The organism is Cellvibrio sp. ATLC23, assembly GCF_057196725.1.
The window spans coordinates 288,358-403,700 of record NZ_JBXUOS010000004.1; the positions used below are offsets into that span (position 1 = coordinate 288,358).

Consider the following 115,343-nt stretch of genomic DNA (forward strand, 5'->3'; position numbering starts at 1 on the left):
TTGGGTAGTCATACATTAGCTCGGTTAATGTTTTATTGGCGGCAACTGTGCAAAGAGCGCGATGGTTTCTTTTCGGCTCGCACTCAAATCGACAATTGGGCGCGGGTAATTAGTCAATGCAGGCGGGTTGTGAATCTGTTTGTTCGACAAATGCTCCAACTCTGGAATCCATTTACGAATAAATTCGCCTTTTGGATCAAAACGTTCAGACTGACTATGAGGATTAAATATTCGAAAGTAAGGAGCGGCATCTGTACCCGTGGAAGCACTCCACTGCCAACCGCCATTGTTGGCTGCAAAATCGCCATCGATCAGCTGCGACATAAAATAGTCTTCGCCCCAGCGCCAATCGATTTGGCAATTCTTGGTTAAAAACATCGCGACAACCATACGCAATCGGTTATGCATCCAACCTGTCGCATTCAATTGGCGCATCGCGGCATCAATAATCGGAATACCCGTTTTGCCTTCGCACCAGGCAGCAAATAAGGTTTTGTCATAACGCCAGGGAAAAGCCTCGGTGTGCGCTTGCATCGCTTTCCGCTTGCACACTTGGGGGTAATCCACCACCACATGCTGATAAAACTCGCGCCAGATTAATTCACTAAGCCAACAGTTTGCCCCGGCATCACCACCATCCCACTCACCATGGGTGTAAGCGAGCACAGCAGCAACGGCTTGGCGAGGCGATAATGAACCAACCGCAAAATACGGGGATAAACTGGAGGTGCCATCATTAGCGGGAAAATCGCGCTGATCTTGGTAGCGCGCAATCGATGTTTCGATAAACCTATCCAAACGGCGATAAGCTTCATTTTCTCCAGCTGGCCAAAGCACGGATAAATCGCGCAATTCGTGACCCGAAAATAATTGATCAATTTCATCAATCGAGGCAGAAGCCAGATTGGCAGGAGCCACTTGTTTAGCAGGCGCGGCCAATGGTTGCATCGCCACCGGCATCACTGTTTGCAACCATTTCTTTTTGAACGCAGTAAATACTTTATAAGGGTCCCCCTGGCCATTGCGAATCATGCCCGGTGGCACAATACAGCGATCATGACAGCGCTTGACCAAAATACCGTTATCCCGCAGTAATTGGTTGACGGCGAGATCGCGATTTAATTCATTGAGCGGATACTCCGCATTGAAATAGCAATACTCGGCTTTGACAACCTGCGCAAGACGCAATAATTCCGGTGCTACTTCAGCGGGCTTTTGTACGCGAATAATTAACAATGGAATATTCAGCGCGGCCAAATCTTTTGCCATTATGTGCAAATGACGACGTACAAAATCCAACTGGGCTGGTGCAATCGTATGCAGGCGCACGTAGGCATCGCAGTGTACATAAACCGCTACAACTCCCTGCCCCAATTCGGCAGCTTTAAATAACGCGGGATTATCACGCACACGCAAATCATGGCGCAGCCAAACTAATGCCGTCATTTGGCGCCTACTTTTTTCTTTATCTGGCGAATGGCAAAACCCATTAGAGGAATATGCTCATAGAGCATAGATCCTGCATCAAAATAATCCCGGTGATAATAGACCTTATCGTTGAATAATAGGTGCGTATTACCAGTCAACTCCAACAGCTCTCCGCCCGCCAATTTGTCGTGGCGATAATGCATAGTCCAAAACAATACCGCTTCGCCGCGTTCAGTCATTTCCATGGAGTGATGAAATTCAAAACGACACTCCGTTAAATTACTCATCATGCCCGCATAATAAGTAGTGAGTTTATTGAGGCCATTAATTGCATGTAAGGGATCGCGAAATTGAATATCATCGCTGTAGATTTCACCCAAAGTGTTAAGAATTTTTTTATCAAAACGCAAGTACAAATTGCGTACTTTTTGCGGAACTGTCAGCGCCATAAAAGTGACTTATCCCTTTAGTAATTGATTTATTGTGACCAATACTTGTTGTTGGTTATCACAAGGACGAACGCCTGTAGCAAGTTCAGGTGATAGAGCAGGAACGAGGCGTACCGCATTCCCAACTAACACAACAGGCATAGCAGAAAAACTCCGCCATAAACTCAAGTGTAGTTGTAGCTCGCTGGTATTGACGGCTTCGCCACCCATAATTACCAATATTTTTGCTTTAAACGCTTCCGCACAGAGCAGCGATTCTTTTGCTCCCAAATAGCCTAGATAGTCCGCGTTATGCTGATTCACCAACAAACCATAGGTTAATAGCAGCGGCACCAATTGCTCCTCATCCGGAGCTGCAGACAAAACCAGAATTTTTTCCCCATTAGCCGCTTGCCGCTGGCGATTTTGCGAAGCCTGAATATATTCCTGTAATACTGCGGTAAAAAATGCGCGCCGCATTGGCCTGCCCGGTTCATTTCCCTGCAAATCCGCCAATAGCGGTAACAACAAATAATCGGCAATCATCGGGCTGGGATAAAGCGCAAAAGTGTCTTCAATCAATCGTTCAAGTTGATTGCGATTACATGCGGTGATTGCTGTTTGAATTTGCTGCGCCAATTCCAGCCAGATTGAATCTATCTGCGGCATTGACTCTCCGCGCTGTTCATCGGCAAGCAAAGCTTTTACTTTACTAATCGACAAACCGCGCCCGAGCCATAATTGAATTTCTTTTACGCGCTCGATATCGGCGCGGCTATACAATCTATGGCCTTTGGTGGTTCTCTGCGGAATTAGCAAGCCGTAACGACGCTCCCACGCACGCAAGGTAACGGTATTAACGCCAGTCTCACGAGAGATTTCGCGAATCGGCAGCCGGTCCTCAACCAGTACCTCATCAACCTCAGTATCGACAAGGCTATTCATCACACACTCTCAACAATGTGATTACGTATACCGAGCCGTTCTGGATGCGGCGCCCAAAATGTTTGCGCCTTTAAATAGGGATTATCGAGCTTCAACAAATGATGTTTGAGCAGTGTCAGTGGCACTACCAACGGCACCATACCCGCTTTGTAAGAATCTATTAGCTGCGATAACTCTTGTTTATCTTGTGTGTTCAAATATTCTTTTAAATATCCCCGCAAATGCATAATCGCATTGGTATTACCTTTACGTGTGGCGTGGTGGGACAGTGCGGCCATAAACAAACGAAAAAACTCATCGCTACTGACCTGAATATCGCGACCGGAAAGATTTGATAAATAACGACCAATCGAAAAATAACTGGGCACGTGGTGCGCCATAACCTGATATTTATAACGGGAGTAAAACTCAATGAGTTTTTTAGCGGTGGGCTCGCTAGCAACATTGGTTTTAAAGTCGTGATAGGCAAATACACGGGCGAGGAAATTATCGCGCAAGCCCGTATCGTTTAAGCGCCCGGCTTCTTCTACCGGCAGCAAAGGCATCAACTCCATCAAGCGTTGCGCATAGGCACCACGACCACGGTGGTCGGCGGTATAACCATTTGTGCGATAGCGCTTCATGCCAAAAACACCGCAGCTGGGTGACTTTTGCATAAATACATAACCGCAAATATCAGGCATTGCCGCCACGGCTAACTCAGCCTGCTCAACTAGTGCGTCGGTTACATCCAGTTCCGGGTTATCAATACCGCGCACACGGGTTTCATCCCCCATCATCACCAAACGTATTGGTTTGCGCGGTATCCCCAAACCAATCGCTACTTCCGGGCAGATAGGGCGAAACTCAACATACTCACTGAGCACATCGGTCAAATAGCGATTGTGCTTGTGTCCGCCATCAAAACGAACCTGCTCACCGAGCAAACACTGGCTAACACCAAGAGGAATTTTGCTCATACAAAACCTATACAATTGATTGATGATGTATAAGTTTTACACCACAAACTTATACAAAGCAAATTATATGTACAATAATTTTAGGGAGGGCCGTAAAAAAGAAGGATGAGGCAGAGCTTACAATTAGCTTTAGACTAACCAAGTATCAAATTGATTTAAAACAAAAAAGCCGAACTTTCGCCCGGCTTTCAATGGTCAATGTATCAGTGGGTCGGAATTTCTATACCTTCAAATAAATCATCCAGCTCTGCGCGTGAATGGCGATTAAATGCCTCGTTGATGATGTCTTTTGTGAGATGGGGCGCGAACTTTTCAATAAAGTCATACATAAATCCACGCAGGAATGTGCCGCGACGGAAACCAATTTTAGTCACGCTCGACTCAAACAAATGGCTCGCATCTAAAGCGACCAAATCGCTATCAGCCGCCTCGTTGTAAGCCATGCTGGCAATAATCCCTACACCCAAACCAAGCCGGACATAGGTCTTAATAACGTCTGCATCCGCAGCAGTAAACACCACTTTAGGCGCAAGACCGCGATTGATAAATGCTTCATCCAGCTTGGAGCGGCCCGTAAATCCAAATACATAAGTCACAATTGGATACTTAGCCACATCTTCTAGCGTCAGATTTGCAAGCTGAGCGAGTGGATGGTTCTTAGGCACCACTATGCTTCGATTCCAACGATAGCAGGGCATCATTATCAGATCACTAAACAGCTCCATTGCCTCAGTCGCTATAGCAAAATCCACCGTGCCATCGGCCGCCATCTCAGAAATTTGCATAGGCGTCCCTTGGTGCATATGCAAAGCAACTTCTGGATACTGCTTGATAAATGAACCTATCACCGGCGGCAATGCATAGCGCGCCTGAGTATGGGTGGTTGCCAAGGTCAGCGTTCCCTTGCGTTCGTTGCTGAACTCTTGTGCAACCTGCTTAATACTTTCTACTTTCCGCAGGATTTCACCCGCAGTTTTGAGAATAGCTTCACCAGCCGGGGTTATACGGGTCAAATGTTTTCCGCTGCGCGAAAAAATTTCAACACCCAGCTCGTCTTCCAGTAAACGGATTTGTTTACTGATGCCAGGTTGAGAGGTGTAGAGACTCTGTGCAGTAGCTGACACGTTTAAATCGTGATGCGCCACTTCCCAGATATAGCGTAATTGTTGCAGCTTCATAAGCCCTCCGATTGGCTCACTCACTGGAGGTATTTGCCAAAGGCATCGACCAGAAAAACCCTGAAGCGAGCTCAGGGTTATAAAATGTAGTTAAATTATTCGTTTAAAGAATAGAACAACATGCCTACCTGCGCCCAGCATTATGAATTGTGCTACAGGCCGACCTTGTTACAACTTTAGACTATATCCGGGAAATTCAAAGTTTTTGGTGAGGGAATATTACAAAAACACCAAAAAACAAGTGAATCACAGCCTATATTGGATATAAGTTGCCGGGCTCAGCCTTTCAGGTATTAGGTCGATTAGCGATTCCATGGGGCACATGCCCCGTAGCCACATGCTCACGGGCTGACTCACAATGCATCTGTTGGTCATCAAAAAAAACATCTGCCCCATAGGCTTTCAGAAAAGTACCTTTGGCCAGACCACCCAAAAATAAGGATTCATCAATCCGGATATTCCAGGCACGCAAGGTGCGAATCACCCGTTCATGGGCCGGTGCCGAACGAGCGGTGACTAATGCAGTACGGATCGGGCAGCTCTCGCCAAACTCTGTTTGCAACAGATGCAACGCCGCTAAGAAATGCTTAAAAGGTCCGCCACTCAAGGGCTCTTTTGCCGAAGCTTTTTCGCTTTGGGTAAATGCAGACAAGCCTTGCAGTTTATAAATTTGCTCCGCCTCATCCGAGAAAATGACTGCATCACCGTCAAATGCAAAACGCAATTCATCTTCATTCTCGACCTGATTCTTGGAAGCGATTAGTGTCGCCGCTGCCATGCCATGGTCAAGCGCCTGCCGAACATCATCCGGCTCGGTCGAGAGAAACAGATGACAACCAAAAGCAGAGGCATAGCGATAAGGGGACGTGCCACCACAAAACGCTGCGCGGCTAATTTTCAAACCGTAATGTTCGACAGAATTGAATACACGCAAACCGGTATCCGCGCTGTTGCGCGATAATAAAATGACTTCAACACGCGGCTCATCACCCAAACGTTCATTGAGGCGCAATAATTTTTTGACCAAGGGAAATGCATCACCCGGTGCGAGAATTTCGTCTTCATGGTCAATTTGATACTGCGCATAGGCCGCCAAGCCTTGATTAACATACACCTGATGACTCTCATCCAAATTGAACAGCGCACGGGATGAAATCGCTATAACAAGTTTATCGCCGAAACCGTTAGGCATGATTAATAGACTCCATTACCACTCAGATTGATTGCTGCAATATAAACTCATCTGCATCCAAATAGGCGGGAAATTTTTCGCGGTATTCGATTAATTTTTCCGCATACAATTCTACCGTTATTAATTCGGCTTCCTGACTTGTAGCAATTAACTCCCCCGCTGGACCGTAAACGCTGGAATCACCGGCATAATGCTGCCCTGCTTCGTCCATGCCCACACGATTGACGCCAAGAATGTAGCTCAAATTTTCTATCGCGCGCGCTTGCAATAACCGATTCCAATGCAGGGCGCGCACACTCGGCCAGTTGGCAACATAAAGTGCAAGATCGTAATCGTTGCGATTGCGACTCCACACAGGGAAACGTAAGTCGTAACAGATCAAGGGCAGCACACGCCAACCTTTAATCTCTACTAGCACCCGCTCTTTGCCCATCGCATAGCGCGTATGTTCGCCCGCCATGCGGAATAGATGGCGCTTATCATATTCGGTATAACTACCGTCGGGGCGCATCCACACTAAACGATTAAAATACTGCTCGCCATCTTTTACAACCAAACTACCCGTAACAACGGCATCGTGTTTAGCTGCCTGTTGTTGCATCCACTGATAGGCGCGGCCGCCCTCAACTTCTGCATAATTGCGCGCGCCGGCGCAGAACCCGGTGGTGAAAACTTCGGGCAATACAATCAAGTCTGTTTTAGTAATTGCCGTCATCGATTGAGCAAATACATCAAGGTTATGCTGTGGATCATTAGGCACTATGACTTGCTGCACCAGCGTAACAGTCAAATTATTCATGATGTGTTTCTCCTACTGAATGAACAGGATGCAACCAAACATAACAAAGTATAAATGCCAAAAATGCAGCCACAGCAGCCAACATAAATGTGATCACTGCACTATAGTCCCACAACAGTCCCCCAACTAATGCACCGGCTGCGCCACCTGCGCCAAAACTAGCAGAGCTATACAGCGCCTGAGCCTGCCCTTGATTTGTGCCTTTAAAATGCGTGCGAACTAACTCAATAGAAACTGCATGGGCGACACCAAAGCTACAAGCATGGAGCAGTTGGGCAAACAACAATATGCTTAAGGATTCAGCCCCATAAGCAATTAACAGCCAGCGCCCACCGGTCGCGAACAAACTAAACAACATTAAAAAACGCAAGCTGAAGCGACGCAACAATTTATGCATCACGATAAAAATGGCCACCTCTGCCACAACACCCAGCGCCCACAACAAACCGGTTGCTGTGCTGCTATAGCCGTAGTTTTCGACAAGATAGAGAGTATAAAACGTGTAGTAAGGGCCGTGACTCAGTTGCAATAAAAAGCTGGCGACCAAAAAACACAGAATAGTTGGCTGCAAAACCAACCCTAAAAAATTCTGCCGCTGGCCATCGCTTTTTTTCGCACTCACATCTTTTAAGCTGAGACTGGAAAGCCATATTAAGATCAAAAAACTCAAAATAAAAAGTGGTAGAAAGCGGATCGGCATTACATCAAACACCAAGCCCAAGCCTACTACGGCCGCGATAAAACCGATTGAACCCCACAAACGGATTTGACCATAACGGTGATAGTTATCACCCAAGTAACCCAGTGTAATTACTTCAAACTGCGGCAGCACTGCATGCCAAAAAAAAGTATAACAACTCACCACCAATACCAGCCACCAATAGCGCTGATCGAGCAGAATGCCGGCAAAAATAATACTCGCTGCCAAACTCCCCATACGAATAATGCGCAACCGCTGTTGTGTATGATCAGCCAACCAACCCCAAAAGTTTGGGGCGATAATACGGGTAGCCATAATGATGGCCGTGATAATGCCGACATCTTGCGATGAGTAGCCCAGCGATTTTAAATAAATACCCCAATAAGGAATCAGCGTGCCGACTACAGCAAAATAAAAAAAATAAAATCCAGACAGACGCCAATAGGGAATTGCTTGCTGCGCAAAAGAAAGGGACATATAAAAACAACTGAAGGAGTGAATTGCACATTGAGTTAGTTACCGTATAAAGGATAACTAACTCAACACACTCTTGAAGAACTTATTTCACACTTGCAGGTATTACCGGTACAGAATGTTTAACCGCACCGTTTTGCGCGCGCTGGCGCAACAAATGATCCATCAGAACTAACGCCAACATAGCTTCAGCAATCGGCGTTGCGCGGATACCAACACATGGGTCGTGGCGACCTTTGGTGATCACTTCAACTGGGTTGCCATGCACATCCACACTGCGGCCGGGGATATGCAAACTCGAAGTTGGTTTAAGTGCGAGGTTGGCAATAATATCCTGCCCGGAAGATATACCACCTAAAATACCGCCCGCATTGTTAGACAGGAAACCTGCAGGCGTCATTTCATCGCGATGCTCACTACCGCGCTGCGCAACACAATTAAAGCCCTCGCCTATCTCAACGCCTTTCACTGCATTGATGCTCATTAATGCATGGGCGATTTCGGCATCGAGGCGATCAAAAATCGGCTCCCCCAAACCGGGCGGAACATTGGTGGCGACAACGGTAATTTTTGCGCCGATTGAATCGCCTTCTTTATTAAGTGCCTGCATAAAAGCTTCCATTTCGGGAACTTTGCTCGCATCCGGGCAAAAGAATGGGTTTTGATCAACCTGATCCCAATCGACGGTTTCAATTTTTATCGGCCCCAGCTGCGACAAATAACCGCGCACTTCAATGCCGTGAAAATCTTTCAAATATTTTTTTGCGATCGAACCCGCTGCAACACGCATCGCCGTTTCACGCGCCGATGAACGGCCACCGCCGCGATAATCGCGCACGCCGTATTTTTGCATGTAGGTGTAATCGGCATGAGCCGGGCGGAATTGATCTTTGATATTGGAATAGTCTTTGGAGCGCTGATCGGTATTTTCGATCATCAAACCAATCGGTGTACCGGTTGTTTTGCCTTCAAATACACCGGATAAAATCTTCACCGCATCATCTTCACGGCGCTGGGTGGTATAGCGGGATGTGCCTGGCTTACGGCGATCCAAATCAATTTGAATATCAGCCTCGGTCAATTCAAGACCGGGCGGGCAGCCATCTACGATTGCACCCAAGGCCACACCATGGCTTTCGCCGAAGGTGGTAACAGTAAATAATTTGCCGTACGTATTTCCAGACATTAGCTATTTCCTGATTTAAGGGATTTCCCAATAGATAAGAATCCAACAACAGATCGAAAAAAAAGTGCGCCAATTATACGTGACTTACCCCACTGGCGCATCGACATCCTCGCCTCAGAGTACGCCCGCCGCGCGCGCATTGCGCAAATCCTGAGCAGTAAGAACAAACACCCCATGGCCACCACGCTCAAACTCCACCCAGGTAAACGGAAGTGTTGGATATGCAGCTTCTAATGCAGGCCATGAGTTGCCAACCTCCACTACCAAGAGCCCATCTTCTGTTAAAAAATCAGCAGCTTCTTGCAACAAGCGCCGGGTAAAATCCAAACCGTCATCACCAGAGGATAAACCCAACTCAGGTTCTGCATGGAACTCATCGGGCAGACTGGCCATATCCTCTGCGTCCACATAGGGCGGATTGGAGACGATCAAATCAAAACGCTGTCCGATCAGGCTTTCAAACAGGTCTGACTGGAGTGCAAAAACTCGCTCCGTCATGCCGTGTTGCTGGATATTTTCGTCGGCCACAGCCAACGCATCGTAAGAGATATCACTGAGTTGTACATAGGCATCGGGAAACGCATGGGCGCAAGCGATACCGATACAACCACTGCCAGTGCACAAATCCAATATGTGTTGCGGCTCGTTGATTAACCAGGGCGCAAACCGTTTTTCGATCAGCTCGGCAATGGGCGAGCGCGGCACCAACACACGCTCATCAACCACATAGGGCAAGCCCGCAAACCAAGCCTGACCGGTAATATAGGCAGCGGGGATACGCTCTTCGATGCGACGCTGAACATTGGCAACAACACGCTCGCGCTCGCTGCGCATTAGGCGCGCATCCAACCATTCATCGCCCAGCGGCGGTGCTAAGTGAACTGCATGCAACACCAACTGCTCGGCTTCGTCCCACGGGTTATCGGTGCCATGACCGTAAAAGAGTTTCGCGGCAATAAACTCACTGGCTGCCCAGCGTAAAAAATCGCGAATGGTAAATAATTCTTCGCGCGCCTGATCAAAAACGGTAACAGATGTAGTCATGGATAACCTCGAACTGGGCAAAGAGCGGGCATTCTACCCAATAAATTGGCCAAATCAGGATTTATGTTTTCTAGAAATTGGTCGAAAGCGGTAAACTGCCGTTTTGTGATGGGCAGAGCATCGCTGCCGCTAGAGGAGTTTCTGATGAGAGAACATTTTGCGAACATTATCGCGGGTATTGGTGAAGATTTAACCCGCCCTGGCCTGCTGGATACCCCTGATCGCGCGGCCAAGGCCTTTCAATTTTTAACTCGCGGCTACAACCAAACCCTTGAAGATGTGGTCAACGATGCACTCTTTCCATCTGACTCAGATGAGATGATTATTGTAAAAGATATCGAACTCTATTCACTCTGCGAGCACCACTTGCTGCCTTTTATTGGCAAAGCCCATGTTGCCTATATTCCCACGGGAAAGGTGTTGGGCTTATCCAAAGTTGCGCGCATTGTTGATATGTTTGCCCGCCGCCTGCAAATCCAGGAACAGCTCACGGTACAAATCGCGGAATGTATTCAAGAGATTACCGGCGCATCTGGTGTCGGTGTAATTATCGAAGCGAAACACATGTGCATGATGATGCGCGGGGTTGAAAAACAAAACTCGTCAATGAAAACCTCGGCCATGCGCGGCACCTTCCGTAGCAATCAAGCCACTCGCAATGAATTTTTATCGCTGCTGCGTTAGTCACTTTCACAAAATTAATTTTCATTCAATAAAAAGGCGGCATCACCGGGTGATGCCGCCTTTTTTTGTAAGAAAATTATACGCAATAAAAATTAATCACTTACCTTGACCACTTCCACTCGCGCACTTCTATCACCCCGCCCTGCAGGTGCAAGACTGCCAATACCATAAGCCGCGACACGTTTAGCAGCTATACCTTTTTCTTGCAGTGCTGTGCTTAATTGCTCGGCATAACGCTGTGAATTTTTTTGCTGCTGTGCAAGTGGTACAGGTGCGTAATCATGCCCTACCAGTGCCACCTTCCAATCCGGCTGGTGTGTAAGCACATCAATTAAAGCCTGAATATGTGCGGGCTTAATGTTGATGTTTGCGTTGTTTTTTGTATCACCAGCAACAAAATCGGGAAATACATAATAACCGCTGGCAAGCAGCGATTTAATAATTGATTCAGGGCTCGACGCTATCCCCAACTCGATAACGCTATCAACATGCAGTACATCCAATTGCAGATACACACGTTTGTTGCCTCGTTGCACTGCGTAAAGCGCCACATAAAAAGGTGTTTCATCGGCGGTAGTCACTTCGTACGCGCCATATTGTTGGAATTGATCCAAACCATACAGCAATTGAATTTTGAAATGGTTATTGGCCCATGAATTACTGGTGCCGCAATCGCGGCCATTGCAGTGATACAACTCGCGAAAATTAAAATTCTGCAACTGATCCAAATAAAAATCAAAACCATTACTGGCACTGTGCCTCTCCGGCAACTCCAGCGTATAGCGCGCAAGGCGTCCACTTAAACGCTGTTTCCGATCCACTCGCCAGCTGCCCGCAATTTTTTTATAGCTACCCAACGCCAGCAAATATTCATCAACGTCGGCATTAGTTTGAAAAATCACGCGGGCATTGTGATAGTTTTGTATTGGCAGCTCAGCTGCGAAAAGGACTCCCGCCGCCAACACCAACATCAAACCACTCATAAAACGGATTAAACGCATAAGCTCTCACTGTACAATAGTTGCAATTAGCAATCTGAATTACATGGCAAAACGGGCAAAAAATGCATTTAACTTTTCGGCAATCACATCAACCTCTTGCTCCATATGAAAATGGTGCCCGCCGGGCAACAACTCGTAATCCACTTGAGGAAACTGGTTTACCTCATGCAAATAATTAGCATAAAGTTTTGGTAAACCATTTTCTGCCAATAACAATTTTATTGGCGCATTAACCTGATTAATAAAAGCATGCAGCTGCTCGCGCGATAATTTAATCATCGAAGGCGCCAGTAAACGGGGATCTGTACTCCACGAAACCCCTCCTTCTTGCGCTACCACACCACGCTCAGTTAACGCCTTTGCAGCCGCATACCCAAGCGGAAACATACCGCGTTCACGCGCTTTAATGGCAAGGTTGATATCAGGATAGATAGAACGTTTTTTTTGCTGTTGAACACGCAGCCCCTGAATAGCATTTGCTAGTTGCTTAGGCGCGTCTTCAGGATGCGCAGCTTCCGGTAGCAGTCCCTCAACCAATCCCAACGCAATAATTCGCTCAGGAAATGCACCCGCAGCCAAGGTACCGATAATAGCACCACGGGAATGCCCCAAGAGCGCAAAGCGATCCCAGCCCAAGTAATCGGCAACGGAAAAAATATCGTTGATGTCATCCCAGGGGGTATAGGCCATTTGACCGGGGCGATGCTCACTCCTGCCATGGCCAGCCATATCCAATGCAACAATATGTAAGTTTTTCAGGCGAGGAGCTAATGCGAAAAAGCTGGCGGCATTATCCAGCCAACCATGTAAAGCAAGCACAGGTACTTGCGTTGACTCGCCCCATTCCTGCGCAGCGAAATTCATTCCATTAACATTAAAACGCAGCTCGCGCGGACTGGTTGATTGCGCCATACACTTATCCAACACAACTTAAAGGTTGTTTTATTTTAGGCGTGATCCAGCCAAAGTAAATCGCCCATGTCTGCAGCGATGATTTCTGCTCGAATTGCGGCGAGAGAACTCGTACCCATCGGATAATAATCCTCTGGCTTACAACACAACATATTGACCAGAGTGCCCACTAAGGGCTGATGACTGACAAGCAATATGGATTGATTGGATGACTTCGCATTGAGCTCATCCAACCATTCAATGAGAGCCTGTGGATTAGCTTCCGGCACTAATAATTCTGAAGTCTGAATGGATACGCCGGAAAAATAGCTTGCTGCAATAGCCGCTGTTTGTTGCGCGCGTACCAAGGGGCTCGCCCAAATTTGCATCAAGGGATTCATATCGGCACTGCGCGCCTGCACAACTCTGGCCGTATCGCTACGGCCTTTATCGGTGAGCTGGCGCGCCTCATCTGTGGTGATCTGAGCTTCTGCCTGACCATGACGAAGAATAAAAATTGTCATTTAATCAGCCGCTTTTTCGGGCGCATCAGACAAATCTTTAGCTTGCACTGGTAACTCAACTGTATCGGAATCCGCTGGCCAATCCGCAAAGGGAAAAGGTTTTTCTTCGCTGCTGTAGCACAAAAACTTTAATACATCATAAATATAAGTAGAGAGTGAATGGCCGAAACGGCGCAGATGTTGATTGTCTTCACCGGTAATCAGTGAAAACACAAATTGTACCGCGACTAATATCCACATCACCAAACTAGCGAGCTGCAATACCGCAGCAAACAGCAACATAAATACCAAACGTAACCAGTGCTTGCTGGAGGTGATATTTGATTTTAATTGTTCGTTATCCATTAATTTCCCCTTAAATATTCAACATCATCGGCTTGTTCGCCCACCATTAAACCACGCGCAACTTCTGCAATGGCTTTTTGTTCGAAGAGCACCGCATATAGCCCCGAGACTAACGGCATATACACTTGTAACTCATCTGCTTTTTGTTTTACCTGACGTAATGTATTTACACCTTCTGCCACCTGCCCTAACGAGGCAACAATTTCATCCAAAGGCTTACCCTGCCCTAACGCAAAACCAACGCGATAGTTACGACTCAAATCTGAAGTACAGGTGAGAATCAGATCACCTACACCCGCCAAGCCCAGAAAAGTCATAGGATTAGCGCCCATCATCTGCGCAAAACGCCCCATTTCAGCAAGGCTGCGAGTAAGCAGCATCGCCTGGGTATTATTACCAGCACCTAGCGCCGCTGCCATACCGCAAATAATTGCGTAGATATTTTTCAGCGCGCCGCCTAACTCTACACCATAGCGGTCATGATTGGCGTACACGCGAAAAGTGGATGACTTCAAAGTTTCCTGCACACAACTGATAACATTTTCGTATTCGCTGGCGATAACCGTGCCGGTCTGCTGTTGCTGCACTATCTCTTTCGCAAAATTGGGGCCGCTTAATACACCAATAGGATGCCCCGGCAACTCCTGCTCCAGAATCTGGCTCATCAGTGTGAACCCTTCTGGCTCTATGCCCTTGGCAGTACTAACCACCATGGTGTCGCTACCCAGCAAAGGCTTCATCTGCTGGGTGACCGCACGAAAGGAGTGACTTGGAATCGACACAAATACTAAATCGGCCCCAGTAACTGCCTGCTCCAGATCCGCGGTTATTACCAATTCTTCATGCAGCATATAGCCGGGGAGATAGCGAGCATTCTGGCGCGCAATTTCACAGGCCTCAGCCTGCTCTGAAGAGCGCATCCAAAGAAAAGTTTGATGATTGTTACAGGCGATGATATTGGCAATTGCCGTACCAAAACTACCACCACCGAGTACAGCAACCTTCAATCGTTTACTCATAAATAAATCCAGTGATTTGACCGAGAAAAAATCCACTGAAATTCGTCACCTGTTACGGAATAAAAGATACAAAACACACAAATTGTAACTTTTCTGCACAAAAACCTTCATCAAAATTTTGTCCACATTTTCTGTGGATAACTTGGTGGATAGTTTTTGGGAAACCGCCTCAAAGGCTTATAAAATCAGTACCAACAACAGATTGATTAAAAAACAACCAATAAAATAATTTCCTTATATTTCATGATGTTACATAAAAAAACAAGTTCAAAAGCTCATTTTTTCGTGTTTTTGGTCAAGCTATAAACGTCTTGACCAAATAAGCACAGGAGGTGTGCATAAAGAGTTAGTGATCATTAACCTTCAACAGCCGATAGACACGAAACATTCATATTGCAAGGCAAATTTTTACTAAATGTTTGCGTCATTTTGAATCACGGGATTGAACACAGAGGCTCGACTATCCCCCGCGCCACAATCCCAACTGATGCGATAAATAAAATTCAGCCTACTGACGTGTAAATGCACCATAACTGCCATCGGCATAAAGCAACGGATCCACCTCTGAACCATTGAGAATCACTTTATGGATAACCCCGATAATAATTTTATGGGTTCCATAGGTGGTTACCTGATCGGTTTGGCAAACAAATACGGCTTGAGCATCAGCGAGAACAGGCAGGCCTGTATCATCCTCTTCCCAATGGCCCACATCAAAACGATTTCGAGCGGGCTCGCGCCCAGCGCAAATGTTTGAGACATCCTGATGAGATGTAGAAAGGACATTAACGGCAAACTGACTGCCCAAGGTTGCCAAATGTCCCTGCTGCGAAACTAATTGATTAATGCACACCAACAAGGATGCAGGAGAATCAGACACAGAAGTCACAGAAGAAACTGTCATAGCAAAACGTTGATTGCCAGGTAGCATCGTCGATAACACACACACACCAGATGCCAATCGGCGCATTCCCAACTTCATCGAAACAGCTAAATTATTGTCTTGCATAAACTCTCCCAAACGATAGCCGCTTATTCTGACCAGCTGATGACCGACACACAAGCCTCAACAAAGACTTAGCCACTGTCTTCTCAGTATTCGGTGCGCTGGCAGTCAACTCGAACAGCCCTTGCACAAGCTGGCCAGAATTTAACTAAATGCGCTAAATATTTTATTTTGTTGTGTTTTTTTCGTTGACGATACTGCAACTCACCGTTAATATGCGCACCACTTGAAACGCAGTCAGTTTTAAGTCGTCGGAGTGTAGCGCAGCCCGGTAGCGCGTCTGTTTTGGGAGCAGAATGTCGGGGGTTCGAATCCCTCCACTCCGACCATTTTTTCATCGAACCTGCGAAGGTTTGATCCAGTATGTGCCCGTAGCTCAGCTGGATAGAGCACCCGCCTTCTAAGCGGGTGGTCGCAGGTTCGAATCCTGCCGGGTGCGCCATTTTGGGCAATTAATAACTCGCCCGCTCTTCACTTGATTATTTTCTGCTGGGATCTAATCCCGCCATATGGATGTGTTGTTTGTTCTCGCTACGGTGGCTGTAGCTCAGTTGGTAGAGCCCTGGATTGTGATTCCAGTGGTCGTGGGTTCGAGCCCCATCAGCCACCCCAATCCCTTCTGTAAAAATCCTCTCGTTTAAAATCAAACATTACTTGTAAGAATTCAGCAAAAGCTCTAGCCGTAAACACAATTTTATTGCTTAACCTAGTCGCCTCCGCCACAACCTCCTCCATCACTCCCACAACCACCGCTTGAACCACTACACCCACCGCCATAACCAATGTGACTCGCACAATAGCCCCCACCAGAATCCTCACCTTTTTTCTCGCAATCCAACGAGTAACGAAAGCCATCAGCAATAGACAGTAGCGAATCCAGCACAAAAATCAGTGGCAATCGTGTGGGGTTTTGGGGATTGATATGCTCCAGCGCGCAAGCCATGCGCCACGCACGCTTGATGCCATCCTGCGCACGCGTTTTATTCCTCATGGCTTCTGCAGGCACATGATCCAAATAACGCCCGAAAGCGCTTCTGCAAAATTCGCGATAGGCCTTGGTATTCAAAATGAATTCATGCCAATAATCGTCAACGACTTGTGATGGCATGGCCACCATGCGCTTGTTGGCATTAAGACACATTAAAAAATATTGCCGCATCCCTTTTTGCACAACTGATAATTGAGTCGGATTAAGATGCGGGTGCTTTTGCCCAAGCTTTTCTTGTATGTAGCGTGGAAATTGGTAGGCGGTTATGTAAGCAGTACGCTTGTGACTTTTAGCACCCAATAAAAAAATAGATACAGTGAACAGCAACACCATCCCAAGAATTAAATAAATCATTCCGCCCCCTAGCCAAATAGTTAGGTGGCCAATCTGCCAAATGCGGGGAAGACAAGCAAGGTTAATCAATGCCCTCGCATGACAAACACTTGTCTTAATAGACTATTGTCCACAATTACTTAAAGCTTCTCGCCTTTACCGATAGGCCGCGCAACACATTGCTGTAGTCATGTAACTGCCCAGCAATAACATGCACCACTGGTGCTGCCACATGCTCAGTTGCAATTTCTACTGTTCCTTTGATCAATAATAATGTTGAGGTGAGCAATACCTTGCGATAGGTTTCCTGGGTTCCCTTCCACACAATGACATTGATATTTCCTGTCTCATCCTCCAGTGTCAGAAACAATGTGCCATTGGCAGTGCCAGGGCGCTGATGACCAGTAACCAAACCTGCAACACGCACAAAACCTTTATGTCGCAAATTAACGAGATGCGCGTAAGGTGTGCATTTATCAAAAGGTGGTTGATTGCGCAAAAGAGCCATCGGGTGTTCGCGCAGTGTTAATCCAAGCGTGCGGTAGTCATCCAGAATATCTTTCTCTTGCGTCGGAGCTTCGGTAAATAGATCGTCAACAACAGTGCAGGTATTTTTATCGAGCAATTCTGAATAGGGTTGAATTGCCGCTGCACGCCAACGAGCTTGATGGCGATTTCCACTTAAGGTTTTGAGCGCGTCCGCCGATGCCAGTAGCTGCAAATCATTAGCGGTTAATTCTGTTCGCTGCGTCACATCGTCGAGCGATGTAAATCCGTTATTACTACGCCAGTGTTCGATCTGCTGCGCACTGTCGGCATCAAGGGATTTCACCTCGCGAAAGCCTAAACGAATTCCCCAGTCTTGCCGCGCATCTAATTCCAATGCATTGTCATAAACACTTTTATTGATGTCCACCGGCATAACTTGGACATAATGACGACGCGCATCTTGAATAAGTTGCGAGGGAGAATAAAAACCCATGGGCTGGCTATTTAATAAGGCACAATAAAATGCAGCTGGGTGATGACATTTAAGCCAGGAGGATGCATAACATAAAAGTGCAAAACTGGCTGAGTGGGACTCTGGAAATCCATAGCCACCAAAGCCTTTTACTTGCTCAAATAAGCGGTGAGCGAATTCCGCGCTGTAGCCGTTATTTAATAAGCCTTGAATAAATTTTTGTTCGAATAATAATAATTTGCTGTTCTTGCCCCAGCTCGTCATAGCCCTTCGCAGTTGGTCAGCCTCACCACCCGAAAAGCCAGCGGCCACCATCGATAGGCGCATGACTTGCTCCTGAAAAATGGGGACGCCCAACGTAGGTTCCAATACTGCTCTTATCGTTTCACTCGGGTAAGTGACTTGTTCCTCACCACTGCGGCGGCGCAAAAAGGGATGCACCATGTCGCCCTGAATCGGACCGGGGCGCACTATTGCAATCTCGATCACCAAATCATAAAAACAGCGCGGCTGTAATCGCGGCAGCATTGCCATTTGCGCGCGTGATTCGATTTGAAATACACCGAGGCTATCGCCGCGACACAACATCTCGTAGGTCGCGGAATCTTCTCGTGGAATATCAGCAAGCGAGTTAATACCTGGATTATAGGTGTGAATATAATCGAGCATCTTCCGTAAAGCCGTCAGCATTCCCAGCGCAAGTACATCCACTTTTAACAAACGCATGGATTCCAAATCTTCTTTATCCCATTGAATGAGTGTGCGATCTGGCATGCTGGCATTTTCAACGGGCACCAGGTCACTCACTTTGTTTTGCGATATAACAAAACCACCCGCGTGTTGCGACAAATGACGTGGAAAACCTAAAATCTGTTCAACTAATTTAAAAAATAATTGCAAGGTTTTTTGTTGTGTTTGCAGACCACCGAATGCAACTCGCGTTGGCAGATCAGTTGATCTATCCCACCAGGCAATATTTTTTGCAAGATGATCGACCAACGAGGCATCCATTCCCAATGCTTTACCTACATCGCGCACAGCACTGCGCGAGCGATAGGTAATTACAGTCGCGGCTATAGCCGCGCGCTCGCGTCCGTATTTTTCATAAATATACTGAATCACTTCCTCGCGCCGCTGGTGTTCAAAATCAATATCAATATCCGGCGGCTCATCGCGCTCCTTCGAAATAAAACGCTCGAACAATACGTTGATTTGACCGGGCGCGATTTCAGTGACGAACAGGCAATAGCACACCACGGAATTTGCCGCCGAACCGCGCCCCTGACACAAGATCTGTTTGGAGCGTGCATATCGCACCAGATCATATACGGTGAGAAAGTAATATTCGTAGCGCACCTCTTCAATCAGAAGCAGCTCTTTTTCCAATAAGGCATCGACAAAAGTGGGCGCACCTTCTGGCCAGCGCTGATGTTTTCCTTCATTGACCAAGGTGCGAAGGTGTTGAATGGGCGTTTGGTTTTCTGGCACCAACTCCAAAGGATATTGATATTGCAATTCACTGAGTGAGAAATGACACAAGTCAGAAATTTCAGTGGTTTGCTCAAGCAATACATCCGGGTAGAGCTGCATTAAATGATCAACGGATTTCAAATAGGCTTCTGCATTGGGTTCTAACAAGGTGCCCAATTCATGAACAGGAATGGAGTGGCGAATGGCGGTCAGAACATCTTGTAAAGGCTTACGCTCACGTACATGCATGAGCGCTTGCGGGCAGGCTACCAAAGGAATATTTTTTTTACGGCTCAGCTCCAACCATATTGAAAATTGTTCTTGCTCTCCCCCGCTCCATTGATGATCAATACCAATCCACAAGCGCTCCCTGAATGCTTGGGATAATTCATCTATAACAGTGTCAGGTGCAATACCACCGGCTTCCAAATAGCCAAGCCAAATAATGAGGCAGTGCTGCAAGCGAAATCGCAAATCCTCAAAATGCGCTTCATACTCGCCTTTAGGTGAGCGCCGCCGGGCCAGCGTGATAAAGCCGGAAAGTTCCGCGTAAGCCGTGCGGCTAGGTGCAATAGCAATAAGCTGCATGCCATTGGTGAGTTTAAAGCGACTGCCGACGATTAATTTAAAATCCAATTCTTCCGCAGCGACAAATGCTTTGACTATACCGGCAAGTGAGCACTCGTCGGTAATGGCGATGGCCTCATAACCCAATTCGGCGGCCTGATAAACCATTTCCGGTGGGTGTGATGCGCCCGTCAAAAACGTAAAATTAGTTGTGGTAAATAATTGAGCGTAACGCATAGGGGTTTCTCTGTTTTACTTTTAGCATTTTCAATCAGGAAAAAATGCCCTGCACAAACCATTGTTGTTTGTGCAAATCCCAAAATAACCACAGCCGCTGTTGATCTTGTCGCAGCCCAATAAAATAATCCCGCGCACTGGGCTCGCGCCACCAATTGCCCTGGATACGCTCCGGGCCTGCAATTAACGTAATTCCGCCGCGCCAATAAAGACCCTGCTTGCGCACTTCAATAATTACAGGCTCATCCAATAACCACGCGGGGCGTTGCGCACGCTGGTGAATATCCGGCAGCGCTTGTTGGCAGGTTTGCGTTAGAGAAATTTGTTGATTGGTATCACGGGGCAAATATCCATCCTGATAACTGAGCTTGTAGACAGAAGCATCACCCAAACGCGCCTTTAATTTTGCCGCCGTGATTGAAAAACTTTGACGATTGATTTTTCGCCCAGGTTCAAAATCGAGCGCATGAGTGCGACCTTGCAGAGACAGAGAGTCACGACAAGACAGTGTTAGCCTGTCTACCTCAAAAGGCAGATCGCGGTTTTCCAATTGAATCAATGAAAGATCAAATAACAATTGCCATTGGCTCTGCGGTGAGTCCGCATAAATTTGCAATGTATTTTGATTGCGATAGATATCCGAGAGCGTCCACTCAATGTGTTGGGTTTGTAGCTGCCGCTTCTGTAAATACTCGGCCAATTGCTGTAGCAGAGACTCCATGGGCTGCTGTAATTGATCAATTAGATGCAGTGGATAATCAAATTGCAATTGCTCGGTAAAAAACTCTTTGGGCTTGAAGTGAGTTACCGGTTTTTCAAACAGCGAGCGCTGCTGAAAATCCTGATCAATACCGAACAGGTCACACAGGTAGTCAGCAAACGTCTGGCCAAACCGTTTTTTAAAACTGCTGATACTCTGAACTTCAATGTGCCGGGCTATATCGCCCAAGGTCACAAAGCCGGTTTTTTCCAAGGCATCCACTTGCTTGGGAAAATCATGCAGGAAATCAATCGGCAACCGCTTTAAGCGTTCGATAAAATCCGCTCTGTCACTCTTGTCGTCGATGGGATAATGCACAAACGACAGCAGCCAGGCAGCGGCTTGGGAATGCGCCAATCCCATCGCAAGAGTCATCTTTCGTTGCGTAAAAAGTTGGGTAAAAAATTGCTCGATTTTATTGCTGAGCGCTTGCGCACCGCCGAACAATCGCAAACAACTTGCAATTTCCAACAGCAAACCAGACTGCGGCTCATGTTTACTGCTGTAGGTTTCTATGTAGGGGCTGAATTGATACATACTCTCTGCTAACTGTGCGAGACACATCTGCTCTTTGTTGTTATCGCGCTCATGCAGCACACAACCCGTCAGCAGCTGGGCAGTGGTAGGATTCATATCAAGCTGAAGACCTGCCGCTGCAGAGGCAGAATTCATCCAATACAATCCGCGCTTGTCATTCACCACCAATGGCTCAGGCGAATCTATAGCCAGATTTAGCGCGTGAGCCGGTAAATCCGGTAGACGCAATGCCAACCACAACCGCCGGGCAGCTTGGGGAGATGAGGTAGATTTGGTCACAAACCACCACATCAACGACGACCGCGTCGCCCGCCATGAATTGGCGTGACACTCGCAATTCTGGGTTTGCTTTTGCCCTGCTGATCCAATTGCTGATGCGGCAACAACCCATTCCACGCAGCGGGAAGCGGTAAATCAATTGCACCTTTGTCAGCAACCAATTCTCCTTTTTGTTTAAAGATGCTGACTGACAACTGCTCCAACTGCCACTGAAGGCTCAGGCGCACCACCGCCGGTGAACTTTGATCGCGAACTGCATCTGGCCGAAAGAGCACATAAATGCCCTGCCCCTCGGTTGCGGCGAGCGCACATTTGCGCAGCTCGGTATAACTCAATGCCTGCTGGGGTTGCCAGGCCATCACCGCATCGCAGGCATCTGAACGCGCAAGCTCGATAAAGCTGGAGAGAAAGTCCGCCTTGTCTTTCGCCTCCACTATTAACAATCGCTCAAGATCCATTCCCGCCTTGAGCAACGCCTGGGTAAAGGGGTTCGCCGGTGGATTAAGCAGTACCACCAAACCCCGCTGGTTAGCCAGGAGCGCAGGCATTAGCAATTGCCACTCGGCATGGCTGGTTGCGCGCTGGCAAACCTCAATCAAACTGGCCACCGGCCACCCACCACCCAGCAGCCGCTCATTGAGCTGGGGGTATCCACTATCCACCACCAACCGCAAGGGGGTCTGATGCGACTGCCCGCGCCAAATATCGCTCCGGCAAAGCAATTGCTCCAGGCTTGTCGCATTGGGATCTGTGGGTATCAGTTTCATGATGAGATTATTGCTCGCATACTGTTTATGCGTACAGTATACTTGCAACAACCAATAAGACGTCAAGCAAATGCATTAGACGAATTTGCGCTAATGCATCGCCCACCCACTGCCAAATACTTTCAATTGGGGGGACTTGTAGTAACTTAACCCTACACAACCGGATACCGTATTTTTAGATGCATTAGCGAATGAATAATTTAGCCCCCGATCTCGCGCCGGATTACTACCTCAAAAACTTTCGCTTTTTATTGGATTGGGTAAATGAGCGCTATGCTGATTTGCTCAATGTTGATGAGCAACATTTCATCCAACAATTTAATCAGCTCGACCATGATGCACAGTGCTTGTTAGTAAGGTTATCCAGCCGTAAAGGCCCGTTATTTCGGCGCGATAAATTAGACTACAGCGAGATTGCATCGCTTGATCTGGCTGCACAACAACTACTTGACGCAGAGCTGCTACAAACAGAAACCCCCATTGCACTGGATGTGCTGTGTAACAGCCTAACCAAACCGGAATTACTGTTGCTGTTTGGCGAGCAGCTGGCAGGCTTAAAACAAGCGCGCAAAGATGTGCTTATACAGACTATTGCCAGCCACTTTACTGAACCGCGCCGCTGGCAGGATTGGACCCGGAATCAATTTGGCACTGCCTGGTATTTGGATAACCAGCGGATTATCCGCACCTTGTTGTTGTTATTTTTTGGCAATCCCTATCAAGATCTGACTGAATTTGTACTGCAAGATTTAGGGGTATTTCGCTACGAAAATTACACTATCGACCAGCAGCATCGCATCTTCAAAAGCCGCACTGAGTTGGATCAATATCAACATCTGATGCAATTGCGCGAGCAACTTGATATAGCACCACACAGCGAAAGCCTGATCGCACTTGCTGCACAAATACCCGCGCACTGCGACACTGAAAAATTGCAGCGGCGACGCGCCAAATTGTGCAATCAACTGGCCTATGCATTGGAGCGCAACAATGAATACACGCTCGCCTTGCAGCTTTACGAGCAAAGTCATTTGCCGCCGGCACGGGAGCGGCGAATTCGCTTATTGGAAAAACAAGAAAAATACACCCATGCCTGGACGCTATTAACCCAATTACTTGAGCAACCATTGGATGAGCAGGAGCTACAAGTAGCGCAGCGCATGGCTCCACGTCTGGCGAAAAAAATCAGCCTCAAGATGATAAAACCTGCGGCCGCAAGTATTCGCACGCAGCAGCTGCAATTGCCGAAACTCATCGATGAACAAGGGGGCGCGATACGTGTTGAAGAAGTGGTACGCCGCTCGCTCGATAGCGCCAGCGCGCCATGCCTCTATGCCGAAAATGCATTATTCGGCGGATTATTTGGTTTGTGGCTGTGGCCGGAAATGTTTCGCAGTACTGAGGGCGCTTTTGCCAATCCATTTCAGGCCGCGCCATTAGATATGTATCAAGAAGATTTTGTTATTAAGCGCCCAGCTATAAATGCGCTCTGGGCAACACTGGAAAGCGATGAATATTGCCATCACATTCGCCAGATTTGGAAAGAAAAACACGGCATCGCCAATCATTTTGTTAATTGGTCATTTATCACCAGCGATTTACTCGATGTAGCGCTGCATTCAATTCCGGCACATCATCTATCGCTGATTTTTAAACGATTCCTGTTTGATATAAAAAATAACCGCAGTGGCCTACCGGATCTTATTCAGTTTTATCCTGCGCAAAAAAACTATCGCATGATCGAGGTAAAAGGCCCAGGGGATCGCATTCAAGACAATCAACAACGCTGGCTGGATTACTTCGCTGCACAGGGTATTCCGGCCGAGGTCTGTTATGTCAGCTGGCAGTAAACCCAAAACGGTTGCGATACGGACGCTAGTGGAATTTGCTGCAAAACGCGGCAGCCTTGACCGGCATTTTACGCCAGCACCGAGTGGGCAAGAAGGTATTGAAGGCCACAAAAAAGTGACCGGAAAACGCCACAGCGATTATCAAACAGAAGTCAGTTTGAGCCTTACCTATGAAGACATTACCTTTCGCGGTCGCGCCGATGGATACGATCCCAACCGCCACTGCATTGAAGAAATAAAAACCTTTTATGGCGATATTGAGCGCATACCCGATAATCACCGCGAGCTGCATTGGGCACAGGCAAAGTGTTATGGCTGGCTTTATTGCGCACAACACGGTTGTGACGAAATCAATTTAGCGCTGATTTATTTTGAGCTGGCAGATGAACAGGAATACCCATTGGAGGAAACCTGGGCAGCAGACGAACTCAAAGATTATTTTGAACAACTGGCAGAACAGTATTGCGCGTGGCACAAGCAACTAATGCAGCGCCAACACCAACTCTATGCGTGGTTGGAACAGTTGCAATTCCCCTACGGCAATATGCACGCCGCGCAACGGCTAATGGCAGAAGCCGTATACAAAGCAGCCGCGACCGGTCGTGTCGTCATGGCAGAGGCACCCACCGGCACCGGAAAAACACTTGCTGCGCTTTTTCCAACACTTAAAGCCATGCCGCGCACGCCCGTGGATAAAATCTTTTATCTCACCGCCAAAACCACGGGCAAACAATTAGCGTTGGAAAATATTGCATTAATCGCCAGTGATAAAAGTCAAACAGTGCCGCTGCGCACGCTGGAATTAACCGCGCAAGAAAAATCCTGCCTGGAACCCGATAAAAAATGTCGCGGAGACTCCTGCCTCTACGCGCTGGATTTCTACACCAAATTACAAGCGGCGCGCCAAGCTGCTTTGGCTGCTCCAATTTTAGACAAACACGCACTGCAACAACTTGCGCAAGAATTTACCATCTGCCCGTTTTATTTGGGAATGGAAATGGCGCGCTGGGTAGATATAGTTGTCGCCGATGTGAATTATTATTTCGATGGCACACCACTGCTGCTGGCACTCACCAACGAGTTTGATTGGAAGCCCAGTCTATTGGTCGATGAAAGCCACAACCTTATCGATCGCGGCCGGGGTATGTATACCGCTGAATTACATCGCGCCGATTTACTCATCGCCAAAAAATCTGCGCCCGCTGCCGTTAAAAAGCTATTGGATAAAATCAACAAAGCATGGCTGTCGTTACTCAAAACAATTCCCGCCACACCCGATAACTACATAAGGTTGGAGGTATTGCCAGAAAAACTGTGCGTGGCATTAGAGGATTTCTGCACTCGTTATATTGAATTTTTGCAACAAAACCCGGATCACCCGATACAAGAAAGTCTGACGCAAGAGTTTTTCTATGCCGCGTTAAATTATCAGCGCATTGTGGATATTTTTGATCAGGATTTTTGTGTCGATCTACACGGCCTGGGCAGCAAAGAAGAAATACTCACTCTACGCAATTTAATTCCCGCCCATCAATTAGCCGCACGGCTCAGCTTTGCCCACTGCGCCTGTTTCTTTTCAGCCACATTGCACCCAAACGAATACTACCAAACCTTGCTCGGCCTGCCCGACAACACAGTGCAGGTAAAAGTCCCATCGCCATTTAACAGCAATCAACTGGAAGTGAAAATCGCCACCGGCTTATCAACCCGCTACAAAGACCGCGCCACCGCGATTCGCCCGCTGAGCGAGATTATCCTTCAACAATTACATGAAACACCCGGCAATGCCTTGGCCTTTTTTTCCAGTTATGAATTTTTACAACAAGCAGAAAAAGAACTACGCAAACAGCTGCTTCTCTCAAACATCCAACTCGTGGTTCAGTCGCGGCGCATGAGCGAACAAGACCGGGAGCTTTTTATCACCCAATTCAATCAGCAAAATAATTTATTAGGTTTAGCCGTATTAGGCGGCGCATTTAGCGAAGGAATAGATCTGGCAGGAGACTCACTAAAAGGCGTCTTCATCGCCACCCTCGGCCTGCCCCAAATCAATCCCATTAATGAACACCTACGCACGGTGATGCAAGATCAATTCGGCCAAGGATACGACTTCACCTACACCTACCCAGGCATTCAAAAAGTCATCCAAGCCGCCGGAAGAGTAATTCGCACAACCACAGATGAAGGGTATGTATGGCTGCTAGATGAACGCTACCACCAACCCAACATTCAAAAACTATTGCCGGATTGGTGGTTTGGGGAATAAACGGAAAAAACAAACTCAAAGTAGAATCACTTTGGGTTTGTAAATGATGAGGGGCAGCATTCGGCCAATACCGGAAGTTGGCAAGGTCAAGCCCCCCAAACCAAAAGCGGACGTTCAAAATCGAAGTTTATAAGACTTATCAGCTATAAAATGCGTGGGCATTTACACAAGACAGTTTTAAAAAAGAAATCCGGCTACTTATATTGGTAAACAATATTTTCGCCGGATAGTTGTACCTAAGACTTAGCCTCCAACAGCAATCATCACTGAACCTTGTTCCATATATGTAGCTCGATAACGGGTATCTACACCAGACTCAGAAACAAACGACGCCATAGCCTGAATCAAGGCATCATTACTACTGTAATAATTAACCCCTTCATAGTCAGTTCTTGGTTTATTAGTTTCTGCGAACATTGCAACTGATGTGTCTATCGAGGGTTGGAATAAAATACTTTCATTTAAGTAAGCGTAATTTCCAGTTGCAGTATCAGCCAACTCAACATTCAAGAAAGCGCCACCACCTGCATCCCAATATACAATTTCAATGTCTTGCAAACCCGATTGCGTAATAGCAAATGCAACGTGGGTTCGAGTGGTTGCTGCTTGATTTGCACTGTACTCGGCAACAACAGCACCGTTGACCATAATGCTGTAACCATCATCAGCACGAACGCGGAAATTGTAAGAGCCAGCATCCAGTTGTATTTTTCCATCAAACCTCAAAATGGCATCACTGGTGTTAGCAGGGTCAACATTGAGAGTTGCCGCATCTGTCCTTAAGAACGTTTGTAGTGTTGTTCCCATACCCAATTCATTAGCTCCTGCCACGCCGTATTGGAAATTTCTGGCGATGAAGTAGGCATCGGGTGACTTGTTGGAAACCAACGTTTTTACTTGCGCAACATTCGTAAGATTCACATTGCCATTAGCGGGTTGATGATAACCATAGTAACGTCCGCGCAATCCATTTACGGCGGGCAAAGGATCCGTATTGATGGCGATTGGCGTTGTGGTGGCCGCAGAAACATTTCCTGCCGTATCTGTAGCCGTTGTGAAAAGAGACTGCCCATTCACGAGTGTTTGAGTAAATGATACTGAATAAGCGCCCGTCGTTGAATTTGCCTGCACAATACCAAGGGTTTGCCCAGCTGAATTTTTCACCACAACGCTACTACCGATTTCAGCAGTACCACTCACTGTTTTTGAAGCTACGTCTAAATTAGCAGAAGGTGCGGTAGGTGCAGTTTTATCAGGTGCGATAAGTGTTTTCACTACAGACACATTACCCGCTGCATCTGTGGCAGAAACATTAATGGTTTCATTATTAATTAAAGCAGTGCCTAGAGTTATTGAGTAAGCGCCTGTTGCTGCATCAGCAGTAACGGTTCCCAGCGTACTTGTGTTGCTTGCGTTTTTAACAACAACCGTGCTGCCAGCTTCAGCAACACCGCTGACAACTTTGCCTGCTGTATCAAAATTTGCTGTGGGTTGCGCTGGCGGCGTTGTATCGGATGCTAAAGGTGCCAGAGGCTCCAACTTGAACCAATTAACGTTAAAACCCCCGTTTTCTGCATAAAGCTTAAAGTTATGCTCTCCTCCAGTTAACGTAATTTCATGAGTGACATCAACCCAGCTTTGCCATGCGCCTGTTTTAGGAATATTAATAGAGCCAAGTGTATTTTCATTGCTCAATTCTCTTAACGCTAAGCGTCCACCGCCATTGAGGCTTGCAACACGATAGGTGATCTTATAGCTACCTTCAGTTGGAACATTAAACGCAACGTTGTTGTAGGCCATCCAGTCGCCAGTATTAATATTCCCTGTGTTTTGTCCGCCACCAACGTCAGTCGTCGGCTCATTCCATACACCGCTCATGGATGTGTAGTTTTCTGCCTGAATAACGGTGGCCGTGGGGTTAGGCGCGGCGACATCGGGGGCAATAAGTGCACGCGCAACCGATACGTTACCAGCAGCATCTGTAGCGGTGATGTTGACGGTTTCTTTTTTGATTAATGCCGTCACCAGCGTTATTGAATATGCTCCCGTTACCGTATGAGCTGTAACGGTTCCCAGCGTACTTGTGTTGCTTGCGTTTTTAACAACAACCGTGCTGCCAGCTTCAGCAACACCGCTGACAACTTTGCCCGCTGTATCAAAATTTGCTGTGGGTTGCGCTGGCGGTGTTGTATCGGATGCTATAGGTGCCAGAGGCTCCAACTTGAACCAATTAACGTTAAAACCACCATTTTCTGCATAAAGCTTAAAGTTATGCTCTCCTCCAGTTAACGTAATTTCATGAGTGACATCAACCCAGCTTTGCCATGCGCCTGTTTTAGGAATATTAATAGAGCCAAGTGTATTTTCATTGCTCAATTCTCTTAACGCTAAGCGTCCACCGCCATTGAGGCTTGCAACACGATAGGTGATCTTATAGCGACCTTCAGTTGGAACATTAAACGCAACGTTGTTGTAGGCCATCCAGTCGCCAGTATTGATATTCCCTGTGTTTTGTCCGCCACCAACGTCAGTCGTCTGCTCATTCCAAACACCGCTCATGGATGTGTAGTTTTCGGCCTGAATAATGGTGGCCGTGGGGTTAGGCGCGGCGACATCGGGGGCAATAAGTGCACGCGCAATCGATACGTTACCAGCAGCATCTGTAGCGGTGATGTTAACGGTTTCTTTATTGATTAATGCCGTCACCAGCGTTATTGAATATGCTCCCGTTACCGCATGAGCTGTAACGGTTCCCAGCGTACTTGTATTGCTTGCGTTTTTAACAACAACCGTACTGCCAGCTTCAGCAACACCATTAATCACTTTGCCTGTTACATCAAAATTCGCGGAAGGAAGAGCGGGGGCTGTTTTATCCGGAGCAACAATAGTTTTGATTGCTGAGATATTTCCTGCGGCATCTTTAGCAGCAACATTAATGGTTTCGCTATTAATTAAAGCGGTGCCTAGAGTTATTGAGTAAGCGCCTGTTGCTGCATCAGCAGTAACGGTACCTAATGTAATAGTATTGCTTGCGTTTTTAACAATAACCGTACTGCCAGCTTCAGCAACACCACTGACAACTTTGCCCGCTGTATCAAAATTTGCTGTGGGTTGCGCTGGCGGCGTTGTATCAGATGCTACAGGTGCCAGAGGCTCCAACTTGAACCAATTAACGTTAAAACCACCGTTTTCTGCATAAAGCTTAAAGTTATGCTCTCCTCCAGTTAACGTAATTTCATGAGTGACATCAACCCAGCTTTGCCATGCGCCTGTTTTAGGAATATTAATAGAGCCAAGCGTATTTTCATTGCTCAATTCTCTTAACGCTAAGCGTCCACCGCCATTGAGGCTTGCAACACGATAGGTGATCTTATAGCGACCTTCAGTTGGAACATTAAACGCAACGTTGTTGTAGGCCATCCAGTCGCCAGTATTGATATTCCCTGTGTTTTGTCCGCCACCAACGTCAGTCGTCGGCTCATTCCAAACACCGCTCATGGATGTGTAGTTTTCTGCCTGAATAATGGTGGCCGTGGGGTTAGGCGCAACGACATCGGGGGCAATAAGTGCACGCGCAACCGATACGTTACCAGCGGCATCTGTAGCGGTGATGTTAACGGTTTCTTTATTGATTAATGCCGTCACCAGCGTTATTGAATATACTCCCGTTACCGCATGAGCTGTAACGGTTCCCAGCGTACTTGTATTGCTTGCGTTTTTAACAACAACCGTACTGCCAGCTTCAGCAACACCATTAATCACTTTGCCTGTTCCATCAAAATTCGCGGAAGGAAGAGCGGGGGCTGTTTTATCCGGAGCAACAATAGTTTTGATTGCTGAGATATTTCCTGCAGCATCTTTAGCGGTAACATTCACAACCTCATTATTAACTAACGCTGTGGTCAACGTAATTGAATAAGCGCCAGTGGTCTCGTTTGCAGTAATCGATTTTAATTCTGTTCCTGCTGCATTTTTCACGCTAACTGTACTGCCTGCTTCGGCGATACCACTAATAACTTTTCCGGCGGTGTCAAAACTTGCAGTAGGGATCGCGGGTGGAATTTCATCAGCCTCGCTTTGTCCGTTGAGCAAGGTATCCAACATCATCACTTCTCCAGCAATCTCCACCTCCTCAATCTTGTATTCACTACCGCTAAAGTAAGATTCGATTGTAACTTGGTCGCCGGCATTGCCATAGGATATAACAAGACTAGAACCAGTACGGGCATGGCTAATGCTATTGAGGGTAATACCAGCGCCGAATACTAGACGATCTTTGATGTTGGCTGCTCTATCTTCGTCGCGTATTGTGTCTTGACCATCGCCTAGGTTGAACAGGTAGGTGTCCGCTCCGAACGCACCGAGCAGCCGATCGCTCCCAGGGCCACCCCACAAGGTATCGTTGCCGGGCTCATCACCTAATAAACTGAAGCCCCCTCCATAAAGAACGTCGTGACCTTCACCACCGACTACCAAGTCGTCGCCGTCGCCGCCCCAAAGAATGTCGTCTCCCGACCCGCCCAGCAAAGTGTCATCACCCCCGAAGCCGTAGAGGGAATCGTGGCCACCCAATCCATCGATCAGGTTCTTGTGCTCAGTTCCATAGAGGAAATAATCGACGCCATCGGTTGCACCCACTACAGCAAACTCGCTGTAGCTGCTGAATAAGGTGTCTAACACCACCACCTCTCCGGCAACCTCCACTTCCTCAACCCATTCGCTGCTGCCGCTGACGCTGAAGTAATTGATGACGGTAATCTGATCGTCTGTATCGCCAATGAACATAACCAGATCAAGGTAATTACGAGCAAAGCGAATGTTGCCGAGGGTAATGCCTGCACCGAACACTATGCGGTCGTTGATATTCGCCGTCTCATCGAAGTCCCATATCTCATCACGACCATCGCCCAAATTGAATATATAGGTGTCGGCTCCGCCACCACCTTCTAGTCTGTCGGCTCCATGGCCACCCCACAAAGTATCGTTGCCAGTATCTTGGTAGCTGTTTCCACCATAGAGAGTGTCATTACCTTCACCACCGCTCAACTGGTCATGGTCATCACCACCGTAGAGCTCATCGTTACCAAAGCCACCCAGCAAAGTATCGTTGCCGCGTTCGCCATGGAGGGTGTCGTTGTCTTTACCTCCATCCAACTGGTCGTTGTCGTCACCACTGTAGAGCAGGTCGTTACCCAAGCCGCCCAACAGGGTATCGTTACCTGTTTCACCATAGAGGATGTCATCACCCTCACCACCGTCTAACTGATCGTTGTCATTGCCACCGTAGAGCTGATCTTTACCCAGTCCGCCCATCAATGTGTCATCACCACCGTAACCGTAGATGTAATCGTTACCGCCTAGCCCATCGATAAAGTTCTTATTATCAGTACCATAGAGCCAAATATTGTTAGCATCCGTTGCGCCTAATACAGCAACTTCACTGTAACTGCTAAGCAAGGCGTCCAAAGCCACTACCTCCCCGGCAATGTCCACTTCCTCAATTTTGTAGGCATTACTGAAGAAATGCGCTCGGAAGGTGATCTGATCACCTCCATTGCCAATGAACATAACCAAATCGTTGATACTACGAGCAAAACTGATATTGTCGCGTGTAATACCAGATCCGAATACTACACGGTCGTTGATGTAGGCAGTTTCGTCTTCATCAGTGATGCTGTCCTGTCCATCTCCTAGGTTGAACAGGTAGGTGTCGGCTCCTGAATCACCGTACAGGTTATCATTGCCTAGACCTCCTTTCAAAGTATCCATACCAGCACCACCGTACAACACATCATTTCCCAAACCACCTATTAAAATATCTCCATTATCGGAGCCATATAGCACATCATTTCCGTGAGTACCTTGCACTAGAATTGCACTAATTCGATCAACCTCTTGCAATATCTTTTCGCTATTCCATACGTCACCACTCACAAAGTTAATGAATTCAATACTGTCAGAACTTAACTCTCCATCCTCTGAGAATGCACTGCTAACCATGATGGTTGAACCATCCTTTAGTGTGACTATTAAGTTGTTTGATAAATCACGTGTTAATTCAATGTCAGCAGCAAGAATCCCCTCTCCAAATTCAATCCGATCAGTGCCCGCACTATCAACAATTACATCATTTCCGTCACCTAGTGCGTACCGATATACATCATTACCGGCATAACCAAATAATTGATCATTGCCTTTAGAGCCACTTAAAACATCGTCAGTGTCAAAGGAATGAATAACATCATCTCCATTTGTTGGCTTGAGCACCTCCTGAGTGATGCGAGAATAATCCCACCCCCCTCCTGAGCTAAATCCAATCGATTCCAATACACCATTTATTTCCGGTGTAGAAACATATTGATCAGGAATAATTAAATTGAAGGCTCTTGATGGGCCACTAATAGAGTTAGATATAACTGCACTGGCATTGAGTGACGAAAACCCATAGTCTGAACCCGCTATCGAGCCGGTATCGAGATCATCTAATGCAAGCAATTGCGTGTATTGAGCAAAGCCTACAGATTTAAAATGTGTTTCGAAGGTAGAGAGATTATTCCAAGCTGCTGCCAGACCAGCGTGCGCAGCACTCACAGTAATAAGAGATTGATCCAAAGTTTTTCCGGTTTTTAACTGATCGAATACTTCTTTAATACCGGCACCGCCATGATTGCGAATTTCTTTATCTAGTAATTTAACCGCAATGTAGCTAACAGAATAACCAGCTGAAGTAGACGGTGAGCCAACAGTTGTTTTAAACAACTGATTAAAATTACTCTCCAACCCAATAATGTTAGCATCAGCTTTTACGCGCTCATCTGCCCCATGAATAAATTCCGCAGTGCCCTCAGTAAACCAACCGGGCAACTGAGAGTTGTTCATATTGCGTGCCATGACTGCGTGAACCATTTCATGTGCGATTACACGGTCGTAATAATAAGGAGCTGCACCATTAGGGGTATTGTTAAAATCATTGAGATCTATCACTAACTTCAGGTTAGTGCCTACTCCACCTAACTCTGAATAGGTTGCTTCCACATGAGCTGCTTCTGCTCCCTCCACATCACTTTCAAACCCGAGTGTAATATCACCACTTCCTGTTAAACCATAATGCTGCTCAATCAAGCGCTCTGCTTGCGACATCCAATTATTTTGTAGCTGTTCAATCAACGTCGTAATGACAGGGTCAACTACGTTTTCTGCTTTTGTACCAAAGGCATTTTGTACGGTAATTGAACCACCATCTTTCAAAGTGAGAATCAAATCAACGCCATTGCTGCGTGCAACCACTTCACTTTCATTTACCCCTGAAAGTAACTCCAGTCGATCATTGCCGTTACTATCTTTGATAACATCTTTTCCATCGCCTAATGCGTATTGATAAACATCGCTCGCACTACCACCATCAAGCTGATCATCTCCTTTATCGCCATAAAAAATTTGATTGGCATTATCTCCCACCAATTTATCATTACCCGTTGTACCCGAAAAAATGTACGGCTGATTTTTTGCCAACTCGGTTTGGATGCGCGCAATATCCCAGACTGAAGTATCATTGAAATGTATATTTTCGATTGCTTGTGCGCTTAATTCACCAGACGCGTTGAATGCATTGAGTACGGTAATACTGTCATTGTTGTTAATGCGAATAACGAGATTGTTGTTGATGTCTTTGCGAAGGTTGACGTTTGTTTCGCTGATGCCCTCAGCAAAATAAATATGGTCATTACCATGGCTATCGTCAACCTGGTCGGCACCATCGCCAATAGCAAAATGATAATGATCATCGCCTTTGCCTCCACGCAATTTATCATCACCTTTGCCACCAGTAAGGGTGTCACCACTTTCATATCCGATCAATAAATCATTGTGAACGCTACCCACAAGCGTAGCGCCTTTCGCAGACTCTTCTAACAACCGGGTTAAATCCCAAAACTCACGATTGCTAAATTCAATTTTATGGATTGCTTTGTTAGCAATAGGATCTCCAGTTGCTATATCAAACATGCCATTAACAACAATAGATTGACTGCCTGCGATAATTATCAATAAATTGCCATTAGAGTTGTGCACAGCAATTTGATCTGGAGCAATACCTTCCGCAAATTTAATTGTATTAAATCCGCCTTGCTCGGTGATGCTGTCATGACCATCTTCACTACGAATAATATAAACATCATCACCCACATTACCAAGAAGCGTGTCATCTCCTTGCCCACCAATTAGGATCGAACCACCCTCATGGGCAAGGAGGGTATCATTTGATAAGCCACCCGCTAATTGCGTACCAGCGGTTTGTGCCGTGCGGGTAATTTCCGTAGTTAATCTGGCCAGCATGACATCATCTATAGATGTAGATTGGGTCGATGAAATGGAATCAATAAAATCATCTGCGCTGCTACCAAATGCAATATGGTCAACTGCACCGTTCAAACCTTCACGAATATAGATAGCCGCGTTACCGGTACGTAACACCAAATCATTATCTTGTGAAGTTAGGAAAACCTGATTCAAAGATGAGGCGCCAACTAACGCTAAGGTATTAGTACCCTCGGTGCCTTCGATAGTAAGCAAAGGCGCTGGAGATACAGGCGCTTGTGCGCTGACTTGCGATGAAATTGTGGTAAAGCCTAGAGCGTTTACACTCGGCTCTTTCGCGGCAGCTTTTACATCTGCCTCGTCGTAGATAATATTGTCAAAAATATAAATATTCTTGCCTGTTCCAGCGTGCATGTATCGATCTTCTGTGCCACCTACAAGCGTATCGTCGCCATCACCGCCATATAATTCGTCCTTGCCTACACCACCAATAAGGTAGTCGTTGCCGTCTCCTCCTGATAGATAATCGTCACCTGAACCGCCGTGCAAGTAGTCATTACCGGCACTACCATGTAGCGTATCTTTTCCAGCGCCACCGTATAAAACATCATCGGTGCCTTGCGTGGAAGCTCCAATATCATCGCCAATCAGCAAGTCATCGCCATCTCCGCCGAGTAAGGTGTCATTGCCCCAGCCACCCGCTAATGTGTCATTTCCTTCGCCACCATCCAGTAAATCATTTCCATCACTTGCAAAAAGTGCATCATTATCTTCATCACCATACAATTCATCGCGCGCATACCAACCCAATAGCAAATCATCACCTTCGCCACCATGCAAACTCAAATTCGCTCGATCTTTGACGTCTTCTTTAGTAACTCCAGAAGCTAACTCTTTTGGTGTTAATCGAAATTGGGTGTATAGATTGCTTGAGCTAAATGCACCACCATTGAGATCAGGATGGCTGTATTCAAGAGAAATATTACCTAACCCAGCCACTTCCGGGCCATTGAGATATGAGTAGCTGGAAACCCCGCGATTCTTATCTGACGCATCCTCTAGCTGAGCGTTGCCGCTAAAAGTAAATCTATATTGCCAACCGTTTCCTAATGCAGAGCTGCCGGTATAAGTGCCAGGTTCGACTCCGGCCCAAGCGGAATAACCATAAATTGTGGCTCCATCTTTAGTTTCTTGATCAATCGTAAAACCAGATTTAAGCAAACTACTGAAATCACGCCATGCGATATCAGCACGCAACTGATCGTCTACACTATCATCGATTTTCGGCATTGATAGTTGGAACATATGCATGACACTGCCACCCAGCAACATGTCATTACCTTTACCGCCATACCATTCAGATTGATCAGCGAGCCCGGAGATAAGATCATCACCGTCGCCACCATCAATAAAATCTTTACCACCACCGCCTGCGGGAACTATCACGACTGAGTTATCTAGGCTTGAGACTTTTCCATAGTTCCCACCAGCTGTAATCCAATCATTACCACCTTCGCCGTAGAGCCGATCAATTGAAACGCTGCCGTGAATAAAATCAACGCCGAGCCCACCGTGAATTTCTGTAGACGAATAATGTTCGTTTGGTTCGGCATGAGGGAATAATTGATTGCCGTTGCTGTCGCCCGTAACGCTATGAGGCAAAGTGGAGCTTTCTTCATTGGCGTCTTTTAACGTGATGCCAAACTGGCCTGTCACCCAATTATCGACTGTGACGCTGTTGCTACGATTTGATGCGGAGCTGATGAGTAAGGTTTTACTGCCACCGTTATCAATCAGTACAGCTTCAACAGTTCCAGCAGCGTTGGTGTAGGTAATACTATTTTTCGCGGTTTGTTTTAATTCGCCGACAACAACGCCGTCGATATCTATAACATCGGTACCTTCATTATCGATAACAATGTCGCGGCCAAAATTTCCAGTGAATTTATAAGTATCGTTATCGGCACCACCTTTTAATATATCGTTGTCTGCGCCACCATCAAGAATATCGTCTCCTGCACCGCCCAGTAAAAGATCAGCGCCTTCGCCGCCGGTTAATTGATCTTTACCAGCTCCACCATCAAGAACATCGTTGCCTTTTAATCCATTAAGTTTGTCATCACCACCTAAACCGTAAATGCGATCGTTGCCGTTGCCGCCAACAAAGCCGTCAGCGCCGGTATTGGCTGGGGTGTTGTCTGTATTAGTACCAAACACTACGCGAGAAGGAGCGGGTTCTTGATTTATACTGCTTGCATTCACATCACCGGAAAATATCCGGCCACTACCACTATCGAAACCCTCTACATTCACATAGAAAATATCTTTTCCTGAAGGGTTTGCGCTTTCAGTTGAATCAATATCTTTTGCATTTCGCTCAAGTAAAAGCGACAAAAAGTTTGCGCGGTCTTGATACCACTCATCAGAAAAATTCGCTTTGCCGTTTTTACGGTCTTCTGCACTGAGAGATTGATCCGCTGTCCAAAGGCTATAAATTTCACCATGAAGCCCAAGCAAGGTGGAATCTGCTCCTTGTAAAACAAAAGGAAGTGAAAAATACAAACTTAGGAAATGACCAAAGTCGGTTTTTGCCAAACCCGCATTAGCATGCGGAAGCACTTTGAGTTGATCGGCCACATTAATAAAATAGCTGCTCTCGCGAATTGCATTGATGCTTTTGTACAGAGATTCTCTGTCATCTGTAGTAAGGGATACATCGACCTTAAAAAGATCAGCCAAATAGCTCACCATGCTCTCTAAAGATTTTTCCGCACTATTGCTTGCGCTGTTAAAAATCTTCAAAAGATTATCAAGAGAGGCTTTTCTATCCATCTTAAAAAACAAATCATACACAGCCAAGGTATCGGTTATCGGCTTTGTCCCATGACCAAGAGTATGATCATAAAAATTGGTCTGTTCAATAAATATAGGTAAGTGCCCACCAGGCTGCTTTAACAACACATCTTGAGTCACGAACTCAGGATTCTTATCCCCATAAAGATTTAAAATCGAACTACTACCAAAAGATGGGTTACCAAAAAGCATTTCAAATAGATTAGATACGTTTTTAGCTGCGTACCCAGTAAACCCGAGAATACCGAAGCCGGCCCCATTTATTGTTAATGCCTCGGCATTTGCCTCAGGAAAAAGACGGGTAAACGCTGATGCCAAATGACCACCTAGACTATGTCCCGTAACAGTTAAACCTTTTGCAGCAATATCATCACCCAATCCTAACCCGTTCTGATACTTGGGATCGTCAAATGCAGTACTGGAGTCTTCCCACACTACTCGTCTAACAAGGTAGATTACAGAATCATTAATGGGGTCGTAGGTTAGATCTATAATTACATCATCACGTAGTGACATAGCTGCGAAATAAATGGCTTGTTTGGCCCCGCCAAGCAAAATAGCTGCATTTAGTGCAATTGTTTCTGCTTCAAGTACCTCTAGCTTCGCAGCGGTATAAGCACCATCAGATTTAATCCATGCCCAATAATTTACTAAATCGATAGCCTGATCGAGGGCAACTCCGTCAGCAACAATATCACCAACATCAGCTTGTATATCTTTAAACCATTGTTTGGTTGGCTCAGTACCACGAAAAGCTAAAACGAACTCATCAGCCCCCTCGAATAAGCTCATAGAAAAACCAGTAGAAGTATTTGGCAAATGCGCTTTTACAGACCATCGTGCAACAATAAGGTCAGCTTGCGATTCAGAGAACCCACTAGCTAACAGTGCATCCTTCATTTTCGAGAAATTTGAAAAATCGGCATAGCTAGCTTCCGCAAGACTTGCCAAGTCAAAAAAATCTACAACCGATATACTCATAGCAATCCCCTATTAAAAATTCCATTAAAAACAACAGTAAATATCCACATTCTTAGAGCGTGCATTGATTGCCCTCTACAATGGGGCGGCTTGAGCCTATATTCTTAATTAGGACATAATTTTCTACGCCATCAAAAACTAAACACCCCATTTCATCTTCAACTTTGAATAGTATTCCTTTATCTTAAAAAGTATTTCCCCTTTATCAATTTCATTAAAACAAGAGTCCGATGAAAGCCATATTTTAATGGCTCGATTATCGAGCCCTAAGGAAAGATTTCCATATCCTCTTGAGAAATCAATTCTTTCGGCCAAAATCTCATTAGTTTCAATATCATAAATTTTGTCAGTGTATTTTTTAATGGGCGGATATAAGTAAACATGAATTTTAAATGATGTCATAAATCTATCATTTTCGAGTCGGCCTTCGCCAACCTCAATGTACTTTTCGTATGGATAAAGAGCATCAAGAACTCCAGGATTTTCCTCTTCCCACTGCTCAGGAGTAACGTACACTTTAAATCCGGCCTCTTTTTCACATAACTGTTTATGAGCCCACAAGGTTGGTATCAAATCCCCAAAAGCAGGCCAATACATGACCAAGAAAGCTATAGCCCCCAAAAAAAACATAACCATCTTAGATTTGGTAAATCGCCACCCTAAATAAGCTGCTAACAAAACCACCAAAATCCAGACCACAAGATAAAGTGCTACAAAAAATATAATTGCCAATCCGAACATATGATTACCTTTAGCTAGATGAAATAGTTTTCATTTAAATTTTTACCGAGAATCGCATTTACCCAAAAATTCTGTTTTTGCAAACATACTCTTTCAAGCTCATACTGTTGCAAAATAAGTCGCCTTGCCATTTCACCCAGCCTCTGTCGTTCGATTAAATTATTTAACAAATAAGAAATCTGATCGGCAATCGTATTCACATCAAAAAAATCCACCAACAGACCCGTTTCATTATGCTTAATCACCTCCCGCACCGGCGCCGTATCACTCGCCACAATCGCACAACCTGCGCTCATTGCTTCCAGCAAACTCCAGCTCAACACAAAGGGATAAGTCAGGTACACATGCACGGTGGACAATTGTAGTAGCTGGATAAAATCTGGATATGGCAGTTTTCCTACAAAATGGACGCGGGTTAAGTCGAGCCGATCACAGACTTCATTTAAAAATAATTGTTTCCACGTTGTACCAGCTGGCGGCTTACTGCCGTAACTCACATCATCACCACCCACAATAATCACTCTCGCCTTGGGATTATCTTTCAGGATTTTCGGCAAGGCGCGCATAAAAATATGGTAACCGCGCATGGGTTCCAGATTGCGGTTTACGAAGGTGATGATTTCATCATTCTTCGTTAGCTCCATTCCATTTAACCGCATAGTGACTTGTGGGTTGGGTTTTATGCGATTGGTGTCTATACCGTCGTGTATTACGGAAATTTTGTCTTGGAAATGTTTGGGGAACGTTGAGCGTTGGTAATGTGTGGGTGATATGCCAGCATCGGCCTGAAGCAGATGCAAATCAAAGTTGGCATTTTTAAGGCGTAAGCGGCAGGCTATGTCCAATTCCGGTGTTGAGAATTCCGGATCAAAACTGACATCACCACCCACCGCCTGATAATAAAACTCGCAATAAAGCGCGAGCTTTGCATGCGGCCATACATCTTTTAAAAACAGGCTCTCACCCCAACCGGGGTGGGCAATTATTAAATCGGGTATGAAGCCTTCTTTTTTTAATTGCATTGCACCCCAAAACGCGGCTTCCGCACGAATGGTTTTGGTTTCCATGTCAGATAGCCATGGGTGAATTTTTTTGCTGCTCGAACGCTTGATGTTATAGGTGTGTAGCTTTACACCCGCTGGGCATGGGCGGTTACTGGGCGTGAGCGCACGAATATCATTTTTAGGATCTGCTGCCAAGGCTGGTGCCAGGTGCACAAACTGGGCGGGGAAGTTTTGGTGGATAAATAATACGTTCATAGCAACAACTGATTCCTTAGTGCTTACTACAAAAGTTAATTGTTATGGATACCCGCGTTCGCGGGTATGACGTGAGGTGTATTTTTCGGAGTCTGACTAGCGCTCACGAATACTTTCCTGTTTGTACCTCAGCAATGGCGATAGAAAATACTCAATCACTCTGCGCTGTGTTGTTTTCACTTCTGCCGTTACTGCCATACCTGGAATCAGTTTTACGTCTTTTGCTTCGACACGAATGGTGTTCTTGTGCATTTTCAAATGCATGGTGTACACCAGCCCGAGCTTTTCATCGATGATGGCGTCATCGGAAATGTGGGTAACGGTGGCATCGATTAAACCGTATTTGGTAAACGGAAAGGTGTGGATTTTTATTTCAGCAGCCATGTCTTTTTGCACGAAGCCAATATCCTGATTGCCCAACATCACTTGCACTTCCAAGCTTTCTTCTTCGGGCACGATGATCATCAGTTGTTGCGCTTCAGTGACGATACCGCCAATGGTGTTAATAGCGAGTTGCTGCACATAACCGGATACGGGAGCGTAGAGGATTTGTTTGTCATTCATATCCGTAACCTTCACCAGCTCCTCACTGATGGTGGCGATTTGGTTACGGCTGTCGGCGATTTGGGTGAGCAGCTTGCCAAGGGTATCGGCTTTGAGTGCGTTGATTTGTTGTTGGGCCTCGTTAATGGCAGCGTTTAATTGCTGCTGCATTTGCTGTTGCGTAGCAAGGTCTTGCACACGTTCGATACGCTGTTGTTCTAGCTCCAGATATTCGGCTTCTGATGCCATGTTTTTGGCATAGAGACTTTCCAGTGCCTGTGCCCGCTTGGTAATCATCGGCAGGGTTTGCTGGAGCTTTTTAATGGTTTCCTGATTGCCAATTTTTTCGCTCTGCACTTTTATAAGCCCGCTGTACAAACTACTCAATTGCGCTTGATATTGTTGCCACTGCTCCCAGGTTTTTTGTTGATGTAACAGTATTTCGGTTTCCGAGGGCTTGATCGCTGCATGAACGTTTAATGCGATCTCAGTCGCCATGCGCGGTTGAGTTTTATTATTTTTATGTTTGTTGGTAATTTTATCTGTGTTGACATGCTTATTTGTATTGGTATGTGTACCAGTTTGTGAATCCGATGTATTAACCAAAAACGTTTGCAAGGCTTCTGCACCCGCAAGGTTAAGACTGGCATTGTGCAATTCTTGCTGCATGCGCGCTTGATCGGCCGCCGTACTGGTGCGATCTAGTGCAATCAGCGCATCGCCTTGATTGACAAACTGGCCTTCTTTTACATGGATCGCTTTGACAAAACCTTTGCTAAGCGGCTGAATTTGTTTAACGCGGCCGCCGGGAATAATTTTGCCTTCTGCACTGGAGACGACATCGACTTTGCCAATACAGGCCCAAATAAGCGTCAGTACAAATAACGCAATCAATACCCATGCAAGCCAGCGAACTAAAGGATTGGGTGGCGACTCCTGCAACTCCAGCGCGGCAGGCATAAATTCCGAAAGGTTTTGGTGTTTGGAACCATCACCGAGTTTGCCGCGCTCACGCCAGGCATCAAGCAGTTGCTGGAAGAAATTAGTCATGGACTACCTCCAGCTTTGGGCTTGTGTGCGAATGCGCTGGATTGCTTTTAGGATTTGGAGTGTGTTGCTGGTAACCATGTAACTGCGCGTAATAGCCTTGCTGGTGCAGTAATTCGTCATGCGGGCCTTGTTCTACGATCTGGCCTTTGTTCATCACAATAATACGGTTGCAAATTCGTACGGTACTTAACCGGTGAGCAATGATAAACACCGTGCGGCCTTTACAGATCTCCGTCATGTTGTCTTGAATAATCCGTTCCGATTCATAATCCAACGCACTGGTGGCTTCGTCAAAAATCAGGATGCGTGGATTAGTTAAAAGTGCGCGTGCAATAGCCAAACGCTGGCGCTGACCGCCGGAGAGATTGCTGCCTTGCTCACCCACCATAGTGTCGTAGGCTTCAGGGAGATCAACAATAAACTCATGGGCACCGGCAAGCTTGGCAACGGCAACAATTTGTTCCATGGGTGCAGCAGGGTTGGTGAGTGCAATATTTTCCCGCACGGTTTGGTTAAACAAAAAGTTTTCTTGTAACACCACACCGATATTGCGCCGCAGCCAAGCGGTATCCACCATCGCCAGATCAACCCCATCCACCAATACACGACCGGATTCTGGTAAATACAACCGCTGAATTAATTTGGTGAGCGTACTTTTGCCGGAGCCGGAGCGGCCGACAATACCGATAATCTCGCCGGGTTTTACTTGCAGGTTAAAACTATCAAGAATGACCGGGCCATCGTGGCGGTAACGAAAGCGTACGTGCTCAAAACTCACATCACCGGCAATCGATGGCAAAGTAGAACGATTAGGGTTATAGCCGGGCTCACGCGGGGTGTTGAGGATGTCGCCCAAACGCTCGATGGAAATGCCCGCTTGCTGGAAGTCTTGCCAGAGTTGCACCAGTTTTAAAATAGGACCGCTGACGCGACCGGCCAGCATATTAAAGGCAATCAATTCACCCACGGTGAGTTCACCACCAATTACCAGATGAGCACCCCACCAAATAATGCCGAGGGTCATCAATTTATTAATCAAGCCCGCGATTTGGTTGGCAACATTGCCGAGGTTTTGGCTGCGAAAAGACGCGCTCACATAGTTGGCTAACTGGTCTTCCCACTTGCGTTGCATTTGCGGTTCAACCGCCATGGCTTTTACGGTTTGTACACCAGTAACCGATTCCGTAAGAAACGCGGTATTGGCTGCGCCGTATTTGAATTTCTCATTCAGGCGATGACGAAGAATGGGCGTAATAAAAACAGACAAGATTATGTAACAAGGGATCGTAGCGGCCACAACAAAAAACAAGGTAGAACTGTAGTACCACATGACCAACAGGAACACGATGGTAAAGCCCAAGTCGAGAATCAGCGTGAGCGCACTGCCGGTAATAAAATTGCGGATGGTATCCAACTCATGCACTCGCGCCACATTTTGCCCAACTTGCCGCGCCTCAAAATAGCCCATGGGCAAAGCCATTAAATGCTGAAATAACCGCGAACCCAATTCCACATCGACACGGCTGGTGGTATGAGACATGGTGTAGCTGCGGATACCGCCAAGCAGTGCTTCAAAAATCGCAATTGCAAAAAAAGCAAAGGCGATCACATCGAGCGTACTGAAACCGCGATGCACTAGTACTTTATCCATCACCACCTGAAATAACAGCGGTGTAATCAAGCCAAACAATTGCAAGAAGAAGGAAGCAATCAGCACTTCGCCAAATAACTTGCGGTATTTAATCAGTGAAGGAATAAACCAGCTGATATCGAACTTTTGTTGCAGGCTTTCACGGATACCGAGGCGGCGGCTGAGAAAAATTACTTCGCCTGACCAGAGAGAAATAAACTCATCTGCGCTTAATGTCTTGGGCGTTTGCTCGCGTAAATCCTGCACCAATACTTTCGTCGGCACTCCATCTTCTTCGGCAATACGCGCGAGAATGATGTAATCGCCGTCTTTGGTTTTAGCGATAGCGGGTAAGCTGGAACCGATTAATTTGGCGAGCGGAAAGGTGAAAAGTTTAGCTTTAAAGGTGAGCGCTTTAGCGGCGCGGAGTATTTCGGTATTGCCAAGCGGTTGGCCGGGGATTGCGAATTGGTGGGAGATTTGTGCCGCATCAGCGGGCAACTGGTGGAACCCTGCGAGTGCTACCAAGCACTGTAAACCCGTGTCCATGTGTTTATTCCATTCCAACCAATGATCAAATTAGCACCAATATTAATTACGAAAAGTTCTAATTTCAACTTTTTAATAACCTTTGGCACTTAAAACAACATAGCATTGGTTTCACCCCATTAAAAGCGTGTGATATTTGGGCCATTCGCGTGCGCTTGCGGATCACTCATCGAATCCGTGAGCTGGCGATGTTTAACCTCGTCATTGATAGCAAGCTTCGCGCCTGTGACTTGGTTAAGTTAAAAGTCCGCGTTATCTGCCACGGCACGCAGCTCTTGCACCGCGCCACCGTAATGCAGCAGAAAACCCATCAACCTGTTCAATTCGAGATTACTTCGTTAACGCGACAGGCCGTTGAGTCTTGGCTAGCCAAAGGCAATCTGCGCAGTGACAACTACCTGTTCCCCAGCCGCGTGCGCGAATCCCCACACATTACAACGCGGCAATATGCTCGAATTGTTCACCGTTGGATTAGTGACATTGGTTTGGATGCTTCCGCCTACGGCACGCATTCCCTCCGCCGCACCAAGGCATCATTAATTTACAAGCGAACCAAAAATTTACGCGCTGTGCAAATTCTGCTGGGGCATACCAAGCTGGAAAGTACGGTGCGCTATTTAGGTATTGATGTGGATGATGCGCTGGAAATTTCCGAGCAGACAGAAATTTGAGGTGGACTCTTAGCGAATTAAATGGCGGTATTTATTTCGCGCGAATGTCCGCTTTACGGGTGAAAGTATTCTTACGAACTGCGCTCCTTAAGGAAGGCTTTGGGCAAAACCAGTCTACACAGCGCCCCCAGACCCGCAAGCACATTGCCAATGTTACTAAAGGTTTACGCTCCCAACACCTCGTGATCGAATACCACAGTCATTGGCGATGGGTGGCCAAATATATCGCAGAAACTGCAGAAATATCAGATTAGGGATGAACGAGAGAAGAAAACGAAGTGTTTTTATCCATAATTTCACCGCATCCAAGCAGGGTTGATTCGGGTTTTAATAGTGCAGCCATGCCCTGCTGGTGATGCCGTGGTCAATCCTTTGACTGAACAGGTAAGACTATGCGACTTGCGGTGGTGAGGAATATTACAGCGTATTACACGAAAAACTTACGAGCGTATTACTCGGTAATCTCATACCCCTCTTCACGCAAGCGCGCGATTTTATAACGCAGGGTGCGCGCGCTAATGCCTAAACGCTCGGCGGTGTTTTTGCGGCTGCCGCGTTCGTTGCGCAGGGTGTTCATGATGATTTCGTATTCGCGTTGTTTAAGGTCATTACCCAACGCCGGGTTATTCAGCGATGAATGATGCACAGGTTGGTTGCTGACCAACGCGATATTATCCGCGATGCCGCCGACCGGAAATTGGCTAGCGCGGGCGTAGGCTTGGGCAGCGAAAGTGGAATCGCCAGCGGGATCAAAATCTACGCTTGAGTTAATCGCTTGTGCAGCTTCTAACAGGTTTGGTTTTTGGCTGTAATTGCTTGGGCTTTGTGAGTAAGGGCCGTTTGCGCCCAAACCCAGATCATCGGCTTGAATGGATTTACCTTCCTGCAAAATTAATGCGCGCTGCATGATGTTATCCAACTCGCGCACATTGCCCGGCCATGGGTAGGCCAATAACATTTGTTGCGCTGATGCCGATAAGCTGACGCCGCGACGGTTTTGTTTTTGCGCGTGTTTTTGCAAAATCTTTTCTGCAAGCGGGATGATGTCTTCAATGCGGTCGCGCAATGGCGCCCACTGCAAAGGCAATACACTCAAGCGGTAGTACAAGTCTTCGCGGAATTTTCCGGCGACAACATCGCTGCGCATATTGCGGTTGGAGGTGGCGATGACACGCACATTTAATTTGATGGTTTTGCGGCCACCCAAGCGCTCTACTTCGCGCTCTTGCAATACACGCAATAATTTCGCTTGCAAACCAATATCCATTTCTGAAATTTCATCGAGCAATAAAGTGCCGCCATTGGCTTGCTCAAACTTACCGGGGCTGCTGGTGTGCGCGCCGGTATAGGCGCCTTTTTCATGACCGAACAACATGGCTTCTAACATGTTCTCGGGAATCGCTGCGCAGTTAATGGCGATAAACGGTTGATTGCGACGGGAGGAATGATCGTGAATATAACGCGCGAGCACTTCTTTACCGGTGCCGGATTCACCGACGACTAATACAGTGGAATCGGATTGGGCTACGCGGCGGGCGAGTTGCAATAATTGTTTGCTGGATGGCGCCATGGCAACGGGTTCATCACCTTCGATTTGTGCCACACCTAAATGACGCGCAACAGTTTCCACGAGTGTTTGCGGCGCAAAGGGTTTCACTAAATAATCCACTGCGCCCTGTTTCATTGCATCGACCGATTCAGCAATGCTGGCGTAGGCAGTAATTAACATCATCGGAATTTGTGGGTATTCTTGTTTTACGCTACGCAATAAATCATGACCACTCATTGCGCCCATGTTGACATCAGACACAATCATGCGGATATCGCTGTAGCGCGCTAACTCATGCAGTGCCGCTTCGCCACTATTGACGGCAATCACCGAATAATCTGCTAGTTGCAGCGTATCTGTTAATGCTTCGCGAAGATTATTGTCATCTTCAACAACCAAAATTTTAATCGCATTTTCAAATGCAGCTTGTTGCAATGCTAACGCCATGATTATTCTCCTAAGATGTAAAAGTCGCGAAAGGCAACAGCAAACTTGCACAAGTCCCCTTGCCCAAGGTTGATTGCAATAAAAATTTTCCGTGGTGTGCCCGCGCGACAGCTTTAACAACACTTAAACCCAAACCTGTGCCCTGCGCTTTGGTGGTGACAAATAAATCCCCTACCGATGCCAGTAATTCAGCCGGCATGCCTGGCCCTTTGTCGCACACACGAATCCATAAACGCTGCTCTTCTGTGTTGAGCGATGTATTCGCGGTTGCATCATTAGGAATTTGCGGATACACATTAAATTCCACACGCAATGCGGCTTTGCGATCTACCGCTTGAATCGCGTTATTGACTAAATTTAATAGTGCGCCGATTAACGCGTCGCGATTGCATTGAATATATTGTTCGCGACAATTGATCACCCACTCGCAGGTAGATTCGCTGGTCATTAACGGCACTTCCATTGCCTCGGCTAAATCGGTCTGCAACTCAGCTACGCTAATCACATCATTCAATGCGAGTTCGCCTTTAACGTAAAACAGCATGTCTTGCACTTGGCGCTCGATATTATTCAAACGGCCGAGAATTTTTTCGGAGAATTGTTGGCGACGGTCATCATCTAACTTGCCACTGCACAAATGACCGGCGTACAACATGGCAGACGATAGAGGCGTGCGAATTTGATGCGCGAGCGCACCCATCATTTTGCCCAACGCAGATAAGCGTTCATGGCGACTTAATTCGCCCTGCAAACGACGGGTTTCGGTTTGATCGGTGAGTAAAATAATTTGACCATCTGCACCCAGGTTGCGAGTTTGGATGCTGATTAAACGGCCATCGCGCAGTGAAACTTCGTGGCCGTCGTCTTGACGCGGCGCAAAACAGCGCGCAATAACCTCGCGCCACAATTCACCCTGCAGAGGCTCACCTAATAATTCAATCGCGGCGGGATTGGATTCGGAAACGCGCCCGGAGGAATCCAGCACCACCACCCCACCGGGTAAAAAATTGAGCAGACTTTCTAGGCGATTAGCTAATTTTTCTTTCTCCGCTAGCTCCTGCAAGCGACGATCGCTGAGGCTGGAGAGTTCTTCATTTAATTCAGCAACGCGGTTTTCCAATAAGTGATACGAGTCGGCAAGCTGCTCAGACATTTGATTGAACAATTCAAACGCGTGTTTTAAATCCTGACCTTTTTCACTGATCGCCTTATCCAGCGGCAAGGGCGCCAGCAAGGGCTCAGCTGAGCTGGCAGCCAAAAGACCGGAGCGCGCCTTAATAGCACCGCCGACCTTAATTACATTGGAAACCGCTTGCGTCATAAAAACCCCGAATATTCAATTCACGCTGTTTTTCATTTGATCACCGTCAATAAACCAACAGCAATAATTAAAAAACACACCTTTAGGGGAGTAATTGCAAGCCTAGTGCCAATTCATTTTATCTTTACTTATCAATAGCTTATAAATATAACCACAAACACAAAGTCAAACATTTGGCTGAAGCATTGTTGATGCAGAGCACTCTCCCTATAATTCGCCACCTCATTTATCTATGTACCGGGTCCATTAATGGAAGCCTTTTTTAGCTCAACTTTCGCTGTCGCCATCGCCGAAATTGGCGATAAAACCCAATTGCTCGCACTCTTCCTCGCCGCCCGCTATGGCCGCCCTTACATCATCAGCCTCGGGGTATTGGTCGCTACTTTGGTGAATCACGCCCTGTCGGCATGGCTTGGTGCTGTCTTAGCGGATGTCATTCCAGCCGAGTGGATTAAATGGATAATTGGCGGCAGCTTTATCGCCATCGGCCTGTGGTTACTAATTCCCGACAAGGAAGATGATGAAATGGGGCGCTTTGCTAACTACGGCCCTTTTGTCACAACACTGGTGTTATTTTTTCTGGCGGAGATTGGCGATAAAACCCAAATTGCCACCGTCATTCTCGCGGCGAAATTCAGTGCCGATATGTGGATGACACTCGCGGTGATTGCAGGCACCACCTTCGGGATGCTACTGGCAAACGTGCCCGTTATTTTTGCCGGGAAATGGTTAATGGATAAATTGCCGCTCGGCTTTGCACACAAAGCGGCTTGTGTTTTGTTTATTGGGTTGGGGGTTGCAACCTTGCTGGGGATGAATTGAATCTAATCTAACATCGAGTCTGAGCAGGTATCAGGAGCTATATTGTTAACACTCTGCGGATCGCCATATTTTCGTTTGATAAGCTCAGCAATACGTTGGGCTGCATGACCATCTCCAAATACCGAGGGCGACTTTTTGCCGTCTTCAAAGTGTAAACCGGAAAACTCTCTGGATCCGCTAAAAAAATAACTGGCTTGCGCAATAAGCTCAGAGGGTGAAGCTCCAATCAAAGTTGCTTGAGAGTGCCCCAAAGATTCAACCCTATCGCTTATATCACGCACGATAAATAATGGTTTTCCGAGCACATCCGCCTCCTCTTGCACACCTCCCGAATCCGTAATTACTAATTCAGCTCGATTAAGTAACCAGAGAAACCTGAGATATTCTTGCGGCGGAATCAAAAAAATATTCGAGGTATCACCTAAAATGCTCCGCGCCGGCTCACTCACAGCCAAATTTAAATGTAGAGGAAATACAAATGCTCGATCAGGATTATCTCTGGCTAACTGTAGTATCGCTCTACATAAGCCCGTAAACGTTTTTCCCTGCGACTCACGCCTGTGCAGAGTAATTAATACCAGTGACCGATTGAAATCGAAATTTTCCATTCCCGCTTGCTGCTGCAACTCATGCTCAAAGTAGCTCTGCGGCTGCTTTTTTATTTGTTGCATAGCTATAGCCACTGCATCAACAATAGTATTACCCGTGACGTATATAGAATCTGATTTTATATTTTCTGCGAGCATATGTGCCCTCGCCCGTTCAGTAGGCACCAGGTGTAAACTGGCGATTCGAGCGACCATTTGGCGATGCGCCTCTTCCGGAAAAGGCGCAGCCAGATTGCCGGTGCGCAAACCGGCTTCAATATGTACCACGGGAATTTGATGATAAAACGCCGCCAATGCGCCAGCGAGGCAACTGGAAGTATCGCCGTGCACCACAACAACATCCGGCTTTAGTCGCAACATAACTCTGCCCAGCCCGTCAACCATACGCGCCAACGAATGGGATAAACCATTTCCCACTGATTGATCAGCAGAATAATTTTCAAGCTGCTCATCGACCTTGATGTCGAACAAATCCAAGACTTGCATCAGCATTTCGCGATGTTGAAATGTTACACAGATTCGCGAATCTATTTTATCATCGAGGTTAAATATGCGAATCACCGGAACAAGCTTTATCGCCTCAGGCCGCGTACCAAACACAGTTAATACTTTTACTCTCATATAGCATCCATATCGTTCGGTGAATCCGCAATTTGTATCACGACACGCAAGCTTCTACTGAAAAAAATTGTGCATCGTCCTCGCCACTGCTGGAACCGTAATCCCACCACTCATTGCAAATGCTAAACCCGCTATGCACAAGCATCTGCATTATCTCTTCGGGGCGATAAGGGCAAATAATGCTTTCAGTGTTAATCGTGCGCTCCAGAACACCCGTCGCAGAGTATTGCTCATAGCACCGGTTGATGAGATTTACAGATCCTTGCGGAATAATTTGCTTGGAGCGCTTAAGCTTTCCTCCCGAGGGCAATTGCCTTACATAGTCTGTCGTCCAGTCAGTTGGCAAGTTTGGAATTGATTTGGGGACAAAAACATCCAATAGTATGCGCCCATTTATCGCCAGGATTGATTTTACCGATCGGATAAACAAGATGACATCGTCAGGTTGAGTCAAATAATTAATACCGGAAAAGCCAAAGAAAACGTAATCAAACTCTTGTTTGAATGCCAAACATCGCGCGTCCATTAATGCAAGTTGTATGTTGTGATAATCCGATTCAACTATTTTCTGCTGAAACCCTGTTAGCATTGGCAAGGACAAATCCACTCCAACAAACTCTTTACACACCTTGCTAACCGGTATTGCAATTCGGCCATTGCCGCAGCCAACCTCCAATACCGAACTTTTACCTACAACCCTATCAACATAAAACCCCATATCATTGAAGCGCATATTAAGCGCCATGTCATGATCATAAATAGACGCAATTCGATCATAGTTTTTACAGGCGGATGATTTCATAACTGAATACCTGTTGCTGGAGGACTTGTTAATTGTTGATAAACCGTATATTGCTGCTGAGCCCTTGACTCCCAGTAAAAGGGTATCAATCTATCAGATGTTAAACGCTCCTCCGCAATGCGCAAACTATCGTCATTCAGATAACGTTGAATTAATACAACAAACTCCTCCCAGTTTTCTGCAATTTTTAAATTTTTAAATGCGTAGGCCTCCAGCCCCCGTGCCGCATCCCGTGTTGAAATACAAATACGACCAGCGGCCAAAGCCTCAATGGTTTTCAAACAGGAACCACGCACACCCTGCAACGGATTAATCACTAATGTAGCAGAATTCAAATAATCGTTTACCCGATGAGTCACATCCACAAATTCAATTCCATGCTGTTGGAAAACAGGATTGGTTTCAACAAAGGAAATTGAATTATCCAGCCCTGCCAGTATTTGCAATCGAATTTCGGGATATTTAGCCCGCAACGGCTGCCATAAATTACGGATAAAAAACTCCATCGCATCACGATTAGGCTGATAACGAAAGGGGCCAACAAAAACCAATCTCATACCCGATGAGATTGAAACCGGATAAAATTTTTCCGGATCAACACCATTCTCAACGCAATGATTAGTTGTTGGCAGCAGGCGCGAGTCTTCCTCACTCACCGTAAAGATCGCGTCATATCTGGAAAGCGCTTTTAATAAGCGTAAGTCCGCTTGCTCTGCATCCTCACCGAGCCCTATATACACGTCGTGCAATGTAATAGCCCAGCGAGTATTTTTTTGCCGAATATCGATTAGCTCACATAACTCTTCGTGTTCGATTTGAATAATCTGTGGGGATACCCGATCTACCGCACCAACAATTAGCTGTCGCAATTGCTCACGCGCATGAGTTTCCATTCGAGCACTGCGCAAGCGAGTTGTTTCCTGCCTAGGAGTTTTGAGCAGGCTAACCCGTGCAAAAGTCAAAGAATCTTGCCATGAAATCCCATCGTACTCATTGCCTTCATCCGAAATTAACCAAATATTAAAATAGCAAGACAGTTTTTGATAAAGATTATGTTGCCGAATCGCAGCGCCGTGCGCTCTTGGATATAGCGCAAATGGAATAACTAACAACATCCACGGCAGATCTGATTTAACCATTGGGATTTGCGAGGACTTTTTTTCCACAGTAATTTCTTCTGCACTTACATTTACCTTTACGCTGATTGAACCAATTTTTACGCAAGCAAAAAACAGCTCCGTCAGGACTGTTACATTTACGCAACCCGAGTCACGCAGCTTTCTCCCCAGCCAAAATGGGTGCACTCCCCGCAAACCAAATCTGAGATAAAAAATCCATTTATTTCGCTCAAAAATACGATTCACTTGTTCCGATGTATAAAAACGGCTAACCGTAGCACGATGCAAATGCCAGACCTTAGCTGAGGGCACAAATAGATTGCGATAGTGTTCCTGCAAGGCCCTGCTCCCCCAATCAACATCTTCCCAATAAAAGGGATCATAGCTGTGAGCCAATTTAATATAACGTTTGAGCAAATGAACTCTGAATAGCGATGCTCCACCACCCGAGTACAAATGATCGACTACCTCGGCGGAATCCACATTCCTGTCAAATAAATGAACATCGTCGTATTCAACTCGAATACCGGTTAAGCCCGTCTCTTCTCTTCGGCGAGTTGGATCTTCAAAGAAAATTTGACTGGCAATGGAAAAAACATCATCCGCGCGATATGACATGAGTTCCTGCAAACAATCAGGATCGAGACGCATGTCATTATTTAAAAGAAACACCCAATCGAACTCTGCCTGCTGCAAGCCCAACTGCACCGCACTGGAAAAACCTAAGGGTCTGTCAACAAAAAGCCACTTAATTGCCGGAAATTGTTCTTTTAGCTGTTGATAGCTTTCTGCCAAAGCACCATTGACGACAACAATTATCTGACTAGGATCTTGAATTTTTTTAAGCGATTTAGCCAAGGACTCCAAACAGGTTTTTAAAATAGCCGGATTGTCCCGCTCAGGGATAATCACTGAAATACCAGGTTTGGAATCAGGGGTTAAAAATCGTTGTTTTCGTCGGATTGCATTTAGATAAGTACCAACCCGGGATGCAACTCGACATAACCAATAGAAAAAAAGTCCTATCGAATAACTAAAGCAGTAAGAAATACGTTTTTTTATAGACATTTTATTTCCGACAATAAAAACCCGAGTTGTCGCCCATCAGCACCAATATTTAGCTGTTGTGGACAGAACACATGAGCAATGCTGAAATCGATTGTAATTAGTTGTTCTACACCCCGAGGCAATGGAATATGCACATTAAACGGAAGCGATTTATCGCCCAAGTTTTCTATTCTGTGCTCTGCACCCGCCATGTTTATTGTCAGCGAATTTCCGCCAGGTTCTGCTGTTGAAGGCAATACTCCGTTGATCTTCACACCTGTGGCATTAACCGATTTTGCTAACACCAATCTGGACTCCCTCGCTGAAGACCACACATGGAGAATCTCTGCCAAGTGCCACCCTGCCAGCAGCTGTTGCTGACATTCAGACGGCAGAAAATAGGATTTTACATTCACCGCAGAATCGGAAAGGTAAGCCAGTTTATAAATACAGTGGCGGCATTTTTCATCCATCCCGTCCACATAACTACGACGAAAATGTTGATAGGTTTCACCCTGCCAAATACTGTACAAGTCCGACTGATTCAAATTACCCATAGGAATTTGGTCCCGCACCTCGCAGCTGACCAGATCTCCGTTTGCCAAAATATGCACTGTATCCCAAGGGTTTTGTTCGCAGGAATATATTTTAGCCCCGCTTGGAAGCACTGGCGGAAAGGCCACTGGATGAGCCCCCAAACAAGCAGATTGCTCAAGCTCCTTATTAGAACTATTCAGCGCAACATGTGGATAGGCAAGCGCTAAATTGGCAACAACGTCCGTCAACTGGGCACGAAAGTTATTGGTTAGGCGCCCGGCAATTAATTCTTGCGTGAAGGTTTCTACAATTTCATCCCGCCTGATGACGGGATGAATATCAATTTGCTCTACACCTGAAGAGTGGGCCAGATCAACCACCAAAGGAAGCTCCGCGATATTTCGCTCCATAGCGACAAATGCAAAGTCAATAACAGGAAGATGAGAGTTGAAATTTCGTTTCAATGTTTGCAAAAGCGCCAAACTTTCACGCAAACTTGCAACACTCGAATGCCCATAGATCTGCTCATACAAAGGTTCACTCAATGCGTGAATAGAGATGGTTAAACGGTCGAGTTTTTCGCGCACAAGCGACTCGATAATCTTGGGCTTGGCGGAGCTAAGTACAGTGACCAATTCGACGCGTGCTCCAGTAGACTTGGCAAGCGAAATTGCTTCACCCAAATGAGGGTAGTGAATTGATTCACCTGAATAATTCAAGCGGATAACTCTGGGGTTGCGCATTTGGGCAATTAACTTCTGATAGAGCTCAAAATCCATGTGCTCACCTTTTCCTCTTATGGCGGCACGAGAGCAGAACACGCAGTCGAAGGGACATTTCGATGTCAGTTCAATCCAAAACTCTTCAGGCAATGGACGGGTTTTTAGAGCGGATATCTCCGCTATGGGTATTGTGGCTGACGAAAACGCTGCAAAACGATTCATCCACTTCCCTAAAATAGACATAATGCATCCTTGATTGTTAGTGGCCTTCCGGTAATGCAGATGTCACGATAATAATCGAGTGCTTGGCGAGCAAACATTGCAGTCCAGGTATTTTTATAAGTCGCACTGGAAGGGCCTAGGGTAAATTGAAAGCTGCCGTCCTCGTTTAATACTGAAACCAGCAGGCAATAGAGTTTGTTAGCCCGTGCAAAATTAAAGAAAGGTTCAAAACAACTTAACCGCAATAGTTGCGCGATCACGTCAGCACGGCGATAGTCAATGTCACTTTGCGCATTTGCATCCGTCATGAGAGCAAAGGATTGTAGCCAATTGTCTGCCTCCCCCCAATCGATACAGTTCTCCCCCAACAACATAGCGCCTTCCATCGCATAGGCAATACTATGAGGGTTATGTGTAGCAAAATCTCCTTTATTAAAACGTAATATTAACTTCGGCTTTACCCGTGCTATTTTTTCTTGCAGGCCAGCATTATTCCAGACAATGGCTGCTCGCTGCAGAGCAGCAAGCACCTTTAACTGGTAGACACCAAAACGGGTAGACCACCGATCCGGCGCGGCAGTTGGGCGCCCAGCAAACCAACGCACCGGGCTTAATTGGCCGGACTCCCAAAAAGTATCAATATGGGGAAACAATACCTGATGCGACCAGATACCCGAATCAACATACTGGGAGATATCGGTAATGCCGCGCGCCAGCATTGCAATATCAAAGATAAACAATCCCTGATTGCGCCAGTCTTCCTGCGCATTTGCGCTAGGGTTTAAATATAAGCGCGTAGCGGGAGGAGTGGATTCGCTCCAAATTAATTTCTGATACTCCAGAATATTTTTCGCTTTTTCTAGCAGTTGTTCGGTAACACCATCTGTATTGAAACGATAAGACAGGTAAGAAAGATAGTAGCCCGAGATCTCTGGATAGCTATACAAAGCCAAACCGGCGCTATCGATACACCCTGCAATAGCACCATCTAAAAATACAGCGGGACTTGTCAACCAACCATCAATCAAGCCGATTTGATAATTTAATTGCTCCAGCTTCTCCGGAGCGGCGTCATGCAACTGCACATTACAATCCATTTATTTTTGCCCTAAATACCAATCATCCCGATAGGTTTTTACCATATCGGGATACAACACCGTCATCACGGTAGCGATAAGGCCGTTCACAAAACCTTCTGGAAAAGTCATCAACACAAAAATAATAAAATGCTCTTGGGTAGTGGCGAGTTGAACTTCACTGCCGGTGATAGCAAATAACAGCATGGCGACTAGGCCGAGCCAGATACAGCTCAGCATCGCGCCAAAAAATCCAACGCCCCAAAAGTAGGTGAAGGGATTTTTAAATTTCCAGCGATCCACCAGCCAGAGCACACACCAAGCCCAACTTACCGGTACAACAACGCTCAAACAAAAATCCACCGGAAAGGTGCTTAAATCAAATTGTGCGACGGCAACATCCCAATCCAAACGAAGCGCATGCAGTGGCACTTGGTAAATTTCCAATGCAATTAATGCAGCGGCACCAATTAAAACCGCCAGACTCCAACCAAAAATCATAGTGGTGACTGTCATCAATAATGGGTGGATGGCCAAGGTATCGCGCACGGAAACTTGCAGCAGCCACAATAAAGCCAATGCAAGAATCGTTGCAAACAATGCGTGCTGCCGGGGCTGACTAACCAGTAGTTGTCGCCACGGCGCGTGGCGAATTGCTAAACCCAAAATTGGAATTGCAATACCAAGGCTTAACCAAAACAATAATTGGTCAGGAGGGAGGAGCAAATTCATAACGTCAGCTCGAGTGCGCCCGCAACAACCGAACGCAACTCTGTTTTACACCAAAGCCTCGGCAAAGCCCTGCCCTTGTAATACACCGCGAATTTTTTCTGCGGTTTGTTTTAATTCTTCGCCATCGGCATTTTTGGCAAAATCAAAACTTAAATCGTTCATTGAATCCATCGGCACCAAGTGAATATGGGTGTGCGGCACTTCGAGGCCGGCGATCATCAAGCCCACACGGGTAGCGGGATAAGCAATTTTTATTGCATTGGCGATTTTGTGGCTGACTTGCATGAGATGCGCAGCGAGTTCCAGCGGCAAATCGCTCCACTGATCAATTTCTTCGCGCGGAACCACTAATACATGACCTTGGCGAATTGGCTGGATAGTCAGAAATGCAACTGCTTTATCATCCTTCCACACAAAGTTGCCGGGAATTTTGCCTTCCATAATCATTGTGAAAACACTTGCCATAACTACCTCCTAAAGAATGTTAATAAACAGCAATACCGCGCCGCAGCAATTCGCGGGCGAGCATTTCATCGACTTGATAAATCGTTTCATCGCGAAACTCTATGTACGCGACCTTATGTTTTTTGTATGCCTGATTTTTTTCGAGCTCACCGCTGATCACTGCCGCGCGATTATGCTCTACAGCGAGCTCATCCGCCCAGCACTCGATGCATAGCTCTACTTCGGGCAGATAAAAATCGGCAGTCGCCGAATCCAGATCCCACAACAATTCATAGTCCCGCGCATGAATCAGCCGGGTGAGATAAAGCCAATTATCGATTCGGCGCTGCATGGCGTTATTGACACTGTGTCCGTCTAGTGTCAGCTGACCAAGCAATCCTTCATCGCCCTTTATTTGCAAGAGTGATGAAATCAGCTCTGGCTCATCCAATATAGTTTCCGGCCAAGTCACAAACGGAATACCCGACTCCGCTTCTTGCTGCTGCCCGCCTATCGCCTTACCTTTGGGCGACAACAACCAGCCGCGAATATGTTTTTTAATCAGCCCTTTTTCTGCCAGCAGTAAATTCACCAGGCGCGCGGGTATATCCCACTTGTGCGCCAGATTGGTGGCACTGAGCGGGGCTTCTGGCAACAGCTTTAATAAAGGGTGCTGTTGAATAGACTCAGGCCAGGCGATGTATTCACCGTATTTGGGGTGATTAACGTAAATGCCGCCTTCAAATTTACCCTTCTCGGTAAGCTGCCAATGGTTATCGACCTTTACGATCCAGCCGCCCGTGGTAAGCAGGATAAATAATTCTTTGCTTTCTTTATTAATCAACCGCGCCAGTGCAGTTGTGGAGATGTGTCGTTCAGCCATACCAGAATCCTTATTAAGGCTGTGAGTGTAAACCCAGCCATGCGCGTCGAATAGTCTCTCGATCACTGCCATCGCTACTGTCGGCACTGTCGCACTATCGGCGTTTATGCAAATCTGTGACCAAGATTGACTCGCTTTAGCACTTATTTGCGATGCATTTCAAATTTCACTGGCCTTAAAAGCTACAAGTGTCTATACTCCGCGCACTTTCAGTGACCCCTCTCTTGATCGTGAATGTCTAGCCTTGGGGTGATGCTGATATGCAATCGGTCATGCGAATATTCTATTCGCGGATTGCAACAGAATCTGCCTGGCAGATTGACACGGGACTTCGTTGATTTAATCGCCCTTTACGACTGCATTTGTGCCCTGACTCATCGAGTTATTTTCACACGCAGCCGAATCTTGTATGTAGCTCATACGCGTTGCGATCCAATCATCGCCCCCACTTTATTGTGTTTGCCCATTCACTGTTGCCTTTTTTATTGGGCGATACTTTTGCAAACACCCATTAAAAAACCAATAAGAATCTAACCGTAGAAACAACAGATGCGGCATTTTGCTGCGGTCTTGTTATTTTTTGCGCGAGATTTTTATGTTTAAACACAGGTTAATACATGTCTGACCCTATTATGTTTTCCGATTTAGCCCTTTCTGAACCCGTTATGCGCGCCATCCAAAAAGTTGGCTACGAGCAACCATCCCCCATTCAAGCAGCGGCGATTCCCGTGTTGCTTGCCGGTGGCGATATTCTCGGCATGGCGCAGACCGGCACCGGTAAAACGGCGGCATTTGCACTGCCTTTGTTGTCGCGTATCGACACCAAACAAGCAGAGCCACAAATTTTGGTTTTAGCACCCACGCGTGAACTCGCTATTCAGGTTGCTGAAGCTTTCCAAAAATACGCCAGTGAAATTCCTGGCTTCCATGTGCTGCCGATTTACGGCGGCCAGGACATGACCAGCCAGTTGCGTTCTTTAAAACGCGGCGCGCACGTTGTTGTTGGTACACCGGGTCGTGTGATGGATCACCTGCGTCGCGGCAGCTTGAATTTGAACAATCTGAAAGCACTGGTGCTCGACGAAGCCGACGAAATGTTACGCATGGGCTTCATTGATGACGTTGAATGGATTCTTGAGCACACTCCCAAGACCCGTCAAACTGCCTTGTTTTCTGCCACCATGCCGAAAGAAATTCGCCATGTGTGCAACAACTATTTGAATAACGCTACCGAAATTAAAATTGCCAGCACTCAATCTACCGATGCGAATATCGAACAGGTTTATTGGATGGTAAGCGGCACCAACAAACTGGATGCGTTAACCCGCATTCTGGAAGTTGAACCCTTCGACGGCATGATTATTTTCGTGCGCACCAAAACTGCAACCGTTGAACTCGCTGAAAAATTAGAAGCGCGCGGTTATTCTGCCTCTGCACTCAATGGCGACATGAACCAACAATTGCGTGAGCGCGCGATTGAACGTTTAAAAACGGGCAAATTGGATATTGTTATTGCCACCGACGTTGCCGCACGCGGTATCGACGTTGAGCGTGTAAGCCACGTAGTGAACTACGATATTCCTTACGATAGCGAAGCTTATGTGCACCGTATCGGCCGTACTGGCCGTGCCGGCCGCAGCGGTAAAGCCATCCTGTTTGTTGCTCCGCGTGAAAAGCGTTTGCTTTACACCATCGAAAAAGCGACCAAAAAACCTATCACCTTGATGGAATTGCCGAGCGGCGCCACCGTTACCAAACACCGTATCGACCAATTTACGCAACAAATTACCGATACCTTGGCAGCGCAATCTGACCTGAGTTTCTTCAATGATTTGCTGGCTGAATACAGCCACAAAAATGATGTATCACCAGAGCAAATTGCCTCTGCCCTCGCCTATCTGTTACAGCGCGAGCGCCCATTGCAAGTGAAATTTACCGATGTAAAACCTGAGCGCGAGCGCAGCAGTCGTGATGATCGTGGCGGTCGTGATCGGGATGACCGCGGTGGCCGTGACGGTGGCCGCGATCGCGGTTCACGTGAAGATCGTCCACGCCGTGAACGCAACGATGAGAACATGGATCGCTACCGCATTGAAGTAGGTCGCAATCACGAAGCGCGCCCTGGCGATATAGTTGGTGCAATCGCCAACGAAGCCGGCATTGAGAGCCGCTTTATTGGTCACATTAAATTACACGATGAGTTTTCTACCGTTGATCTGCCAACCGGCATTTCAAAAGAAGCGCTCGCCAAATTGAAAAAAGTGCGCGTGCGCAATCGCCCATTGGAAATTTCTTTGGATACCGGCCCACGCGGCGGCGATGACTTTAGCCGTAAACCAAAACGCGACTTTGGTCCGAGAGACGGTGCTCCACGTGAGGGTGGCCGTGACAAGCCCCGCTTCGGTGAGCGCGATGGCAAAAAAACCAGCTTTCGCCCAAAGAAAAGCGACTAATTAACATTGTTTAGCCATTAACAATTCGTTTTCTTGTTAAGTAACTGAATAAATCATTCGGTTACTTAAACTCCTTTATCGTCATAACATGCAAATGTTCATGGCGATTTTTTTATTGCTCAAAACGAAACTTTTTCTTTACCTCGCCATTCACTCGCTCCATCATTTTTTCGCTTTCCGATTGCCCGCCACATCCTGCGAAATACCAATTTTTAGGCGCACCAACTTTGGTATCACTAGGAGAACGCATGCACCCTTTATCAGATATCTTCATGACCTCTGCTCCTGCCGGATCGGTATAGGTTTGCAATGCTGATTCTTCAGCTCGCGCAAGCTTGGGTTTATTTGCCTCTGTAGTGAGTTGCGCACGCAAGCCAGGATGAAATACATTTTCTGCGATTGAGGCAGAATCTTGATGAGCTGTTGTCGAGTTGTGATTATCGGTAATCTCAGCCAACTCTTGCGCAGTCAATGGCTCTATCACCACGCGAGTGGCAGGCGGCACCTTAGATGGCTTTTCTTTCGGCGCGACTACTTCTGTAATAACCGGAGCGGTAATTATTTCTTTTATATCGCGTGGAGCAGGCGCAGGCTGAACAACCCCTTCCGCAACAACATCGGGGAGTGCATTCGGTGTTGTTGGCGCGCGCTGCAAACTTATATGAAGTGTTTGCCTTGCTATCTGTTGCTGATGAAACTGTTTTGCACTGAATTCAAACAACAGCAAAGATAAATGCAGCATTAGGGACAAGACGAGTGCAATCCACAGCAACTGGGATGACCGCTTAGACACTGACTCGGCTGATCCCGGACTGGAATCGGAAAGTTGGAGATGGGAAAAATCCATGTCCCTGAAATCAGGCAGAGTAACCAACATACTTGTAGCGCCAGTGATAAAAGTTATCTCTAGACCCACTATCGCATTAAAAGTTCGAGACTTATTCCAGACTGACTATTCCAAACTTACTTAACACCGCGCAAAGGAGTCGGCGCTACAACCAGTGTGTCGCGAACAGACTGACCAAAATAATTTTTTACCTCTTTACGCTTATTCCGGCTGATCGGCACCTTCAAACCATTTGTCATTAAGCAGTAAGCATCTGTACTGGTTATATGAACTTTTACGATATATTTTTTGGCAACCCAATTAGAACGATGAACCTGCATCCCGGAATCAACTAAAGCTTCAGCATAATATTTGAGGCTGCCTAGAAGCAACGTTTTACCTAGCGTGGTGTAGACATTGAGATAGTGTAAATCAGAAGAAATAGCAACAATCTCTCTGCCAAGCACCTCCGGTAGACGCTGATACAAATGCTCCACCCGCTGTTCAAGCTCCCGCTTATCCGCATCAGTTTCATCAAAACTATCGTCCGGGGCCTCTGCTTCCGTAGGGTTTGTCAACACGGGTTTATTCAATAGAAAAGGGAAATTAACCGCGTACCAGCTCATCAGCATTATCGGCATCACATCAAAAAATTCTGCCAGAATCGACTGCCACCATCCCTGAGAAGCAAATTCATCCAAGCTATCTGTAATTGGCTCCACGGGATAAATTAACTCCACCACACAAAAAAGTGGTGCAGCAAAGGCAGCACCTATAATGCCAGTAACACCCAGAGAAACAGCGGTAGGTAGCTGAGCCAAACGCCAAAAACACAAACAATAACTAGCCAGTAAAATGGCTAACAATCCTATTCCAATATGCAGCACCCAAAAACTGAATCGCGCCAACAGGCCTAATCCTGACGACACTTCAGGCTTGACTAACGTAAATAGAATACTGAGTAGCGCGGCAACCAATAACATACTGGTCTTGAGTGGGGCGACGCCCAGCACAGTTCCATTAACTAACACTTTGTAATCTCCCATTTGTTTATCGCTCATTGTGTACTGTCCTTTTGGTTTCGCATGGATATTTGTATCAACGGTAGGATTTTTTCATCAGCAGTTATCGCGTTTCAATATTTCGTAGCACCAATCCCCGCCCCTGATCAGCTGGATTCATCAAAAACGCGGATTTCAATTCGGCCATTCATGAAAAATATTCGCACTCCATACAAGCTCATTAAATTAAATAGGATCGGCTAGGTATAGTCGGGCAGATCGATATCACCGCTCTAACAACAGAGTATTTAAACTCAAGGAGTAACCCCGCTATGTTCCGCCACCTGTTCACCAAACAATTGTATCGCCTCACACAAAGATTTCTTTTACTATTTCTTGCCTGCGCTATATCTGATGTCTACGCCGATACCGGAAAAATCCGTCTAGCAGCCATTGACGCCAACACGCAAAGACCTATCGTCAACGCCACTATCACCCTAGTCGCACGCGATGGAACCACCACCAAAAGCAGCACTAACCAACAGGGACTGGCACAAATTGAGTCCTTAAACCCCGGACTCTACACCCTTGTTATTGCTCATCCAGACTACCAAGGCGCGCGCCTGCCCAGAATAAGAGTTCAAGATGACAAAACTACCCCCATTAATACCAAACTCGGGTCAGCCATTAGTGGAGTTGAAGAGGTAATTGTGCTTGGCAAAGCCGCGAGTGGTAACCCACTGAATCCGGCTGGCACTCGCTTTATTGATCGGGAAGCACTGAACAGCGCGGCCGGTAGCGGTAGCGATGTACTGCGCTCTCTGGACGGCTTACCGGGTTTGTTTGGCGATGGGGAGTTTTCCAGCTTTACCGTACGCGGTAACGGCCCACGCGACAATTTAATCCTTGTAGATGGAATACCCTTCGACAATGTCGTGCACTTTAGCGATAGTTTTGGTGAACAAGAAGAGATTGAAGGCGGCGGTCGTTATTCAGTATTTGCGCCGAACACTATCGCCACTGCCGAATTCCAACCCGGCGGGTGGAACCCTGCATACGGCGGGAAAGCAGGCTCGCTATTAAAACTGGAAGTTGCTGAAGGCAACCCTGAAACATCTTCGTATCGTGCGCGTCTGGATATTGCCGGTGTCGAAATCGGATATGACGGCCCTAGCGTGATTCACGATCAGACTTCTATTTTATTCTCTGCTCGCGATTATGATTTTGGTCGGTTATTCAATACCATTGGTCTGGATGACATAGGGACTCCAAAGTTGACGGATGTAATTTTTAAATCCTCCACGGAATTGGGCGATACGGATCATTTAAACTTCCTTGTCGTCTATGCGCCTGAAGAGTATCAACGCGACATCAACAATGTATTGGCATCAGATGAAGATGAACCCGGTAATTATAGTGATGTTGAATTAATTTCCAATAAAACCGACAACAGCTTATTTGCTGCTACCTGGGCACGTTTAGTCGGTAACGATGGAAAACTAAGCACCCAGCTCTATTTGCGCGAATACGAAGAAACGGGACACCAAGGTGAAGCCTATCCCGATTTAGTTCCACCGGAAACAGCGCCCGAAAACATCCCGTTACGTGAAAAAATTGTTCAATCGCAGAGAAAAGAAAGCGAATTGGGGCTGCAGAATGAATTCCAGATAGGCAACCCATTGGGACGATTTACCACTGGTTTACAAATCACTCAAACTGATCTGACTTTTGATTTACGTTTGCATGATGACTGGATTCGCTACACGTACGACCAAAATGATTATCGCCCAATACCAGAGCAACAATATATCCTCCTCACTCCTGGCAGCATCGACAATCACTTTCAGCAGAAAGAAACAAATTATGCAATGTTTTTAAATCAGGACTTCATGCTGGACGACTGGAGTTTTCGTGCTGGCGCTCGCTATGAACGGGATAATTTCTCTGAAGAAAATTTACTATCGCCACGTTTGGGCGCTACTTGGCCAATCACCAATAATTTGCGAATGACTGCTACTGCTGGGCGCTATTATCAAGCACCGCGTTTTAATGATCGCGCCAGTGATGCAGGTAACATCCATCTTGAAAATGAAGTCATCGATCAAGTGAGTATTGGTTTTTCTTACCGCTTTAATACCAACCTGGAATTATTGGTCGAGCCTTACTATCAGGATATGAACAATCTGGTAATGCAAGAAGACAGCGTCAACAAAACATTGAGCAATCAAGGCAAAGGAAAATCCTTTGGTGTTGATACCGCGCTCACGCGGCAGTTCGACAACGGTTGGTCGGCCAGCATCAACTATTCATACAACGACGCACGTATACAGGCCAACCCTGAAAGCATCGAATACAATGCTGATTTTAATCGCCCACATATTTTTAGTATCGGTGGTGTCTGGGAAGTTAACCAACAATGGAAGTTATCATCGCGCTGGAAATGGGCGTCAGGTAAACCGAAGGACGTATATGTAATTCACAATAATGTGCTGGGCAACGGACAGCCACTGCGCTATTCACGAGAAACTGTTGGGATAAACACCAACAGGTATGGCGACTACAACTCGTTAAACTTTCGCGCTGACTATATCCGCACATTTGGCAGCACTAATGTGATTGCCTTTATTGATGTAATCAATTTACTGGGGTCAGATAACCCCGGACATTCAGAGTTTAATGAACGCAATGGAACAGAGGAAATAGAAAATGGTGAACCCTTACCTATTCTTGGATTGATGTTCGAGTGGTAATCAACCAAAGGAAAAGCCAATAAAGGCAAAAATCCAGCCGCTGCTTACCGTAACTTGTAACACTTACTGTAAGCAGCTTGCTACATTCTATCGATCACTTTACTCATCAAACATCTGAATCATATAACCATCTTTCAACGCCTCTGCCATGGCTTTATCGGCCGCAACCACACGTGGATCACTGGTCAGATTACTTGGCACCAATTTGCGGTTTTCAATTTGGATTTCCACAAAACCCGCGCGCATTAAATAGAGCTTGCACAAATGCTCGGCACCGAATAAATCTTTGAAATTGATGTAAACAATAAAAGGCACCATTTGGCCTTCTTTAATATCGTCGAAGGATTTTTTAGCGCGGCCATTGGCGGAGAAGATGTACATAATGTTTTTCTCATGTTGATTCAGGTAATAACCTGCAATACACAATAGGGATTTATCAGGCGCCCCATACAGAACCAGAGGGCGCCGATCTGTAGCTAAGAATCAAATCGTCATCACCACACGTAGTGCATCTAAACGAATTTGGGCTTGGGACAAAAAGTGTTGGCTTGCGGCTAAACGCTGCTGCAAATAATCAATTTCTTCCTGACGCACATTTGGGTTCACGTCTTTGAGTGCCTTCATACGCGCCAGCTCACCATTTAATTGCTCGCTTACTTTGGCTTGCGCCTCAGCAATTAATTCTTCTTGTTTTGCGGCGGTAATTTCTTCTGCTTTTTGCACCATAGTGGTCAGTGTCGGGCGAGCGTGACGCACCAGATCCTGCGCATTATTGCGTGGTACTTTTTGCAGCAGTTTGCTCAGTTGATTAATGCCGAGTACTGCGGACAAGTCTTTACCTTTATCGTCCAGCAATACGCGCAAGAGCGATTGCGGCATATAGCGGAACAACTGCAATTCTGCCGGTGCTGGGCAATGCAATACAAACAATGCTTCCAGCAATAAATTGCCCGGTTTTAGCGGAGGTAATTTTAAGGTGCAGAATGCGGTATTGCCGAACTCACTTAAGCCAATTAGATCCTGTGCGCCGCGCACTAATGGGTGTTCCCAGGTGACGAACTGCATATCTTCACGCGATAAAGCCTGCTGGCGATCATAGGTGATGGTTAAACCATCTTCCGGCAACCCGGGAAATTGTTCGATGCGCATATGGTCGCTAGGGTGCAGTACCAAACTTTTTTCGCTGTGTTTTTCATAGTCGATACCAAAACTATCAAACACCTGCTCCATATAAATCGGCAGCACGCTGCTCACATCGTTTTCAGCCAAGGCATCAACTAATGCCTCTGCTTGCGCTGGCTTACAGGAGTTTAATTCCAATAAACGGTCGCGCCCCTGTTGCAACTGGGCAACCAATTCAGCGGAAAACTCACGGGTTTGCTCTAACAAATTGATAAAGGTTTCATCGTCGTTATTGATCAGCGCAGGCAACAACGCTTCGGCAAACTTCACATAGGCGGCCTGCCCTATCGCACAGGTTTTCTCAAAGGCATTTAAACCTCGGTGATACCAATCCAACAATTTTTGCTGTGCGGTATCGGCGTAATAAGGCACATGGATATTAACAGTCGCCGTTTGGCCGATACGATCCAACCGGCCAATACGCTGCTCTAACAAATCCGGGTTGGTAGGCAAGTCGAACAACACCAAGTCTTGCGCAAATTGGAAGTTGCGCCCTTCGCTGCCAATTTCAGAACAGATCAATACCTGCGCACCATCTTCCACTTCGGCAAAATAAGCGGCGGCGCGGTCGCGTTCAATCAGATTTAAACCTTCATGGAACACTGCTGTGGTTAAGCCTTTGCGCAGACGTAAGTATTCTTCAAGCGATTGCGCAGAATCCGCATTGGCGCAGATGACCAATACTTTTTTGCGGCGGTGTTGGCGCAGCCATTCGGCGAGCCAAATCACCCGTGGATCTTGCAACCACCAATCGGATTCGGTTTTTTGTTGCCAATACTGCTCAGCACAAATTTGTGTTGCGAGTGGCTGCTCAAGCAATGTAATCAGATCTTCATCATCCAGCTCCAACTCATGAGCTTGCAATTTCCGCTCGGGGAAACCGCTGACCGAATTGCGCGTATTGCGGAACAATACACGGCCAGTACCGTGACGATCCAACAGTGTATGAATCGCATTATCGATTGCATCACCCAAGCCCTGTTGTTCCGCTTGAGTTTGTAATTCCTTGATGGTGTCAGCGGGCAAATAAGCACCCAGCGCTTTAACCAGAGCCGCAGGCATTTTGGCGGCTTCATCGCTATGGACTTTTAGTAACTCTTGCACTAACTCGTTGAGCGGCTGATAAGCTTTTTGTTCAGCGACAAATTTTTCCAAATCGTAATAGCGATCCGGGTCGAGCAAACGCAGACGAGCAAAATGGCTCTCAATACCCAGCTGTTCCGGTGTTGCGGTCAACAGCAACAGACCCTTGGATTTTTTCGCCAAACCTTCAATGCAGGTATAGGCCTTGCTCGGTTTCTTTTCGCTCCACTGCAAATGGTGTGCTTCATCCACCAACAATAAATCCCACTCGGCAGCTACGGCTTGCTCGTAGCGGTAATTATTTTTGGTGAGAAAATCGAGCGAACAAATAATTAATTGTGCTGTTTCAAATGGGTTATTGGTATCGTTTGACGGCTCGACAGTTTCTTTAAAATCATCTTCAAAGTCATCGACGTAATCAACCGACTCTTCAACACTATCCAACCCAACCAAGGCATTGCAGCGCGCTTCATCGAGCAAGGTAAAGGCGAGATTAAAACGGCGCAGCATTTCCACCAGCCACTGATGCTGCAAACTCGCGGGCACCACAATTAAGGCGCGCTGCACGCGGCCACTCATTAATTGTTGATGCAAAATCAAACCGGCTTCGATGGTTTTACCCAAACCTACTTCGTCGGCCAGCAATACACGCGGCGCATGGCGCTGGGAGACTTCGCTGGCGATATACAACTGGTGCGGCAGCAATTGCACACGCGGGCCCGCCAAACCGAACATGGGCGATTGACGGTGCAGGTTTTGATAATGCAGCGTTTGATAACGCAAGGTGAAGTGATTGTGTTTATCGATTTGACCGGCAAACAAGCGGTCGCGCGGGGTGCTGAATTGCACAAAGCTATCCAGCTCAAACTCGGGAATGCCCAACTCTTCGTTGTCTTTGGTCAGGCCGACATACATTAAACAGCCCGCTTGCTCAACAATACTGGTGATCTGAATTTTGGTTCCATCTTGATGGCGAACCTTATCGCCTATCTCATACTTCACCCGGCTTACCGGCGCATTATCCATCGCGTAGGTGCGACGCTCACCTGCGGCGGGGAAACTCAAGGTCAAGCGGCGGTTCGCCACATCCAACACAATTCCCAACCCTAAATCTGCTTCAGACTCACTAATCCAGCGCTGACCAATAACAAAACCACCTGCTAATTGCGACTTACTCACTCAAATACCTGCTTGCCCATTTATCGGAATTGTCTAAAAGGCGCGCATGATACTGTTTTAGAGCCCACAAAACCAAAAAATTTGGCTGTTAGCTTGCCAGCTTTTCTATAGAATCGAGTCCATTAATCACATAAATGGATGCCACCATGCATATCAATACCCTCGATGCACAAAGCACACTTCACCTTGAGCAGCTGGTAGCCAAGTCCAGTTTTCTGCGCCTTACCAACAGTAGAGAGCAGTATCCCTCAGCTCCCGGCACCGGTTTACCGCTTTTAATTGTAGAAACTGATTTGTGTAGCGCAGTCATCTCACTGCAGGGTGCGCATCTCTTGGAATTCAAAACCACCAGTGGTGATCCACTGCTGTGGCTCAGCCCAAATTGTGACTTCTCAGCCGGCACAGCCTTGCGCGGTGGCGTACCACTCTGCCTGCCTTGGTTTGGTGTTAATCAATCCGATGCAAGCAAACCCAAACACGGTTTTGCACGCAATAATTTCTGGGAGTTGGGCGAAGCTCGGCAGCTCACCGATGGTTCTGTTGCACTGGAATTTGTATTTGTCAGCGATGCAAATGACCTGTTCCCGTTCGATTTTTCGGCGGAATTGCGCATGGTATTAGGCAATAGCGCGAAGCTAGAGCTGACCATCAACAACACCGACACTGAAGATTTTGATTGCAGCTGGGCGATGCACAATTACCATCGCGTCAGCTCGTTAACCGATGTGCGTGTACTGGGTTTGGCCGAGCGGAAATATCTCGATAACTTTGAAGGTCACGCCGAAAAACATCAAGCAGGCGACTTGAATTTTCCCGGCCCGGTCGACCGCGTCTTCCCTGATATTCAAAATCCCGTCACGATCAAAGGCTCACCATCAATTGAGATCACCCATAGCAATTGCCCAAGTGTTGTCACCTGGAACCCTGGAGCTGAAGCCGCAAGAGGCATTGCCGATATCGGCGACGGTCAGGAGCAGTTTTATATTTGTGTAGAACGCGGTGCGGTACTTAGCGAGCAATGGCATTTGCCAGCAGGCACAAGCAAAAGTGCATGGATGGAATTCAAACAAATCTAAAATTGAAGTCACACTAAACTTCAAACAAATCTCAACCAGACACAAATAAAACACAAACAAAAATGCCGCTGCTTTTTGCAAAGCAGCGGCATTTTTACATCAGGCTATTGCCTATTACGCTGGCAGCAATTCAGCTACTGCATCGCGCTCTTCTTGCAATTCTTTCTCGGTCGCTTGCATACGTGCACGTGAGAATTCATTGATCTCTACACCTTGAACGATTTCCCAATCGCCATTCTTGCACACGCATGGGAAAGAGTAGATCAGGCCTTTTTCGATGCCGTATGAGCCATCGCTGTAAACGCCCATGCTGGTCCAATCGTTTGCTGGAGTGCCCAGTGCCCAATCGCGCATGTGGTTCAATGCAGCGTTAGCAGCAGAAGCTGCAGAAGAAGCACCGCGGGCAGCGATGATTGCAGCACCGCGTTGTTGTACGGTTGGGATGTAATCCGCTTCATACCAAGCTTGATCAACCAAGCTCAATGCTGGCTTGCCATCAACCAGAGTGTTGTGCAGATCGGGGTATTGGGTAGATGAGTGGTTACCCCAGATCAATGCTTTGGTGATGTTATTGATGCTAGTGCCGGTTTTGGTCGCCAACTGTGACAGCGCGCGGTTGTGATCCAAACGAGTCATTGCAGTGAATTGACGTGGGTTGATGTTTGGTGCGTTGCGCTGGGCGATCAGTGCGTTGGTGTTTGCTGGGTTGCCAACAACCAATACTTTGATATCGCGTGAAGCGTAGTCATCAATTGCTTTACCTTGTACAGAGAAAATCGCGGCGTTAGCAGCCAACAAGTCTTTGCGCTCCATACCTGGGCCACGTGGACGAGCACCAACCAACAATGCGTAATCAGTATCTTTGAACGCTACAGCAGGGTCATCGGTAGTCACAATGCCAGCCAACAATGGGAATGCACAATCGTCCAATTCCATCGCCACGCCTTGCAGGGCTTTCAACGCTGGAGTGATTTCCAACAACTGCAGGATAACTGGTTGATCTTTACCCAGCATGTCGCCAGCAGCAATGCGGAACAACAGGGAATAGCTGATTTGGCCAGCTGCGCCAGTGACGGTAACTCTTACGGGTGCTTTCACGATGAGACTCCATTTATTCGGGTGATATTGGAAGAAAACGAAAGTTCGGCATTGTGTGCCAGGGTTTACTGCTCAGACGGGCGAGCATTATAGGCATTTGGGCAGAAAATTCACCCCAAGAATGACACTAAATGAGAGAGGTTCGCAGAATTGACTGCTTATTTATGTTGGTGGGCCCCATCCGGATACTTATATTTGCGGCGCCATCTTGAAATTTGCCATGGAAAGCGCAGAATCGCGCAACTCCAAACCAACATCATCAACCACCTTCTTCCTCGTTCTGAGACCCTATGCCATCCGAATCCCCTTGCCTTACGTGCGGCGCCTGCTGCGCGAACTTCCGTGTGTCTTTCTATTGGGGCGAATGCCAAAGCGCAGGCGGAACTATTCCCGATGAACTGACACTGCAAGTCAGCCCCCATCACGCCTGTATGAAAGGGACGGATAAAACTCCCGTACGTTGCGTAGCCTTGGTTGGCACCCCTGGCGAGCACGTTAGCTGCAGCATTTATGAACAGCGCTCCAGCACTTGCCGGGAGTTTGAAATGTGGAATGCGGATGGTAGTGTCAATGAAGCTTGCACTCGCGCCAGAGCGGTATTTGGCTTACCCGCAGTAGATGCGCCAATCCCAATAAACATTATTCCTTTGGCACCTGAAATACTGCTGGTGTCTGAGACCACAACACTGCCGCCAAACATTAATCTACCTAACTAAGCGCCAGGGCCGCAGTCCAAACATCCGCTTGGCATTTGCGGTCCTTTGAGTAGGTTATGATTCAGATCGCGCAATGCAGTGCGCACCCCCTCTTCGAGCACTGGGTGATAAAACGGTAAATCCAATATTTGCGATACCGTCAGGCGAAGCTGTATAACCCACGCCAACTGATGGGCAATATGCTCTGCTGCGGGGCCAAACATTTCAGCGCCTAATAATAAGCCCGTGCCTTTTTCGCCATACACACGCAACAAGCCACGGTTGATATTCATCACCCGCGCCCGGCCTTGATTCTCGAAACTCACTTCACCAATGGCATAACAATCACTGCAATTTTTGCGGATGTCGGCCAGACTTAGCCCAACACTAGCGATTTGCGGATCAGTAAACACAACACTTAACGGTGTTCTGCGCAAACCCGCGCGCACCTCATCCGAATTGTGCAAAGAGCGCCCCGCATTACCACCGGCTATACGCCCTTCATCCGCAGCCTCATGCAACAGCGGAATATCGTTGGATACATCACCCGCTATATAAATTGATGAGGAACCACACTGCCCTGTGTAGCGGTCATGCAACGGAATGCCTTTATCGTCCAATTCCAGATTGGCTTTCTCCAGCGCCAATTCCCCCACATTAGGGCGTCGCCCTGTGGCTGCAAGCACGTAATCAAAATGTTCCTCAATCATTCCCTTTTGGCGATGACGATACTCAACCACCACCGAATCTTTGCTTGCGTAAACCCTATTCACATCCGCTTTCAAATCCAAATAGAACTCACGATTAAATTCAGCATCGGCATATTCACAAATTACAGGATCTTTAATAAAAGCAAGTTGACCACTTCTACCAAATACCGTCACCCGAACACCTAACCGGCTCAGTGCTTGCCCCAATTCAAGGCCGATCACCCCTGGGCCAAATACCGCTACTGATTTAGGCAAGGTTTCCAACTCAAAAATATCATCGCTAATCAACAATCGTTGGCCAGCCTCTTTGAGAGTATCGGGAACAAAAGATGAAGAGCCAGTTGCGATAATAATTCGCTCGGCTTGCACGCGAGAGCTAACACCCTCTGTTGTAGTTACTTCTAATTCGTTGCGCGAAATAAATTTTGCGCATCCGTGAAGTTTATGTTCGACGGGAAATTCGTTAACAGAGTCGATAACAAAACTAACGAAGCGATCGCGTTCATCGCGAACTCGTTTTAACACTGCAGCGCCATCAATCGCCGGTGGCTGATAATCCACACCAAACACGCCATTATGCTGAATGCGATGCGCATGCTCGGCAGCGGCGATCAGCAATTTACTGGGCATACAACCTACACGCGCGCACGTAGTCCCGTGGTGACCGCCTTCTATGAGAACGAGATTATCAGTGTATTTTCGCGCTTCACGGTAGGCACTTAAGCCCGCCGTGCCCGCCCCAATTATGGCTATTTCGACTTGACGTGTTTTCATCTAATCCTCGACAGGGAAAAAGCACTGACTATCTTAGTGACATTAACTCAAATCTATCGGTGCGAGATCGCACATACAATCACACCATTTGATACCGCTCCACCAAAGCTTGGTATAACTCATCTTTAAATTCTGGCTTGGTGGTATCCAGGCTCTGTACGGCTTCAACCAAGTGTTCGTTATCTTCACGACCATCGTGCCAGTGTTTGCGGTAGCTGCCGTCTTTGTAGCCGTGATCTTGGCGGAAAAAATTCAATACATTTTTGCCTACATAACCGCGGTAGAGCTGTTCAAAACTCATATCCACACCGGCCATCAAGCGGGCAAATAAACCTATATGAAATTGACGATCACCTAAGGTCGCGGCGACAAATTTTTCCAAATCGAGACGGAAATCTTTTTCGTCGGTGGCGATAACCAACTCTTTCTCAATTTTCGCAATAATGTCATTCAACGCGGCACCTGATTGCAGTTGAATGCTCAAACCAAAATGCCAAATATCGATTAATTCAAGTGCGACTTGTTCGGTATCCGGTGCTTGTTTTTTCCACCACTTCCAACCGTAATGATCCATCAACTCTGCACACTCAACCCAGATGGCGCGATACCATTCGTAGCCCTGCTGTTGCCAATTGGCATTGACTTTAGTGTTCATCGCATCTTGCAGTTCGAGCATAATTTTTATTTGTTGGTCATTCATGTTATGGCCTTACTTGTTGGGGCGCTGCTTGCTGCGCCCTGTTTTGTTTAATTTTATGGGCGCGGCAAGCGGCGCCCCTACGTTGGATTTGTTTTGGGCGCAGCAAGCAGCGCCCCTAGGTTTAGGTTGGTAGATGTTGTTTGGCTTTGCGAAACAAACGATAAAAATTTTCAGTGGTTTTTTCAGCAAGTTCTTCGAGCGGAATGCCGCGCACATCGGCCACAAATTGCGCGACTTCACGCACGTATTTCGGTTCGTTCGGTTTGCCGCGATACGGAATCGGCGCGAGATATGGCGAATCAGTTTCTACCAATAAACGATCCAACGGCATGTTGCGCACCACATCGCGAATCTGCTCGGCGGTTTTAAAGGTGACTATGCCGGAAATAGAAATATAGTAATTCAAATCCAGCGCGGCTTTGGCCATATCCCAGTCTTCAGTAAAACAATGCAATACGCCGCTACTTTCAAGGCTGCCGTGTTCTTTGATCAACGCCAGCGTATCGGTTTTGGCTTCGCGGGTATGCACTACTACCGGCAAACCAATTTGTTTACCCACACGTAAATGCAGCGCAAAGCTGTCGTGTTGGATGGCCTTGCTTTCGGTTTCGTAATGGTAGTCCAAACCGGTTTCGCCCAGAGCGACGACTTTGGGTTGCGATGCCCAATTGATTAATTGTTCAGCGGTTGCTGCGCCCTCTTTTACATCACACGGATGTACACCAACCGAGGCCACTACACTCGGATGGGTTTGGGCAATATCAATAACGGTTTGAATATTCTCCAAACTAATGCCGATACACAGCATTTGCTGAATGCCGCGCTCATGAGCGGCAGCGATGGCAGCGCTTAAATCGCCGCCGTAGGGGTCAAGTTTGAGCCGATCAAGATGGCAGTGGGAATCAATTAACATGGGCATTTCCAATAACAAGAGACGCAAATAAACAAAAATACAAGCAGCAAAAACAACAAAGCCAGGCATTACCTGGCTTCGCAGAAACTCAGTGGTGAGCGATTTTACCTGCAGGAACCGCTACATGGTATGGGTAGGCTTGTCGGAGTTGAGCATGCCCGCCAAATAGGTTTCAATTTTATTGATGGCGGTATTATCCTGATCGCTAAACTGTACACCTATCCCTGCCGCGCGGTTACCCTGCGCACCCTTGGGGGTAACCCAGACGACTTTACCGGCAACTGGAATTTTTTCTGCTTCATCCATCAAACTCAACAGCATAAATACTTCATCACCCAGCTTGTAGCTTTTGCTGGTGGGAATAAACATGCCACCATTTTTCACAAAGGGCATATAGGCTGCGTAGAGTACAGCTTTGTCTTTAATCGTAAGAGAAAGTATGCCGTTGCGGGCACCGCCACCAATGGGTTGCATAACAGATCCTGCTTGTTGATTTTATGTGGCCTGTATCATCAACTCATGCCGAAGATATAACGCCAAGGACAGAACACTAATAGATTAGCTCACTAGTGTCCAGACGCCACAGCGCGATTCGTGCTAGCGCGCAACAAAGCGCCCCAATCGAGCAATAATTCCTCTAATAACAATTGCTTATTGGGGTTTGCTCCACTCAATAGTTGTTTTTTAGAGAGCAAGATTTTTTCAATGTAGCGATGCAACAGCGGCAAATTAAGATGACTTAGACGATCGCGCCATTCCACTGGGGTATGCTCCATTTGCAAATCATCCGCCCCGACACGCCAGCGGGCAATGCTATGCAACAAGCCGAGAAACCACTCCATAAACCCATGCACATCGCCGTTGTGCCATTGCGCTGCCAGTTCTATCGCCGATATCTGCCCAAGGCTTAAACGCACAAACTGCTGCAATACATGTTCGCGCTGCTCTAGCGCATCCCCCTGTAACAAGGCTAGTGCACTCAGCGGCGCACCACGCGCCGCAACGAGTAAGGTTTCCGCCTTTGCATTACTGCCGATCAACAGTGGCGACAACCAGTGCAACACCTGTTCCGTGCGCGGCATAGGAAATTTGCGCAGTTGGCAGCGGCTGCGAATGGTGGGCAATACCGAGCTGGGGCTGTGAGTAACCAATACCAATAAGGTGTTGGCCGCTGGCTCTTCCAAGGATTTAAGCAGCGCATTGGCGGAGTTACCGTTCATCGCCTCGGCTGGTTCAATAATCACCACCTTATAGCCGCCCTGCTGCGCGGTTTTACTGAGCGATTCGGTCAGCTCACGCACCTGATCTACTTTGATTGCCTTGCCCTCTTCTTCAGGCACCAGCCACACCAGATCGGGATGGGTTTGGGATTTGTTCAATTCGCAGCCACGGCATTTCCCGCACGGTGTGCCTTCAATCGGCGATTGGCACAACAGAAACTGCGCCAAGGCATCGGCCAAATGGCGCTTACCTATCCCCTTGGGGCCCGCGATCATCATCGCGTGGGGCAATTTTTGGGCGGTGATAAGCTGGGTCAACTGCTGCCATTCGCTGAGCTGCCAAGGGTAAGGATGAAGGGGAAAGTCGCTCATGAAACCACTCAAATACGGGGTGCGGAATAAAAGATTGGGCAAGCTTAGCAAATTTGCGATAATCCGCGCCCGCTTAATTCAGCTTCAGGCTTACCGATGACCGATTCCCAGCTCGACATTTTGTACCTCGACGAGGATTTGCTCATCGCCAACAAACCGGCGGGGCTGCTCTGTGTACCCGGCAAGGGCCCGGATAAACAGGATTGCCTGTCAAACCGCGTGCTGAAATTTAACCCCAATGCCCGCGTAGTACATCGCCTTGACCAAGGCACCTCAGGCATTGTGATGTTTCCGCTGAATTACCTGACACTGAAAAACCTCACCCACAAATTCGAGGCGCGCGAAATTCATAAGCGCTATGTCGCGGTAGTCGATGGCTTAATCGCCAAAGATGAAGGTGAAGTCAAACTGCCACTGATTTGCGACTGGCCCAATCGCCCACTGCAAAAAGTGTGTTTTGAAAGTGGCAAAGCCGCACATACGCGTTATCGCGTACTGGAACGACATCTAGATACAAAGACAACCCGAGTATTGCTGGAGCCGGTCAGTGGCCGCACCCATCAGCTGCGTGTGCATATGCTCAGCCTCGGCCACCCAATGCTGGGCGATGGTTTATATGCGCCTGAAGATGTACTCGCCAAAGCCCCGCGTTTACTGCTGCACGCGCAAGAGCTTTGGCTGAACCACCCTATCACCGGCGTTGAAGTACGAGTACAGGCCGCACCGGATTTTTAAACGTTTAATCCAATAAGCGCGTCAACACCTGATCTATCGCCACTTGCACCTCTGCCAGCGTTTTACCCGCATCAACCAACGCATAACGGCTGGGAGCTGCCTCGGCGCGTTGGCGATAAGCCGCGCGCACTCGTTCAAAGAACACCACCGCCTCACTTTCAAAACGATCCAGCTCACCGCGCTGACGGGCGCGATTCAATCCAAGTTCGACATCGATATCAAGGATTAAGGTCAGATCCGGCCGTACATCGCCCTGCACTAATTGTTCGAGCTGCTCTATAGTCGCCTTACTCAAACCGCGCCCACCGCCCTGATAGGCAAAGGTGGCATCGGTAAAACGATCACTCAATACCCAGGCGCCGCGCGCCAACGCCGGATTAATCACTCGCGCCAAATGTTGCGCACGCGCAGCAAACACCAGCAGCAGCTCCGCCGTTTCATCGACCGATTCATCGCGTTTACTGAGCAACAGGCTGCGAATTTCCTCTGCCAATGGCGTGCCGCCCGGCTCGCGGGTAACCACTACCTCGATGCCGCGCGCGCGCAGCCAATCGGCCACAAAAGCCAAATTTGTGCTCTTTCCGACACCTTCGGTGCCCTCAATTGTCAGAAATTTACCGCGCCGCATAATTCTCTCTACTTATCAAAATTAACAATTTACGCATTCCTTCCCCTTGGGGGAGCGCGTATCATACCGGCTTTTTCCCGCACCACCCTCTAAATCTCAAGGGAGATTCACCATGATCACATTACAAACCAACTACGGCGATATAGTTATTGAACTGGATTTTGATAAGGCGCCCAAGACCGCTGCCAACTTCAAACAATATGTTGAAGAGGGTTTTTATAACGGCACTATTTTTCACCGCGTCATCGATGGCTTCATGATTCAAGGCGGTGGTTTCACCGAAGATTTCGAGCAAAAAGAAACCCGCGAAATGATCCAAAATGAAGCAGACAATGGTTTGCAAAACCTGACTGGCACCTTGGCCATGGCGCGCACCAATGACCCACACAGCGCCACCGCACAGTTTTTTATCAACGTAAAAGACAACAGTTTCCTCAACCACACAGGTAAAAATGCATCTGGCTGGGGCTACTGTGTATTCGGTAAAGTTGTTGAGGGTATGGACGTAGTAAACAAAATCAAAGGTGTAAAAACCGGCAGCAAAGGTTTCCATCAAGATGTACCTAAAGAAGCTGTGATCATTCAAAACGCAATCATCGCGGAATAATATGCACTCGCTCTTTATTTCGGATCTACATCTCCACGAATCACGCCCGCAGATCACGCGGGCGTTTTTTCAGTTTTTGCACACCCAGGCAATCCACGCCGAAGCACTTTATATTCTCGGCGATTTTTTTGATGCCTGGATTGGCGATGATGACGATGCAGAACTGGTGCAAGATGTTGCAAGCGGATTGCATAAACTCAACGAGCTGGGCGTTGCGATTTATTTTATGCATGGCAATCGCGATTTTTTATTGGGCGACGCCTACGCCAAAAAAGCAGGCATGACATTAATTGCCGATGGCAGCCTGATCGATTTATACGGCACACCTACCCTGCTAATGCACGGCGACAGCTTGTGTACCGACGATACCGAATACCAACAATTCCGCGCCATGGTGCGCAGCCCACAATGGCAGCAACAAATTCTTGCGCAACCACTTCCTGCACGCCGCGCACTCGCTGCACAACTACGCGAAAAAAGCCAAAGCATGAACAGCTTAAAAGCGGAAGATATTCTCGATGTATCGCCAGCTGAAGTGATCGCACAAATGGCAGCTGCAAAAGTCACACGACTTATTCACGGCCACACCCATCGCCCCGCTCGCCATCAAATAGTTGTCGCAGGCAAACCCGCTGAGCGTATCGTGCTAGGTGACTGGCATGATTCAGGCTGGTGTATTAAAGCGGATCAAAACAACATTGCATTAATCGATTGGAAAATTTAACCCCGCAGATTGCGCTGCGGGGTTAAGCGAAAAACCTATAGACTCAGTAGTTAAGCGCGGTTGCGACTCGTCATCATATAGAGCCCACCAATCATCACAAAAATTGGCCACCAGGTGCCAAATGACATATCGAGCAAAAACATGAGCGCGATAAAAATGATTGCGCCAGCAGACACCAATGAATTGGCAACTGCAGCCCCCAAACCCTCTTTGCGATAAAAACTAAACGCCTGCTGCAAAGGACCGATTGCCGCCAACAAAATAAAAAATGCCCACCAGTTGTGAAAATCCAAAAAAAATAATTCAAAACCCAGATTGCGCGCCAGCAATAAACCACCGATAACCACAATCGCCAAACCTAACGGCCAGTTACTCATAGCAGGCTTGGTATCCTTAGCCGGTGCAGGGGCTGGACTCTGTGGCAAATTATTATCATCAGGGGTGGCCATAACAAACTCCATATTGATTAGTGTGCTGTTTAGACATCATAAACCAGAATTTGGATTCACACACCCCGCCAGCGATCTGTGCAATCGAGCACATCAAAAACAAAAAGCCCCACAATGAAGTGAGGCTTTTGCTCTATTCAGACATTACCGGAAGGAATCCTTAATTCTTCAGCACATCCTCCGCCGCATTCACCAAAAAGATATAGCTCGCCGCCACATTTACCACATATTCATTTTGGCCCCAGAAGAACGGCCAATCTTCGTGATTCTCGGGATAGTCAGGCTTCAACACTAAAATACCGGGCACAATACCGCCAGAAATAAACGAGAAGTCAGCGCGATTCATGCCATAAGCCACTTCTTTAGAGCGAGTCCCTACATTGGATACCAACGACAAATTGTGTGCAGGGTGAGTGCCATATAGGAAGTTCAAACCTTGCAACACAGATTCGCGATCAACCAATTCCGGAAATGCCTTGTGAATATAGTAGTTGTTGGTTGCGTGGCGAATCACCCAACCACTGCCGGCCCACCCACCTTCAGTAATGGGAACGCCAAAAGGATTTTTTGCTTGAGTCGCGGCAAGTTCAATTCGATAAATTTGCGCCTTATTTTTTAGCTGCTGTTTAAAATCAGCATCCATATAAGGAATTGTACGAATAAACCAGGATGCGTTGATTCCAAAATCCACTTCAGCCGCCAGCTTTTTAACCGCTTGCGCATATTGTTTTTCACCAGTGGTGATCAACAACTCAGTCGCCGCTTTGAGCTGCTCGTGCTCTAGTTTTCCACCGGTGGTATTACCATGTTTAAAGGAGTCCGGCTGAGCTTTTGCGGCCTCATCGGCCCAGACTTTTTTCGCGGTTGCCAAACATTCTTTGGCCAGCTCATCGTTAAACCCGGTTAACGCCCTGCTCGCCGCCGCTAAGGCAGCTGCAGAACCGTAACTCAATGACGAAGATTTACTGGTAAACGCCCAGCGATCATCAAATTTACCACTTTTAAAACCGTCAGTCTCAAGCTCGCCCATTTTGGGATCATAAATTAAATTATCGGTTTTAGTGATGCCGTCACCTAAGTGGTGATACTGATCAATGTGCGCTTCAACAATACCAGGAATGGCATGACCTATAGCGCGGTGCTGCGCGATTAATGCAAGCGTGCCGTGTTCAATTTGTTGCAACAAATCTGGTTTGCCGTCAGCAGTGTGCAAGTCAACAAATTTTCTCGCGTAATCCACACTGGTAGTGTCGCGTTTCAATTTGAAGGTTTCCCACGCGGTGACAAGTGTATTCACCACATCGTATTGCGTTTGAGTGCGAATATCGTAATCGCCCGCGTCATACCAACCGCCAATATTTAATCCTGGGATATGTTCACCGGGTTTGAATTTGGTATCGGTAGTCGGCCCCTGCGCATATAAATCAAAATGTTCGATATTTACCGGCGCTTGCAGGGCATCATCCAAATGTGAGGCACCATGCCATATACGATAGGATTCATTGATCGTCATATGATCCATTTGCACCGGCATATACATATCCAGTGTGGGGTGCCATGCAGCTTGGTAAACAGCTTTATCAATACGGAAAGTATGGGTTTCCTGACCGCCGTAAGTTATTGCATATAAACCTGGCGCTTGAATTTTACTAAAATCAAATTGGCGATATTCATAACGCAAATACTTACCCCAACTTTTTGGCTTTTCACTCAATACAGTTTTACGAGTTCCATCGGCATTAATTTTCACCAAACTTGCTGTATGGATTTTTTTATCGCGCGCATCCAGCTCAATTACGGCGACTTTTTTCTGCGCCGGATGGTAGCCCACTTGCGAGTGAGCAATCATAGGTTTGCGAATCCAATTTTTTACTGTCGCCGCATCAATTTGCCACTCGATAACCGCACCGGTTTTATTCGCCGGAATTTTGCTGCGCACAACAAACCAGCCGTTCTGTGCTTTGCCCCGACCATCGTAAAGCTCTAGTGGTGTGCTGGAGGATTGAATGCTAATTCGATGCTCAACATCCTCTGGTGCAAGCACCAGTTGCTGCCCTTGAGCGAGCGCAACAGGATTGGCTTTGCCATTGATTTCTTTTAAACCGGTTGGATAAACCGGAAAACCACCCGCCTGATCATCCATCAAAAACGATTTATGAAAATAAGCGGCGGGCAAGAACTCCAAGTTAAAACCGGCTTTGCCTTCAAGGGATTTTGGCAGCGGTTTTGGCAAATTAACCGTTAAACGCACACCTGCTGCGTTTTTAGTGACCTTAATCGAAAAATCAAATTGCTCATCGGGATAATGCAGAAAAGCTTCTATGGATTGCTCCGCGCGATTTATTTTTCGCTCCTTAAACATGGGCGTCATATCCCACTGCTCTGGCGTCGCATTCAAACGCACATCACCATTAGTAACCGTGCGCTCACCGTGATGAATTAATTCCACCCCGCTGGTTTTGGAGTCACTAAAAAGCCCGTCATACCAATTGCTAAACACCAGCACATTCAGACCGGGTTTTTCAAAGTAGTCTTTATCATTAAGAGTGAGATCGTCTTTAGCCTGAACAGGCAGAGTGAGAGAAACCAATAAAACAGCGAGCAAGCCGCGCCATTGACCAAGTTGATATGCCATGTGTATCTCCAGATTATTATTAACACAGACTTATAGTCTATTTGCACATAACATGCTGGTATACAAGATTTACACTTAATAACCCCCCTATTTTAAATACCCCTGCTACCGCGACTATTTACAGACGGATAGGCATCCAGTCACCGATTTGTAACAAATATTGACGATTCTATGGCGTTTTAAACACCCTGATATCTCCTCCCCTTTGCCTTAGGAATCGCTATGCAAACTATTTCTTTCATTACAGAAACAAGTGCCCAACAGCGCTACAAAAAACACAGTTACCGACATATTCACACAGCATTATTTCTCGTGCTGACTGGCTTGTCAGCGATTACGCTCGCCACTCCGTTTGAGATTTCCACAGGCGTTAATGCCACTGGCGTGCGCACCGTGACAGCAAGCGAAACAGGCAAAATAAATCAAGGCGCGAGCCTGACCCATACCGACAAAACCATTACTTGGTCTGGTGCAACTACAGGTACAGTCACTATTGATAACCGCGGCACTGTGCAGGCAACTGGCTCCGGTCGTGCGATAGATACCAGCAGTAGCGGCGGTGCTGGCCGCAACCTTGTCTTGCGCAATGCCGAAGGTGCGCAAATTATTGGCGGCAATGATGCGGTACGCATTAACTTTTCATCCGGTACTGTCGGCACCGTCAGCGTTGATAACGCCGGCAGAATTTATTCCACCAGCGGCCAAGCATTGGATTTCAATGCGATCGAAAATGCCAGCTCTGTGCTTATCACTAACCAAACGACCGGCGTTATTAGCACCTTCGATGCGGACGGTATTCGCCCCGGCAATAACGGCGTGGTGGTCAATCATGGCCGCATTATTGGTGGCGGTGCTGGCTTAGTTGCTGGTGCGACTAACCTGTCCAGCGAAGCCATCGATTTTCAGGATTTTGGCGGTACGGTTCACAATGAAGCGACCGGTTTTATTGAGGGTGCGCGCCACGGCATTACTGGCGACGGCGTCGTTAATGTAACCAATGCCGCCGGAGGCGTTATTCGCGGCCACAATGGTTCCGGTCTCAACTTGGATGGCACCGGCAGCCTGATTAATTACGGCACAGTGTCCGGTAACTTTGATGCGACACTCATCAATGGCGACGGCGATGGTGTGGATATTGATCAAGTTGGCAGCATCGACAACTACGGCCGCATCGAAGCTAATGGCGCTGGCGGCGTAAAAGACAGCCCCACCGATTTCAACCGCGCCGATGGCATCGCTATGGGCGGCGGCGTGATCAACAACTACGCAGGTGCAACGATTTACAGTAGCGATCGCGGTATTTTGATCGATGACAGTGAAGGCGATGCAGCGTTTGGCGCAACCACACTTACCAACCATGGCACTATCGATGCGCAAACTAGCGGTGTAACTCTGCAAGGTAATTGGGATGATCACATCATCAACAGCGGTGCCATTATCAGCCGCTGCAATGGTGTTGCTATAGATATGGGTGGCGGTAATGACACCCTTGAATTGCACAGCAGCTCAACTATTCAAGGTTCTATCGACGGTGGCACTGGTCAAAACCTCTTGAAACTGACAGGCACAGGAACGGCCAATCTCAGCTCAGTACAAGGCTTTCAATCACTACAAATTGAAGGTGGCGACTGGACGCTCGGTAGCGCGCAATCGCTCAGCAACCTTATCGGATTTGGCGGCTTACACACCGACCAGCTCACACTTGAATCTGGCTCACAATTAACTGTGGGGCTGAATGATGGCGAAACAGCGCAACTGGATATTTTTGCCGCGACTAATTTTGCCGGCACCGCCAATCTGGATTTTTTTGCCGGCGGCAACCAAGACACGCTTAATATCCACAACACCTTCAGCTTTTTGGATTCCAGCCTGCTGCAGTTAAATTTCTTCGGCACTGACTTTACCAGCGGCCAAGTATTCAACGTGTTAACAGCTGTCGGCTTTAATGGTGTGGATTATTCTAAATTTATGGTGAATGGATTAAACAGTGATTGGTCGTGGGAGTTTAATCAACTATCGTTGGCCGGAATGGAAACACTGAATATCACCCTCAATCGCACTAGCGCTTCAGTTGCCGAGCCTGGCACCTTAGGTCTGGCATTTTTGAGTGTATTTATGCTTGCCGGAATTCGTCGGAGCAAACGCAAAGCAAAATAATAAAAGTCGCAGCAGTGAGGCTTGGTTAGATCACTGCTGCAAAACCTGACAATAAATTAAATTTTATCGCACCAAGCTTTGGTTCAGACACCGACACTCACAAAATATTTTTACCTTCTTCCGGCGCCCTCGCCTGTGTCGCTTGATCCCGGATATTATCTGTATCACTGCTAAGATCATCGCTGGCAATGCCATGTATTGAATCCTGCTCGATCACCTTAACGGATTGTTTTTCTTTGAGCGCATCACTCGAACTCGATGATTTGCCCAAAGAATTGTTATCCGCTACTACATGCTCCGGCGAATTTTCTATTTGAGCCTGCGCCTCTGCAACAAGCGGCACTCCCTGCGGGAAAATAATTTCACGTGCATCATCAGGCATGGTTATGCCATTTTTTTCATATTCACGCATAATTAATCGCATCAATATTGATGAAACCTTAAGCACAGAATGTGTTTCACTGTTCACCCAAAAATAGACTTTCAAGACAATTGTGGACGGACCTAAAGAGTCCACCAACACCTGAGGCTCTGGGTCATTCAATACAGCATGATGATCCTGCATTAGTTTTACACCCAAATCCTGAGCCAGTTTGATACTGGCATCGTAACCAATACCGATAATAAATTTTCCGCGCAAGCGAGGATTGGCCGATAAATTTTGGATAATATTTTTATAAACAATTGCGTTAGGAATTTGAATGTGATTCCCATCGTAATCTACCAGTGTAGTGCCACGCGCAGTCACCTTCTGCACCACACCTAAATGACCCTGCACTTCTATTACATCACCCAACCGAAACGGGCGCTGCACACTGATCAATAAACTAGCAATAAAATTTTCTGCTATATCGCGAAAGGCAAACCCAAGTATTAACCCTATAACACCAGTACCACTGATAATCGCCAAGGCAAATTGGGTCAATCCTGCAATGCGCAGGAAGAAATAAACACCGATTAACATGAGAAAAAGTGAGATTGCGCGGCGCAAAACTAGATGAATTAAATGGCTGCTATTTTTTCGGTTTAAGGGCGTCATTAACCAAGAGGACAAGGGTGAAGAAATCAATGAGAAAAACAACAGAACCAGAAAACCGATAATAACCCTCGGTACCAAATCCAGCACAGACAGCCAAATGTGGTAAACCTCAGCTTTAAGGTATGCGGCGGTAAAATTACTGCTTCGCTGTGCCTGAATATTATTGATCAGTGCAACAACTCCCTCGACATTTTTTGTAATATCCGAGGCCCACTCAATATATTTTTTTTCAGTAGCAGTACCCGTCAGCTCCACGACACCGTCGTTCACCTGAACAATAAGGTCGGGATACTTATTGGATGCCACCAAGATCTTCTCCAGGCGCTGCTGAATTTTACTATCGGCCTGCTGCTCATCAAGCGAGATAACCCGCTCTACTATTTCAATTTCAGGCGATTCTCGCTCAACCACATTTTCTTCAGCAGGCACAGTTGATTTATTTTCGCCTTCTGTCGCTATAGCAACATCTACATTTGCCATCGCATAAAAAGAGCAAGAAATAGAGAAGATCGCAAAAATGGCCAGAGTCAAAATATGTTTACAGGCAAATTGCAGCGGAATTCTCATAAAACTTTCCTCAAGTAAGCAGGCTGGCTTTCTACTATTTAATCCACATCCAAATAGCAGCGCCTATCATAAAGATATTTTCCGTCAGTGATATAAACCCTAGAGGCACATTGCTATTTCCACCTACGCAAGCGCATTTGAGTTCGCGCTTATCCATATAAACAGCCTTGATTACAGAAATCGCTCCCACACCGCCAATAAATAACGCAACCGGTGACACCAACCATGCAGACAGCCCCGCAAGCATGCCAAGCCCTGCGAACACTTCGGCAAAGGGATAGACATACGCATAGCGAACTACTTTTCTGGCGAGCAAATCATAAGTGAGGAATTGGTTCGAAAACGAGGTTAAATCTTGCAGCTTTTGAATTGCCAAAATACACATGCTAACAGCGACAAACGTTTCAGCCGCAGATACAACACTGAAAGCCGCGCCAAATTGCCAAACAATCGCAATAGACATCAATAATGCCGTCAAGAAAATAGCGATCACAGGTGTATAAGTGACATCATCTGAAGCCGACGCTTCCATGCCAAAATAGGCCCGCAAATCGTCATATCCCCCAATACGCTGTTCGTCAATAAAAGTTTGCGGCGTAGTTTTCACCTGATGCTTTTCTTTGAACTCCTCGGTTTCTTGACGTGAGGTTAGCTTGAGATCCTCAACCTGAAAATCTTTTCGCTCAAGCAGATCCTTAGATTTCAAACCAAAAGGGCAAATATGCTGATCAGTGACCATTCGATAGAGTTGCGCGCGCCTCTTCATAACGTACCTCCACGTAATCTAATGGCTAAATTATCGATCATCATCTACAGCATCGTTATTGTCGGTTACTGAGCACACATAACCTAGCTTGATATTAAAAGGTGCTCCAAATAAATGTTGTTCGTGGGGAGTTAAATCAGCTGTTATCGGCGAGAAGGATATATTGCCCCCCCCACCAGCGCTCCAGTCCTCGGCTCTGCCACTTTAAGATTGATAATTACCCTTCTAGCGCATCAACCCCAACAAATGTGTCGATTTTTTTACGTACCAAAGCAATATTGTGCGACACCTATCACAAATATTAAACTCAACCCTTCGGGCCATATGGAGATTCTGGATTATCGACTTTTTGGCATCAATTTTGCTTATTGAATAATGATTTTGGTGCCACACCAGTTGCAAACAAACATTTTGAGAAATATGCAGTTATTAATACAGGAAGTGCTCATGAACAAAGTCGTTTCTTCATTTATATTGCTCTTCAGCTTCATCTGGAGCGCATCGGCTTCAGCTTATATCATTCAGGGGTCAAGCTTTGATGGTACAGATGTCGGAAATCTTGACACTTTGCTGGCACAAACCACTGGCTTATCGAACAGCAATCCGGTCACCGAAACCAATTGGGTCAATAGCATATTAGATCCAGACACCACCTATGCATCCAAGACAAACTCGGTCACCTACTATGCAACCGAGTCTGCGACTGTATTCGCATTTCAGCTTCAGAGTGAGCCGGGGTATTTTTTGATAAAGAACTCCAAATGGTGGGCTTTGCTGCTAAACAACGCTAATAGCAATTGGGGAGTTGTGGACTTTGCGTTGCTAGATAAAGGATTCAAGTTGCCAGACCTAAAGAGCATGACAATCAGCCATGTAACCGAATTTGGTAAGTACGCGCCCCCCGTGAAAGTACCAGAATCATCGTCATTGGTATTATTTGGCTTGGGCTTGCTCGGTTTGTGCATCATACGCAAGCGCAACAAGAGCTAATGTCCGCACCCTTAATTTAAAACGACAAAGGCCAGCAAATTGCTGGCCTTTGTCGTTATTGGTTAGGGGCAATTCATTGAGCTGAGCAACCGAACCATTTAATGCTTGCAGCAAGGGCCACCACCTATTGACTAAGGATCAATCAAGCCAGACCCCCCTCATCTGCCGGCACATACAATCCCGGCAACCTTACCATGCCAACAAACACTTCTACTTAACCGGTTTACCCTGCTATGCTATACACGTCATACACATATAGCACCGAGGTTTATCATGCTTGCTATCCGATTACCCGAAGATGTTGAGAACCGTTTGGCTTCACTCGCCGCCAAGACCGGACGCACAAAGACCTTCTATGTTAAGGAAGCCATCCTTGAACATCTGGACGATATTGAAGACAAGTATCTGGCCATTAACCGCTTAGAGAACCCCGGCAAGCGCTGGACTTTGAATGATTTGGAGCAAGACAGTGACCTGGATAGTTGAGTTTGATGATGCTGCCCGCAAGGAGCTTCGCAAGCTCAACCGTCAGGCCCAGCAAGAGATTTTGCGTTACCTTCGCGAACGCATTGCCACCGATGAAGACCCCCGCCGTTTTGGTAAAGCCCTATCCCGTGAATTCGCGGGATTGTGGCGTTACCGCATTCAGAACTACCGCATTATTTGCAACATTGAAGACCAGAAGCTAACTGTGCTTGTACTTCGTGTCGGCCACCGCAAAGACGTATACGAAGATTGATTTTTGCAGCTGCCGACAACTGAATTAAATCGATATCGGTATTGTCGGCGAAACCGTCTCAAAAACAACTCCGCTAACATGATAGATAATAACCGCTTAATTTTGAGTAAGTGAAAAAGCGTTCACAATATTAAGGATGTTTGAATTTGGAAGGCAGCACAACTTTATTTAAGGTACTGAAAGCGTTTTGATCTCTACTTTGCCACTCAAGATTCATCTGCTCTAAAATTTCCAAGTCTCGTTTACGAGCCAAGGCATGAAGTGGATAGCTAGCCATAAACTCCGGATTATTCTCATACTCTGCCAATTCATCTCTAATCCATTTTATGGGCTCATCAAGACGTGACAAAGCCGCTGGATTTAATTGAAAAAAGTACTTTCCGCCCATAGTTTCCAAATCACGTTTAGCCAAAAATAAAATAGAGCTTCGGGAATCATTACCTTTTTTACAGATTGAAGAATCGAGATCCATTATAAATTGGTCGTAGTAAAGATCTAAGTCACAAATAAGAGTAAAAGCCCGTCCTTTAGATCGAATCACGCTGAGGCGATCTCGTGTTTGTTTAGGATACCTTCTTTCAAAATTATCCATGACAAACTCCAAGAAATCATCTGAGACATTTACATCAGAAAAAATTCCACCAGACTTCGCCCGAGCAAACAACAAAGGAACATTGTGTTTATTTAACTCTCTGATTGGGCAATTATTGCGAAACAGACTGAATGCGCTTTTTATTTGAGACTCAATTGCATATGCATACATGAGAGCAGCCATTTGCATTTGATTATTTTGCCATAGAGTACGTGCAGCAACATAGTATTCATACTTTTGCTTAGTCCAAAGCTCCAATGTTTGGTCCGCAACCCCACTCATAACGCACCCCCTTTATTGAATCACAAGCGCGTTAAACAACAACTCCCGAATGAAACCGAAACTCCTCATCGCCACCTTCAATCAACGTTTTTTCCAACACTAAAAACTCCTGCACACGCGCAGAAATATCAGCACCTTCGGCCGCGCGCTGGGCGAGGGTTAAATAATCTTCGTAGTGACGAGCTTCTGATCTGAGGAGTGAGAGATAGAATTTTTGTAGCTCTTCATCGAGATGCGGTGCGAGTTTGGCGAAGCGTTCGCAGGAACGAGCTTCGATAATGGCGCCGACGATTAAGGTATCAACATAACGCCCCGGCTCTGAAGTGCGTACAGGCTTGCGCAGTTCGCCCGCATAGCGACCAGGGGTGATTTGATCGTACGCTACCCCCCTCGCCTCCATGATCGCCATGACTTGTTCGTAGTGGCGCAACTCTTCACGTGCAAGGCGCGACATTTTGTTCATCATGTCGAAATCGCCGACATAGCGAAACATTAAATTAATGGCGGTAGATGCGGCTTTTTTTTCGCAATTAGCGTGGTCTAGCAATAATAACGCTTGATTATCCAGCGCATTTTTTACCCAAGCATCGGGGGTTTCGCAGTGCAGGAATTGCTGAATTTTGGTGAGAGCATTCATAGAGTAAAAACTACTTGTGTTGTGCGAGAGTTTCAGCGGTGACAAAACAGGGTGATATATAACGCTCGTAATGCGCGCAGGAGAGCGCGTAAAAATCTTTGTCGATATTGTCACGAATGACGGTTAAAGGTGTGCCCACCCATTGCCTTTGCAGCGCAAGTCCGTACTGGGATAAATCCTGAATTTGGCTTGCACCTGCGCGCAGCAAATCAAAAACCCAGCAGTAAGGATTTTGCTCAGGCTTGAATTGAATCTGCTGGTGTTTAATTTGCGTGAGCAATAACTTTTCGTCATTGACTTGAATCATGTTCTGCACAATCTGCGCGAGAAAATTTTCCAGCCGCTGCGCAATCAATAAGCGCTGTTCATGAGTATAACTATTCCAGTCAATCACTTCATGACCAAAACGTTTGCAGCCACGGCAGACGCTATCGCCAATGCCGGTAGAGCAGATTCCCACGCAGGGTGTTTTTACAGGTTTTAATACAAGCATAAAATCGATTTTTTGAAGCGCGCCATTACTAACATTAATTGCAATGGCACGCATATTATAAGTAAAAAGTTATTTCCTGATTAATACGATGAACCAGTAATATCCAGTTCAATTTTCCACAGTGAACCGGCACCAGTTAGAAACAGGGTTTTCCCCTCCGCACCGCCAAAGGCAGCATTGGTGAGATTGGCATCGGTAGTGGCTTGCGCAATTTGCTCACCCGCCGGGGTGTACACACGCAATTGACGCGCGATGTGTTCAGTCAAATAAATATTGCCCAAACAATCGATCGCCATACCATCCGGGATACTGATACCCGTAACCAAATCCTTACCTGCTTGCGGCATACCATCCACAATTGGGTAAGCACGCAACAAACCTTGTTCGCCGCCGCCGTTTACATAGAGCACATCTTCTTCTGGCGATAACGCAATTCCATTTGGATTGCTAATCGTGTCATCAACCAAAGTCACTGTGCCATCGGTTGCGACGCGATACACACCGGTTTTTTCTTGACCGCCTGGCGCTGCATCGCGCTGGAATGCTGGATCAGTAAAATAAATTGTGCCGTCTTTGGCGATAGCGATATCGTTCGGCGAATTAAACGGATTGCCATTAAATTGATCAACAATCAGAGTTCGCTCACCTGTTGCAGGGTTAAACAGCGACAGCCCTTTATACTTGTGTGTACCGGCAACTAACAAACCTTTGTTATCAACTGCGAGACCATTACTGCCCGAGTCTTCGATGGCCGTTGTAACTGTGCCATCTGCCCCCAGCTTTTGAATCCGCGAAGCAAATCCATCGGTGAAGATAAAATCAGAAAAATACAGCGAATCATTGATCCAGACCGGACCTTCAAATAAGCCAGGCTCTGTGCGGGTAGTGTTCGCCGCTTCGATGCGCACCGGCGTCAAATCACCTGCTGGTGCAGTGCCATCACAAGCAGCAACAGGTGCAGCAACAGAAATTTCTGCTGCTATTGATGAGGTGGCAGCGTCATTGGCAACCGAAGTGTCTCCTGGTTTTTTTTCGCAACCTGCCAAAGTGGCAAGCAAACCAACCATCAGGCTGGATATGAATAGGCTTTTTTGTGTCGCTTTCTTTGTCGTTGTCATAGAGTCCTCATTTTTATTAGTCAGAGCCATTTTTATCGTTGCCGAGATTCATTTGGGGTCGCCAAATACGCTCGACACCTTATCACAATCACCCTTAAATACCGATGCTCACTCACAACACAACTGCCGACAAACTACAGCCCACGCATTAACAGCTAGCATAGCTTCAGGTATACTCTGCCCCCGATTTGCTGCTCACTTATGAGCAGTTTAAGTTCGAACAATTCTTGATCGCGCTTAGTCATCCATGAAGGCCATGGATAGTCTCTTGAGGCAGAGATCCTGCCGAGGGAGTAACCCCCACACTAATGAGGATAAAACCGTGCTTGAAGCCTATCGTAAACAGGTCGCAGAACGCGCCGCAGAAGGTATTCCACCAAAACCATTAAGCCCCGAAGAAGTCGCTGGATTGGTTGAATTACTAAAGAATCCCCCCGCTGGTGAAGCTGAAGTATTACTGGATTTGATCACCAACCGCGTTCCGCCCGGCGTTGATGAAGCCGCCTATGTTAAAGCCGCTTTCCTAAGCGCGATTTTGAAAGACGAAGCCTCTTCCCCCCTGATCGATAAGCCTCTCGCGATTAAACTGCTCGGTATGATGCTCGGCGGTTACAACATCGAAACTCTGGTTAACCTGCTCGACGATGCAACTCTGGCGCCCTTGGCCACCAAAGAACTCAAGCACACATTGTTGATGTTTGATGCATTCCACGATGTAGAAGAGAAAGTAAAAGCGGGCAACCCGCACGCTAAAGAACTGATGCAATCTTGGGCAGACGCCGAGTGGTTCACCAGCAAGCCAAAAGTGCCTGAGAGCACCAAGCTCACCGTATTTAAAGTCACCGGCGAAACCAATACCGATGACCTGTCGCCAGCACCTGATGCCTGGTCACGCCCAGATATCCCATTGCACGCATTGGCCATGTTCAAAATGGCACGCGATGGCATCACCCCTGACGAGCCAGGCAAAATCGGCCCGATCAAACAAATCGAAGCATTGAAAACCAAAGGTTTCCCATTGGTATTTGTGGGCGATGTTGTGGGCACCGGTTCTTCACGTAAATCGGCTACCAATTCAGTATTGTGGTTCATCGGTGAAGATATTCCCGGTGTACCTAACAAGCGTACCGGCGGTGTATGTATCGGCAGCAAAGTCGCGCCGATTTTCTACAACACCATGGAAGACGCAGGTGCATTGGTATTTGAAGCACCGGTAGACGACCTAAATATGGGCGATGTGATTGAGATTCGTCCGTACGAAGGCAAAATCCTCAATGCTGACACTGGCGCTGTGATCTCTGAATTCAGCCTCAAGTCAGAAGTGTTGTTAGATGAAGTTCAAGCCGGCGGCCGTATCCCGTTGATTATCGGTCGCGGCCTGACCACGAAAGCACGCGCATCACTGGGCTTGCCTGCAAGCACATTGTTCCGCTTGCCAGAAGCACCAGCTGACAGCGGCAAAGGCTTCACCCTCGCACAAAAAATGGTAGGCAAAGCTTGCGGCACTACCGGCATTCGCCCTGGCACTTACTGCGAACCCTACATGACCACTGTAGGTTCACAGGACACCACCGGCCCAATGACCCGCGACGAGCTGAAAGACTTGGCTTGTTTGGGTTTCTCTGCCGACCTGACCATGCAGTCCTTCTGCCACACTGCCGCTTATCCTAAGCCAGTGGATATCCAAACCCAGCACACCTTGCCCGACTTCATTATGACTCGTGGCGGCGTTTCCCTGCGCCCAGGCGACGGTATCATCCACTCATGGTTGAACCGTATGCTGCTGCCTGACACCGTAGGTACTGGTGGCGATTCACATACCCGCTTCCCAATCGGCATCTCCTTTCCAGCGGGTTCTGGCTTGGTGGCATTTGCCGCAGCGACCGGTGTTATGCCATTGGATATGCCTGAATCTGTATTGGTTCGCTTTAAAGGTGAATTGCAACCGGGCATCACCCTGCGTGACTTGGTTAACGCAATTCCTTTGTATGCAATCAAAGCCGGTTTGTTGACCGTAGAGAAGAAGGGCAAGAAGAACATCTTCTCTGGCCGTATTCTCGAAGTAGAAGGTTTGCCCAACCTGAAAGTAGAACAAGCGTTTGAAATCTCTGACGCATCGGCTGAGCGTTCAGCGGCTGGCTGCACCATCAAGTTAGACAAAGCGCCCATCATTGAATACATGACCTCTAACATCACCATGCTGCGCTGGATGATCGAACAAGGTTACGGCGATATCCGCACCCTTGAGCGCCGTGCACAGAAAATGGAAGAGTGGATTGCTAACCCAGAGTTGATGGAAGCAGATGCCGATGCAGAATACGCCGCGGTTATCGATATCGATCTGGCCGACATCAAAGAACCAATCCTTGCCTGCCCTAACGATCCGGATGATGTGAAAGTATTGTCTGACGTCCAAGGCGTGAAGATTGACGAAGTCTTTATCGGTTCGTGCATGACCAACATTGGTCACTTCCGCGCTGCCGGTAAGTTGTTGGCTTCTACCAAAGAAGAATTGACTACTCGCCTATGGATCGCTCCGCCAACCAAAATGGATGAGCATCAATTGATGGAAGAAGGTTACTACAGCATTTACGGCGTTAAAGGTGCCCGCACCGAAATGCCTGGCTGTTCACTGTGCATGGGTAACCAAGCGCGCGTGGCTCCGAGGTCGACTGTGGTATCTACCTCTACCCGTAACTTCCCGAACCGTTTAGGTGAAGGCGCTAACGTGTATTTGGCATCAGCTGAATTAGCCGCAATTTCTGCAATTATCGGCAAACTGCCAACACCCGCGGAATACCAAGAATACGCCAGCAAGATCAACAGCATGTCTGCTGATATTTATCGCTACCTCAATTTCAATGAAATTGAGAGCTACCAAAACGCCGCCAACGAAGGCAAGCGTATTGCAGCGGTAGAAATTCAAACTGTTGCTGTATAAGTTGTAAAAATAAGGCGCAAGCCTTAAACAAAAATCCCCGCATTGAAAAACATCAATGCGGGGATTTTTTTAGAGTAAATAAAAGACTTGTTTGTCTACTCCACAATCGGCGGGCGCTTACGCGGCGGCACTTTGGGGCGACGTGGTGCAGCTGAGGCGGCGCGTAATTTTTTGTCGTGACGTTCACGCTGTGCCGCTTCATCGCGGGTGGGTTCCATCATGCGCGTGTAGGTTGAACTATCAAAACCTGCTGTCATACACAGATCCTGAATTTCTCGCTCGGTAAGATCTACCCACTGGCCAACCCGTACATGGGAGGGAATAAAAATATTAGCGTAGCGAACCCGCTTCAAGCGGCTCACTTTTACCCCTTGTGATTCCCACAAGCGACGCACTTCGCGATTGCGGCCTTCCATTACCACACAATAGAACCAGCGGTTTTTACCCTCACCAGCACCGTCAACTATATCGGTAAAACGGGCAACACCATCATCCAGCGCAACACCTTTTAATAGACTTGCACGCATTTCATCGGTTACTTCACCTTGAATACGAACAAGGTATTCACGATCAATCACCGACGATGGATGCATAAGTTTGTTCGCCAATTCACCGTCATTGGTAAACAGCAACAGCCCGCTGGTATTAAAATCCAAACGGCCAACTGAAATCCAACGCTCACCTTTTAATGCCGGCAAGTGATCGTAAACAGTCGGGCGACCTTCCGGGTCAGAGCGCGAGCAAATTTCACCTTCGGGCTTGTTGTAGAGAATCACACGGCGACGCGTTAATTCACTGCGCAATACCACTCGCTGACCGTTTACAAAAATTTTATCTTGCGGCAGAACTCTATCGCCCAATTTGGCGATTTTGTCATTCACCTTAACCTGCCCCGCTTCAATCGCTCGCTCCATTTCACGGCGCGAACCCATGCCAGCACGGGCAAGTACTTTCTGTAATTTTTCATCGCCAGGCGCGGCAGGTGCCAAGGTTTTTTCACTGGCGGCCGGTGTTGCTTTTGGTTTGGATGAGGCTCTAGAAGACTGTGCAGGTTTACCTGCTGCCGATTTCGCAGGGCGTTCGGATGCATCACGTTTATGCGCTACATTACTTTTTGCAGGTTTTGCTGTAGCTGCTTTTTTATCGGCAGATTTCGCTTTTCCTGCAACTACTGGCTTCACAGCCTTGGTAGGTTTTTCGGGTTTATCTTGGTTGATTTTCTTCACCATAGGTTATTAAGCAGTTATTCACTGCGGGGCTCTTCTTCATTATCTGTTGCAGCTTCCGTATTTGCAGGCGCAGTATCTTGATCTGCATCGACAAATGCCTCTTCGCCATCTACAAAACCTTCTTCGTAAACAACACTTTGTGCATCTATCGGTTCAGCATCACCGTCAGGGATAGCAACAGGAGGGGTCGCATCTAAAGTCGGAGTATCTGGAATAGGAGCATCTGTATCTTTTTCACCTAAACCGGCCTCACCCAAATCCAGCACTGGATTTAATTCATCCAAATCGCGAATTTCACTGAGTGAAGGCAATTCATCCAAACTTTTTAAATTGAAATAGTCCAAAAACTGGCGCGTGGTAGCAAACAGCGAAGGGCGACCGGGAACATCGCGATGCCCAACGACTTTCACCCAATCGCGCTCCAACAGGGTTTTCATAATGTGCGAGCTAACTGCTACGCCGCGAATTTCTTCAATATCACCGCGGGTAATCGGTTGGCGATAAGCCACCAGTGCCAGTGTTTCGAGTAATGCGCGGGAATATTTTTGCGGTTTCTCTTCCCACAGGCGGTTCACCCAAGGCGCAAGATTATCGCGCACCTGAAAACGCCAACCGGAAGCCACTTCTTTCAATTCAAAGCCGCGCTCGGCACTGGCGGCTTGAATGTCTGCTAATGCGGCAGCAATCTCTTCTTTACTCGGTGCTACTTCGGCATCAAATAAATCCAGCAAGCGGGCAATAGTCATCGGCTGGCCAGCGGCGAGGATTGCGCCTTCAATAATTTTGCGCAGCAATTCAGCATCAACCGGCATTTGGGTAACGGGTACAGTTGCCGATTCTTCAGTGTCAGACTCCTCGTGTGATAGGCGGGATTCTTCACCAATTTCTATTGATGTATCCCGATCCTCATCAAGAGTATCTTCTGTGATATCAATTTCGTTTGTCATTGTGTTCTGGCTTTTACATGAATGGGTGCAAAGGATTCACTTTGGACAATTTCCACCAGCGACTCTTTAATCAATTCCATCACCGCAAGAAAGGTGACGACAACTCCAAGACGCCCCTCTTCTACCTTGAACAGGCTGACAAAGGGAACAAAATGTTGATGTGCCAGCGTATCCAACACCTGCGCCATACGCTCGCGGGTAGACAATTTTTCTTTGGATACATGATGGCTTTCAAACATATCGGCGCGGCGCAATACTTCTGACAAGGCCAACAATAATTCTTGCAACTCTACGTCTGGATCAAGCCGCGTCAAACTGCGATCAGGGCCTGCGGCTGTAACTGGAAACACATCGCGAGCGACTCGCGGCACATGATCCAAATCCACAGCGGCCTGCTTAAAGCGCTCATATTCCTGCAAGCGACGAATAAGTGATGCCCGCGGATCTTCCTCTTCTTCGTGCTCTTCGGATGAGCGAGGCAATAACATGCGCGATTTGATCTCGGCGAGCATAGCTGCCATCACCAAATATTCTGCCGCCAACTCGAATTGATGAGTTTCCATCAAGTCGACATAAGCCATGTACTGCGAGGTAATTTCCGAGACATTAATATCGAGAATATCGATATTTTGACGGCGAATCAGGTACAGCAATAAATCCAGCGGCCCTTCAAACGCTTCCAGAAAGACTTCCAGTGCATCGGGCGGGATATATAAATCTTGTGGCAGCTGGGTGTAGGCCTTGCCATGAACCATCGCAAAGGGCATCTCCCCTTGCTGCGGTCCTTGTTGCGCTGCAGTTTGCCCCTCGGCCACCGCAGTGGCATTTGCACTCGCTGTTTCTTCGCGAGCCGCTTGCGCAGCGGCAACAACATCCGAAGATGCTGCCGAAGAGGTCGTGTTGTCGAGGGTTTCACTCACGCAAGGTAACTCACAGGTTGGCCAATTAAATCAGCGGCTTTAGTGTAAGCCGGATAACAAGGGCGGCATTATAGCCATTTCAGGAGGCGCCGGACAGCGCGAACGCCTTACAAACAACTTCTTTATAGATCAATTAGTTAGATTCAAAAGGTGAGAAGTCACCTTTCCCTTGGCGCACGAGTTGTGGCAAGTCTTCGGTTAAATCAATCACCGTGGTCGGCTCCAAGCCGCAATAACCACCATCAATTACCAATTCGACGAAGTGCTCAAGTGTATCGCGAATATCGTAAGGGTCCGTCATGGGAAACTCTTCTCCCGGCATGAGCAAGCTGCTGGTCATCAACGGCTCACCCAACTCCTCCAGCAATGCCAAGGCAATTGGATTATCTGGTACACGCAAACCAATCGTCTTGCGCTTCGGGTGCATCAAGCGACGCGGCACATCGGCAGTCGCCTCAAGGATAAAAGTATAAGCCCCCGGAGTGTGGTTTTTAATCAACCGGAACGCCTGATTGTTAACGCGTGCATAGGTCGCGATTTCGGATAAATCGCGGCACATCAAGGTAAAATTATGGTTTTTATCCAGTTTACGCAGGGTGCGAATGCGCTCCAAGGCATCTTTATCACCAATATGGCAGCCTAATGCGTAAGCGGAATCTGTTGGATAAACCACCAAGCCGCCTTTGCGGATAATATCGGCCGCCTGAACGATCAAACGGTGCTGCGGATTTTCGGCATGGATCTGAAAAAACTGGGCCATTGTGATGACTCCTTTTACGGCACACCTACCGATATCGGCGTATCGGTCTGCGAAAATAATGTTAATAACTAATGTTGGTTATAGCCTAATAATTCCCAAACTGGTTTGGCATGGGCAGGCAAACGCCCAAAGCTGCCCAATTCCTGCCAGGGCTGATCAGGGATATGAAAATCGGAACCACAGGATGCATAGAGTGATCGCTCATTCGCGATCCGCAATAAATCTTCCGTCTGCGCTGCTGGCTGCAAGCCACTAATCACCTCTATTGCATCGCCACCTGCAGCAACAAACGAATCGGCCAGTGCACACATTTTGGTTCGCGTTAATTCGTATTTGGCAGGATGCGCTAACACCGCCACCCCACCTGCGGCATGAATCCAACCAATAACCTGATCCATCAAGGGCCATTGGTATTTCACATCAGCTGGTTTACCAGCACCCAAATACTTTTTAAAGGCGGCATTGATATTTTTAACTGCGCCTATGGAAACTAAATATTGCGCGAAATGCGGTCGCCCCAAGGTTCCGCTACCCGCAAGGGCCTGAGCACCCGCTAAGGCACCGGGAAATCCCGCCCTTGATAAACGATCGCCAATTGCCAGCGCGCGCGCATTGCGTGATTGCTCTTGAAATTCTATCGCGGCAAGCAACGAGGGAGAGTGAATATCAACCCCCAGCCCAACAATGTGTACGCCACCCCTACCCCATTGACTGGAAAATTCTATGCCAGATATCAAGGAGATCCCTGCATCCGATGCGGCTTTTTGTGCAATCGCTATAGCAGCTATGGTATCGTGATCCGTAATCGCCAGCACCGCCACACCACGCTCTTTGGCTCGCGCAACTACCGCCTCAGGGCTAAGTATGCCGTCAGAAAAATAGGTGTGGCAGTGCAGATCAAATATCACTCAAACTCCAAATAAGTACATCACCAGGATTGGTCATGACCGACAACAACACTGAAAAGAATGCGAGCATGTTAGCCGATAAACCACCAGCGGAGCCCGTAAATTCGCAACCAAAACCCAAAAAAGAAAGTTTTTTAGCCAATCTGCTAATGAACATTGTTATTCCCACACTGATTTTGACCAAACTCAGTGACGATGAATATCTGGGAGCGACCTGGGGGTTAATTGTTGCACTCGCCTTTCCTATCAGTTACGGCGTGCGCGATTTTGTGATCAACAAAAAAATTAATGTTTTTTCCGCCCTGGGAATTGTGAGCGTACTACTCACCGGTGGACTAAGCCTCCTACATCTAGCACCGAAGTATTTTGCAATTAAAGAAGCCGCTATTCCCGGCATTCTTGGCATAGTCACACTTATATCGATTAGAACTCGCTATCCATTGGTGAAAACGTTTATCTATAACGATAAAGTTCTAAAGATTCATAAAGTCGATGCCGCCCTCCAACACTACGGCACACAAAAGTCGTTCGAACGGACACTGACCACAGCATCATTGATGATTGCTGCTTCGTTCTTCTTATCGTCCGTTTTAAATTACGTGCTCGCTAAAATTATCTTGGTCAGCCAGCCGGGCACTGCAGCATTCAACGCTGAATTAGGTAAAATGACCGCACTGAGCTACCCAGTGATCGCGCTGCCGATGATGATTATCATGATGGGCACCTTGTTTTACGTATTTCGCAGCATTCGCGTGCTCACGCATTTGACACTGGAAGACGTTATTAACGATGGCAGCGAAGATTAAGCGCAAGCCAACGTTTTTATCGCCAAATAAGTGCACCACCTTTTTATCTAAGAGAAAACTTCATGCTTTACGCGATAATTAGTGAAGACATCAACAACAGTTTGGAACAGCGCAAGTTAGCGCGCCCAGCCCACATAGCACGCTTGCAGCAATTAAATGATGAAGGCCGCCTTTTTGTCGCAGGCCCGCATCCAGCAATAGACAATAATGACCCAGGTACAGCCGGCTTCACCGGTAGTCTTGTAGTTGCAGAGTTCGCTTCCCTCGAGCAGGCGCAATCCTGGGCTGACACAGATCCCTATGTCAGCGCAGGTGTTTATGCCAAGGTAGTTGTAAAACCGTTTAAAAGAGTGTTGCCTTAAGTCTTTTTACTTTTCATTTTTAAGGATCTGAACAACCGTGAAAAAAACCTTTCTGCTTGGCTGTACGCTATCCATGTTTACACTGCCGCTCTTTAGCGCCCCCAGTATGGCTGCTGATAAATATGTTTCTGACGTAATTTACATTCCCTTGCGCAGCGACAAAAACCCACAAGCAAGTATTCTGCAGCAAGGCTTGGCAAGCGGCACCAAACTGAATTTTATTCGTGAAGAAACAGGCACCGACAACAACAAATGGTCATTAGTCATCACTCCCGATGGTACCGAAGGTTGGGTGCGCAGCCAAAATATCACGGCGAAACCCACTGCCGCTTTACAGCTAGCAGCATTATCTAACTCATCGCGTGATCTGATGGCACTGCAAACTGAAAATGCCCAACTCAAAGAGCAGCTCGCAAAAGCCCAACAAGAACATCAACAGCTGTTAGCTGACACTGAAGACATGCGCCAAGCAGCCACCACCGCATTTAACTTGGAAGAAGAACATCAGCGCATGCTAAAAGAGAACCAGCTTTTGCAAACGCACGCAGATGTACTGAAGGCGGAAAATGAAAAACTCAAAAACACTGACCGTTTTAATCACTGGGTTTATGGTGGCGGACTGGTTTTTGGCGGCGTTTTTCTATCATTTGTTCTGCAGGCCTTTGGCCGCCGCAAGCGCAGATCAGAGTGGCGTTAGGGGAAATATTATGCTTAAAAAACTCGCCTCTTTATTGCTAGGTTTTAGTTTGGTTACTAGCTCGTACACATTTGCAACTGAAAACACCTTAGTCGCCATAAAAACGGACCTAGGTACATTCGTGATTGAAACATATCCCAAAGCAGCACCGCAGACCGTGCAAAATTTTCTTGGCTATGTGGATGCAAAATTTTATGACGGCACTATTTTTCATCGTGTCGTTCCTGGTTTTGTTGTTCAAGGCGGCGGCATGACGTTTGATTTTGCCGAAAAAGAAACGCGCAAAGCTATCCCTAACGAGTCTATTAATGGGTTGGCAAATGATTACAAAAGCGTCGCTATGGCAAGGCAACAAAACCCGGACAGTGCCACTGCGCAGTTTTATATCAACCTGAAAAACAACTCCGGATTAAATGCCACCGAAACAAAACCCGGCTATACCGTATTCGGCAAGGTCGTCGCAGGAATGGAGGTGATTGAGAAGATTGCACAGGAGCCGCGCGGTATGTTTAAAGCGTTCCCTGAGGCGCCCAATTATGCTATCCGTATATTAAGCGCCACACGCACCGATGCAAATGGTTTGCGTACACTTATTGAATCACAAAACGCACCAAAACCATCCAGCATTAAAGATGCATTGGTACCCATAAATGAATTACAACAATAGCACTGCACTCAGCGTTAATTTAAATAAAATTGCGCTGCTTAGAAACTCACGCCCCGGCGATTACCCCAGCGTAGTCGCACACGGTGAGACCTGTATTAAATCAGGCGCAGATGGACTTACTGTTCACCCGCGCCCCGATCAGCGCCACATTCGCCCCAGAGATGTTTACGAACTCAGTGAGCTGGTTCAAGCTCACCAAGGTATTGAATTTAATATTGAAGGAAATCCCTACGCTGAGTCACTCGGTGATTTTCCGGGGTTTATTAAATTGGTGCAGGATGTACGCCCACATCAATGTACGCTGGTGCCCGACTCCAATGACCAGCTCACCTCTGACCACGGATTTGATTTAAATATCGCCGGCAAAAAATTAGGCCCGCTCATTCGCGAGCTGCAAGATTTGGGGGTACGCGTCAGTTTGTTTATGGATCCCGATATTGAGCAAATTAGTCTCGCCAAAGAATTGGGCGCCGATCGCATTGAACTCTATACCGGCCCCTATGCCGACGCCTACAAACAACAAGATGAAAAATTTCATGCGTTGTTTAAAACTTATTTCGACGCGGCAGAGCACGCTAAAAAAATAGAGATAGGCTTAAACGCAGGGCATGATTTAAATTTAGATAACCTTGCACACTTCCGCCAAGTGCCATCCCTATTGGAAGTTTCAATTGGTCATGCATTAACGGTCGACGCGATTGCGATGGGGATGCCCACTGCAGTAACCGCATACAAAAAACTCTGCACTGCATAATCCTCATCCACTTTTCTAGCGCAAGAAGCCCAACATGAACAAACCCATTGAAGACAGTCCAGCCTACCTGGAAAAAAAGCGTTTTTTTGATTCGCTTATGACTGTCTATGGCCGCAAGACCGTATTGGAAGCACTGCAAGACCCGGCAACATTTATTTATCGCTTGCACTTGGCCAGCAGTAATAAATCCGCAACCATTCTTGATGAAATTATTTCGCTGGCACAGGCAAAGGGCGCAGAAATTGTGTATCACGAACGACAAGCCTTATCACGCATCTCAAAAAATGCATCACAAGATCAAGGTGTAGCAGCCGATTTACAATTGCGCGGTTATCAACTTTACGATCAATTTCTCGCTGAAAACAACAACAAAAATTACACGCTGCTCGCGCTCGATGGCGTACAAAATCCGCAAAACCTGGGCATGATCATTCGGTCAGCTTGCGCAGGTAATATTGATGGTATTTTGCTACCGCAAAAAGGCAATGCCCAGATTGACCCGCTGGTAATTAAAGCGAGTGCTGGCACGGTTTTTCGCGCACCCCTATTACGCTGCAAAGATCTGGCACAAGCCTTGGCTGACTTTAAGCAGTCGGGAGCAGTGGTCTGCGCGCTATCATCCCACGCTTCAACCGAGTTGAAAAAATTTACCCCTACCGCACCTTGTATTTATGTTTTAGGCAATGAGTCGGATGGCGTTTCTCGCGAAGTAACCCAGTTGTGTAACGAGCAAATTTGCATCCCGATGAACAATGGCGTTGAATCATTAAACGTTGCAGTTACTGCCGCATTAATTGCATTTAAATAACCCAACTCAAGGCATCAAGTAAAAAAAACAGACGTAAAAAAGCATAAAAAAAGAGGAGCAATTGCCCCTCTTTTTAGACTCAGAACAGCTCAACTTACAGTTTGTAACCGTCTTCCTCATGCAGACTTAAATCCAAGCCGATACTTTCCTCTTCTGCCGTTACACGTAAACCTGAAGTGAACACACCGGTAAGTTTCAGCAAAACATAAGTGACCACAGCGGTATAAACAAACGTAACCACCACACCTAAAAATTGCACACCCAACTGCTCGCCCATAGAGGTAATGCCAGAGGCAAACCCTTGACCACTGAACACGCCTAGCTCAGTAGATGCAAAAATACCGGCAAGAATAGTACCCAACACACCACCTATACCATGTACGGGAAATACATCGAGCGAATCATCAATTTTCCATACGCGCTTTACCAGCTGCGTCATCACAAAACAAACTACACCTGCGACGAGCCCTATAATTAATGCACCGCCAGGGCCAACATAACCCGATGCCGGTGTAATTGTTCCCAAACCTGCCACCATGCCGGTAACAATACCTAACACGCTTGGCTTTCTAAAACGCAACCACTCAATCGTCATCCAAGCCAATGCACCTGCGGCGGCGGAAATATGCGTCACCAACATCGCCATTGCTGCATTGCCATTGGCTGCCAGCGCACTACCCGCATTAAAACCAAACCAACCTACCCACAGCATGCCAGCACCTGTTACCGTCATGGTCATATTGTGCGGAGGCATAGGTGTGGTAGGAAAACCATTGCGTTTACCAATCACGACAGCCGCAACCAGCGCCGCAACACCTGCAGTGATGTGCACTACAGTACCGCCAGCAAAATCCAACAGGCCTTTCTCAAACAACCAACCTGAACCAGCCCACACCCAGTGACAAACAGGGATGTAAACCGCAAACAACCAAAGTGCAGAAAAGATAAGCATTGATGAAAACTTCATCCGCTCAGCGAACGCACCAACAATCAGCGCGGGGGTGATAATGGCAAACGTCATCTGATACATCGCATGCAGGCTAAGCGGGATATCCCCTGCCAAGGCGTCCTCAGTAATATTCGCCATAAACACCATACTTAAGTCGCCAATCCATGCGTTGCCAGTTCCAAACGCCAAGCTATAACCGGCAATCAACCATAGAATCGACACCAGACAAGCAATCGCAAAACATTGCATCAGCACCGACAGAATGTTTTTAACTCGAACCAAGCCACCGTAGAACAGTGCCAAGCCGGGCAGAGTCATAAACAGAACCAAGGCTGTTGAAGTCAAAATCCAAGCCGTATTGGCGCCATTAAGAGCTGCCTCCTGGGCAAAAGCACTCTGACAGAAAACGGCCAAAACCCCTCCCAGCAATGCAACGAGTTTGAAATTTAGCTTTTTCATAGTAACCCCATGATGGTTCTTTATCGTTAATAGGATGTTCTCAATACAACCCAACCCCTGCAGTAGGGCCTGCTCTCTTTTGATACAAAGTTAATTTCTTAATGGCAGAAATCAGTTTAAATGGTCTTTAACCTCAACTGGCAATGCACCAATCTAAAGCACGATTTACTCATTTTTAGGTTGTAATCAAAAGGAATCCAACTACAGCAAAAAACAAACCATATTTATTTTTTAATTATTATTCAGATAGATACAAATAAAGCTACGAAAAAAGCAGGACAAAGTCGCACCACGCAAACACATAGTGCAAACGATGGGTCATTTTTGGTGCACAACTCTCAGAATGCCATTGAAGATGCACACCCAAGAGCCATCACGCCCCCTAATGACGAACCGTTAAACCATTCGCAAGGCTGCGCCATGATGCTATTAAGGATGGGATAACCGCCAGCACCAAGGCTATGACAAATACTGCCAGTAAATACTGCAGTTGTTGGATCGTCAAAACACTTGCTGCGATATGCAAGCCCCACTCGCTGATGAGCCAGGGTTGCAGGAGTTTAATCCCGACGATTAACAACAACTGCGCCGATGCCACCGACACCAGACACATCAGAAATACTTCACTGACAATCAACATAAACAGATACACAGGCCCAGCGCCTAATGCTCGCAGTATGGCAAATTCCCGATGACGCTCGTTCAGCGCCGCAAGCAAACTGGTTGTCATGCCCAGCAAACTCGCCAATAGCACCAACCACGCAATCAAATTGAAAGCAGCTTCTACCGAACCAACCAGCTGCCATAACTCGGTCAATGCAAGGCCGGGGATAATGGCTTGCAGCGGCTCACCGGTGTACTGATTAATTTGTCGCTGTACCGCAAAGGTTGACGCGCGTGTATTCAATCCAACAAGAATTGCCGTCAATGCTTGCTCATGAGCGTGATCATTTTCATCGACATGATTTGGTTCTTCATCATGATGAACATGTTCTTCATCGCTATGCTGGTGATGGGCATGAGAATCGGATTTGTGGGCGGCTGATTTTTGCGTGGAAGGAATGTGCACACCTGTTTGCCATTCATCATGAATGGCAGCCATTCCGGCAAGGGAGATATATAAGCTTTTATCGACAGGCGTCCCGGTAGGAGCAAGTATACCGGCGACAATAAAAGGCGAGTCGTCGTGTTTGGCAAGCGATACCTCAGCGATGCCGTGCGCCAATACGATTTTATCGCCCACTTGATATTGTAATTTTCGCGCCACCGCCGCACCAATCACTACATCGTATTTTCCCGCAAAGGCTTTTCCTGCCGCAAAATCCAGCGGTTGTTTTTTGCCATAGGCATAGTGCGCAAAAAAATCTGGCGTAGTAGCGACAACTCTATGCCCCTTGTGTGAATCGCCCATAGCCAGCGGAATAAGCCATTTCACCTGACTGTGCTTGGCCAATTCTTCATAGGTTTGCCAGCGAATATTGTGCGTGCTGCTGCCCATATGAAATACGGAATACAACAATAAATTTAATGCGCCTCCGCGCGCGCCCACAATCAAATCAGTTCCCGATAGCGTATTGCTAAAGCTCTCTTTCACTTGCGTGCGCAAATGACTAACACCAAGTACCAACAAAATACCAATCGTGAGCGAAAGAATAGTAAGCAAAACAGTGACGCGGCGATTCAGTAAACTCTTACCAGCAAGGCGTATACGCATCATGCTTGCACCTCATTCTGATTCGATGCAGCAATTGCTTTTGTACGAAAATCTTGCATATTGAGCACACGATCAAAACGCGACACCAATGTCTTATCGTGACTTACAAATACCAAACAGGTTTTTTGATCCAGCAATTCAAATAGCAACGTCATAAACGCTTCACGCATATCTGCATCTAATGCGGAAGTTGGCTCATCGGCGATAATAATGCGCGGGCTACCCAGCAGAGCACGCGCCAGAGCAACACGCTGCTGCTGCCCCACACTGAGCTGATGAGCCGGCTGCTGCGCCACAGCGGCGACACCCAAACGCTCTAGCAATAATGGAATTTGTGCCTTGGCACTGGCTTGTTGCGCGCGCGGCAAAAACTCGATGCGCATGCGTAAATTATCGACACAATTCAAGTAGGGAATTAAATTGAACTGCTGAAAAATAATACCCATATGATGCGCGCGAAATTGGTCGCGCTGGCGATTGCTTAAACCGACTATATCTGTGCCCAATAATTTGATGCTTCCCGTGCGCGGCGACACTACCCCAGCCATCAAATTCAGCAGCGTACTCTTGCCAGAACCCGAAGCACCGTATAAAAACACTTTTTCCCCGAGGGCGATACGCAAGTCATCAATTACCAACAGAGGCGCATGCTGTTTATTCCAAGCGTATTGCACAGACTGCACTGAAATCGCACTGGCATCCGCCATATCGCTGTGGTTAATCGCATTGCTACTTATGTTATTGCTCATGTTGTTACTCATGCTGTCATTCATAAGAAAGGCTTGTATGATTGGGTGATTAATTCAGGCACCGTAAGCACGCAGGCAATTTGAGACAACTAATGACGGAATCTATTCAATGCAATGTAATTTTTTAGCGCGTTACGTTTTTGTGCCTTACTCTAACGTACTTTGTTTTTTTTCAGCCACTTTTTTTGCGCCCTTATGTTTGCTCTTGGTTCTCGCCAGTGCAGCTCACGCAGTGCCCGAAAATCTAATGCGCCCAGCAGTGACTATCGAGTGGATAGAATTATTACCCGATGAAGATTTACGCTTGTTGGAATCCATCCCGCAGGTCGATCACGAATCCCTAAGTGCAGACGAGCTAGCGCAGGACTTACCAGCCGATGGCTTTAATGCCGACACCTCGGCATTTGAAAATCAAATTGCCAATGCGATTGCCGAATCAAAACATATGCTCGCCGATGAAAAAAAATCCGGCCGCGACTGGCGCGACGCACTGAAATCAACCAATGTGCGCCCCGAATTTAACAATAAACGCATTCGCATTGCCGGTTATATAGTGCCGATTGAATACGACGAGAAACAAATCATCACCGAATTTTTTCTGGTGCCATACTTCGGCGCCTGCATCCATGTTCCACCGCCGCCACCTAACCAATTAATTTATGTGAAACACCCCAAAGGTTTTCAGCTACCAGACCTTTATACGCCCTTTTGGGTTGAAGGCACGCTAGCATTGGAAACTCAGGAAAATGAATTGGGGCTATCGTCTTACTCTATGCGCAACGTCAAACTCACTCGCTATGAAGAACCAGAAGAGCCGGAGTTCTTAAATTAACAATCGATAACGTTATCTCTAAGCGATATCTCGACCAGAAAAAAGTTTAGTTTCCGTTTTTGGAACGCGGGGCGCGCTTGATGTGGGGTACTGCCGCTTTTAATTGCGAGCCGCAATATTTGCAATCACTCACTAAGCATGCTCAATCAAATCGCAAGTCAGCACCAAGCGCTTGGGTTGTTCGATAGTTGGGGCTGGTGAGCGGTGGATGATGCCGCGACCTTCATTGCCTACCCATAGCTCGCCCTTGAAGAGAGCGACGTCGCCAATACCCATACGCTGAATATGATGCTCACTGGCAGTGATTGCGCCGGGCTTGCCGATTTGACTGGCGCGCACTGTGGCTAATGCCGAGCGATCGGCCAGTTGAGCTGGCAGCCATTCGGTGGCTAAACCGTAATAGCTGGTAATTAATCGAATAGCGACATTATCGGTATGGAAGCGCGGGCACATGGCATGCTCAAGGGTGTTAATGCGCAGGCCGAGAATTTTTGCATCGAACAGGCAGGTAAACATCTCAAGTACTTGATGAACGTCAGCATAAAATGCAGCGGCACTGATGCAGGAGCTTTGCTCGCTGATTAATGCCGACGGAAATACGCGCTGAATTTCCTCCACCAGTTGTTCCGGTGAACCCGATAATTTAAGCGCAATGGTGTTGGATTTACACAGGAGTTCATTTAAGTAAGCTTGAACTTCCTGCTGCAAATGCCGCTGCCAAATCGCGATACTGACGGCATCATCATAAATACGCGCCAGCACAGAGGCATCTTGATCGATTGCCCAATCATCGGCGATTGTTATTAATGGTGAAATTACATTCATGATTAACCCCTATCCTTAGTGAGCATGCCCTTGGGTCCATGCGGGGAAAGGATCGGGTAATGTTTTCCAATAATCCTGTCCCTGCAATACCTCCTCTTCGCTGAGTAAACATTTATCCAGCTGCTCTATAACAAAGTCTTTATCAATATTTTGGCCAATAAATACCAACTCCTGACGCATATCGCCAAAGGGCTCCACCCACTTATCCATAATGTAATTGACGTGCTCCTCATCTTCAGGCCAGCGCTCTTTAGGAATGGCTTTCCAAAACATTCCAGCAGCGCCGTGCTGGGCGATGCCGCCCGCTTGACTCCACTGCCCCGCCCAATGCGGGCGCGATGCCAGCCAAAAAAATCCTTTTGATCGAAGTAACTTTCCTTTTACTGCTGGACTTGAAAAGAACTGGTAAATTTTTTCTGGATGAAACGGACGGCGCGCATGATAAGAAAAACTGCTGATTCCATACTCTTCAGTTTCCGGCGTGTGTTCACCGCGCATTTCTTTTAACCAACCCGGTGCCTGCTGGGCTTTGTCAAAATTAAATTTTCCTGTATTAAGCACCTTATCAAGCGGTACCTTGCCGCGCTCCACGGGGATAATTTCTGCATCGGGATTTAGCTTGGTTAAAATGGCGTTAAGCTCAGCAAGCTGTTCGGCGGTAATTAAATCCGTTTTACTGATTAACAATACATCGCAAAATTCGATTTGATCTACCAGTAAATCAGCCACGTTGCGCTCATCTTCTTCGCCCAGACTTTCACCGGTTTCCTGCAGTGAAAACGCATCGTAATAGTCATCTAAAAAATTCACCGCATCGACCACTGTGACCATGGTATCCAAGCGCGCAACCTGCGAAAGACTTTGACCGTCTTCATCTTCAAAAGTGAAGGTTTCTGCAATCGGTAAGGGTTCAGAAATACCGGTGGATTCAATCACCAAATAATCAAAACGCCCTTCTTCTGCCATGCGCTTCACTTCGATTAATAAATCCTCGCGCAGTGTGCAGCAAATACAGCCATTGCTCATCTCTACCAATTTTTCTTCAGCGCGATTTAACTCCACCTGATTTTGGATCAACGAAGAATCAATATTCACCTCACTCATGTCGTTCACTATAACAGCGACACGGCGATTCTCGCGGTTGTTTAAAATATGGTTGAGCAGCGTGGTTTTACCGGCGCCTAAAAAGCCGGAAAGAACGGTTACGGGAAGTAAACTCATTATCGATTGCCTAATATTTTTTAGTGTTAATAATTAATTACGTTGTTTGGAAAAATTTCGTTCCAACTTTTCCTGACGCGTTTTTTCTTCAGTACTGTATTCAGTTGTTGGCCGCGCGAGCAACCGCTGCAGACCAATCTCCACGCCCGAGGCTTCGCAGTAGCCATAGTCATTGCGCTCAATTCGCTCCAACGCCTTATCGATCTTGCGCAGCAAAAAATATTCGCGCTCCGCAATTCGCATCCGCTGGCGGTTATCTTCCTCCAGCAGCGCGCGATCCAATTCATCGGCCTCTGCAATAGGCGCTGCAATTTCCTGTTTGATACTTTCTATGTGTTCACTGGTTTGATGTTTTAAATCCAACAAAATCTGCTTGAAAAACGCCAACTGCAGCTCATTCATGTAATCGCTCGCCGGCATTTTTAGAAGCTCTGCGGCAGTAAGCGGCGTACAGAGCACTTGAACCTCGGGCTTAGCCATTAAATATCCTCTGTAGCACACCAAATGAGATGTTATAATGTAACACATAATATTTAAAGGGCAATTATCCATCCAACAAAAACAAGGGTTACGGTTATGCAAAGCGATCGCTCTATTACCGATTGGCAAACCAAAGCAAGAGCAATATGTAATGGCTCACAAGTAGTAATCACCCCAAAACGCTTGGAGGTTTATACCGCCCTGCTCAAGGCAGGCCAGCCTATGAGTGCTTATGATCTGATCGAGGCAGTAAACGCGGAGTTTGCGCGCCACCTAACCCCTATTTCCATTTATCGGATGCTGGAGTTTTTGGAGCAAAAACATCTGGTGCGGAAATTAAAGTCGGCGGGGAAATATCTGGCTATAACCCCAAAGCTGGAAGCAAATTGTGAACAAGTATCACAATTTCTCATCTGCGGAACCTGTGGCGACGTGAAGGAATTCGGGGTCGATCAGCGGTTATTAGTAGAGTTAAAGACTTTTATAAATTCAACTGGCTTTCAATTGAACACTATGGAGCTAGAGTTAGATTGCATCTGCATGAACTGCTCAATCCACTCATACTGAGCCCTATCCCACTTCAAATAACCAACCAAAGTTGTGTAACAGCCACCCATTTGTTGCAACTAAGACTAAACATCAAACAAAATTTAATTTTTATGCACAAATTTGCATATAATGCGCCCGCACGTCCCTGTAGCTCAGCTGTATAGAGCGGGCTCCTCCTAAGAGTCAGGTCGGGGGTTAGAATCCCTCCAGGGACGCCATCTGAATTTTCGATTCGCCCTGAACAAGCAGCCCAGCGCCCATTTCTGGGCGAGACGCCAACAGAGAAAACCTAAGCAGCCCTCAAGCCTGCGTCCATTATGAATCTCATTTTGCTATCACCAGACGATTTGCTCGCCGATAACCGCGCTTGCATTAAAAATCCGCGCCAGCTTGCACATATCAAGCAGGTTCACGGCGCCGCCTTGGGCGATAAATTAAAAGTTGGCTTGATCAATGGGAATATGGGCAGCGGGCTAATTACCGAATTGCGCGATGATGCAATATCGCTGGAAATAGACCTACACCAGCCAGCACCGCGCGCGCTGCCATTAACGCTAGTGCTCGGTTTGCCACGCCCAAAAATGATGCGCCGTATATTGCAAACCATTGCCACGCTCGGCGTTAAACAACTGCATTTGATCCATTCTTGCCGCGTAGAAAAAAGCTATTGGCAAACACCCTTCCTAGATGAACAGAGCATTCGTGAGCAATTGGTTTTAGGGTTAGAACAAGGCTGCGACACCCAATTACCGCAAGTGCACTTACACAAACGTTTTAAACCGTTTGTAGAAGATGAGCTGCCAACAATTGTGGCCGGTAGCCGCGCGCTGGTTGCACACCCCTATACGCCCACCGTTTGCCCCTGCCAGATAGATTATTCACTGACATTAGCAGTAGGCCCTGAAGGCGGATTTATTCCCTATGAAATTGATTTACTGGAAAAATGCGGTTTTGAAGCGGTGCATTTGGGGGAGAGAATTATGCGGGTGGAAACAGCGGTACCCTATTTACTCGGCAGATTATTTTAATTAAAAAATGTTCAGTCTTATTCGCTGGCTAGTTCGCGCTGCAAAATGGTTTCAAATTCAACGACCGGTACTGCCTGGCTTGATAAATAGCCCTGATAATAATCACAACCAAACGATGCCAGAATCGCCAATTGTTCGGCCTCTTCTACGCCCTCTGCAACTAATTTCATATCCAGCAAGCGCCCCATGGTGATAATGGTTTCGACCAATACACGATCGTTTCGGTCCTCGATAATATCGCGCACAAACCCTTTATCAATTTTTAATGTACTTACCGGCAAACGTTTGAGGTAGCTAATTGAGGAGTAGCCAGTACCAAAGTCATCGAGCGAAAAACTGATACCTCGTTCACTCAGGGTTGTCATAGTGACAATGGCATCATCAACACGCTGAATAACAATGCCTTCGGTAATCTCCATATCCAATGATGCGGTTGGAATTGGATATTTTTCGAGAGTTGCCAATACATCATCAACAAATGCCGCACGGCGAAATTGACGCGGGCTGATATTAATACTCATTGTCATGCCTTGTTTCCATAACCCTGCTTTATCCCATCTCACCAGCGTTTTGCAGGCAGCATCCAACACCCATTGACCAACATCAATGATCATTCCTGAAGTTTCTAACACTGGAATAAAATCAACCGGTGAAACCATACCCTTGGTAGGATGATTCCAGCGCAACAGTGCTTCAGCACCTACAACACGACCACTGGGAATATCAATTTTAGGCTGGTAATACAATTCAAATTGCGACTCTTCCAGTGCGCGATGCAAATCACCTTCCATTGTTAATTGGCGGCTCACTTTATCGGCCATCTCTTCGTTAAAAAATTCAATTGAGTCGCGCCCCTTTTCTTTCACCTGATACATAGCGGTGTCGGCGTAGCGCAGCAATTCATGAACAGAATTATTTTTTTCCGGGTAAACCACCACGCCCACACTACAGGTCACCCGCAGTTCCATGTTGTCATACATATAGGGCTGGGAAATGATAGCGCGAATTTTTTCGCTGATCTCACCTGCGCGTAATGCTGCGGTTTCGATATTTTGATCCAGCACAGTGAGCACTACGACAAACTCATCGCCACTCAAACGCGCGACCAAATCCTCCTCTCGCACGGATTGCAATAATCTGTTTGCAACCACTTCCAATACCCGATCGCCAACTGGATGACCAAGCGAATCATTGATAGTTTTAAACTGGTCGAGATCGATAAACAATACCGCCCCAAAATACCCATGCCGCTCTGCACGACGCAGTTCATGCTCAAGGCGCTCGACTAACTGCAAACGATTGGGCAAGCCAGTAAGGGCATCGTGGTGCGCCATAAATTCCATTTTGGCTTGGGCATTTTTTCGCTCGGTAATATCGACCGACACAATTAACGCAACTCGCTCGTCGTAAAACGCGAGCGGCATAATGTGCGTTTGCAAAAATAGTTGTTTCCCGGTTGATGTCACAAAACGCTCTTCAATTACATCCAACTCTTCATTGCCACGAATGACCCGGTAATCGTTTTGCAGCATGGTGTCTATATCGAACACTGAATCTTTAAGTAGCTGGCGAACATGCAAGTTGCGCATTTGTTCAGGGGTATAACCCAATTCATTAGCGAGCGCTTTGTTAGCAAATAAATAATAACCAGCGATATTGCGCGCGCCGATCATTACCGGTAAGTGATCGATAATTTGACGTAAATGCTCTTCACTTTTACGCAGAGCCAATTCAACTGCGCGACGCTTGGCGAGGGAAAGCTCAACCACATCCAATAATTGATTAGAACTGGCGATTAATTGCGCCAGCTCATCTTTGCGCTGTGCTGGTAATTGCGTGAGGCGATTAACGCCGGGATGATCGGGATTAATACTATTAATTTCACGCGATAGCCGCACTAACGGTTTAGTCAGGGTGTAATAAAAAACCACGAACAGCAACAACACCAAGAACATATTGCGCAACAAGCCTGTCATCAACGCGGTTTGTGAGCGATTGTAAAAACCCTCCAAGGCCAAATCCATATCTACCGAGAAACGAATACTCCCCGAAGTACCATCGCTGTAGCCGGGCAACAACAGATTCGCGGTGTATTCACGGGTATTTTCAGCGATTTTATTAGTGAGCCAGCGGGTTTTTACTTCCGAGCGCGTGCTGCTACCTTGTGCAAGCACATTGCCAGTATCATCGTAAATTACGACTTCATAAATAAAACCATAGCGCAATAAGCCGTTAACCACTTCGTAGGAAAGCTCATCATCCAGAGTCGATACGGAACGTACAGCAGGAGGTGTGGCAACTTGAATTACACGGTCGATCAATGTTTTGAGTTCTTTTTCCTGATTTAAAAAATCAAGATACAACTGTACTGAACTCAATAAGAAGCTCAAAACAAACGCCAGAATGATGCCAATCTTGGCAAGCTGGAAAGAGATGCCATTAAAAAAGGAAGGCGCTTTATCTCTCATTGACCTAGGGTTTCCGAAGGACTTTATCAGTTATATGGGTGGGATAGTGAGTGCCTTACACTGGCAATTTACGCTCAGTCTTGCGTGAGTATAGAACAAGATTATCCATGTCACCTAAATCTATAGTGTTATTTTCTATAGGAAAATTAACTTTTTGATAGTAACAATGCAGCATCACCACAAGGCATGGAAAATGATTTCGCAACACCCACCTGAGTGAGCTGCCCGCGATAAATGTTCAGCGCCGCAAGCAGACCAGTATCTGATTGCAGTGCCCCCATACCCTCTTCCGCCAAACGGATAATGTAGGGCAAGGTTGCATTAGTCAGCCCCAGAGTTGCTGTGCGGCCTACCGCGCTAGGGATATTCGCAACACAATAATGCACCACACCCTCTTCGATATAGGTTGGGTGTTGATGTGTGGTCGGTTTGGATGTTGCAAAACACCCGCCTTGATCGATTGCAACATCGACTAGAACGCTGCCGTTTTCCATCTGTGCGATCAGATCCCGACTCAACAATTTAGGCGCGCTGGCACCTGCGTTCAGTACGCTGCCAATAATCAAATCCGACTGCAGTGCTATCAACTCGATGCGCTCTTGGTTTGCATATTCACAGATCACACGGCCGCGCCATTGCTCATCCAACTGCCGCAAACGCGCCAAGGATTTATCCATTATGTGCACCTGAGCACCCAAACCAACCGCCATAGCAGCCG

At 47.0% G+C, this 115,343-nt stretch carries 94 protein-coding genes and 4 tRNA genes (2 of these 98 only partly in view); 30 read left to right on the forward strand and 68 right to left on the reverse strand.

The window, feature by feature from the left end:
* The 11 genes from AC2CG4_RS09005 to prmB all read right to left on the reverse strand — a co-directional run.
* Positions 1-12, reverse strand: the 5' end (the start) of a protein-coding gene (locus tag AC2CG4_RS09005; RefSeq protein ID WP_484485939.1) for an SDR family NAD(P)-dependent oxidoreductase. 786 nt of this gene lie to the left of the window's left edge; 12 of the gene's 798 nt are visible here — the first part of the coding sequence; its start codon is at positions 10-12; the stop codon falls past the left edge of the window.
* Between the two features lie 12 nt (positions 13-24).
* Positions 25-1,446, reverse strand: coding sequence for a cryptochrome/photolyase family protein (locus AC2CG4_RS09010; protein ID WP_484485940.1), 1,422 nt, complete (start codon positions 1,444-1,446; stop codon positions 25-27).
* Positions 1,443-1,877 carry a nuclear transport factor 2 family protein gene (locus AC2CG4_RS09015; protein ID WP_484485941.1) on the reverse strand — a complete coding sequence of 145 codons (435 nt, stop codon included), beginning with the start codon at positions 1,875-1,877 and terminating at the stop codon, positions 1,443-1,445. Before AC2CG4_RS09015 ends, AC2CG4_RS09010 begins: the two co-directional genes overlap by 4 nt.
* Before the next feature lie 9 nt (positions 1,878-1,886).
* Positions 1,887-2,801, reverse strand: coding sequence for a MerR family transcriptional regulator (locus AC2CG4_RS09020; RefSeq protein ID WP_484485942.1), 915 nt, complete (start codon positions 2,799-2,801; stop codon positions 1,887-1,889).
* Positions 2,801-3,760, reverse strand: coding sequence for a YbgA family protein (locus tag AC2CG4_RS09025; RefSeq protein ID WP_484485943.1), 960 nt, complete (start codon positions 3,758-3,760; stop codon positions 2,801-2,803). Before AC2CG4_RS09025 ends, AC2CG4_RS09020 begins: the two co-directional genes overlap by 1 nt.
* A gap of 203 nt (positions 3,761-3,963) precedes the next feature.
* Positions 3,964-4,938, reverse strand: a complete 975-nt coding sequence (gene cysB, locus AC2CG4_RS09030) for an HTH-type transcriptional regulator CysB (RefSeq protein ID WP_484485944.1) — start codon at positions 4,936-4,938, stop codon at positions 3,964-3,966.
* Between the two features lie 286 nt (positions 4,939-5,224).
* A complete protein-coding gene (locus AC2CG4_RS09035; protein WP_484485945.1) occupies positions 5,225-6,130 on the reverse strand; it encodes a 5'-nucleotidase in 906 nt (301 codons plus the stop codon).
* A gap of 22 nt (positions 6,131-6,152) precedes the next feature.
* Positions 6,153-6,929, reverse strand: coding sequence for an amidohydrolase (locus AC2CG4_RS09040; RefSeq protein WP_484485946.1), 777 nt, complete (start codon positions 6,927-6,929; stop codon positions 6,153-6,155).
* Positions 6,922-8,106 (reverse strand): MFS transporter, encoded by a 1,185-nt coding sequence (locus tag AC2CG4_RS09045; protein ID WP_484485947.1) that lies wholly within the window; start codon positions 8,104-8,106, stop codon positions 6,922-6,924. Before AC2CG4_RS09045 ends, AC2CG4_RS09040 begins: the two co-directional genes overlap by 8 nt.
* Positions 8,107-8,188: 82 nt before the next feature.
* Complete coding sequence (aroC, locus tag AC2CG4_RS09050; RefSeq protein ID WP_062062120.1) at positions 8,189-9,289, reverse strand: chorismate synthase; 1,101 nt, start codon at positions 9,287-9,289, stop codon at positions 8,189-8,191.
* 114 nt (positions 9,290-9,403) lie between these two features.
* Complete coding sequence (gene prmB, locus AC2CG4_RS09055; RefSeq protein WP_484485948.1) at positions 9,404-10,333, reverse strand: 50S ribosomal protein L3 N(5)-glutamine methyltransferase; 930 nt, start codon at positions 10,331-10,333, stop codon at positions 9,404-9,406.
* A gap of 144 nt (positions 10,334-10,477) precedes the next feature.
* On the opposite strand from prmB, the gene folE reads away from it, so the two are divergent.
* On the forward strand, positions 10,478-11,017 hold the full coding sequence (folE, locus tag AC2CG4_RS09060; protein WP_062062127.1) for a GTP cyclohydrolase I FolE: 540 nt from the start codon (positions 10,478-10,480) through the stop codon (positions 11,015-11,017).
* 92 nt (positions 11,018-11,109) lie between these two features.
* On the opposite strand, the gene AC2CG4_RS09065 is transcribed toward folE, so the two are convergent.
* The 6 genes from AC2CG4_RS09065 to AC2CG4_RS09090 all read right to left on the reverse strand — a co-directional run bounded on the left by AC2CG4_RS09065 (position 11,110) and on the right by AC2CG4_RS09090 (position 15,806).
* The gene (locus AC2CG4_RS09065) at positions 11,110-12,018 is read right to left on the reverse strand and encodes a DUF4892 domain-containing protein (RefSeq protein WP_484485949.1); all 909 of its coding nucleotides are present in this window, start codon (positions 12,016-12,018) and stop codon (positions 11,110-11,112) included.
* Positions 12,019-12,057: 39 nt separating this feature from the next.
* Entirely contained in the window at positions 12,058-12,930 is an 873-nt protein-coding gene (locus AC2CG4_RS09070; RefSeq protein ID WP_484485950.1) for an alpha/beta fold hydrolase, read from the reverse strand.
* A gap of 35 nt (positions 12,931-12,965) precedes the next feature.
* Positions 12,966-13,433, reverse strand: a complete 468-nt coding sequence (gene sixA, locus AC2CG4_RS09075) for a phosphohistidine phosphatase SixA (RefSeq protein WP_484485951.1) — start codon at positions 13,431-13,433, stop codon at positions 12,966-12,968.
* On the reverse strand, positions 13,434-13,778 hold the full coding sequence (locus tag AC2CG4_RS09080; protein ID WP_484485952.1) for a DUF4389 domain-containing protein: 345 nt from the start codon (positions 13,776-13,778) through the stop codon (positions 13,434-13,436). It abuts the gene before it with no gap.
* Entirely contained in the window at positions 13,778-14,797 is a 1,020-nt protein-coding gene (locus AC2CG4_RS09085; protein ID WP_484485953.1) for an NAD(P)H-dependent glycerol-3-phosphate dehydrogenase, read from the reverse strand. The genes AC2CG4_RS09080 and AC2CG4_RS09085 overlap by 1 nt, the downstream gene beginning before the upstream one ends.
* Positions 14,798-15,305: 508 nt before the next feature.
* A complete protein-coding gene (locus AC2CG4_RS09090) occupies positions 15,306-15,806 on the reverse strand; it encodes a flavin reductase family protein (RefSeq protein ID WP_484485954.1) in 501 nt (166 codons plus the stop codon).
* 249 nt (positions 15,807-16,055) lie between these two features.
* On the opposite strand from AC2CG4_RS09090, the gene AC2CG4_RS09095 reads away from it, so the two are divergent.
* From AC2CG4_RS09095 to AC2CG4_RS09105, 3 genes are all read left to right on the forward strand, one after another.
* Positions 16,056-16,132: transfer RNA gene (locus tag AC2CG4_RS09095), tRNA-Pro, on the forward strand.
* A 36-nt stretch (positions 16,133-16,168) separates the two neighbouring features.
* Positions 16,169-16,245 (forward strand) — tRNA-Arg (locus tag AC2CG4_RS09100).
* 94 nt (positions 16,246-16,339) lie between these two features.
* Positions 16,340-16,415: transfer RNA gene (locus tag AC2CG4_RS09105), tRNA-His, on the forward strand.
* Positions 16,416-16,509: 94 nt separating this feature from the next.
* Here AC2CG4_RS09105 and AC2CG4_RS09110 read toward each other — a convergent pair.
* The 4 genes from AC2CG4_RS09110 to imuA form a co-directional block, all read right to left on the reverse strand.
* Positions 16,510-17,145, reverse strand: a complete 636-nt coding sequence (locus AC2CG4_RS09110; RefSeq protein WP_484485955.1) for a glycine-rich domain-containing protein — start codon at positions 17,143-17,145, stop codon at positions 16,510-16,512.
* A gap of 115 nt (positions 17,146-17,260) precedes the next feature.
* The gene (locus tag AC2CG4_RS09115; protein ID WP_484485956.1) at positions 17,261-20,359 is read right to left on the reverse strand and encodes an error-prone DNA polymerase; all 3,099 of its coding nucleotides are present in this window, start codon (positions 20,357-20,359) and stop codon (positions 17,261-17,263) included.
* 34 nt (positions 20,360-20,393) lie between these two features.
* Positions 20,394-21,935 carry a Y-family DNA polymerase gene (locus tag AC2CG4_RS09120; protein WP_484485957.1) on the reverse strand — a complete coding sequence of 514 codons (1,542 nt, stop codon included), beginning with the start codon at positions 21,933-21,935 and terminating at the stop codon, positions 20,394-20,396.
* 11 nt (positions 21,936-21,946) lie between these two features.
* Entirely contained in the window at positions 21,947-22,702 is a 756-nt protein-coding gene (imuA, locus tag AC2CG4_RS09125) for a translesion DNA synthesis-associated protein ImuA (protein ID WP_484485958.1), read from the reverse strand.
* A 191-nt stretch (positions 22,703-22,893) separates the two neighbouring features.
* On the opposite strand from imuA, the gene AC2CG4_RS09130 reads away from it, so the two are divergent.
* Positions 22,894-24,552, forward strand: coding sequence for a VRR-NUC domain-containing protein (locus tag AC2CG4_RS09130; protein WP_484485959.1), 1,659 nt, complete (start codon positions 22,894-22,896; stop codon positions 24,550-24,552).
* Positions 24,536-26,818, forward strand: a complete 2,283-nt coding sequence (locus AC2CG4_RS09135; RefSeq protein ID WP_484485960.1) for an ATP-dependent DNA helicase — start codon at positions 24,536-24,538, stop codon at positions 26,816-26,818. The genes AC2CG4_RS09130 and AC2CG4_RS09135 overlap by 17 nt, the downstream gene beginning before the upstream one ends.
* Before the next feature lie 243 nt (positions 26,819-27,061).
* On the opposite strand, the gene AC2CG4_RS09140 is transcribed toward AC2CG4_RS09135, so the two are convergent.
* The 5 genes from AC2CG4_RS09140 to AC2CG4_RS09160 all read right to left on the reverse strand — a co-directional run bounded on the left by AC2CG4_RS09140 (position 27,062) and on the right by AC2CG4_RS09160 (position 44,740).
* Positions 27,062-38,968 carry a flagellinolysin gene (locus tag AC2CG4_RS09140; RefSeq protein ID WP_484485961.1) on the reverse strand — a complete coding sequence of 3,969 codons (11,907 nt, stop codon included), beginning with the start codon at positions 38,966-38,968 and terminating at the stop codon, positions 27,062-27,064.
* Between the two features lie 138 nt (positions 38,969-39,106).
* Complete coding sequence (locus AC2CG4_RS09145; protein WP_484485962.1) at positions 39,107-39,709, reverse strand: hypothetical protein; 603 nt, start codon at positions 39,707-39,709, stop codon at positions 39,107-39,109.
* A gap of 14 nt (positions 39,710-39,723) precedes the next feature.
* Complete coding sequence (locus tag AC2CG4_RS09150; protein WP_484485963.1) at positions 39,724-40,968, reverse strand: glycosyltransferase family 4 protein; 1,245 nt, start codon at positions 40,966-40,968, stop codon at positions 39,724-39,726.
* Between the two features lie 96 nt (positions 40,969-41,064).
* Positions 41,065-42,561, reverse strand: a complete 1,497-nt coding sequence (locus tag AC2CG4_RS09155) for an HlyD family type I secretion periplasmic adaptor subunit (protein ID WP_484485964.1) — start codon at positions 42,559-42,561, stop codon at positions 41,065-41,067.
* Positions 42,554-44,740 (reverse strand): type I secretion system permease/ATPase, encoded by a 2,187-nt coding sequence (locus AC2CG4_RS09160; protein WP_484485965.1) that lies wholly within the window; start codon positions 44,738-44,740, stop codon positions 42,554-42,556. Before AC2CG4_RS09160 ends, AC2CG4_RS09155 begins: the two co-directional genes overlap by 8 nt.
* A gap of 149 nt (positions 44,741-44,889) precedes the next feature.
* On the opposite strand from AC2CG4_RS09160, the gene AC2CG4_RS09165 reads away from it, so the two are divergent.
* Positions 44,890-45,411, forward strand: coding sequence for a tyrosine-type recombinase/integrase (locus AC2CG4_RS09165; protein WP_484485966.1), 522 nt, complete (start codon positions 44,890-44,892; stop codon positions 45,409-45,411).
* Between the two features lie 451 nt (positions 45,412-45,862).
* On the opposite strand, the gene AC2CG4_RS09170 is transcribed toward AC2CG4_RS09165, so the two are convergent.
* Both AC2CG4_RS09170 and AC2CG4_RS09175 read right to left on the reverse strand, forming a co-directional pair.
* The gene (locus tag AC2CG4_RS09170) at positions 45,863-47,407 is read right to left on the reverse strand and encodes a sigma-54-dependent transcriptional regulator (RefSeq protein ID WP_484485967.1); all 1,545 of its coding nucleotides are present in this window, start codon (positions 47,405-47,407) and stop codon (positions 45,863-45,865) included.
* A 10-nt stretch (positions 47,408-47,417) separates the two neighbouring features.
* Positions 47,418-48,728 carry a sensor histidine kinase gene (locus AC2CG4_RS09175; RefSeq protein WP_484485968.1) on the reverse strand — a complete coding sequence of 437 codons (1,311 nt, stop codon included), beginning with the start codon at positions 48,726-48,728 and terminating at the stop codon, positions 47,418-47,420.
* Positions 48,729-48,977: 249 nt separating this feature from the next.
* On the opposite strand from AC2CG4_RS09175, the gene AC2CG4_RS09180 reads away from it, so the two are divergent.
* Positions 48,978-49,550 carry a TMEM165/GDT1 family protein gene (locus AC2CG4_RS09180; RefSeq protein WP_484485969.1) on the forward strand — a complete coding sequence of 191 codons (573 nt, stop codon included), beginning with the start codon at positions 48,978-48,980 and terminating at the stop codon, positions 49,548-49,550.
* 2 nt (positions 49,551-49,552) lie between these two features.
* Here AC2CG4_RS09180 and wecB read toward each other — a convergent pair whose 3' ends face one another.
* From wecB to AC2CG4_RS09220, 8 genes are read right to left on the reverse strand one after another with little or no spacing between them, the layout of a single operon-like run.
* Positions 49,553-50,779: a non-hydrolyzing UDP-N-acetylglucosamine 2-epimerase gene (wecB, locus tag AC2CG4_RS09185; protein WP_484485970.1), complete on the reverse strand. Its 1,227-nt coding sequence runs from the start codon at positions 50,777-50,779 to the stop codon at positions 49,553-49,555.
* A 37-nt stretch (positions 50,780-50,816) separates the two neighbouring features.
* A complete protein-coding gene (locus tag AC2CG4_RS09190) occupies positions 50,817-51,581 on the reverse strand; it encodes a class I SAM-dependent methyltransferase (protein ID WP_484485971.1) in 765 nt (254 codons plus the stop codon).
* Positions 51,578-53,767, reverse strand: coding sequence for a glycosyltransferase (locus tag AC2CG4_RS09195; protein ID WP_484485972.1), 2,190 nt, complete (start codon positions 53,765-53,767; stop codon positions 51,578-51,580). Before AC2CG4_RS09195 ends, AC2CG4_RS09190 begins: the two co-directional genes overlap by 4 nt.
* Positions 53,758-55,248: a radical SAM/SPASM domain-containing protein gene (locus AC2CG4_RS09200; protein ID WP_484485973.1), complete on the reverse strand. Its 1,491-nt coding sequence runs from the start codon at positions 55,246-55,248 to the stop codon at positions 53,758-53,760. Before AC2CG4_RS09200 ends, AC2CG4_RS09195 begins: the two co-directional genes overlap by 10 nt.
* Positions 55,236-56,324, reverse strand: coding sequence for a hypothetical protein (locus AC2CG4_RS09205; protein ID WP_484485974.1), 1,089 nt, complete (start codon positions 56,322-56,324; stop codon positions 55,236-55,238). Before AC2CG4_RS09205 ends, AC2CG4_RS09200 begins: the two co-directional genes overlap by 13 nt.
* On the reverse strand, positions 56,325-57,035 hold the full coding sequence (locus AC2CG4_RS09210; protein WP_484485975.1) for a hypothetical protein: 711 nt from the start codon (positions 57,033-57,035) through the stop codon (positions 56,325-56,327). It abuts the gene before it with no gap.
* 45 nt (positions 57,036-57,080) lie between these two features.
* A complete protein-coding gene (locus AC2CG4_RS09215; protein ID WP_484485976.1) occupies positions 57,081-57,500 on the reverse strand; it encodes an HIT family protein in 420 nt (139 codons plus the stop codon).
* A 19-nt stretch (positions 57,501-57,519) separates the two neighbouring features.
* Positions 57,520-58,362, reverse strand: a complete 843-nt coding sequence (locus AC2CG4_RS09220; RefSeq protein ID WP_484485977.1) for a 4-alpha-glucanotransferase — start codon at positions 58,360-58,362, stop codon at positions 57,520-57,522.
* A 617-nt stretch (positions 58,363-58,979) separates the two neighbouring features.
* Between AC2CG4_RS09220 and AC2CG4_RS09225 the strand changes: the two genes are divergently transcribed.
* Positions 58,980-60,815 carry a DEAD/DEAH box helicase gene (locus tag AC2CG4_RS09225; protein ID WP_484485978.1) on the forward strand — a complete coding sequence of 612 codons (1,836 nt, stop codon included), beginning with the start codon at positions 58,980-58,982 and terminating at the stop codon, positions 60,813-60,815.
* A 112-nt stretch (positions 60,816-60,927) separates the two neighbouring features.
* Here AC2CG4_RS09225 and AC2CG4_RS09230 read toward each other — a convergent pair whose 3' ends face one another.
* Both AC2CG4_RS09230 and AC2CG4_RS09235 read right to left on the reverse strand, forming a co-directional pair.
* On the reverse strand, positions 60,928-61,608 hold the full coding sequence (locus AC2CG4_RS09230; protein ID WP_484485979.1) for a hypothetical protein: 681 nt from the start codon (positions 61,606-61,608) through the stop codon (positions 60,928-60,930).
* A gap of 170 nt (positions 61,609-61,778) precedes the next feature.
* A complete protein-coding gene (locus tag AC2CG4_RS09235; protein ID WP_484485980.1) occupies positions 61,779-62,702 on the reverse strand; it encodes a LytTR family DNA-binding domain-containing protein in 924 nt (307 codons plus the stop codon).
* Positions 62,703-62,974: 272 nt separating this feature from the next.
* Here AC2CG4_RS09235 and AC2CG4_RS09240 point away from each other — a divergent pair, with 272 nt between their 5' ends.
* Complete coding sequence (locus AC2CG4_RS09240; protein ID WP_484485981.1) at positions 62,975-65,392, forward strand: TonB-dependent receptor; 2,418 nt, start codon at positions 62,975-62,977, stop codon at positions 65,390-65,392.
* Between the two features lie 99 nt (positions 65,393-65,491).
* Here AC2CG4_RS09240 and AC2CG4_RS09245 read toward each other — a convergent pair whose 3' ends face one another.
* Together AC2CG4_RS09245 and rapA are read right to left on the reverse strand one after the other, a co-directional pair.
* On the reverse strand, positions 65,492-65,773 hold the full coding sequence (locus AC2CG4_RS09245) for a hypothetical protein (protein WP_484485982.1): 282 nt from the start codon (positions 65,771-65,773) through the stop codon (positions 65,492-65,494).
* A gap of 102 nt (positions 65,774-65,875) precedes the next feature.
* A complete protein-coding gene (gene rapA / locus AC2CG4_RS09250; protein WP_484485983.1) occupies positions 65,876-68,836 on the reverse strand; it encodes an RNA polymerase-associated protein RapA in 2,961 nt (986 codons plus the stop codon).
* Positions 68,837-68,982: 146 nt separating this feature from the next.
* Between rapA and AC2CG4_RS09255 the strand changes: the two genes are divergently transcribed.
* A complete protein-coding gene (locus AC2CG4_RS09255; protein WP_484485984.1) occupies positions 68,983-69,912 on the forward strand; it encodes a D-hexose-6-phosphate mutarotase in 930 nt (309 codons plus the stop codon).
* A 114-nt stretch (positions 69,913-70,026) separates the two neighbouring features.
* Here the strand turns inward: AC2CG4_RS09255 and AC2CG4_RS09260 are convergent, their stop codons facing one another.
* Positions 70,027-71,010: a malate dehydrogenase gene (locus AC2CG4_RS09260; RefSeq protein WP_484485985.1), complete on the reverse strand. Its 984-nt coding sequence runs from the start codon at positions 71,008-71,010 to the stop codon at positions 70,027-70,029.
* Between the two features lie 290 nt (positions 71,011-71,300).
* Between AC2CG4_RS09260 and AC2CG4_RS09265 the strand changes: the two genes are divergently transcribed.
* The gene (locus AC2CG4_RS09265; RefSeq protein ID WP_484485986.1) at positions 71,301-71,726 is read left to right on the forward strand and encodes a YkgJ family cysteine cluster protein; all 426 of its coding nucleotides are present in this window, start codon (positions 71,301-71,303) and stop codon (positions 71,724-71,726) included.
* On the opposite strand, the gene AC2CG4_RS09270 is transcribed toward AC2CG4_RS09265, so the two are convergent.
* From AC2CG4_RS09270 to AC2CG4_RS09290, 5 genes are all read right to left on the reverse strand, one after another.
* Positions 71,723-73,189: a dihydrolipoyl dehydrogenase gene (locus tag AC2CG4_RS09270; RefSeq protein ID WP_484485987.1), complete on the reverse strand. Its 1,467-nt coding sequence runs from the start codon at positions 73,187-73,189 to the stop codon at positions 71,723-71,725. The genes AC2CG4_RS09265 and AC2CG4_RS09270 overlap by 4 nt on opposite strands.
* A 79-nt stretch (positions 73,190-73,268) precedes the next feature.
* Positions 73,269-73,889, reverse strand: coding sequence for a dUTP diphosphatase (locus tag AC2CG4_RS09275; protein WP_484485988.1), 621 nt, complete (start codon positions 73,887-73,889; stop codon positions 73,269-73,271).
* Between the two features lie 121 nt (positions 73,890-74,010).
* Positions 74,011-74,802 carry a TatD family hydrolase gene (locus AC2CG4_RS09280; protein ID WP_484485989.1) on the reverse strand — a complete coding sequence of 264 codons (792 nt, stop codon included), beginning with the start codon at positions 74,800-74,802 and terminating at the stop codon, positions 74,011-74,013.
* A gap of 120 nt (positions 74,803-74,922) precedes the next feature.
* Positions 74,923-75,276, reverse strand: coding sequence for a PilZ domain-containing protein (locus AC2CG4_RS09285; RefSeq protein ID WP_062060497.1), 354 nt, complete (start codon positions 75,274-75,276; stop codon positions 74,923-74,925).
* A gap of 92 nt (positions 75,277-75,368) precedes the next feature.
* Positions 75,369-76,394, reverse strand: a complete 1,026-nt coding sequence (locus AC2CG4_RS09290; protein WP_484485990.1) for a DNA polymerase III subunit delta' — start codon at positions 76,392-76,394, stop codon at positions 75,369-75,371.
* A 96-nt stretch (positions 76,395-76,490) separates the two neighbouring features.
* Between AC2CG4_RS09290 and AC2CG4_RS09295 the strand changes: the two genes are divergently transcribed.
* The gene (locus tag AC2CG4_RS09295) at positions 76,491-77,129 is read left to right on the forward strand and encodes a pseudouridine synthase (RefSeq protein WP_484485991.1); all 639 of its coding nucleotides are present in this window, start codon (positions 76,491-76,493) and stop codon (positions 77,127-77,129) included.
* Positions 77,130-77,133: 4 nt separating this feature from the next.
* Here the strand turns inward: AC2CG4_RS09295 and tmk are convergent, their stop codons facing one another.
* On the reverse strand, positions 77,134-77,757 hold the full coding sequence (gene tmk, locus AC2CG4_RS09300) for a dTMP kinase (RefSeq protein WP_484485992.1): 624 nt from the start codon (positions 77,755-77,757) through the stop codon (positions 77,134-77,136).
* A 112-nt stretch (positions 77,758-77,869) separates the two neighbouring features.
* On the opposite strand from tmk, the gene AC2CG4_RS09305 reads away from it, so the two are divergent.
* Both AC2CG4_RS09305 and AC2CG4_RS09310 read left to right on the forward strand, forming a co-directional pair.
* On the forward strand, positions 77,870-78,364 hold the full coding sequence (locus tag AC2CG4_RS09305; protein ID WP_484485993.1) for a peptidylprolyl isomerase: 495 nt from the start codon (positions 77,870-77,872) through the stop codon (positions 78,362-78,364).
* 1 nt (position 78,365) lies between these two features.
* Positions 78,366-79,088: a UDP-2,3-diacylglucosamine diphosphatase gene (locus AC2CG4_RS09310; protein ID WP_484485994.1), complete on the forward strand. Its 723-nt coding sequence runs from the start codon at positions 78,366-78,368 to the stop codon at positions 79,086-79,088.
* A gap of 50 nt (positions 79,089-79,138) precedes the next feature.
* On the opposite strand, the gene AC2CG4_RS09315 is transcribed toward AC2CG4_RS09310, so the two are convergent.
* Together AC2CG4_RS09315 and AC2CG4_RS09320 are read right to left on the reverse strand one after the other, a co-directional pair.
* Entirely contained in the window at positions 79,139-79,537 is a 399-nt protein-coding gene (locus AC2CG4_RS09315) for a LiaF transmembrane domain-containing protein (RefSeq protein WP_484485995.1), read from the reverse strand.
* Between the two features lie 160 nt (positions 79,538-79,697).
* Positions 79,698-82,172 (reverse strand): glycoside hydrolase family 9 protein, encoded by a 2,475-nt coding sequence (locus AC2CG4_RS09320; protein ID WP_484485996.1) that lies wholly within the window; start codon positions 82,170-82,172, stop codon positions 79,698-79,700.
* 222 nt (positions 82,173-82,394) lie between these two features.
* Between AC2CG4_RS09320 and AC2CG4_RS09325 the strand changes: the two genes are divergently transcribed.
* Positions 82,395-84,329, forward strand: a complete 1,935-nt coding sequence (locus AC2CG4_RS09325; protein ID WP_484485997.1) for a beta strand repeat-containing protein — start codon at positions 82,395-82,397, stop codon at positions 84,327-84,329.
* A gap of 97 nt (positions 84,330-84,426) precedes the next feature.
* Here the strand turns inward: AC2CG4_RS09325 and AC2CG4_RS09330 are convergent, their stop codons facing one another.
* Together AC2CG4_RS09330 and AC2CG4_RS09335 are read right to left on the reverse strand one after the other, a co-directional pair.
* Positions 84,427-85,935 (reverse strand): mechanosensitive ion channel domain-containing protein, encoded by a 1,509-nt coding sequence (locus AC2CG4_RS09330; protein ID WP_484485998.1) that lies wholly within the window; start codon positions 85,933-85,935, stop codon positions 84,427-84,429.
* A gap of 34 nt (positions 85,936-85,969) precedes the next feature.
* On the reverse strand, positions 85,970-86,701 hold the full coding sequence (locus AC2CG4_RS09335; RefSeq protein ID WP_484485999.1) for a MauE/DoxX family redox-associated membrane protein: 732 nt from the start codon (positions 86,699-86,701) through the stop codon (positions 85,970-85,972).
* Positions 86,702-87,148: 447 nt separating this feature from the next.
* On the opposite strand from AC2CG4_RS09335, the gene AC2CG4_RS09340 reads away from it, so the two are divergent.
* The 3 genes from AC2CG4_RS09340 (at position 87,149) to AC2CG4_RS09350 (ending at position 88,430) form a co-directional block, all read left to right on the forward strand.
* A complete protein-coding gene (locus AC2CG4_RS09340; RefSeq protein ID WP_484486000.1) occupies positions 87,149-87,691 on the forward strand; it encodes a PEP-CTERM sorting domain-containing protein in 543 nt (180 codons plus the stop codon).
* A 273-nt stretch (positions 87,692-87,964) separates the two neighbouring features.
* Positions 87,965-88,177 (forward strand): type II toxin-antitoxin system RelB family antitoxin, encoded by a 213-nt coding sequence (gene relB, locus AC2CG4_RS09345; RefSeq protein ID WP_484486001.1) that lies wholly within the window; start codon positions 87,965-87,967, stop codon positions 88,175-88,177.
* Complete coding sequence (locus AC2CG4_RS09350) at positions 88,161-88,430, forward strand: type II toxin-antitoxin system RelE family toxin (RefSeq protein ID WP_484486002.1); 270 nt, start codon at positions 88,161-88,163, stop codon at positions 88,428-88,430. The genes relB and AC2CG4_RS09350 overlap by 17 nt, the downstream gene beginning before the upstream one ends.
* A 130-nt stretch (positions 88,431-88,560) precedes the next feature.
* Here AC2CG4_RS09350 and AC2CG4_RS09355 read toward each other — a convergent pair whose 3' ends face one another.
* From AC2CG4_RS09355 to AC2CG4_RS09370, 4 genes are all read right to left on the reverse strand, one after another.
* Positions 88,561-89,304 (reverse strand): hypothetical protein, encoded by a 744-nt coding sequence (locus AC2CG4_RS09355; RefSeq protein WP_484486003.1) that lies wholly within the window; start codon positions 89,302-89,304, stop codon positions 88,561-88,563.
* 31 nt (positions 89,305-89,335) lie between these two features.
* Positions 89,336-89,941: a MiaE family protein gene (locus AC2CG4_RS09360; protein WP_484486004.1), complete on the reverse strand. Its 606-nt coding sequence runs from the start codon at positions 89,939-89,941 to the stop codon at positions 89,336-89,338.
* 10 nt (positions 89,942-89,951) lie between these two features.
* Positions 89,952-90,434, reverse strand: coding sequence for a DUF1289 domain-containing protein (locus tag AC2CG4_RS09365; protein ID WP_062060547.1), 483 nt, complete (start codon positions 90,432-90,434; stop codon positions 89,952-89,954).
* Positions 90,435-90,514: 80 nt separating this feature from the next.
* The gene (locus AC2CG4_RS09370) at positions 90,515-91,552 is read right to left on the reverse strand and encodes an SMP-30/gluconolactonase/LRE family protein (protein WP_484486005.1); all 1,038 of its coding nucleotides are present in this window, start codon (positions 91,550-91,552) and stop codon (positions 90,515-90,517) included.
* Positions 91,553-91,874: 322 nt separating this feature from the next.
* Between AC2CG4_RS09370 and acnB the strand changes: the two genes are divergently transcribed.
* Positions 91,875-94,493 carry a bifunctional aconitate hydratase 2/2-methylisocitrate dehydratase gene (gene acnB, locus AC2CG4_RS09375; RefSeq protein WP_484486006.1) on the forward strand — a complete coding sequence of 873 codons (2,619 nt, stop codon included), beginning with the start codon at positions 91,875-91,877 and terminating at the stop codon, positions 94,491-94,493.
* A 95-nt stretch (positions 94,494-94,588) separates the two neighbouring features.
* On the opposite strand, the gene rluB is transcribed toward acnB, so the two are convergent.
* From rluB to AC2CG4_RS09400, 5 genes are all read right to left on the reverse strand, one after another.
* Complete coding sequence (rluB, locus tag AC2CG4_RS09380; RefSeq protein WP_484486052.1) at positions 94,589-95,482, reverse strand: 23S rRNA pseudouridine(2605) synthase RluB; 894 nt, start codon at positions 95,480-95,482, stop codon at positions 94,589-94,591.
* Positions 95,483-95,736: 254 nt separating this feature from the next.
* Positions 95,737-96,669, reverse strand: coding sequence for an SMC-Scp complex subunit ScpB (gene scpB, locus AC2CG4_RS09385; RefSeq protein WP_484486007.1), 933 nt, complete (start codon positions 96,667-96,669; stop codon positions 95,737-95,739).
* Positions 96,666-97,484: a segregation and condensation protein A gene (locus AC2CG4_RS09390; RefSeq protein ID WP_484486053.1), complete on the reverse strand. Its 819-nt coding sequence runs from the start codon at positions 97,482-97,484 to the stop codon at positions 96,666-96,668. The genes scpB and AC2CG4_RS09390 overlap by 4 nt, the downstream gene beginning before the upstream one ends.
* Before the next feature lie 238 nt (positions 97,485-97,722).
* Positions 97,723-98,349 (reverse strand): L-threonylcarbamoyladenylate synthase, encoded by a 627-nt coding sequence (locus tag AC2CG4_RS09395; RefSeq protein WP_484486008.1) that lies wholly within the window; start codon positions 98,347-98,349, stop codon positions 97,723-97,725.
* A 68-nt stretch (positions 98,350-98,417) separates the two neighbouring features.
* Entirely contained in the window at positions 98,418-99,257 is an 840-nt protein-coding gene (locus tag AC2CG4_RS09400; protein WP_484486009.1) for a PHP domain-containing protein, read from the reverse strand.
* A 68-nt stretch (positions 99,258-99,325) separates the two neighbouring features.
* On the opposite strand from AC2CG4_RS09400, the gene AC2CG4_RS09405 reads away from it, so the two are divergent.
* The 6 genes from AC2CG4_RS09405 to rlmB all read left to right on the forward strand — a co-directional run bounded on the left by AC2CG4_RS09405 (position 99,326) and on the right by rlmB (position 103,351).
* Positions 99,326-100,063 carry a VC0807 family protein gene (locus AC2CG4_RS09405; RefSeq protein WP_484486054.1) on the forward strand — a complete coding sequence of 246 codons (738 nt, stop codon included), beginning with the start codon at positions 99,326-99,328 and terminating at the stop codon, positions 100,061-100,063.
* 62 nt (positions 100,064-100,125) lie between these two features.
* On the forward strand, positions 100,126-100,425 hold the full coding sequence (locus AC2CG4_RS09410) for a YciI family protein (protein WP_484486010.1): 300 nt from the start codon (positions 100,126-100,128) through the stop codon (positions 100,423-100,425).
* Between the two features lie 37 nt (positions 100,426-100,462).
* Complete coding sequence (locus AC2CG4_RS09415) at positions 100,463-101,122, forward strand: TIGR04211 family SH3 domain-containing protein (RefSeq protein WP_484486011.1); 660 nt, start codon at positions 100,463-100,465, stop codon at positions 101,120-101,122.
* Positions 101,123-101,132: 10 nt separating this feature from the next.
* Positions 101,133-101,789 carry a peptidylprolyl isomerase gene (locus AC2CG4_RS09420; RefSeq protein ID WP_484486012.1) on the forward strand — a complete coding sequence of 219 codons (657 nt, stop codon included), beginning with the start codon at positions 101,133-101,135 and terminating at the stop codon, positions 101,787-101,789.
* Complete coding sequence (locus AC2CG4_RS09425) at positions 101,773-102,543, forward strand: pyridoxine 5'-phosphate synthase (protein WP_484486013.1); 771 nt, start codon at positions 101,773-101,775, stop codon at positions 102,541-102,543. The genes AC2CG4_RS09420 and AC2CG4_RS09425 overlap by 17 nt, the downstream gene beginning before the upstream one ends.
* A 34-nt stretch (positions 102,544-102,577) precedes the next feature.
* Complete coding sequence (rlmB, locus tag AC2CG4_RS09430) at positions 102,578-103,351, forward strand: 23S rRNA (guanosine(2251)-2'-O)-methyltransferase RlmB (RefSeq protein ID WP_484486014.1); 774 nt, start codon at positions 102,578-102,580, stop codon at positions 103,349-103,351.
* A gap of 94 nt (positions 103,352-103,445) precedes the next feature.
* On the opposite strand, the gene AC2CG4_RS09435 is transcribed toward rlmB, so the two are convergent.
* The 3 genes from AC2CG4_RS09435 to AC2CG4_RS09445 form a co-directional block, all read right to left on the reverse strand.
* Positions 103,446-104,759 carry an ammonium transporter gene (locus AC2CG4_RS09435; RefSeq protein ID WP_484486015.1) on the reverse strand — a complete coding sequence of 438 codons (1,314 nt, stop codon included), beginning with the start codon at positions 104,757-104,759 and terminating at the stop codon, positions 103,446-103,448.
* 382 nt (positions 104,760-105,141) lie between these two features.
* A complete protein-coding gene (locus AC2CG4_RS09440; protein WP_484486016.1) occupies positions 105,142-106,476 on the reverse strand; it encodes an ABC transporter permease in 1,335 nt (444 codons plus the stop codon).
* Positions 106,473-107,222 (reverse strand): ABC transporter ATP-binding protein, encoded by a 750-nt coding sequence (locus tag AC2CG4_RS09445; RefSeq protein ID WP_484486017.1) that lies wholly within the window; start codon positions 107,220-107,222, stop codon positions 106,473-106,475. Before AC2CG4_RS09445 ends, AC2CG4_RS09440 begins: the two co-directional genes overlap by 4 nt.
* A gap of 109 nt (positions 107,223-107,331) precedes the next feature.
* On the opposite strand from AC2CG4_RS09445, the gene AC2CG4_RS09450 reads away from it, so the two are divergent.
* On the forward strand, positions 107,332-108,054 hold the full coding sequence (locus AC2CG4_RS09450; RefSeq protein WP_484486018.1) for a DUF3299 domain-containing protein: 723 nt from the start codon (positions 107,332-107,334) through the stop codon (positions 108,052-108,054).
* Between the two features lie 132 nt (positions 108,055-108,186).
* On the opposite strand, the gene AC2CG4_RS09455 is transcribed toward AC2CG4_RS09450, so the two are convergent.
* The 3 genes from AC2CG4_RS09455 to AC2CG4_RS09465 are packed head-to-tail and all read right to left on the reverse strand — an operon-like array spanning position 108,187 to position 110,580.
* A complete protein-coding gene (locus tag AC2CG4_RS09455; protein WP_484486019.1) occupies positions 108,187-108,879 on the reverse strand; it encodes a DUF1826 domain-containing protein in 693 nt (230 codons plus the stop codon).
* A 15-nt stretch (positions 108,880-108,894) separates the two neighbouring features.
* A complete protein-coding gene (gene zigA, locus AC2CG4_RS09460) occupies positions 108,895-110,100 on the reverse strand; it encodes a zinc metallochaperone GTPase ZigA (RefSeq protein ID WP_484486020.1) in 1,206 nt (401 codons plus the stop codon).
* 33 nt (positions 110,101-110,133) lie between these two features.
* Positions 110,134-110,580 (reverse strand): TraR/DksA C4-type zinc finger protein, encoded by a 447-nt coding sequence (locus AC2CG4_RS09465; protein ID WP_484486021.1) that lies wholly within the window; start codon positions 110,578-110,580, stop codon positions 110,134-110,136.
* A 96-nt stretch (positions 110,581-110,676) separates the two neighbouring features.
* On the opposite strand from AC2CG4_RS09465, the gene AC2CG4_RS09470 reads away from it, so the two are divergent.
* From AC2CG4_RS09470 to AC2CG4_RS09480, 3 genes are all read left to right on the forward strand, one after another.
* Complete coding sequence (locus AC2CG4_RS09470) at positions 110,677-111,147, forward strand: Fur family transcriptional regulator (RefSeq protein WP_484486022.1); 471 nt, start codon at positions 110,677-110,679, stop codon at positions 111,145-111,147.
* Positions 111,148-111,270: 123 nt separating this feature from the next.
* Positions 111,271-111,347, forward strand: a tRNA-Arg gene (locus tag AC2CG4_RS09475).
* 99 nt (positions 111,348-111,446) lie between these two features.
* On the forward strand, positions 111,447-112,157 hold the full coding sequence (locus AC2CG4_RS09480) for a 16S rRNA (uracil(1498)-N(3))-methyltransferase (RefSeq protein ID WP_484486023.1): 711 nt from the start codon (positions 111,447-111,449) through the stop codon (positions 112,155-112,157).
* Positions 112,158-112,174: 17 nt separating this feature from the next.
* Here AC2CG4_RS09480 and AC2CG4_RS09485 read toward each other — a convergent pair whose 3' ends face one another.
* Together AC2CG4_RS09485 and ald are read right to left on the reverse strand one after the other, a co-directional pair.
* Entirely contained in the window at positions 112,175-114,625 is a 2,451-nt protein-coding gene (locus AC2CG4_RS09485) for a putative bifunctional diguanylate cyclase/phosphodiesterase (protein WP_484486024.1), read from the reverse strand.
* Between the two features lie 146 nt (positions 114,626-114,771).
* Positions 114,772-115,343, reverse strand: partial view of an alanine dehydrogenase gene (gene ald, locus AC2CG4_RS09490; RefSeq protein ID WP_484486025.1) — the 3' portion only. The gene runs 547 nt beyond the window's last position; the window shows 572 of its 1,119 coding nt (coding positions 548-1,119); the start codon falls outside the window, past its right edge; it ends in the stop codon at positions 114,772-114,774.

Bases quoted from the DNA above. Each gene is read 5' to 3' on its own strand.
- AC2CG4_RS09010 (WP_484485940.1), bottom strand. From the start codon at position 1,446: ATGACGGCATTAGTTTGGCTGCGCCATGATTTGCGTGTGCGTGATAAT.
- AC2CG4_RS09015 (WP_484485941.1), bottom strand. From the start codon at position 1,877: ATGGCGCTGACAGTTCCGCAAAAAGTACGCAATTTGTACTTGCGTTTT.
- AC2CG4_RS09020 (WP_484485942.1), bottom strand. From the start codon at position 2,801: ATGAATAGCCTTGTCGATACTGAGGTTGATGAGGTACTGGTTGAGGAC.
- AC2CG4_RS09025 (WP_484485943.1), bottom strand. From the start codon at position 3,760: ATGAGCAAAATTCCTCTTGGTGTTAGCCAGTGTTTGCTCGGTGAGCAG.
- cysB (WP_484485944.1), bottom strand. From the start codon at position 4,938: ATGAAGCTGCAACAATTACGCTATATCTGGGAAGTGGCGCATCACGAT.
- AC2CG4_RS09035 (WP_484485945.1), bottom strand. From the start codon at position 6,130: ATGCCTAACGGTTTCGGCGATAAACTTGTTATAGCGATTTCATCCCGT.
- AC2CG4_RS09040 (WP_484485946.1), bottom strand. From the start codon at position 6,929: ATGAATAATTTGACTGTTACGCTGGTGCAGCAAGTCATAGTGCCTAAT.
- AC2CG4_RS09045 (WP_484485947.1), bottom strand. From the start codon at position 8,106: ATGTCCCTTTCTTTTGCGCAGCAAGCAATTCCCTATTGGCGTCTGTCT.
- aroC (WP_062062120.1), bottom strand. From the start codon at position 9,289: ATGTCTGGAAATACGTACGGCAAATTATTTACTGTTACCACCTTCGGC.
- prmB (WP_484485948.1), bottom strand. From the start codon at position 10,333: ATGACTACATCTGTTACCGTTTTTGATCAGGCGCGCGAAGAATTATTT.
- folE (WP_062062127.1), top strand. From the start codon at position 10,478: ATGAGAGAACATTTTGCGAACATTATCGCGGGTATTGGTGAAGATTTA.
- AC2CG4_RS09065 (WP_484485949.1), bottom strand. From the start codon at position 12,018: ATGCGTTTAATCCGTTTTATGAGTGGTTTGATGTTGGTGTTGGCGGCG.
- AC2CG4_RS09070 (WP_484485950.1), bottom strand. From the start codon at position 12,930: ATGGCGCAATCAACCAGTCCGCGCGAGCTGCGTTTTAATGTTAATGGA.
- sixA (WP_484485951.1), bottom strand. From the start codon at position 13,433: ATGACAATTTTTATTCTTCGTCATGGTCAGGCAGAAGCTCAGATCACC.
- AC2CG4_RS09080 (WP_484485952.1), bottom strand. From the start codon at position 13,778: ATGGATAACGAACAATTAAAATCAAATATCACCTCCAGCAAGCACTGG.
- AC2CG4_RS09085 (WP_484485953.1), bottom strand. From the start codon at position 14,797: ATGAGTAAACGATTGAAGGTTGCTGTACTCGGTGGTGGTAGTTTTGGT.
- AC2CG4_RS09090 (WP_484485954.1), bottom strand. From the start codon at position 15,806: ATGCAAGACAATAATTTAGCTGTTTCGATGAAGTTGGGAATGCGCCGA.
- AC2CG4_RS09110 (WP_484485955.1), bottom strand. From the start codon at position 17,145: ATGATTTATTTAATTCTTGGGATGGTGTTGCTGTTCACTGTATCTATT.
- AC2CG4_RS09115 (WP_484485956.1), bottom strand. From the start codon at position 20,359: ATGCGTTACGCTCAATTATTTACCACAACTAATTTTACGTTTTTGACG.
- imuA (WP_484485958.1), bottom strand. From the start codon at position 22,702: ATGAAACTGATACCCACAGATCCCAATGCGACAAGCCTGGAGCAATTG.
- AC2CG4_RS09130 (WP_484485959.1), top strand. From the start codon at position 22,894: ATGAATAATTTAGCCCCCGATCTCGCGCCGGATTACTACCTCAAAAAC.
- AC2CG4_RS09135 (WP_484485960.1), top strand. From the start codon at position 24,536: ATGTCAGCTGGCAGTAAACCCAAAACGGTTGCGATACGGACGCTAGTG.
- AC2CG4_RS09140 (WP_484485961.1), bottom strand. From the start codon at position 38,968: ATGAGTATATCGGTTGTAGATTTTTTTGACTTGGCAAGTCTTGCGGAA.
- AC2CG4_RS09145 (WP_484485962.1), bottom strand. From the start codon at position 39,709: ATGTTCGGATTGGCAATTATATTTTTTGTAGCACTTTATCTTGTGGTC.
- AC2CG4_RS09150 (WP_484485963.1), bottom strand. From the start codon at position 40,968: ATGAACGTATTATTTATCCACCAAAACTTCCCCGCCCAGTTTGTGCAC.
- AC2CG4_RS09155 (WP_484485964.1), bottom strand. From the start codon at position 42,561: ATGACTAATTTCTTCCAGCAACTGCTTGATGCCTGGCGTGAGCGCGGC.
- AC2CG4_RS09160 (WP_484485965.1), bottom strand. From the start codon at position 44,740: ATGGACACGGGTTTACAGTGCTTGGTAGCACTCGCAGGGTTCCACCAG.
- AC2CG4_RS09170 (WP_484485967.1), bottom strand. From the start codon at position 47,407: ATGGCGTTAGCATTGCAACAAGCTGCATTTGAAAATGCGATTAAAATT.
- AC2CG4_RS09175 (WP_484485968.1), bottom strand. From the start codon at position 48,728: ATGACGCAAGCGGTTTCCAATGTAATTAAGGTCGGCGGTGCTATTAAG.
- AC2CG4_RS09180 (WP_484485969.1), top strand. From the start codon at position 48,978: ATGGAAGCCTTTTTTAGCTCAACTTTCGCTGTCGCCATCGCCGAAATT.
- wecB (WP_484485970.1), bottom strand. From the start codon at position 50,779: ATGAGAGTAAAAGTATTAACTGTGTTTGGTACGCGGCCTGAGGCGATA.
- AC2CG4_RS09190 (WP_484485971.1), bottom strand. From the start codon at position 51,581: ATGAAATCATCCGCCTGTAAAAACTATGATCGAATTGCGTCTATTTAT.
- AC2CG4_RS09195 (WP_484485972.1), bottom strand. From the start codon at position 53,767: ATGTCTATAAAAAAACGTATTTCTTACTGCTTTAGTTATTCGATAGGA.
- AC2CG4_RS09200 (WP_484485973.1), bottom strand. From the start codon at position 55,248: ATGTCTATTTTAGGGAAGTGGATGAATCGTTTTGCAGCGTTTTCGTCA.
- AC2CG4_RS09205 (WP_484485974.1), bottom strand. From the start codon at position 56,324: ATGGATTGTAATGTGCAGTTGCATGACGCCGCTCCGGAGAAGCTGGAG.
- AC2CG4_RS09210 (WP_484485975.1), bottom strand. From the start codon at position 57,035: ATGAATTTGCTCCTCCCTCCTGACCAATTATTGTTTTGGTTAAGCCTT.
- AC2CG4_RS09215 (WP_484485976.1), bottom strand. From the start codon at position 57,500: ATGGCAAGTGTTTTCACAATGATTATGGAAGGCAAAATTCCCGGCAAC.
- AC2CG4_RS09220 (WP_484485977.1), bottom strand. From the start codon at position 58,362: ATGGCTGAACGACACATCTCCACAACTGCACTGGCGCGGTTGATTAAT.
- AC2CG4_RS09225 (WP_484485978.1), top strand. From the start codon at position 58,980: ATGTCTGACCCTATTATGTTTTCCGATTTAGCCCTTTCTGAACCCGTT.
- AC2CG4_RS09235 (WP_484485980.1), bottom strand. From the start codon at position 62,702: ATGAGCGATAAACAAATGGGAGATTACAAAGTGTTAGTTAATGGAACT.
- AC2CG4_RS09240 (WP_484485981.1), top strand. From the start codon at position 62,975: ATGTTCCGCCACCTGTTCACCAAACAATTGTATCGCCTCACACAAAGA.
- AC2CG4_RS09245 (WP_484485982.1), bottom strand. From the start codon at position 65,773: ATGTACATCTTCTCCGCCAATGGCCGCGCTAAAAAATCCTTCGACGAT.
- AC2CG4_RS09255 (WP_484485984.1), top strand. From the start codon at position 68,983: ATGCATATCAATACCCTCGATGCACAAAGCACACTTCACCTTGAGCAG.
- AC2CG4_RS09265 (WP_484485986.1), top strand. From the start codon at position 71,301: ATGCCATCCGAATCCCCTTGCCTTACGTGCGGCGCCTGCTGCGCGAAC.
- AC2CG4_RS09270 (WP_484485987.1), bottom strand. From the start codon at position 73,189: ATGAAAACACGTCAAGTCGAAATAGCCATAATTGGGGCGGGCACGGCG.
- AC2CG4_RS09275 (WP_484485988.1), bottom strand. From the start codon at position 73,889: ATGAATGACCAACAAATAAAAATTATGCTCGAACTGCAAGATGCGATG.
- AC2CG4_RS09280 (WP_484485989.1), bottom strand. From the start codon at position 74,802: ATGTTAATTGATTCCCACTGCCATCTTGATCGGCTCAAACTTGACCCC.
- AC2CG4_RS09285 (WP_062060497.1), bottom strand. From the start codon at position 75,276: ATGCAACCCATTGGTGGCGGTGCCCGCAACGGCATACTTTCTCTTACG.
- AC2CG4_RS09290 (WP_484485990.1), bottom strand. From the start codon at position 76,394: ATGAGCGACTTTCCCCTTCATCCTTACCCTTGGCAGCTCAGCGAATGG.
- AC2CG4_RS09295 (WP_484485991.1), top strand. From the start codon at position 76,491: ATGACCGATTCCCAGCTCGACATTTTGTACCTCGACGAGGATTTGCTC.
- tmk (WP_484485992.1), bottom strand. From the start codon at position 77,757: ATGCGGCGCGGTAAATTTCTGACAATTGAGGGCACCGAAGGTGTCGGA.
- AC2CG4_RS09305 (WP_484485993.1), top strand. From the start codon at position 77,870: ATGATCACATTACAAACCAACTACGGCGATATAGTTATTGAACTGGAT.
- AC2CG4_RS09310 (WP_484485994.1), top strand. From the start codon at position 78,366: ATGCACTCGCTCTTTATTTCGGATCTACATCTCCACGAATCACGCCCG.
- AC2CG4_RS09315 (WP_484485995.1), bottom strand. From the start codon at position 79,537: ATGGCCACCCCTGATGATAATAATTTGCCACAGAGTCCAGCCCCTGCA.
- AC2CG4_RS09320 (WP_484485996.1), bottom strand. From the start codon at position 82,172: ATGGCATATCAACTTGGTCAATGGCGCGGCTTGCTCGCTGTTTTATTG.
- AC2CG4_RS09325 (WP_484485997.1), top strand. From the start codon at position 82,395: ATGCAAACTATTTCTTTCATTACAGAAACAAGTGCCCAACAGCGCTAC.
- AC2CG4_RS09330 (WP_484485998.1), bottom strand. From the start codon at position 85,935: ATGAGAATTCCGCTGCAATTTGCCTGTAAACATATTTTGACTCTGGCC.
- AC2CG4_RS09335 (WP_484485999.1), bottom strand. From the start codon at position 86,701: ATGAAGAGGCGCGCGCAACTCTATCGAATGGTCACTGATCAGCATATT.
- AC2CG4_RS09340 (WP_484486000.1), top strand. From the start codon at position 87,149: ATGAACAAAGTCGTTTCTTCATTTATATTGCTCTTCAGCTTCATCTGG.
- relB (WP_484486001.1), top strand. From the start codon at position 87,965: ATGCTTGCTATCCGATTACCCGAAGATGTTGAGAACCGTTTGGCTTCA.
- AC2CG4_RS09355 (WP_484486003.1), bottom strand. From the start codon at position 89,304: ATGAGTGGGGTTGCGGACCAAACATTGGAGCTTTGGACTAAGCAAAAG.
- AC2CG4_RS09360 (WP_484486004.1), bottom strand. From the start codon at position 89,941: ATGAATGCTCTCACCAAAATTCAGCAATTCCTGCACTGCGAAACCCCC.
- AC2CG4_RS09365 (WP_062060547.1), bottom strand. From the start codon at position 90,434: ATGCTTGTATTAAAACCTGTAAAAACACCCTGCGTGGGAATCTGCTCT.
- AC2CG4_RS09370 (WP_484486005.1), bottom strand. From the start codon at position 91,552: ATGACAACGACAAAGAAAGCGACACAAAAAAGCCTATTCATATCCAGC.
- scpB (WP_484486007.1), bottom strand. From the start codon at position 96,669: ATGACAAACGAAATTGATATCACAGAAGATACTCTTGATGAGGATCGG.
- AC2CG4_RS09395 (WP_484486008.1), bottom strand. From the start codon at position 98,349: ATGGCCCAGTTTTTTCAGATCCATGCCGAAAATCCGCAGCACCGTTTG.
- AC2CG4_RS09405 (WP_484486054.1), top strand. From the start codon at position 99,326: ATGTTAGCCGATAAACCACCAGCGGAGCCCGTAAATTCGCAACCAAAA.
- AC2CG4_RS09410 (WP_484486010.1), top strand. From the start codon at position 100,126: ATGCTTTACGCGATAATTAGTGAAGACATCAACAACAGTTTGGAACAG.
- AC2CG4_RS09420 (WP_484486012.1), top strand. From the start codon at position 101,133: ATGCTTAAAAAACTCGCCTCTTTATTGCTAGGTTTTAGTTTGGTTACT.
- AC2CG4_RS09425 (WP_484486013.1), top strand. From the start codon at position 101,773: ATGAATTACAACAATAGCACTGCACTCAGCGTTAATTTAAATAAAATT.
- rlmB (WP_484486014.1), top strand. From the start codon at position 102,578: ATGAACAAACCCATTGAAGACAGTCCAGCCTACCTGGAAAAAAAGCGT.
- AC2CG4_RS09435 (WP_484486015.1), bottom strand. From the start codon at position 104,759: ATGAAAAAGCTAAATTTCAAACTCGTTGCATTGCTGGGAGGGGTTTTG.
- AC2CG4_RS09440 (WP_484486016.1), bottom strand. From the start codon at position 106,476: ATGATGCGTATACGCCTTGCTGGTAAGAGTTTACTGAATCGCCGCGTC.
- AC2CG4_RS09445 (WP_484486017.1), bottom strand. From the start codon at position 107,222: ATGAGCAATAACATAAGTAGCAATGCGATTAACCACAGCGATATGGCG.
- AC2CG4_RS09450 (WP_484486018.1), top strand. From the start codon at position 107,332: ATGCAATGTAATTTTTTAGCGCGTTACGTTTTTGTGCCTTACTCTAAC.
- AC2CG4_RS09455 (WP_484486019.1), bottom strand. From the start codon at position 108,879: ATGAATGTAATTTCACCATTAATAACAATCGCCGATGATTGGGCAATC.
- zigA (WP_484486020.1), bottom strand. From the start codon at position 110,100: ATGAGTTTACTTCCCGTAACCGTTCTTTCCGGCTTTTTAGGCGCCGGT.
- AC2CG4_RS09465 (WP_484486021.1), bottom strand. From the start codon at position 110,580: ATGGCTAAGCCCGAGGTTCAAGTGCTCTGTACGCCGCTTACTGCCGCA.
- AC2CG4_RS09470 (WP_484486022.1), top strand. From the start codon at position 110,677: ATGCAAAGCGATCGCTCTATTACCGATTGGCAAACCAAAGCAAGAGCA.
- AC2CG4_RS09480 (WP_484486023.1), top strand. From the start codon at position 111,447: ATGAATCTCATTTTGCTATCACCAGACGATTTGCTCGCCGATAACCGC.
- AC2CG4_RS09485 (WP_484486024.1), bottom strand. From the start codon at position 114,625: ATGAGAGATAAAGCGCCTTCCTTTTTTAATGGCATCTCTTTCCAGCTT.